Origin of the sequence: Aeromonas sp. INTO2, assembly GCF_049860605.1 — a bacterium.
Lineage (GTDB): Bacteria > Pseudomonadota > Gammaproteobacteria > Enterobacterales > Aeromonadaceae > Aeromonas > Aeromonas caviae.
This window is the reverse complement of sequence record NZ_CP187588.1, coordinates 155001-270343: the sequence shown is the minus strand read 5'-3', so window position 1 is coordinate 270343 and position 115343 is coordinate 155001. Positions and strand designations below refer to the sequence as shown.

93 protein-coding genes, 15 tRNA genes, 2 rRNA genes, 3 pseudogenes and 1 riboswitch (2 of these 114 cut by a window edge) are annotated in these 115343 nt (G+C 62.8%); of the genes and pseudogenes, 33 read left to right on the top strand and 80 right to left on the bottom strand.

Annotated elements, in window-relative coordinates:
* A protein-coding gene (gene viaA / locus ACPW74_RS01410) for an ATPase RavA stimulator ViaA (protein WP_223954851.1) crosses the window boundary here: on the bottom strand, positions 1–1218 show its 5' portion. Its footprint begins 237 nt before the window's first position; the window shows 1218 of its 1455 coding nt (coding positions 1–1218); it begins with the start codon at positions 1216–1218; the stop codon falls past the left edge of the window.
* Positions 1219–1313: 95 nt separating this feature from the next.
* Positions 1314–2927 (bottom strand): ATPase RavA domain-containing protein, encoded by a 1614-nt coding sequence (locus ACPW74_RS01405; protein WP_223954850.1) that lies wholly within the window; start codon positions 2925–2927, stop codon positions 1314–1316.
* 215 nt (positions 2928–3142) lie between these two features.
* On the opposite strand from ACPW74_RS01405, the gene ACPW74_RS01400 reads away from it, so the two are divergent.
* Positions 3143–3580, top strand: coding sequence for a DNA polymerase III subunit psi (locus ACPW74_RS01400; RefSeq protein WP_049635924.1), 438 nt, complete (start codon positions 3143–3145; stop codon positions 3578–3580).
* A gap of 74 nt (positions 3581–3654) precedes the next feature.
* Entirely contained in the window at positions 3655–4104 is a 450-nt protein-coding gene (gene rimI / locus ACPW74_RS01395) for a ribosomal protein S18-alanine N-acetyltransferase (RefSeq protein ID WP_113978432.1), read from the top strand.
* Positions 4105–4206: 102 nt separating this feature from the next.
* Here the strand turns inward: rimI and ACPW74_RS01390 are convergent, their stop codons facing one another.
* The gene (locus tag ACPW74_RS01390) at positions 4207–4749 is read right to left on the bottom strand and encodes a hypothetical protein (RefSeq protein ID WP_180911356.1); all 543 of its coding nucleotides are present in this window, start codon (positions 4747–4749) and stop codon (positions 4207–4209) included.
* Positions 4750–4930: 181 nt separating this feature from the next.
* Between ACPW74_RS01390 and ACPW74_RS01385 the strand changes: the two genes are divergently transcribed.
* Entirely contained in the window at positions 4931–6721 is a 1791-nt protein-coding gene (locus ACPW74_RS01385; protein WP_180911355.1) for an AMP-dependent synthetase/ligase, read from the top strand.
* A gap of 60 nt (positions 6722–6781) precedes the next feature.
* Here the strand turns inward: ACPW74_RS01385 and ACPW74_RS01380 are convergent, their stop codons facing one another.
* The 4 genes and pseudogenes from ACPW74_RS01380 to ACPW74_RS01365 form a co-directional block, all read right to left on the bottom strand.
* Complete coding sequence (locus tag ACPW74_RS01380) at positions 6782–7996, bottom strand: aldose 1-epimerase family protein (protein WP_010672908.1); 1215 nt, start codon at positions 7994–7996, stop codon at positions 6782–6784.
* 219 nt (positions 7997–8215) lie between these two features.
* Positions 8216–8908, bottom strand: a complete 693-nt coding sequence (locus ACPW74_RS01375; protein WP_103260802.1) for an aspartate/glutamate racemase family protein — start codon at positions 8906–8908, stop codon at positions 8216–8218.
* A gap of 135 nt (positions 8909–9043) precedes the next feature.
* Positions 9044–9633 (bottom strand): annotated as a pseudogene (locus ACPW74_RS01370) (LysE family translocator).
* A 102-nt stretch (positions 9634–9735) separates the two neighbouring features.
* A complete protein-coding gene (locus ACPW74_RS01365) occupies positions 9736–10332 on the bottom strand; it encodes a LysE family translocator (RefSeq protein WP_039039402.1) in 597 nt (198 codons plus the stop codon).
* Between the two features lie 116 nt (positions 10333–10448).
* On the opposite strand from ACPW74_RS01365, the gene ACPW74_RS01360 reads away from it, so the two are divergent.
* From ACPW74_RS01360 to ACPW74_RS01350, 3 genes are all read left to right on the top strand, one after another.
* Complete coding sequence (locus tag ACPW74_RS01360) at positions 10449–11822, top strand: PLP-dependent aminotransferase family protein (protein WP_223954847.1); 1374 nt, start codon at positions 10449–10451, stop codon at positions 11820–11822.
* Positions 11823–11851: 29 nt separating this feature from the next.
* A complete protein-coding gene (locus ACPW74_RS01355; protein WP_201934631.1) occupies positions 11852–12316 on the top strand; it encodes a hypothetical protein in 465 nt (154 codons plus the stop codon).
* Between the two features lie 142 nt (positions 12317–12458).
* Positions 12459–14096: a hypothetical protein gene (locus tag ACPW74_RS01350; RefSeq protein ID WP_223916050.1), complete on the top strand. Its 1638-nt coding sequence runs from the start codon at positions 12459–12461 to the stop codon at positions 14094–14096.
* Positions 14097–14132: 36 nt separating this feature from the next.
* Here the strand turns inward: ACPW74_RS01350 and ACPW74_RS01345 are convergent, their stop codons facing one another.
* The 3 genes from ACPW74_RS01345 to ACPW74_RS01335 form a co-directional block, all read right to left on the bottom strand.
* Positions 14133–15446 (bottom strand): sodium-dependent transporter, encoded by a 1314-nt coding sequence (locus ACPW74_RS01345; RefSeq protein ID WP_201970093.1) that lies wholly within the window; start codon positions 15444–15446, stop codon positions 14133–14135.
* A 412-nt stretch (positions 15447–15858) separates the two neighbouring features.
* Positions 15859–17172, bottom strand: a complete 1314-nt coding sequence (locus ACPW74_RS01340) for a sodium-dependent transporter (protein ID WP_042015790.1) — start codon at positions 17170–17172, stop codon at positions 15859–15861.
* Positions 17173–17381: 209 nt separating this feature from the next.
* Positions 17382–18221: an isopenicillin N synthase family dioxygenase gene (locus ACPW74_RS01335; RefSeq protein ID WP_010672899.1), complete on the bottom strand. Its 840-nt coding sequence runs from the start codon at positions 18219–18221 to the stop codon at positions 17382–17384.
* Between the two features lie 200 nt (positions 18222–18421).
* On the opposite strand from ACPW74_RS01335, the gene ACPW74_RS01330 reads away from it, so the two are divergent.
* The gene (locus tag ACPW74_RS01330; RefSeq protein ID WP_010672898.1) at positions 18422–18985 is read left to right on the top strand and encodes a DUF2799 domain-containing protein; all 564 of its coding nucleotides are present in this window, start codon (positions 18422–18424) and stop codon (positions 18983–18985) included.
* Positions 18986–19039: 54 nt separating this feature from the next.
* Here the strand turns inward: ACPW74_RS01330 and ACPW74_RS01325 are convergent, their stop codons facing one another.
* Together ACPW74_RS01325 and ACPW74_RS01320 are read right to left on the bottom strand one after the other, a co-directional pair.
* Positions 19040–19861, bottom strand: a complete 822-nt coding sequence (locus ACPW74_RS01325; RefSeq protein ID WP_104451834.1) for a Cof-type HAD-IIB family hydrolase — start codon at positions 19859–19861, stop codon at positions 19040–19042.
* 235 nt (positions 19862–20096) lie between these two features.
* Positions 20097–21335 (bottom strand): MFS transporter, encoded by a 1239-nt coding sequence (locus ACPW74_RS01320; RefSeq protein WP_425858523.1) that lies wholly within the window; start codon positions 21333–21335, stop codon positions 20097–20099.
* Positions 21336–21483: 148 nt separating this feature from the next.
* Between ACPW74_RS01320 and ACPW74_RS01315 the strand changes: the two genes are divergently transcribed.
* Both ACPW74_RS01315 and ACPW74_RS01310 read left to right on the top strand, forming a co-directional pair.
* Entirely contained in the window at positions 21484–22107 is a 624-nt protein-coding gene (locus ACPW74_RS01315; protein WP_041214535.1) for a helix-turn-helix transcriptional regulator, read from the top strand.
* Between the two features lie 309 nt (positions 22108–22416).
* Positions 22417–22893 (top strand): Lrp/AsnC family transcriptional regulator, encoded by a 477-nt coding sequence (locus ACPW74_RS01310; RefSeq protein WP_010672894.1) that lies wholly within the window; start codon positions 22417–22419, stop codon positions 22891–22893.
* A 135-nt stretch (positions 22894–23028) separates the two neighbouring features.
* Here the strand turns inward: ACPW74_RS01310 and ACPW74_RS01305 are convergent, their stop codons facing one another.
* The 3 genes from ACPW74_RS01305 to ACPW74_RS01295 all read right to left on the bottom strand — a co-directional run bounded on the left by ACPW74_RS01305 (position 23029) and on the right by ACPW74_RS01295 (position 24180).
* On the bottom strand, positions 23029–23340 hold the full coding sequence (locus tag ACPW74_RS01305) for a hypothetical protein (protein ID WP_279981159.1): 312 nt from the start codon (positions 23338–23340) through the stop codon (positions 23029–23031).
* Positions 23341–23488: 148 nt separating this feature from the next.
* The gene (locus ACPW74_RS01300) at positions 23489–23719 is read right to left on the bottom strand and encodes a hypothetical protein (RefSeq protein ID WP_029313696.1); all 231 of its coding nucleotides are present in this window, start codon (positions 23717–23719) and stop codon (positions 23489–23491) included.
* A gap of 35 nt (positions 23720–23754) precedes the next feature.
* Positions 23755–24180 (bottom strand): MarR family winged helix-turn-helix transcriptional regulator, encoded by a 426-nt coding sequence (locus ACPW74_RS01295; protein ID WP_029313694.1) that lies wholly within the window; start codon positions 24178–24180, stop codon positions 23755–23757.
* Positions 24181–24356: 176 nt separating this feature from the next.
* Between ACPW74_RS01295 and ACPW74_RS01290 the strand changes: the two genes are divergently transcribed.
* From ACPW74_RS01290 to ACPW74_RS01265, 6 genes are all read left to right on the top strand, one after another.
* Positions 24357–25361 carry an NADP-dependent oxidoreductase gene (locus ACPW74_RS01290; protein ID WP_425858522.1) on the top strand — a complete coding sequence of 335 codons (1005 nt, stop codon included), beginning with the start codon at positions 24357–24359 and terminating at the stop codon, positions 25359–25361.
* A 213-nt stretch (positions 25362–25574) separates the two neighbouring features.
* Positions 25575–26912 carry an IS4-like element ISAeme15 family transposase gene (locus ACPW74_RS01285; protein ID WP_425858397.1) on the top strand — a complete coding sequence of 446 codons (1338 nt, stop codon included), beginning with the start codon at positions 25575–25577 and terminating at the stop codon, positions 26910–26912.
* 68 nt (positions 26913–26980) lie between these two features.
* On the top strand, positions 26981–27370 hold the full coding sequence (locus tag ACPW74_RS01280) for a nucleotide triphosphate diphosphatase NUDT15 (protein ID WP_425858521.1): 390 nt from the start codon (positions 26981–26983) through the stop codon (positions 27368–27370).
* Between the two features lie 75 nt (positions 27371–27445).
* A protein-coding gene (locus tag ACPW74_RS01275; RefSeq protein ID WP_117027705.1) for an IS3 family transposase occupies positions 27446–28650 on the top strand; the annotation gives its coding sequence in 2 pieces (ribosomal slippage) (positions 27446–27764 and positions 27764–28650; 1206 coding nt in all).
* A gap of 282 nt (positions 28651–28932) precedes the next feature.
* Positions 28933–30075 (top strand): chromate efflux transporter, encoded by a 1143-nt coding sequence (gene chrA, locus ACPW74_RS01270; RefSeq protein ID WP_425858520.1) that lies wholly within the window; start codon positions 28933–28935, stop codon positions 30073–30075.
* 137 nt (positions 30076–30212) lie between these two features.
* The gene (locus ACPW74_RS01265) at positions 30213–31082 is read left to right on the top strand and encodes an AraC family transcriptional regulator (protein ID WP_223954845.1); all 870 of its coding nucleotides are present in this window, start codon (positions 30213–30215) and stop codon (positions 31080–31082) included.
* A 70-nt stretch (positions 31083–31152) separates the two neighbouring features.
* On the opposite strand, the gene msrB is transcribed toward ACPW74_RS01265, so the two are convergent.
* From msrB to malQ, 4 genes are all read right to left on the bottom strand, one after another.
* Complete coding sequence (msrB, locus tag ACPW74_RS01260; RefSeq protein ID WP_010672886.1) at positions 31153–31539, bottom strand: peptide-methionine (R)-S-oxide reductase MsrB; 387 nt, start codon at positions 31537–31539, stop codon at positions 31153–31155.
* A 56-nt stretch (positions 31540–31595) separates the two neighbouring features.
* Entirely contained in the window at positions 31596–33734 is a 2139-nt protein-coding gene (gene glgX, locus ACPW74_RS01255; RefSeq protein ID WP_200164812.1) for a glycogen debranching protein GlgX, read from the bottom strand.
* On the bottom strand, positions 33734–35911 hold the full coding sequence (gene glgB, locus ACPW74_RS01250) for a 1,4-alpha-glucan branching protein GlgB (RefSeq protein WP_049635938.1): 2178 nt from the start codon (positions 35909–35911) through the stop codon (positions 33734–33736). The genes glgX and glgB overlap by 1 nt, the downstream gene beginning before the upstream one ends.
* Before the next feature lie 82 nt (positions 35912–35993).
* Positions 35994–38183: a 4-alpha-glucanotransferase gene (malQ, locus tag ACPW74_RS01245; protein WP_042883055.1), complete on the bottom strand. Its 2190-nt coding sequence runs from the start codon at positions 38181–38183 to the stop codon at positions 35994–35996.
* Positions 38184–38529: 346 nt separating this feature from the next.
* On the opposite strand from malQ, the gene gap reads away from it, so the two are divergent.
* Positions 38530–39525, top strand: coding sequence for a type I glyceraldehyde-3-phosphate dehydrogenase (gene gap, locus ACPW74_RS01240; RefSeq protein ID WP_010672882.1), 996 nt, complete (start codon positions 38530–38532; stop codon positions 39523–39525).
* Between the two features lie 105 nt (positions 39526–39630).
* Positions 39631–40491 (top strand): D-hexose-6-phosphate mutarotase, encoded by an 861-nt coding sequence (locus ACPW74_RS01235; RefSeq protein ID WP_042864408.1) that lies wholly within the window; start codon positions 39631–39633, stop codon positions 40489–40491.
* 70 nt (positions 40492–40561) lie between these two features.
* Here ACPW74_RS01235 and nadA read toward each other — a convergent pair whose 3' ends face one another.
* Positions 40562–41635, bottom strand: coding sequence for a quinolinate synthase NadA (gene nadA, locus ACPW74_RS01230; RefSeq protein ID WP_052816503.1), 1074 nt, complete (start codon positions 41633–41635; stop codon positions 40562–40564).
* Positions 41636–41777: 142 nt separating this feature from the next.
* Between nadA and ACPW74_RS01225 the strand changes: the two genes are divergently transcribed.
* Positions 41778–43883 (top strand): methyl-accepting chemotaxis protein, encoded by a 2106-nt coding sequence (locus tag ACPW74_RS01225; RefSeq protein ID WP_223954842.1) that lies wholly within the window; start codon positions 41778–41780, stop codon positions 43881–43883.
* A gap of 47 nt (positions 43884–43930) precedes the next feature.
* Here the strand turns inward: ACPW74_RS01225 and ACPW74_RS01220 are convergent.
* The 21 genes from ACPW74_RS01220 to ybgC all read right to left on the bottom strand — a co-directional run bounded on the left by ACPW74_RS01220 (position 43931) and on the right by ybgC (position 51076).
* Positions 43931–44006: transfer RNA gene (locus ACPW74_RS01220), tRNA-Val, on the bottom strand.
* Positions 44007–44025: 19 nt separating this feature from the next.
* Positions 44026–44101, bottom strand: a tRNA-Lys gene (locus tag ACPW74_RS01215).
* 21 nt (positions 44102–44122) lie between these two features.
* Positions 44123–44198, bottom strand: a tRNA-Val gene (locus ACPW74_RS01210).
* A 19-nt stretch (positions 44199–44217) separates the two neighbouring features.
* A tRNA-Lys gene (locus tag ACPW74_RS01205) sits at positions 44218–44293 on the bottom strand.
* A 21-nt stretch (positions 44294–44314) separates the two neighbouring features.
* A tRNA-Val gene (locus ACPW74_RS01200) sits at positions 44315–44390 on the bottom strand.
* A gap of 19 nt (positions 44391–44409) precedes the next feature.
* A tRNA-Lys gene (locus tag ACPW74_RS01195) sits at positions 44410–44485 on the bottom strand.
* Positions 44486–44506: 21 nt separating this feature from the next.
* Positions 44507–44582, bottom strand: a tRNA-Val gene (locus ACPW74_RS01190).
* Between the two features lie 19 nt (positions 44583–44601).
* A tRNA-Lys gene (locus tag ACPW74_RS01185) sits at positions 44602–44677 on the bottom strand.
* A 21-nt stretch (positions 44678–44698) separates the two neighbouring features.
* Positions 44699–44774: transfer RNA gene (locus ACPW74_RS01180), tRNA-Val, on the bottom strand.
* 19 nt (positions 44775–44793) lie between these two features.
* Positions 44794–44869 (bottom strand) — tRNA-Lys (locus ACPW74_RS01175).
* Positions 44870–44890: 21 nt separating this feature from the next.
* Positions 44891–44966, bottom strand: a tRNA-Val gene (locus ACPW74_RS01170).
* A 19-nt stretch (positions 44967–44985) separates the two neighbouring features.
* A tRNA-Lys gene (locus ACPW74_RS01165) sits at positions 44986–45061 on the bottom strand.
* A 48-nt stretch (positions 45062–45109) separates the two neighbouring features.
* Positions 45110–45185 (bottom strand) — tRNA-Val (locus ACPW74_RS01160).
* Between the two features lie 32 nt (positions 45186–45217).
* A tRNA-Lys gene (locus ACPW74_RS01155) sits at positions 45218–45293 on the bottom strand.
* A 174-nt stretch (positions 45294–45467) separates the two neighbouring features.
* Complete coding sequence (ybgF, locus tag ACPW74_RS01150; RefSeq protein WP_041211017.1) at positions 45468–46277, bottom strand: tol-pal system protein YbgF; 810 nt, start codon at positions 46275–46277, stop codon at positions 45468–45470.
* A 157-nt stretch (positions 46278–46434) separates the two neighbouring features.
* Positions 46435–46959 carry a peptidoglycan-associated lipoprotein Pal gene (gene pal, locus ACPW74_RS01145; protein ID WP_010672877.1) on the bottom strand — a complete coding sequence of 175 codons (525 nt, stop codon included), beginning with the start codon at positions 46957–46959 and terminating at the stop codon, positions 46435–46437.
* Between the two features lie 48 nt (positions 46960–47007).
* Entirely contained in the window at positions 47008–48333 is a 1326-nt protein-coding gene (tolB, locus tag ACPW74_RS01140; protein ID WP_010672876.1) for a Tol-Pal system beta propeller repeat protein TolB, read from the bottom strand.
* 77 nt (positions 48334–48410) lie between these two features.
* Positions 48411–49541, bottom strand: coding sequence for a cell envelope integrity protein TolA (gene tolA / locus ACPW74_RS01135; RefSeq protein WP_010672875.1), 1131 nt, complete (start codon positions 49539–49541; stop codon positions 48411–48413).
* A 5-nt stretch (positions 49542–49546) separates the two neighbouring features.
* Entirely contained in the window at positions 49547–49993 is a 447-nt protein-coding gene (tolR, locus tag ACPW74_RS01130; protein ID WP_010672874.1) for a protein TolR, read from the bottom strand.
* On the bottom strand, positions 49993–50679 hold the full coding sequence (gene tolQ, locus ACPW74_RS01125) for a protein TolQ (protein WP_010672873.1): 687 nt from the start codon (positions 50677–50679) through the stop codon (positions 49993–49995). Before tolQ ends, tolR begins: the two co-directional genes overlap by 1 nt.
* Positions 50669–51076, bottom strand: coding sequence for a tol-pal system-associated acyl-CoA thioesterase (gene ybgC, locus ACPW74_RS01120; RefSeq protein WP_010672872.1), 408 nt, complete (start codon positions 51074–51076; stop codon positions 50669–50671). Before ybgC ends, tolQ begins: the two co-directional genes overlap by 11 nt.
* 206 nt (positions 51077–51282) lie before the next feature.
* Here ybgC and ACPW74_RS01115 point away from each other — a divergent pair, with 206 nt between their 5' ends.
* Positions 51283–52485 carry an ISL3-like element ISAeme19 family transposase gene (locus tag ACPW74_RS01115; protein ID WP_084865641.1) on the top strand — a complete coding sequence of 401 codons (1203 nt, stop codon included), beginning with the start codon at positions 51283–51285 and terminating at the stop codon, positions 52483–52485.
* A 189-nt stretch (positions 52486–52674) separates the two neighbouring features.
* On the opposite strand, the gene ACPW74_RS01110 is transcribed toward ACPW74_RS01115, so the two are convergent.
* The 7 genes from ACPW74_RS01110 to ruvA all read right to left on the bottom strand — a co-directional run bounded on the left by ACPW74_RS01110 (position 52675) and on the right by ruvA (position 58382).
* Positions 52675–52986, bottom strand: coding sequence for a cyd operon YbgE family protein (locus tag ACPW74_RS01110; protein WP_039039483.1), 312 nt, complete (start codon positions 52984–52986; stop codon positions 52675–52677).
* Complete coding sequence (gene cydX / locus ACPW74_RS01105) at positions 52973–53089, bottom strand: cytochrome bd-I oxidase subunit CydX (protein WP_005331536.1); 117 nt, start codon at positions 53087–53089, stop codon at positions 52973–52975. Before cydX ends, ACPW74_RS01110 begins: the two co-directional genes overlap by 14 nt.
* Before the next feature lie 14 nt (positions 53090–53103).
* Positions 53104–54240, bottom strand: coding sequence for a cytochrome d ubiquinol oxidase subunit II (gene cydB / locus ACPW74_RS01100; RefSeq protein ID WP_010672870.1), 1137 nt, complete (start codon positions 54238–54240; stop codon positions 53104–53106).
* A 12-nt stretch (positions 54241–54252) separates the two neighbouring features.
* A complete protein-coding gene (locus tag ACPW74_RS01095) occupies positions 54253–55809 on the bottom strand; it encodes a cytochrome ubiquinol oxidase subunit I (RefSeq protein WP_010672869.1) in 1557 nt (518 codons plus the stop codon).
* Between the two features lie 686 nt (positions 55810–56495).
* Positions 56496–56738 carry a hypothetical protein gene (locus ACPW74_RS01090; RefSeq protein WP_029313687.1) on the bottom strand — a complete coding sequence of 81 codons (243 nt, stop codon included), beginning with the start codon at positions 56736–56738 and terminating at the stop codon, positions 56496–56498.
* Between the two features lie 10 nt (positions 56739–56748).
* The gene (ruvB, locus tag ACPW74_RS01085; protein ID WP_257707236.1) at positions 56749–57759 is read right to left on the bottom strand and encodes a Holliday junction branch migration DNA helicase RuvB; all 1011 of its coding nucleotides are present in this window, start codon (positions 57757–57759) and stop codon (positions 56749–56751) included.
* An 8-nt stretch (positions 57760–57767) separates the two neighbouring features.
* The gene (ruvA, locus tag ACPW74_RS01080) at positions 57768–58382 is read right to left on the bottom strand and encodes a Holliday junction branch migration protein RuvA (RefSeq protein ID WP_010672867.1); all 615 of its coding nucleotides are present in this window, start codon (positions 58380–58382) and stop codon (positions 57768–57770) included.
* Positions 58383–58614: 232 nt separating this feature from the next.
* On the opposite strand from ruvA, the pseudogene ACPW74_RS01075 reads away from it, so the two are divergent.
* The 3 genes and pseudogenes from ACPW74_RS01075 to ACPW74_RS01065 all read left to right on the top strand — a co-directional run bounded on the left by ACPW74_RS01075 (position 58615) and on the right by ACPW74_RS01065 (position 63304).
* Positions 58615–60617 (top strand): annotated as a pseudogene (locus ACPW74_RS01075) (methyl-accepting chemotaxis protein).
* 137 nt (positions 60618–60754) lie between these two features.
* Entirely contained in the window at positions 60755–62479 is a 1725-nt protein-coding gene (locus tag ACPW74_RS01070; RefSeq protein ID WP_052814434.1) for a proline--tRNA ligase, read from the top strand.
* 195 nt (positions 62480–62674) lie between these two features.
* Entirely contained in the window at positions 62675–63304 is a 630-nt protein-coding gene (locus ACPW74_RS01065; RefSeq protein ID WP_039039479.1) for a 3'-5' exonuclease, read from the top strand.
* A 195-nt stretch (positions 63305–63499) separates the two neighbouring features.
* On the opposite strand, the gene ACPW74_RS01060 is transcribed toward ACPW74_RS01065, so the two are convergent.
* From ACPW74_RS01060 to ACPW74_RS01050, 3 genes are all read right to left on the bottom strand, one after another.
* Entirely contained in the window at positions 63500–64180 is a 681-nt protein-coding gene (locus ACPW74_RS01060; protein WP_041214522.1) for an SDR family oxidoreductase, read from the bottom strand.
* A gap of 18 nt (positions 64181–64198) precedes the next feature.
* Positions 64199–64828, bottom strand: a complete 630-nt coding sequence (locus tag ACPW74_RS01055) for a TIGR04219 family outer membrane beta-barrel protein (protein WP_043155850.1) — start codon at positions 64826–64828, stop codon at positions 64199–64201.
* A gap of 92 nt (positions 64829–64920) precedes the next feature.
* Positions 64921–65361 carry a copper chaperone PCu(A)C gene (locus ACPW74_RS01050; RefSeq protein ID WP_052814961.1) on the bottom strand — a complete coding sequence of 147 codons (441 nt, stop codon included), beginning with the start codon at positions 65359–65361 and terminating at the stop codon, positions 64921–64923.
* Positions 65362–65450: 89 nt separating this feature from the next.
* On the opposite strand from ACPW74_RS01050, the gene ACPW74_RS01045 reads away from it, so the two are divergent.
* Positions 65451–66200, top strand: coding sequence for an enoyl-CoA hydratase-related protein (locus ACPW74_RS01045; RefSeq protein WP_180344762.1), 750 nt, complete (start codon positions 65451–65453; stop codon positions 66198–66200).
* 2 nt (positions 66201–66202) lie between these two features.
* On the opposite strand, the gene ACPW74_RS01040 is transcribed toward ACPW74_RS01045, so the two are convergent.
* Together ACPW74_RS01040 and ACPW74_RS01035 are read right to left on the bottom strand one after the other, a co-directional pair.
* Positions 66203–66631 carry a DUF2753 family protein gene (locus ACPW74_RS01040; protein WP_010672859.1) on the bottom strand — a complete coding sequence of 143 codons (429 nt, stop codon included), beginning with the start codon at positions 66629–66631 and terminating at the stop codon, positions 66203–66205.
* Between the two features lie 85 nt (positions 66632–66716).
* The gene (locus ACPW74_RS01035) at positions 66717–67424 is read right to left on the bottom strand and encodes a ParB-like protein (protein WP_223954841.1); all 708 of its coding nucleotides are present in this window, start codon (positions 67422–67424) and stop codon (positions 66717–66719) included.
* 174 nt (positions 67425–67598) lie between these two features.
* On the opposite strand from ACPW74_RS01035, the gene ACPW74_RS01030 reads away from it, so the two are divergent.
* From ACPW74_RS01030 to ACPW74_RS01020, 3 genes are all read left to right on the top strand, one after another.
* Complete coding sequence (locus ACPW74_RS01030; protein ID WP_045523355.1) at positions 67599–69203, top strand: peptide ABC transporter substrate-binding protein; 1605 nt, start codon at positions 67599–67601, stop codon at positions 69201–69203.
* Positions 69204–69313: 110 nt separating this feature from the next.
* Positions 69314–69613 carry a hypothetical protein gene (locus tag ACPW74_RS01025; protein WP_010672856.1) on the top strand — a complete coding sequence of 100 codons (300 nt, stop codon included), beginning with the start codon at positions 69314–69316 and terminating at the stop codon, positions 69611–69613.
* 152 nt (positions 69614–69765) lie between these two features.
* Positions 69766–71325, top strand: a complete 1560-nt coding sequence (locus tag ACPW74_RS01020) for a methyl-accepting chemotaxis protein (protein WP_210600064.1) — start codon at positions 69766–69768, stop codon at positions 71323–71325.
* Positions 71326–71421: 96 nt separating this feature from the next.
* On the opposite strand, the gene ACPW74_RS01015 is transcribed toward ACPW74_RS01020, so the two are convergent.
* Complete coding sequence (locus ACPW74_RS01015) at positions 71422–72642, bottom strand: DEAD/DEAH box helicase (protein WP_279981154.1); 1221 nt, start codon at positions 72640–72642, stop codon at positions 71422–71424.
* 146 nt (positions 72643–72788) lie between these two features.
* Positions 72789–73289 carry a thiol peroxidase gene (gene tpx / locus ACPW74_RS01010; protein WP_010672853.1) on the bottom strand — a complete coding sequence of 167 codons (501 nt, stop codon included), beginning with the start codon at positions 73287–73289 and terminating at the stop codon, positions 72789–72791.
* Positions 73290–73543: 254 nt separating this feature from the next.
* Between tpx and ACPW74_RS01005 the strand changes: the two genes are divergently transcribed.
* Complete coding sequence (locus tag ACPW74_RS01005) at positions 73544–75967, top strand: zinc/cadmium/mercury/lead-transporting ATPase (RefSeq protein WP_279981153.1); 2424 nt, start codon at positions 73544–73546, stop codon at positions 75965–75967.
* A 194-nt stretch (positions 75968–76161) separates the two neighbouring features.
* Here ACPW74_RS01005 and pulA read toward each other — a convergent pair whose 3' ends face one another.
* Complete coding sequence (gene pulA, locus ACPW74_RS01000; protein WP_039039471.1) at positions 76162–80214, bottom strand: pullulanase-type alpha-1,6-glucosidase; 4053 nt, start codon at positions 80212–80214, stop codon at positions 76162–76164.
* 261 nt (positions 80215–80475) lie between these two features.
* Here pulA and ACPW74_RS00995 point away from each other — a divergent pair, with 261 nt between their 5' ends.
* On the top strand, positions 80476–80877 hold the full coding sequence (locus ACPW74_RS00995) for a hypothetical protein (protein ID WP_041211001.1): 402 nt from the start codon (positions 80476–80478) through the stop codon (positions 80875–80877).
* A 15-nt stretch (positions 80878–80892) separates the two neighbouring features.
* Here the strand turns inward: ACPW74_RS00995 and dmeF are convergent, their stop codons facing one another.
* Positions 80893–81834, bottom strand: coding sequence for a CDF family Co(II)/Ni(II) efflux transporter DmeF (dmeF, locus tag ACPW74_RS00990; protein ID WP_119196990.1), 942 nt, complete (start codon positions 81832–81834; stop codon positions 80893–80895).
* A gap of 71 nt (positions 81835–81905) precedes the next feature.
* On the opposite strand from dmeF, the gene ACPW74_RS00985 reads away from it, so the two are divergent.
* Positions 81906–82181 carry a metal/formaldehyde-sensitive transcriptional repressor gene (locus tag ACPW74_RS00985; protein ID WP_052814969.1) on the top strand — a complete coding sequence of 92 codons (276 nt, stop codon included), beginning with the start codon at positions 81906–81908 and terminating at the stop codon, positions 82179–82181.
* A 28-nt stretch (positions 82182–82209) separates the two neighbouring features.
* Here ACPW74_RS00985 and bcsC read toward each other — a convergent pair whose 3' ends face one another.
* From bcsC to bcsG, 7 genes and pseudogenes are all read right to left on the bottom strand, one after another.
* Positions 82210–85650, bottom strand: coding sequence for a cellulose synthase complex outer membrane protein BcsC (gene bcsC, locus ACPW74_RS00980; RefSeq protein ID WP_425858519.1), 3441 nt, complete (start codon positions 85648–85650; stop codon positions 82210–82212).
* Positions 85635–86744: a cellulose synthase complex periplasmic endoglucanase BcsZ gene (gene bcsZ / locus ACPW74_RS00975; RefSeq protein ID WP_279981149.1), complete on the bottom strand. Its 1110-nt coding sequence runs from the start codon at positions 86742–86744 to the stop codon at positions 85635–85637. Before bcsZ ends, bcsC begins: the two co-directional genes overlap by 16 nt.
* A gap of 3 nt (positions 86745–86747) precedes the next feature.
* Positions 86748–88970 (bottom strand): cellulose biosynthesis cyclic di-GMP-binding regulatory protein BcsB, encoded by a 2223-nt coding sequence (gene bcsB, locus ACPW74_RS00970; protein WP_425858518.1) that lies wholly within the window; start codon positions 88968–88970, stop codon positions 86748–86750.
* Positions 88970–91537 carry a UDP-forming cellulose synthase catalytic subunit gene (bcsA, locus tag ACPW74_RS00965; RefSeq protein WP_279981147.1) on the bottom strand — a complete coding sequence of 856 codons (2568 nt, stop codon included), beginning with the start codon at positions 91535–91537 and terminating at the stop codon, positions 88970–88972. Before bcsA ends, bcsB begins: the two co-directional genes overlap by 1 nt.
* Positions 91534–92196, bottom strand: a complete 663-nt coding sequence (bcsQ, locus tag ACPW74_RS00960) for a cellulose biosynthesis protein BcsQ (protein WP_010672843.1) — start codon at positions 92194–92196, stop codon at positions 91534–91536. The genes bcsA and bcsQ overlap by 4 nt, the downstream gene beginning before the upstream one ends.
* Positions 92193–92417 carry a cellulose biosynthesis protein BcsR gene (gene bcsR, locus ACPW74_RS00955; RefSeq protein ID WP_244053664.1) on the bottom strand — a complete coding sequence of 75 codons (225 nt, stop codon included), beginning with the start codon at positions 92415–92417 and terminating at the stop codon, positions 92193–92195. The genes bcsQ and bcsR overlap by 4 nt, the downstream gene beginning before the upstream one ends.
* Before the next feature lie 14 nt (positions 92418–92431).
* Positions 92432–93837, bottom strand: a pseudogene (bcsG, locus tag ACPW74_RS00950) (cellulose biosynthesis protein BcsG).
* Positions 93838–94319: 482 nt separating this feature from the next.
* Here bcsG and ACPW74_RS00945 point away from each other — a divergent pair.
* Complete coding sequence (locus ACPW74_RS00945; RefSeq protein WP_102949194.1) at positions 94320–95516, top strand: aromatic amino acid transaminase; 1197 nt, start codon at positions 94320–94322, stop codon at positions 95514–95516.
* Positions 95517–95574: 58 nt separating this feature from the next.
* On the top strand, positions 95575–96504 hold the full coding sequence (locus ACPW74_RS00940) for a LysR family transcriptional regulator (protein WP_279981146.1): 930 nt from the start codon (positions 95575–95577) through the stop codon (positions 96502–96504).
* 19 nt (positions 96505–96523) lie between these two features.
* Here the strand turns inward: ACPW74_RS00940 and ACPW74_RS00935 are convergent, their stop codons facing one another.
* The 7 genes from ACPW74_RS00935 to ACPW74_RS00905 form a co-directional block, all read right to left on the bottom strand.
* On the bottom strand, positions 96524–96847 hold the full coding sequence (locus tag ACPW74_RS00935; protein WP_010672837.1) for a DUF1820 family protein: 324 nt from the start codon (positions 96845–96847) through the stop codon (positions 96524–96526).
* A 117-nt stretch (positions 96848–96964) separates the two neighbouring features.
* Entirely contained in the window at positions 96965–97846 is an 882-nt protein-coding gene (locus ACPW74_RS00930) for a YjjW family glycine radical enzyme activase (RefSeq protein WP_425858517.1), read from the bottom strand.
* 10 nt (positions 97847–97856) lie between these two features.
* The gene (locus ACPW74_RS00925) at positions 97857–99383 is read right to left on the bottom strand and encodes a YjjI family glycine radical enzyme (protein ID WP_425858516.1); all 1527 of its coding nucleotides are present in this window, start codon (positions 99381–99383) and stop codon (positions 97857–97859) included.
* Between the two features lie 122 nt (positions 99384–99505).
* Positions 99506–99841 carry an AzlD domain-containing protein gene (locus ACPW74_RS00920; RefSeq protein ID WP_049635961.1) on the bottom strand — a complete coding sequence of 112 codons (336 nt, stop codon included), beginning with the start codon at positions 99839–99841 and terminating at the stop codon, positions 99506–99508.
* Between the two features lie 2 nt (positions 99842–99843).
* Positions 99844–100557 carry an AzlC family ABC transporter permease gene (locus ACPW74_RS00915; RefSeq protein ID WP_039039458.1) on the bottom strand — a complete coding sequence of 238 codons (714 nt, stop codon included), beginning with the start codon at positions 100555–100557 and terminating at the stop codon, positions 99844–99846.
* Between the two features lie 121 nt (positions 100558–100678).
* Positions 100679–101155: a L,D-transpeptidase family protein gene (locus ACPW74_RS00910; RefSeq protein ID WP_029313677.1), complete on the bottom strand. Its 477-nt coding sequence runs from the start codon at positions 101153–101155 to the stop codon at positions 100679–100681.
* Positions 101156–101557: 402 nt separating this feature from the next.
* Entirely contained in the window at positions 101558–103408 is a 1851-nt protein-coding gene (locus ACPW74_RS00905; RefSeq protein WP_279981143.1) for a M3 family metallopeptidase, read from the bottom strand.
* 295 nt (positions 103409–103703) lie between these two features.
* Between ACPW74_RS00905 and ACPW74_RS00900 the strand changes: the two genes are divergently transcribed.
* Both ACPW74_RS00900 and gbpA read left to right on the top strand, forming a co-directional pair.
* Entirely contained in the window at positions 103704–105383 is a 1680-nt protein-coding gene (locus tag ACPW74_RS00900; protein WP_279981142.1) for a methyl-accepting chemotaxis protein, read from the top strand.
* Positions 105384–105612: 229 nt separating this feature from the next.
* A riboswitch (cyclic di-GMP riboswitch) is annotated at positions 105613–105698 on the top strand.
* Positions 105699–105758: 60 nt separating this feature from the next.
* Positions 105759–107180 carry an N-acetylglucosamine-binding protein GbpA gene (gene gbpA, locus ACPW74_RS00895; protein ID WP_128273634.1) on the top strand — a complete coding sequence of 474 codons (1422 nt, stop codon included), beginning with the start codon at positions 105759–105761 and terminating at the stop codon, positions 107178–107180.
* A 111-nt stretch (positions 107181–107291) separates the two neighbouring features.
* On the opposite strand, the gene cbl is transcribed toward gbpA, so the two are convergent.
* The 9 genes from cbl to ACPW74_RS00850 form a co-directional block, all read right to left on the bottom strand.
* On the bottom strand, positions 107292–108239 hold the full coding sequence (gene cbl, locus ACPW74_RS00890; protein ID WP_279981141.1) for an HTH-type transcriptional regulator Cbl: 948 nt from the start codon (positions 108237–108239) through the stop codon (positions 107292–107294).
* 116 nt (positions 108240–108355) lie between these two features.
* On the bottom strand, positions 108356–109423 hold the full coding sequence (locus ACPW74_RS00885) for a sulfate/molybdate ABC transporter ATP-binding protein (protein WP_010672827.1): 1068 nt from the start codon (positions 109421–109423) through the stop codon (positions 108356–108358).
* 31 nt (positions 109424–109454) lie between these two features.
* A complete protein-coding gene (cysW, locus tag ACPW74_RS00880; protein WP_279981140.1) occupies positions 109455–110348 on the bottom strand; it encodes a sulfate ABC transporter permease subunit CysW in 894 nt (297 codons plus the stop codon).
* A complete protein-coding gene (gene cysT / locus ACPW74_RS00875) occupies positions 110345–111184 on the bottom strand; it encodes a sulfate ABC transporter permease subunit CysT (protein WP_042864430.1) in 840 nt (279 codons plus the stop codon). Before cysT ends, cysW begins: the two co-directional genes overlap by 4 nt.
* 269 nt (positions 111185–111453) lie before the next feature.
* On the bottom strand, positions 111454–112029 hold the full coding sequence (locus ACPW74_RS00870; RefSeq protein ID WP_039039453.1) for an RBBP9/YdeN family alpha/beta hydrolase: 576 nt from the start codon (positions 112027–112029) through the stop codon (positions 111454–111456).
* 39 nt (positions 112030–112068) lie between these two features.
* Positions 112069–113070 (bottom strand): sulfate ABC transporter substrate-binding protein, encoded by a 1002-nt coding sequence (locus ACPW74_RS00865; protein WP_041210984.1) that lies wholly within the window; start codon positions 113068–113070, stop codon positions 112069–112071.
* 405 nt (positions 113071–113475) lie between these two features.
* Positions 113476–113552 (bottom strand) — tRNA-Asp (locus ACPW74_RS00860).
* Between the two features lie 98 nt (positions 113553–113650).
* A 5S ribosomal RNA gene (gene rrf / locus ACPW74_RS00855) occupies positions 113651–113765 on the bottom strand.
* A gap of 84 nt (positions 113766–113849) precedes the next feature.
* A 23S ribosomal RNA gene (locus ACPW74_RS00850) occupies positions 113850–115343 on the bottom strand (it continues 1395 nt past the right edge of the window).

Below are 115343 nucleotides of genomic sequence, written 5' to 3'. Positions count from 1 at the left end.
CTGGGTCAGGGCCTGCTCCAGGCAGGGCACCAGATCGGTCCCTCCGTGAAAACTCATGGAGAGAAAGCGCTCCGCCTTCTCAAGCCCGGTGTCGGCGGTGATCTCCAGGGTCGCCACCTCGGTGGAGAAGAGCATCAGATAGCAGCCCCGCTTCTCCTCCATCGCCCCCTTGAGCAGGGCGAGAAACAGCGCCTTGGCACACTCCTCCGGATAGCCCCCCATGGAACCTGACGTATCGACGCAGACGATGAAGGGGCCACGCGGCTGCACCTCCTGCCCTCCCTGCTCGGGGGAGCGCAGCATCAGACGCTGGCGCGGCAGGGTGCCCCGCGACTGGTAGCTCAGCAGGCGCCGCTCCAGATAACGGCGATAGAACTCCAGTTCCAGCTCCGGCAGCGCCAGCATCACCGCCTCGCTCGGCAGGAGGCGCATCAGATCGCTGGCCGGGTGCACCCCCACCAGATCGTCGGGCACATCGTCACTTTGCACCTCCTCCAGCTCGTGCACAGGCACCGGCGGCAGCGTCCTGTCCTCGCTGCGCCGCTCCCGCTCGCTGCGCCCAAGCAGGGCGGCGATCTCCGCGAGCAGAGGCTCCTGCTGCAACATGCGGGCGTACTGCTTCACCAGCGCCAGGCTGCGCTTGTGCCAGCTCCCCTGGGCCAGATCCCAGAGCCCCCCGGCGGAGATCTGGTGCGGATCCAGGGCATCGGCCAGGGTCCGGTTGGCCAGCAGTTGATCCTCTATCTCCTGGCGCTGCTTCTCCCGCTCCGCCTCCGCTATCTGCTGCTGCAACTGCAACAGGCTGCCCACCAGGCTGGCGCGCCATTTCTCGATGAAGAGCTGGCGCAGCCCCTCGGTGGGCTGGGCCACTATCTGGCGCACCAGGCTGCGGGCATCCCCCGCGAAGGGGCTGTGCTGCTCAAGGGCTTCCAGCAGGGCGGGCAGTCGCCCCACCAGCTCCGGCAGGGGCAGTTGCCGGTGGGCCTGATAGAGCAGGTATTCCCGCTCGAGAGCCACCGGCACCGGCTTGTGACGCATCTCCTCCCCAAGCTGTTCGCTCCAGGTCTGGATGCGCTTTCTGAGCAGCTTCCCCTGCAGGGGCGAGCGCTTGAGGAACTCGGAGATCTTCGGGGTGGAGGCCAGCAGCAGCGCCATCTCCCCCGCCAGCTCCCCCTCGCCGATGAGGAGCCCCAGATCCATCATGCCGATCTCTAGCATGGGCCACCCCGGGCGTTGAGATGTGATGGAATATCATGCTGACTAAACATGTTTTTCATCCTGTTTATTTCACCAGCCCCACGTCAGACGCGACGTCACCCCTGTGCATCGAGAAGAGGCAGACGATCCCGCCACTGCTGCAGCTCAGCCCCCAGCCGCTCCAGATCCCGGTTCAGCACGAAGAAGCTGTCCTCCACCTGGCGCAGCCAGTGGTCCCCCACGAACAGATGGGGCTGGTGGCGATCGAACAGGCTGCGCTGCCCCTTGAGGCTCTGCTGCACCCGGACCACCTGGCTCGCCAGCTCCTCCAGCTCCGCCAGCCAAGGGCTCATCACCACCTCGGGGATGGGGGTCCGCTCCACCAGCACCAGGGGCACGGGCTGGCGCTGGATATCCAGCACGTGCAGCCGCAGCTGCTCGTCCAGCACCAGCTCGTAGTGCCCCTCCTTGGGATTGCCGAGCTGCCAGCCCACCAGGGCCTCCCCGGTGGGGTGCCAGTGGGAGAGCAGGGTGCGATCGAAGGTGAGGGTCTCGGTCAGGCGGTCGGGATCGCCGCCGTCCAGGGGCGCCGGGGTGAGCAGGTGGAAGTGCACCTGCTTGCCGAACGCCCTGGCGTTGGCGAGCGGCAGCTCGGTGCCGCGGGCGCGGCGACCGAACCACTGCTTGCGCTTGACCGCCTTGCTGCCGATGCGCTGGGCGACGGCCCCCTTCAACTGCTTGAACCGCTCGCGCAGGGTCAGCAGTTGCCGGGTCAGCGCCAGCTGCTGGTAGCCGTAGAGGCGGGAAAACTCGCCGATCATCTCCAGCAGCGCGGTGCGGGAGGCCTCGTCGTGCCAGAGGCAATCCTTGAACAGCAGCAGATCCAGGGGAGCCACCTCGTCGCGGCCATTGAAGAAGGCGCTCGCCTTGATGAGCCGCACCGCCTTCTTCCAGCGCCGATCCGAGACATAGCAGCCGTGCCCGAGCTGACTGTCGAGCTGCTGGCGCAGCTGGTAGATGAGTTCGAAACAGGCGTCCGGCAGGCGCACCTGCTCGATGGCATCCTGCCAGGCGTCGTACTCTTCCCCCCGAATCTGCACCGAGGGGGTCAGGTTCTGATGGGACTGGCCATCGCTCGCCAGCATGGCCTGGAAGTTGGATTTCTCCTGCACCCTGTCCATCCAGACCCGCACCAGCATGCGGTCGTAGAGCGCCTCCAGCCCGCTGTCCGGGGCCGGCAGCTCGTTCGAGGCGGTGACCAGCAGCCGCATGGGAATGGGGTGCTGGCTGTCGCCGTTGCGAAACTGCCGCTCGTTGATGGCGGTGAGCAGGGTGTTGAGGATGGCGGGGCCCGCCTTCCAGATCTCGTCGAGGAAGACCACCTCGGCCTCCGGCAGGTAGCCGCTGGTCAACCGCAGGTACTTGCCATCCTCCTTGAGCGCCTGGATGGAGAGGGGGCCGAACACCTCCTCCGGCGTACTGAAACGGGTCATCAGGTATTCGAAATGGCGGGCATCCTGAAACGCCAGCTTGAGGCGCCGCGCGATCAGGCTCTTGGCGATGCCCGGGGGGCCCAGCAGAAAGACGCTCTCGCCACTCAGGGCCGCCAGCAGGCCGAGCCGCAGGGCATCCTGGCGCTCATACAGTCCCTCACCAAGGGCGGAAAGGAGCCGTGGCAGGCGCTCATGAATGGGGGTGGCACGAACAGTATTCTGGGCTAAAGGCGGCATAGGCACAGTTCCGAAGCTGATAGGTCATCCGTGGTGTCGGGGTCCGGCCTCTGGCCCCGCCCCACTCTCATTGTCTGTCATCTCTGCCCCCGGGGGGCGCTCGTTTGCCATCGCCACAGGGCGAAAAGCGCACGTCCGGGGTGCAGCAAATCCCGCGAGAGTGTACTCTGCGCATCATTATTTACCCCAACGCAGATCAAGAGTGAGCCTTCGCCATGCAAGATCCCCTGCTGGACCCGCTGCGCCAGCGCATTCTGGCCCGCATGGGCATCCCCCTCTGGCAACAAAGAGGCCGACTCCTGGCGGGAGGCACCAGCCCCGACGGCGCCGCACAGCCGGCAAACACGCCCGCCGACGAGGTGCTGGCCCCGCAGGAGACTGCCCCTCTGCCGACCGGCAAGCTCTGGCTGCTGGCAGAGACGCTGCCCGCGCCCTCCCTGCTCGGGGACATCTGCCGCTGGCTCGGCCTTGGCACGGACGAGGTCTCCCTGTTGTCCGAGATGCCTTCCCTACCCGCGGGGGCCACTTCGCCCCTGCTCTGGCTGACGGCGCCGGACCCTCGCTGGCCCGATGCCCTGGTCTGCCCGCTCAAGCCCGATGGGGCACACAAGCGCGCCCTCTGGCAGCAGTGCCGGCAGCGCCACACCCCTTGATGCTCACGACCATGGCACGGCCATGGTGTCCATCGCAAGCCTGAATCCCGTCCGGAGTGACCATGTCTGACCTCTTGCCCCACTTTCGCCCCCTGCTCGAATCCGACTTCGAAGCCATCTACCCCATCGAGCAGGCCGCCCACCAGGAGCCCTGGAGCCAGGCCAACCTGCTCTCCTGCTTCGGGCCGCGCTATCTCAACGGCCTGATGCTGGTGGACGGACGACCGGCCGGTTTCTACATCTCGGATCTGGTGGCGGGAGACAGCTCCCTGATGAATCTCTGCGTGCATCCCGATTTTCAGGGCAAGGGGCTGGGGCGGGCGCTGCTCAGGGAGTACCTGGTCCGCAGCAAGGCCGGCAAGGCCGAGGCCTGGTTCCTGGAGGTCAGGGCCGGCAACCGCACCGCCATCAACCTCTACGAGAGCGAGGGGTTTGCCGAATATTGCCGCCGCGCCGACTACTATGGCACCGGGCAGGAGAGGGAAGACGCCGTGCTGATGTCCCGCCTGTTCGACTTCGGCTGATCCCGTAGCCGCCCGACTTGGGCCGGGAGGCCATCCACAACGGACAAGGGGGCATGCAGCCCCCTTGTCGTTTCTACCCTCATCCCACTCCCCAGTCGCCCCTCAGGGCAGGGGCGCGTTGTCGATGGCGGGATCCTCCAGGCTGAGGGTGACCCTCAGCACCGCCTCGAAGGCCGCCCCCGAGAGCGGCATGAAGAAGCCGCGGCCGTAGGTGACGCCGGGCATCCAGATCTGTTCGATATCCACCGCGATCTTGATGGGGCGAAGCGGCTCACCCGGTCGCTGGACATAGATGCCAGGGGCCGTCACAACCTGGGGGAAGCGGCGCAGAATGTGCTCGCTGCCATCCCCCGCATCCGGGTTGAGTCGCACCTTCACCAGCCCCGCCAGGGCGGATTGCATCTCGGGGGCACGCCACAGCCTGGTATTCAGCGCCTTGCAGCGTCGGCACTTGGCGCGCTCGATCACGTAGAGCAAGGGGTATCCTTCCCTCAGCGCCAGCCGCTGCGCCTGCTCATAGCCCTCGGCGCCGCTCAGCCAGGGATTATCCTGCTCCCCCGCGCCCCCCAGCAGATACCAGAGGGCGCCTGCCCCCGCCAACAGCAGCAACACGCCGGTGAACAGGCTCTTGATCCCGATATTCATGGTGCAACTCCCTGAATGAATCCGATCCCTGCCCCCTATCATGCCTCACTCTCATCTGGTTGACGACTTTGTGATCCAGGACAAATGGCGCACACTTGTAAGCTGTAATGTTAGAGTTTAAACTCCAGCCCCGATTTTGGTGCCCCTGCGGGCGCACAACTGTTACTTGAGGATGCGTGAGATGTCGCAGTTTCATCTGGTTAGAGTGATGCGTGAGCGTATTGCCCGCCTTGGCAACAAGGCCGCCCTGCGCGTCCAGCAGGATGGCCAGTGGCGCGCCATCAGCTGGCGAACCCTGGGTCAGGCCATGGATTATTGCGCCCAGGGACTGATCCGGGCGGGCCACCAGTCCGGCGAGATGGTCGGCATCTATGCCCGCAACATGCCCGAGTGGACCCAGGCCGACCTCGGCATCCTGGCCGCCCGTGGCGTCAGCGTGCCCATCTACCCCACCAGCACCCTCGATCAGCTGCGCTACATCGTCAAGGATGCCGACATCAGGATGCTGTTCGTGGGGGAGCAGCCCCAGTTCGATCAGGCGCTGCACCTCATCGACAGCGGCGAGATAAGCCACATCGTCGCCCTGGACGGCACCGTCGATCTGCGCGGCTGCGCCTCGGCCAGCCACTTCCAGGCCTTCCTCGTCTCCGGCAACCACCAACCCAGCGAGCAGGTGCTGCGCGAGCGCGAGCGCCACTACCGCATGGACGACCTGCTGACCCTCATCTACACCTCGGGCACCACGGGCGAACCCAAGGGGGTCATGCTCGATTTCGCCAACATGGCCGCCTGCTTCGAGATGCATGACGCTCGCCTCGACCTCAGCGAGCAGGATGTCTCCCTCTGCATGCTGCCGCTGAGCCATGTGTTCGAGCGTGCCTGGAGCTACTACGTGCTCTATTGCGGCGCCGAGAACGTCTACATTCGCGACCCGCAGAAGGTGATGGATGTCATCGGCGAGGTGAAGCCCACCGTGATGTGCGCCGTGCCCCGCCTCTACGAGAAGGCCTACGCCATGATCCAGGCCAAGGTCGCCCAGGCTCCGCGCCTGCGCCGCGCCCTGTTCGGCTGGGCCACCCGGGTGGGCAAACAGATGGTCGCCACCCGTCAGGCGGGCAAGTCCGCCTCTCCCCTGCTCTATGGCCAGCTCTGGCTTGCCGAGCGCCTGGTGTTTCGCAAACTGCGCGCCCGTTTCGGCGGTCGCACCCGCTTCCTGCCGGTGGCGGGCGCCCGTCTCGCGGACGAGGTGAATCTCTTCTTCCAGGCCATGGGGCTCAACCTCAAGTACGGCTACGGCATGACCGAGACCACCGCCACCGTCTGCTGCTATGAAGACACCCAGTTCAGGCTGGGCTCCATCGGCACGGCGCTAAACGGCATCGAGGTGAAACTCGGCGAGAACAACGAACTGCTGGTGCGCGCCCCCACCGTGATGCGTGGCTACTACAACAAGCCGCAAGCCACCGCCGAGGTGATGACCGAGGATGGCTTCCTGCGCACCGGCGATGCAGGCGAGCTGGATGACGAGGGCAACATCTACTTCACCGAGCGCTTGAAGGAGCTGATGAAGACCTCCAACGGCAAGTACGTGGCGCCGCAACTGGTCGAGGGGACCCTCGGCAAGGATCGCTTCATCGAGCAGATTGCCATCGTCGCCGATGCCCGCCACTTCGTGTCGGCGCTCATCGTGCCCTGCTTCGAGTCCCTGGAGGAGTATGCCCGCTCCATCAACCTGCAGTACCAGTGCAAGACCGAGCTGCTCCGCCACTCCCGGGTGATGGAGTTCTTCGAGGCCCGCATTCAGGATCTGCAAAAGGAGCTGGCCAAGTTCGAGCAGGTGAAGAAGTTCACCCTGCTGCCGAGCGCCTTCTCCATGGAGCTCGGGGAGATCACCCCCACCATGAAGCTGCGCCGCAAGATCATCGAGGCCAAGTACCAGCGCGAGATAGAAGCCATGTACAGCCACGTCTGATCGACGGGCCTGATATGAAAAAGCCGCTCATGGAGCGGCTTTTTGCTGGGCGTCTCTCCCTTATGGCAGCTTGACCAGGGGTTGCTCGCGCAGCTCGGTGGCCCGACCGCCCTGGATCTTCTCCACCTGGGCCAGGGCCTGCTTCACTTCGTCGGCATTTTGCAGCAGGCGATAGGTCAGATCGAAGGTCTTGGTCTCCCCCGGCTGGATCTTGGGGACCAGCCCGAGCGGGCGCTGGTACTTGGTGCTGTAGGCATAGCTGGTACCGGGTTCGATGCCGGTCACATAGCCCTGGGCCCGGGTGTCGGTGTTCTTCCACAGGGTCAGCACCGGCAGCTGTCTGGTGTTGTAGCCCACCGCCACTCCGGCGTTGCCGGCCCGGTTGTTCAGCACTGCCAGGGTATTGCCGTCGGCGTCGCTGTAGGGCACCAGGTTGAACACCATCTCGTCGAAGCCCTTGGTGGGCCCCAGATAGGTTTGCCAGCCCTTGAGTCCGGCCTTGGCGTAGTCATTGAACGGGGAGATCTGCTTCACCGGCGTGCTCACCCTGGCCCCCTCCTCCAGAATGGGGGCCCCGAAGTTGCCGTGATAGATGATCTGGTACTCGTTCTCGTAGTCAGCGTGGTTGGTCAGCTTGTCCTGCAGGGCAAACTCCGCCTGACCGGGCACCACGCTCAGCTGGGTCCAGGTGACCAGTTCGCTCATCTTGAAGGTGCGCTCGTCCACCCGGCCCAGCACGTGGATGGCATAGGGCGGCTCGTCGTCCACGGTCACGCTGACCACGGAGGCGGGAATGTTCTGCACCCGGCCATGGAGGCTCTTGAGGCGGCCGTCGTCATCCACTCCGGGATGACCCGTCCACTCGTAGCCGCAGCGCACCAGCATCTCGTTGAAGCCGTCGAGCCAGCCGAGGCCGCCACGGCTCTCGAGATCGATGAAGGCGGGATTGACCACCTCCTTGACCGGTGAATCCCAGCCGAGGCGCAGATCCGCCGCCTTGACCTCCTTGATCCCCATGCCGCGGGTCGGCACCAGGGTGATCTTCATGACGCCGTTGTCGACGATGAGCAGATCCACCCCTTCCTGGCGGCCGCCGTGCAGGCGTTTCTTCTCGATGGTGAAGGGAACCGGGCTCTTGATGCCGAGCTTCTCGCTGGTGATCTTCCAGTCCCCCACATCCAGCCCTTGCTGGGAGTCGGTCAGCAGAAATTCGGCGGCGTGACCCGCGGTGGCGCCCAGGGCGAGCAGCACGGCAATGGAGAGTTTCTTCAACATGGATTTATCCTCGTGTCTCTTGTTTTTGTGAAAGCTGAATCGTTTCAGTGATCGAAAACTAGGCGTCTGACGCCCCGGACTCAAGAGACAAACGGAGGAAATGTGAGCCGATTGACAATAAAAACGGCTTCAGCCCTGCTGAAATGAAGGCTGACTCACAGTTATGAAAGGAGGAAAAAACAGGCGGGGCGCCGAGAGGGTCACCCCGCCCGCACCACATCAGGCAAGGGCCAGTGCCACCGCGGCTTCGGCGTGGATGGCGGTGGTGTCATAGAGGGGCACGGCGGCCTGGCACGCCCCCACCAACAGGGCGATCTCGGTGCAACCCAGGATCACCGCCTGGGCACCGGCCTGTGCCAGATCGGCGATGATGGCCAGATACTCGGCCTGAGACGACTCGCGAATGTCGCCGAGGCAGAGTTCGTCATAGATGATGCGGTGCACCCGCTCCCGTGCAGCGTCATCAGGCACCAGCACCTCCAGCCCGAAGCGCTCCTGGAGCCGCCCCTTGTAGAAATCCTGCTCCATGGTGAAGCGGGTGCCGAGCAAACCCACCCGGGTCACCCCGTCGGCCTGGAGGCGATGGGCCGTGGCATCGGCGATGTGGAGCAGGGGAATGTCGATGGCGGCCTCGATCTCCGGCGCCACCTTGTGCATGGTGTTGGTCCCGATCAGCAGGAAATCGGCGCCACCGGCCTGAATGGCCCTGGCCTCGGCCGCCAGCAGACGGGCGGTGGCGGGCCAGTCACCGGCGTGCTGCAACCGCTCTATCCCGGCAAAATCCACGCTGCTCAGCAGCACCCGCGCCGAGTGCAGACCGCCGAGCCGCTCGCGTACTCCCCGGTTGAGGGCCTGGTAATAGCTGACGGTGGACTCCCAGCTCATGCCACCCAGCAGACCGATACATTTCATGGGATCTCCTTATGTCACCCGATGGTGCAAACCAATGCTGCAATCCCTCAGGGGGCGCGTTTGATCGCACCGCCCCAGCAATAAAAAAGGCCCCGAAGGGCCAACAAGACAGCCGGTAAAGGCTCAGGCCGAGGCCTAAACCCAGATCATCAGCACGCAGGCCGCCGTGGCGAGCCCCATGCCCAGATTGAAACGACGCCAGCCGGTGGCGGTGCGGATGAGGCGGCGCACCTGGGCACCGAACAGCACCCAGAAGGCACCGGTATAGAGGCCGGTCACGAAGAAAATGCCGAGCACCCAGCCCGCGGACGGCCAGTAAGCCTCCCCCGCCAGGGTGAAGCCGCTGATGGCGGAGAGCGCCATCATCCAGGCTTTGGGATTGAGCAGTTGTAGCATGGCCCCCTGATGGGCCGGGATGAGCGGCCGGTTCCCCTCCGCCGGGCCACTGGCGTTGGCCACCTTCCAGGCCAGCCAGAGCAGGTAGGCCGACCCCACCAGCTTGAGGCCGTCGTGCAGCAGGGGCAGACGCTCGAACACCACCCCAAGCCCCAGGGCCGTGGCCAGGATCATCAGGTTGATGCCCCCACCACCCCCACCAGCAGAGGCACGGAGCGGCGAAACCCCTGGGCGGCCCCGGCACTGGTGAGCAGCATGTTGTTGGGGCCCGGCGTGCCACAGGTGATAAGGGCAAAGCCCGCCAGGGGGAGCAACCAGTTCAGATCCATCTCAACCTCGTTCAGATACGGCAAGCCTCCTAATATGCAGAGCCGACGCCCTGACGACAAGGTCAGCAATGCATTTTCTTTGCATGAATAATCAAGACGCTGTTAATACCAGAGCATCACCACGCACAGGGCGGTCAAGGCACCCAGGCTGCCGTTGAGACGACGCCACCCCTTGTCCGAGTTGATCCAGCGGCTGAGCTGATGGCCAAACATCACCCAGGCGAAGCAGACCGGGAACCCCGCCATGGGGAAGACACTCATGATGCCCCACATGCTCGGCCAGTAGTCGCTCCCCGGCAGGCTGAACAGACTGATGGCCGAGATCCCCATCATCCACGCCTTGGGATTGAGGAACTGGAAGCCCAGCCCTTCAAGCAGGGTCAAGGGGCGGGCACGGCTGGCGGGATCTCCGGGGGCGCCTGCCACCGCGATGCGCCACGCCAGCCACAGCAGGTAAAGGCTGCCCAGCACCTGCAGGCTCAGCTTGAGCAAGGGCCAGCGCTCGAACAGCGGATAGAAGCCGAGCGCCAGCACCAGTTGCAGCACAGGCTGGCCCACCGCCACCCCGATGAGATGGGGCAGGGTGCGACGCACGCCGAAGTTGGCACCGGACGCCGTCAACATCAGGTTATTCGGCCCGGGCGTGCCGCAGGTGAGCAGGGCGAAGCCAAACAGGGTGGCATACCATTCGATGGTCATGGGGAGACTCCTTTCTCGCCACATTGTACCGATACAATGTGTGCTTGTTGGTTGTGTACAGGCTGATAATCACGCTATATTGCGGACAATCTTGGATCAATGGATTTATTGTCACCATGACAATCTGGACGCCCGACCTCACCCCTTTCGAGGGGCCCCTCTACCTCAAACTGGTCAAGGCCATCGAGCAGGCCATCGCCACCGGTATCCTCTCACCCGAGACCCGGCTGCCGACCCACAGGGCCCTGGCAGACAAGCTGGGGGTCACCGTGGGCACCGTCACCCGCGCCTACACCGAGGCGGAGCGACGGGGCCTGCTGGCGGCCCGGGTCGGGCACGGCACCTGGGTCAGGGGAGCGGCGGATCCCGCCAACGAATGGGTGATCCGCAATGAAGACAGCCAGCGCATCGAGCTGTGGCAGAACCTCCCGGTCCAGCTGGACAGGGGCGCCATCATCAGGCCCCTGCTCACCGAGCTGGCGCAGGGGGATCTCAACGGCCTGCTCGGTTATGACAAGGAGGCGGGACGCCCCGCACAACGCCAGCTGTTCGTCGACTGGCTCGCCGAGCAGGGCATCACGGCGAGCGAAGATCGCCTGCTGTTCAGCCATGGGGCCCAGCACGGCATCATGCTGGCCCTGCTTGCCACCGGCTGCGTGGGAGAGACCCTGTTTTGCGAGGGACTGAGCTACCCCGGCATGCTGGGCAATGCACGCCAGCTCAAGAATCAGGTGGTGGGACTGGCGATGGATGAGGAGGGACTGCTGCCAGAGGCGCTGGATGCCGCGTGCCGTACCCGCCGGGCCAAGCTGCTCTACCTCACCCCCACCCTGCAAAACCCCACCACGGCCACCATGAGCCTGGCGCGACGCGACGCCATCGTCGCCATCGCCCGTCGCCACGATCTGCTGATCGTCGAGGATGACGTCAACGGCCTGCTGCCCGAAAGTGCGCTCCCTCCCCTGGTCAACCTGGCACCGGAGCGGGTCATCTACCTCGGCAGTCTCGCCAAGATCGCCTGCGGCGGCCTGCGGGTCGGCTTCGTGTTGTCCCCTCCCGCCCTTCGCAACGGCTTCGCCCAGGCGATGCGGCTGTCGAGCTGGATGGTGAGTCCGCTGCTCATCGAGCTGGCCTGCAAGCTGGTGAGCCAGCGCCAGATCATGCCGCTCATCGAACACCAGCGAAAAATCCTGGCGCGCCGGGGTGAGCTCCTGCGCCACCTGTTGCCGGGAGCGCGCTGGCAGGCGGGGTCCATGCACGCCTGGCTGCCGCTGCCCGAGCCCTGGCGCAGCCAGGAGTTTGCGGAGGCCGCCAACGCCCTTGACGTGGGGGTCGCCAGCGGAGAACACTTCGCCGCCGGCCAGTTTGCCGCCCCGCAGGGAGTACGCCTCAGCCTGAGCCAGCCCGCCACCGACGCCCTCGTCGCCGAAGGGCTGGAGCGCCTCGCCGGGCTGCTGAGGGGCACGCCGCCCACCAATCCCCTGCTATAGTCATTGACCCTGGCACCCGAGGAGCCTTCATGTCTGCCGTCCGTCCCGCCCTGCTGATCGCGACCCTGCTGCTGGGAGGCTGCGCCTCCCCGGCCCATCAACAGCTTGGCGCCGCCCTGAGCGGACTGGAGGGGGAGCTGACGCGGCTGGAGGAGGAGTTGGCAGCCATGAACGGCCTTCACTATCAAAAAGCCATCGACGCCCCGGTGGCGCTGCGCCGCTATCTCAAGGCCCCCGCACCGACGGCAGAGGGGCTGGTGCCCGTGCAGAGCCGACTGCAAGATGGCCCTCTGCTGCGCTACGACTACCGGCTGCCCGCCGGAATGACGCAGCTGCCCACCGACAACCCCTGCCTGCGCTACGAGTTCGAGCTGCGCCGCCTCGGGCGCCTGGGCCAGCTCGAGCTCGCCTGGCAGGGAAAGGCGGGAGCCGGGGAGCTGCGTGTCCCCCAGCGGGACTGCCCCTTCTCGGCCAGGGGGCACGGCCTTCAGTGATGCTATCTTTGCCCCGCCCAAGGCCGGCACTGAGCCATCCCTGACCCAGGTGGGGTATTGACCCCCTCTGGCTCTCGCGGGAGAGTGGAGGCTAACTTTGAATCCAACCTCGCCACCCCCGACCGGCGAAGGAGCGTCAAAGATGCAGATCCTCCTCATCGAAGACGATGCCATGATGGGCTCGACCCTCACCCAGGGACTGAGTGATCTGGGGCTGCCCCCCACCGAGCTGTTCCACTGCAAAGAGATTGCAAGCCTGCCCGCCCTGCTGCGCCAGCACGCCTTCGATGCCATTCTTTGCCGCCAGTATCACCACCAGGCCCACGAGGGAGTCAGGCTGCTGCATGAAGCACACCACCTGGGCCTGCTCGCGCCCGGCTGCGTGCTCCTGCTGCTGGAGCAGGACGAGGACACCGGCCAGTTCCCCCCCTCCGACCTCTATTTCGCCCTGCGTCTGGCCGTGCCCTTCACCACGGAGCAGCTGGCGCACAGCCTGCAAGCGCTGCTGGCACTGACCACGGTGACCCGCCCCCTGGCCACCCCCATGGCGCTCAGGGAGTGGCGCAGCGCCTGCGCCCAGTGCGAGGATCTGCTTTACCGGCACGCCAGTCACAAGGGGCTGGAAGCACAGATGGACAGGGTAAAGGGCTACATGCTGCTGCAAGCCGGGGAACGGGTGCAGGCCGCCCAGCACTACGCCATCTGCACTACGGAGTACGATGCCTGGTGGCCACGCCAGGGGCTGAACCAGGCCCTGCTCGGGCTGAACCGGGTGGAGAGTGCCCACAAGGATCTGGCCCGCAACCGGGAGCGACTGCCCCCCGTCATCCATCAGGCGCTGGTTCTCGCCTGCCAACTGCACGAGGCGCAGTGGGATCCTGCCTGGGAAACCTTGTCAGGCTTGCTGCAACGCTGCCCCTGGCAGCCGCAGTGGCGCCAGGTGGCCATTTTGCTGGCCTTGCTGCGAAGGGATGAAGGTCAGGTGCTGGCGCAGGCCAGCGATTTCATCCTGCGCTACTTCCCCAAACAGACGTTTCGCCACTCCGTCGAACGCTGCCTGCTGGATGCGACCCTGGCGGTGCTCTGGCATCCACCGGGAGAGGCCAGAGTTCATGAGCTGCAGCAGGCCCTGGAGGAGCTCGGCCAGCAGGCCGTGACCCTGCGGGCCCACGAGGAGGGGCTGCTGCGCGCCCTGATGCTGGGTCTGGATTATCGATTCGATGACGCCTTGATGCTGCTGGCCAAGCACCCGCCGGAGGCAGCGCGGGACAATCACCTCAACCAGTTGCTCGGAGTGGCCGTCAGCCAGTTCTGCGGGCTTCCCCACCATGCCCAGCGTTATCTGGCCCAGCTCGGCCAGTATCAGGGACCGGTGGCACAGACCCCGCTGCTGCAGGGGCTCATTTTGCAGGTGGTCGACGATCTGGCGCGGCAACTGGCGCAGCGGGAGCAGCAGCTGACCCAGCTGCGCGAGGAGCGGCAACGGGCCATGACCACGGGTCAGCTCCAGCTCGCCGTGCAGAGCGCACTGACCCTGCAGGAGCGATTCCCGGCCCAGGCGGGGGATGCCTGGCAACTGCTGGTATTGCTGACCCAGTGCTGGCCCGCAGGCATGGCGGCCCCGGCGGTGGCCCGCCTGGTGGACAGGCTGGAGCAGCGTCTCAACCACAGTGCCGCCTTCCTGGAACACCATGGGAACGCCTATCGGGAGACCCTGCAACAGGTGAGATCCCACCTGGCCCCCAAACTGCCGCCCCTCGGTCCCCATCAGGGCCTATAGCCATCCAGGGCGGTGCATGCCGCCCTGGCAGGTGTGTTACAACAAGCCCCGCACCAGGATCCCCGCGATCAGCAGGGGGGCGACCAGCCGCCAGCACCAGAGCAGCGCACCACGCATCAGCGGCGAGAGATCCGCAGGCACAATACTGTCCCCCAGCTTCCAGCCAAGCAGCAGGGTCAGCACCAGACCGAACAGGGGCATCATCAGGTTGGAGGTGAGGTAATCCAGCAGATCGAACAGGGTCTTGCCAAACAGGGTGTACTCCGCCCAGGGCCCGAACGACAGACTGACCGGAATGCCGCAGGCCATGATGAGCAGGGTCAGCACCCGGCAGGCATTGCGGCGCGACCAGCCCCACTCCTCGGTGGTGAAGCGCACCAGGTGCTCCAGCATGGAGATGGAGGAGGAGAGCGCCGCCACCAGCAGCAGCAGGAAGAAGATCACCGCCAGCCCCTGACCGAACGGCAGGTGGTTGAACACCGCCGGCATGGTCATGAAGGTGAGGCCGGGGCCGGCGGCAGGATCGATGCCGGTGGAGGCCAGCACCGGGAAGATCATCAGCCCCGCCAGCACCGAGATGCAGCTCGCCAGGGTGACTACCCAGACCCCGGAGCGCAGCGCTCCGTCACTGCTCGGCAGGTAGGCGCCATAGGTGGTGTGTACCCCGAGGCCAATGGAGAGGGAGAAGAACGCCAGCCCCAGGGCGTCGAGCACCCCCTGCCCCGTCAGGTGGGAGAAGTCGGGCATCAGGAACTGGCGTACCCCGGCCATGGCCCCCGGCATGGAGAGCCCGGTCACCACCAGGAGCAGCATCATCACGAACAGGGCCGGCATCATCCAGCGCAGCGCCCGCTCCACCCCCTGTTGCAGCCCTCCCTGCACGAACCACCAGGTGAGCCCGGCGAAGACGAGATGGGTGAGGGCCGGCCAGAGGGGATCGCTCACATAACCGGTAAAGAGTGCGGTGAGGGTGCTCGCCTCACTCAGGTTGAGCTCGCCGCCCACGGCCAGGGCCGCATAGCCGACGGTCCAGCCCCCCACCACGCTGTAGAAGCTGTAGATGAAGAAGCCACACAGGATCCCCATGTAACCCATCCAGCGCCAGTTCGGCCCCACCAGCTTGTGGAAGGCGCCGAGCACGCCGCGCTGGCTGCGGCTGCCGAGCAGGGTCTCCCCCACCAGCACCGCGACCCCCAGGGTGAAGCTGAAGAGCAGGAACACCAGTAGGAAGGCACCGCCCCCGTTGGTGGCTGTCACATAGGGAAACTTCCAGATGGCGCCAAGGCCGATCGCCGAGCCGGCGGCCGCCAGCACATGACCAATACGGGAAGACCACTGAACCTGGCTCATACAACCTCCGGGCAAGACAACATCAGTTCGATACTCCATGGCTAGACGCGGTGTGCGCCGCAACAAAAAAGGCCGCCTGAGGGCGACCTTTGCAATGAACAGTCAGACAAACGACACCTGCAAGGTCACCTCTCCAGGAAGGGGCTAAATCGGCCACAGAGAGCGATAAGGGGTGACATGGGAGGGCGACGCCTGCACGGTAAAAAGGAGCCACAGCCTAAACCATGGCAAGAGAAGTTGACAGGAAATAGTCTAAAACAGAACCAAAAACAGATTTAACCAAAATAAAATATCGAAATTTCAGATCATTACTCTGTTTATTTTTAATTAAAAGAATTTTATAAAGAGTCAATCCTGCCACCCCACTCCCCGGCCAGCCCGGCCGGGGAGTGGCAGAGATGACCACCCCTCCCTACACCAGGCCGCGCACCAGAATGCCGCCAATGAGCAGGGGAGCCAGCCAGCGCCAGCAGCCCATCAGCAGGGCTCGCCAGTGGGGAGCCAGCCCTTCGGGCAGCGCCTGGCGACCGAGCCGCCAGCCCAGCAGCAGCGTCAGGGCCAGCCCGAACAGGGGCATCATCAGGTTGGAGGTGATGAAGTCCAGCAACTCGAAGATGTTCTTGCCAAACAGGGTCAGGGTGGCCCATGGACCGAACGACAGGCTCACCGGGATGCCACCCGCCATCACCAGGGCAATGACCAGGTTGCACGCCGCGCGGCGGGACCAGCCCAGGCTCTCGCACAGGAAGCACTGCAAGTGCTCCAGCAGGGAGATGGAGGAGGAGAGCGCCGCCACCACCAGCAGGGAGAAGAACACCACCGCCAGCCCCTGGCCGAAGGGCAGTTGCTGGAACACCGCCGGCATGGTCATGAAGGTGAGGCCCGGGCCCGAGGCCGGATCAATGCCGGTCGCCGCCAGTACCGGGAAGATCATCAGGCCCGCCAGCACGGCGATGACGCTCGCCAGCAGCACCACCCAGAGGCTGGAGCGACCGACCCCTTCACTGGAAGGCAGGTAGGCGCCATAGGTGGTGTGGATGCCAAGGCCGATGGAGAGGGAGAAAAAGGCCAGCCCCATGGCGTCCAGCACACCCGACATGCCGAGCTTGCTGAAATCGGGCATCAGGAAGTGGCGCACCCCGGCCATAGCGCCCGGCAGGGTGAGGCCGAAGGCCACCAGCAGCAGGATCATGATGAAGAGGGCCGGCATCATCCAGCGCAGGGTGCGCTCCACCCCTTGTTGCACGCCGCCCCGCACGAACCACCAGGTCAAGCCGGCAAACAGCAGGTGGGTCAGCACCGGCCAGAGCGGATCACCGACGTAGTCGTTGAAACGGGCGGTCAGTGCCGCGCCGTCCCCCTGTTGCAGCTCCCCCGCCAGGGCCATGCCCGTGTACCCCAGGGTCCAGCCGCCCACCACGCTGTAGAAACAGAAGATGAGCAGGCTACACAGCAAGCCCATGGCACCGACCCAGCGCCAGCGCCTGCCCATCAGTTCACCAAAGGCGCCCACCACCCCGCGCCGGGTCAGGCTGCCGATCAGGGTCTCCCCCATCAGCACCGCCACCCCCAGGGTGAAGCTGAACAGCAGAAAGACCAGCAGGAAGGCGCCGCCACCGTTGGCGGCGGTGACATAGGGGAACTTCCAGATGGCGCCGAGACCGACCGCGGAACCTGCGGCGGCCAGGATGTAACCGAGCCGGGATGACCATTGGGACTGCTTCATAAGAACTCCACGCGAAAGGCCTGCCAGCGAGGCCCGAAATGGCGCTCAGAGTACGCCCGCGGGCGCGCAATCACTCGGCGTATATCCGATATAAAACTCAGTTTTTAGCATCATTAACCAATAAAATTCGGATAACCAACCAATCGTGCCACAAAATAAAAACCGGAGCGGGTATGCTCCGGTTTGTTGTCTGCTCGGGTCTGGCGGGATTAGATCACCCCCAGCTCCCGCAACCGCTCCATCAGATAGCTGTGGGCGGTGTGACGCTCCGAGAGCACCACGTCCGGACGGGGGTGCAGGAAGAGCGGCAAGGAGATGCGGGACTTGGCGGCACTGCCCCCGGTCGGGTTGATGACCCTGTGGGTGGTGGAGGGGTAGTAGCCGCGGGAGGCCTCCTGCAGCATGTCACCGATGTTGATGATGAGGGTGCCGAAATCGCAGGGCACATCCATCCACTCCCCGTCTGAACCTTTCACCTGCAGGCCCGGCTCGTTGGAAGCGGGCAGAATGGTCAGCAGGTTGATGTCTTCATGGGCGGCGGCGCGGATGGCACCCGGCTCCTCGGTGCCGTCGAAGGGCGGGTAGTGCAGCACCCGCAGCAGGGTCTTGTGGCTCTCTTCGATCATGGAGGAGAGCGGGCAGCTGTAGTGGGCGGCGATGTCGCCCGGGGTGTGCTGCTCCACCCAGCCCAGCAGCTCGGCGGCCAGATCGTTGGCGAGGCGGTAGTACTCCATCGCCTGCTCTTTCAGCTCTGCCGGCATCTGGCCCCAGGGATAGATGTGGAAGTACTCCTTGATGTCCTTCTGGCTGTGACCCTTGGCCACCTCGGACACCGAGGGCGGGAAGTAGCCGTCCTGGGTCTCGCGATTGAACAGGAAATCCTGCTTCTGTTCGCTCATGAAGAAGCGATACCAGTTGTCATAGATGGACTGCACCAGCTCCTTCGGGATGGGGTGGTGAGTCAGCACTCCGAAGCCGGTGGTGCGCAGGGATTCGGTGAAGCGCTCGGCCGCATCGGGGGAGCGATAATCGACGGTCAGGACTTTCATTGTTTTTATGTTACATGCCAGTTAAAAGTAGGCGCAGTTTACCCTGCCTCCCCCGGCAAGAAAAGGCTGCCAGAAGCCCGTCTACAACGGCTTGAAAATACTGATAAAAACATCATGATACGGCCCCCTCGCCCGGAGCTTGTCCCGGACGGGCCTCCTCTTCTAGAATGCCCCACCCCCTTTGCTGTCGGAGCCCCCTCATGTCCCCCAAGATCCTGTTGTTGACCCTTCCCTTCCTGCTCGCCGGGTGCAGTTCCCTCTCGGAGGAGGAGTGCCGTGCCATGAGCTGGTACAACCAGGGCTATCAGGACGGGGAGCAGGGCAAGACCCGGAGCGCCACCCGCGACTATCAGAAGACCTGCGGGGAGTACGGCCTCAAAGTGGATGAGGCGGAGTGGCAGCGCGGCTACGCCAAGGGGCTGGAGCTCTATTGCATCCCCGAGCTTGCCTACAGCAAGGGACGGGAGGGGAGCGAATACCTGGGGGTCTGCCCCAACGACACCAGCTTCCTCACCCAGTTCGAGCGCGGCCGCAAGGAGTACCTGCTGGAGCAGCGCCTCGGCGAATTGCAGCAGGAGCTGGAGCGCACCGAGCGGAGCATCCACCAGCTGGATCAGCAGATCCGGGGCGAGAGCGACAGCCGCCAGCGCGACTACTATCGTGCCCAGCGCGAGCGCGCCATCCGTCACTACGAAGGGGTATACCGGGACTACAACCGGCTGCGCTTCCCGGATCGGGTGATCCAGTTCTCCTTCGGGAGCTGACAAAAAGGGGCCGACATGGCCCCTTTCTGTTTATGCCGCAGACTGTTTTTCCCCTCAGGCGGGCAGGACCCAGCGCTGCAACGCCAGGGCGATGCCATCCTCGTTGTGATCCGCGGTGACCCGATCTGCATGGGCCTGGATCTGGGGCGCCGCATTGCCCATGGCCACCGCCAGCCCCACCTGCTCGAACATGCTGATGTCGTTGTTGTTGTCGCCAAAGGCCACCAGGTTCTCCATGGCGATCCCCTCGCTCGCCGCCCATTGGGCCAGCCGGTTGCCCTTGCTGCAACCTGGCTGCACCAGCTCCACCGCATAGGGGGCCGCCCAGTCACGGGTGAAGGGCAGTCTCTCCACCACCTCCCCGACGAAACGGTGCAACCGGCCGGGGTCCTGGTTGAACAACTCCAGCTTCCAGATGGGGGACTGCAACCAGAGCTCGATATCCTCGGCGGGCAGCAGGGAAACCTTGAGGTGATCCGGCTGGGTTGCCGACCAGCGCCGCATCCGGCCCACGTGCTCCTCGCAGCCCAGGTAGCCGATGCCGTCCCCCAGGTGGAACAGCGCCCCCATCTGCTGGGCTTGCACCTCCTCCAGCAGGGCGGTGAGGGGCGCCACGGCCAGGGGATCCCCGGCGAGGATCCTCTCCTGTACCGGATCATAGAGGTAGGCACCGTTGCTGCAGATGATGGGGGTGTCGAGGGCCAGCTCGTGGTGGAAGGGACGGGCCGTCATGAAGTGGCGACCCGTCACCAGCAGCACCTTGATGCCGTGGGCCCGGGCCTGGGCAAGGGCCGCCCGGGTAGCGGACGAGATCTTGTGATCCCGGTTCAGCAGGGTACCGTCCATGTCCAATGCAATGGCCTGATAACGACTCATATCACCTCCAGGAATGTCGAGACGGGTGCGGCGCCATCCCCCCCGTTTCCAGTGCCATGACGACACATCTCACCGCCGGGAATGCGGACTGGGCATCGCAAGGCCCATGATGGGAGACGCGCTCGCCGGGGGGTCGGGAAAAGCGGAGCAAAGAGCCATACCGTCCCAGACTCGGCGCCGCGATGCAAGTCCGGCCCGTCATCCCGTCGCCGAACTGTGATCCCCGCGCCCTTCGTCAGCCCGCCTCGGCGCACCCGGCCACGGCGTTTCGCCTGTCCGCCCGTCTGCGCAATCCGTAGAAACCGAAGGCACAGATCACGCCGCAGAGGCCGGCCAGGTAGAAGGGCCACTCGGTCCCCGCCAGCAGCACCAGGCTGCCCAGCACCACCGCCAGGATCTCGCTGCCCACCGCCAGACCGCGGTAGAGCCCCATCGCCTGCCCCTGCTGGCTGGCATGGCTGCGGTTGGAGACCGCCACCGAGGTGGCCAGCTCCCCCAGACTCATGCCGATGCCGGCCGGGATGAAGGTGAGCGCGAGCCCCCACCAATGGGTCGGCAGGATGAACATCAGCATGCCCGCCGCCATCACCAGGTGGCCGACGATGCCAAGGGAGCTGCCGCGCCAGTGCCGTGCCAGCTGCTCACCGATCCAGGAGCCCAGCATCATGGGCACGCTCACCAGCACGGCGGCTTGGGCCAGTTGCACCGGATCCCATGCCAGCCGCTCCACCAGCCAGACATTGAAGTAGGTGAAGTAGAGCTGCACCGCCCCGTAGCTTGCCAGGGTCAGGACAAAGTAGGGCAGGAGACGAGGTTGCAACAGCAATTGGCGGGTCGAGAGAGGGGCCTCATCCCGGGTCGCCGGCACCGGGGGACGATTGGGCAGCAGCCAGAGCACCAGCAGCAGGTTGATCACCGTCATCCCCACCGCCAGCCAGGCCGCCAGGCTGTAATCTCCCGAGACCACGGCCGCATAGCCTCCGATCATGGGACCCACCACCCAGCCCAGGTTCATGCCGATGTTGATGCGGGCGAAGTTGCGGGCCTTGGTCCTGGCCGTGCTCATGTCCGCCGCCATCGCCTGCACGATGGCGATGTCTCCGTTGAAGAAGCCCTCCACCACCCGGCTCAGCAGCAAGAGCGGCAGGGAACGCCAGGTGATGCCGAGAGCCATCAGCACATACCCCGCCAGCACCCCCACCAGACAGAGGGTCAGCACCGGCTTGCGCCCATGGCGATCGGAGAGACGGCCAAGCAAGGGGGCCCCCAGCAGTTGAAACAACGGATAGAGCCCCATGATGACGCCAAGCCACACCTTGCGGCTCCAGTCCGACGCCTGTGGCGTCAACATGCCCTGGGCCGGATCCAGCAGCAGCGGCGCCAGGACGGGGGAAGGCAGGCTGAACCCCGCCACCGCCAGCGTCACCGTCATCACCAATACCCAGAGGGTCGCCTGTCCCTTGATCCCTTCCATCTTCGCCTCATTAAATAAAGTTATCGGTTTATTTATATTGTGAGGGGTCGTCCATTAAGTAAAGCAGATTGTTGATTTAAATATCCCTGCTAACCATAATGACCTCATCCAGGCGGTCACCGCACCGATACCCACCACCGGAGCCCCCATGAACGCCAGTACCGACAAGATCCTCTATCTGCTGAAAACCCGCGGCCCCCAGAGCGCCGCCGAACTCGGCGACCAGTTGCAGATGACGTCCATGGGCGCGCGCCAGCACCTGATGGCCCTGGAGTCCGAGGGCTGGGTAGGGTTTAGCGACGAGGCCCGCGGCCGCGGTCGCCCGGTGCGTCTGTGGCACCTCACCGACCAGGCCTGGCAACGCTTCCCCGACACCCATGGCGATCTGACCCTGCAGCTGATCGACGATATCCGGCAGGTGTTTGGCGACGCGGGCATGGAGCAGCTCATCACGCGGCGGGAGCAGCAGATGCAGGCACGCTATGAATCCAGGCTGACCCAGCCGGCGCTGGCAGACAGGCTGATGACGCTCAAGGCGCTGCGCACCCAGGAGGGGTATATGGCGGACATGTCGCAGGAGGAGGACGGCAGCTGGCTGTGGTGGGAGAGTCACTGCCCCATCTGCAGTGCGGCCAGAGCCTGTCGGGGCTTTTGCCGCAGCGAGCTGGCGCTGTTTCGCCGGTTGCTGGCGCCGGCCGAGGTGGAGCGGGAGCAGTATCTGCTGGAGGGGGACAGCCGCTGTCTCTATCGCATCCGGCCGCCCCGCCCCTGAGCGGGCGGAACGCAAAAACAACAAAGCAGGCGCCGGGATGCCTGCTTTGTTGCCTTCGGGGAGGGGGTGCTCTCGTTCCAGCCCGTTGTTTCCCGATAAGGTCGAACGGCTGATGGGGCTCTTGACCCGGTAAGGTCCTTCACCACAGGTGCCTGGTCGGGCGCCTGTCTTGCCACCGGAAGATGTAACCATGGTACTCCCCGCGGTGCGGTGAGTGGTTGTGAAGTAGCAGGTATTTTCAGTTGTTTTTGCAATAGTTCACCCTTAATCTAGGAAAAGTGGATTAGTAATTGCGAAGAGGTACGGAGAATGCTGAAACTTGATCGTATAGACAGGCATATTCTGGAGCTGATGCAGGAAAATGGCCGCATCAGCAACCTGGAGCTGGCCGAGCTGGTCGGGCTCTCTCCCTCCCCCTGCTCGCGCCGGGTCAAGGCGCTGGAGGATGCCGGTCTCATCGATACCCATGTCACCCTGCTCAATGCCCGCCAGCTGGGGCTGACCCTCACCGCCTACATTCACATTTCCATGGACAGGCACACTCCGGAGCGGTTCGAGAACTTCGATCGCGCCGTCAAGGATCTGCCCGAAGTGCTGGAGTGCGACCTCATCACCGGCAACGATGCGGATTACCAGCTCAAGGTGGTGGTGCGGGACATGGAGCACTACCAGCACTTCCTGCTGGACAAGCTGACCCACATCTCCGGCGTGACCGGGGTGCGTTCAAGCTTCGTGCTGCGCCGCATCAAACACAAGACCGCCCTGCCCCTCAACCACCTGGGCTGACAACCCACCCCGCATCCGAGGAGCACCAAAAGCAAGAGGAGGCCCGGGCCTCCTCTTCTTGTCTCTGCTATCAAGGGCATTCGCGGTCAACACAGCCCGCGGGCGCCATCGCGCCGCCAGGTGGTGGACGCCTCGTCATGCCTCGACCTGGCTGACGTCCTGCACCTGCAGCAACCAGCCGCTCTGCTCCTGCAGGGGTTCGCCGCGCAGCCGCTCACCGGTCGACACCCACTGCCCTTTGGGCAGAGAGATTTCCAGGCTCTCGCTGCCGTTGTCGAACACCCAGCGATCGGCGCCCAACGACTCCATCAAGTACCCTTCCATCTCCACTCTGGACTCGGCCTGCCAGGAGGGGGAGGCGGTATCACGGCTCTCGATGAAATCCCCCTGAACACCAAAGCTGGCCAGCCCCCACAGAATGGAGAGCCCGACGATGGATGATTGCATCTCTCTCTCCTGTTGGTTTGCTACCTTGAGGGCCAGTATGGGAAGAGAAAAATGAGTGCACCATGAACAAGGTGCCAAAGTGCTGGCAAGATCGCGAAAAAAACCGGCCCCATGGCCGGTCATGTCATTTTATGTCGTACAGGTCACACTACTTGGCCGCTTCTTCTGCCATCCGTGCAGCCCTTGGTTTATTTGTCCACATGGCCACCCCGCGGTGATCCGCACAGATCCCCTCGTCGGTGACCGCCCTCACCCGGACCCCGTCCTTGCAGATGGCCTGCCAGGCATCGGCATCGTCGATCTGCAGCTCGGAACGGGGATAGGAGGTATCGGCGCAGGCGCACAGCAGGATGGCAAACAGAGGCAGCAGGGATTGCATGGGTTTCATCGGGTCACTCCTGACGGGAAAAGGGATCAGCGCCCCAGCTGCGCCGCCACGCGATCGCAAAGCTGCTTGAGCTGGGCCAACTCAGCATCGGCCAGATCCACCTGGTTGCGCAAGCTGTCCGCCAGACAGCACTCCCTGACCTCCTGCTGCAACTGGCGTCCCGCCTCGGTCAGACTGATGCACTTTTGCCGCTCATCCTCGTGGGAGACGGTGCGGGTCAGCCACCCCTTGCTCTCCAGCCGCTTGACGATGGGGGTCAGGGTGCCCGCATCCAGTCCGGTCTCCTGCCCTATCTCCTTGAGGCTGACCTCGTCCCGGGCCCAGAGCGAGAGCATCACCAGGTACTGGGTATAGGTGAGATCCAGCTTGTCCAGCAGCGGCCGATAGGCACGCATCACCGCATTGGAGGCGCTGTAGAGGGCAAAACAGACCTGCTTTTTCAATTCGCTCATGGAGGACCTCGCTGACGACAAGGGGGGCAGTATACCCCATCAACTTCGGGGCTGAATAGTTTGCACACAAAACAGTTGCCAGCCCCCGCGTTCAGGACTACCCTGATTTTAGTTTGCACACAAACAAAAATACCAGGCCGCCGCCCGACGCGCGGCCCCACTGCCGGAGAATGCCCATGAATGCCATCAGCCATCAAATCCAACTGCTGCGTCGCCCCACCGGTCTCCCCACCCTGGAGGACTTCGCCCTCCGGGACGTGCCCCTGCCCGCCCTGCAGGAGGGAGAGGTGCAGGTCGCCAACCAGTGGCTGTCGGTGGACCCCTACATGCGCGGCCGCATGAGCGAGGCAAAAAGCTACGTTCCCCCCTTCCCCCTCAACGGTCCCCTCGACGGCGGAGCCATCGGCACGGTACAGGCATCGCGCCATCCCGATTTCAAGGTGGGGGACAAGGTGAGCAGCATGCTGGGCTGGCGGGATGCCTTCGTGGCAAACGCCGCCCAGCTCACCCGCCTGCCCGACACCACCCTGCCGCCCCAGCGCTTCCTCGGCGCCCTCGGCATGCCGGGCATGACCGCCTGGGCGGGCCTGCACAAGGTGGCGCACCTGAAGGCCGGTGAAACCCTGCTGGTCTCGGCAGCCTCCGGGGCGGTCGGCACCATGGTGGTCCAGCTCGCCAAGCAGGCGGGAGCCAGGGTCATCAGCTCCACCGGCTCGGCCGACAAGGTCGCCTATCTCAAGACCCTGGGGGCCGATGCGGTGATCAACTACCGGGAGACCCCTGATCTCGACGCCGAGCTGGCCCGCCTCGCCCCCGAGGGCATCCACGTCTACTTCGAGAACGTGGGGGGCACCATGCTGGATGCCGCCCTCAACCACCTGGTGGTGCACGGGCGCATCGTGCTGTGCGGCCTCATCGAGCAGTACAACAGCAACGGCCAGGCCAGCGGCCCGCGCAACCTCTCCCAGATGATCCGCAAGCGCATCCTCATGCAGGGGCTGCTGGTCTCCGATCACTGGCAGCACTACGGGGCGTTCCTGGCAGAGGCCATGCCGGCCTTCGAGGCGGGCACCCTCCAGGCCGAGGAGACCGTCAGCGAGGGGCTGGCCAGCATGCCGCAAGCCTTTATCGGACTGTTCCAGGGCCGCAATACCGGCAAGATGCTGGTCAAACTGCCCTGATCCGGGGGCATTCCCCATCTATTTAACAGATAGAATGTCGCCAGAACCATCCGTTTAAGCGATGGAAAATAGGCATCCGATCGCCCTTGAACAGGCGTCTTGCGCAACGGGCCCATCCCCCCTAAGGTGGCAATGCTGATCAGTTAAGGATCCATTGACCGATCCTTCTGCTGTAGGACAATCCGGAACCAATCACTGGTTCCGGATTTTTTTATGTCTATTGCAAACGATCTGAACGATGTTGTTGAGGCATCTGGCGACATGCTGGCTCGGCTGGCCATTTTTGCCGACCATATTCCCGACGAATGGATTACTGCCGCTGCCACCTTGTCTGAAAAGGCCACTATCCGCCGACGCCGCTTACCTTCTGATATGGTCTTGTGGCTCGTCGTGGGGATGGCCTTTTTCCGCAATGAGCCCATCTCCGAGGTCGCTCGGCGCCTCAACATCTGTGCAGAAGGGTTGGCCAATGATGCCTTGCTCGCGGACAGTGCCCTGTCTCAGGCCCGTCAGCGACTCGGCAAACAGCCGCTCGAGTGGCTGTTCAAACAGTGCGCCGATGTGTGGGGGCGGGAACGTTATCCTGAAGACCATTGGCACGGTTTACAGGTCTTTGCCATCGATGGGGCCCTGTTCCGAACCCAGGATATGCCTGAACTCAGAGCACATTTCGGCTCGGGTAACACCTCAACCAACCGGCAGACACCCTACCCGATGCTGCGGTTGGTCACGCTCATGAATGTCCGCTCGCATGTCATTGCCAACGCGGCCATCAGCCCGTACCGCAAAGGGGAAATCCCCCTGGCCAGCGAGTTCATTCACTCATTGCCGGACAAGTCAGTGACCCTGCTGGATAAAGGCTTCTTCGGTGCCGACCTGTTGCTGCGTATTCAGGCCGAAGACACCGACCGTCACTGGCTCATCCCGGAACGCAAGGGGCTGGTATACACGGAACTTGAGCGCTATGGCGACGGTGACCGTCTGTTGCAAATGACGGTCTCGCCTCAGGCTCGCAAGAAAAACCCGGCGTTGCCGACACACTGGCAAGTTCGCGCAGTGACCTATGAGGTGGCAGGCAAGGAGAAAACGGTCTTTACCTCCCTGCCCGTGGCGCGATTCAGTGCAGCTCAGGTGGCGACCCTGTACCACGAGCGCTGGGAAATCGAGCTGGGATACCGGGATATCAAAAGCGCGATGCAGCACAACGCCATCACGCTGAGAAGCAAGAAAGTGGACTTGGTCTATCAGGAGCTGTGGGGATTGCTGCTTGGATACAATCTGGTCAGGCGGGAGGCCAGCCAGGCCGCCGTAGCCCATCAGCGAGCGCCCAATGAGGTGAGCTTTAAGTTTGCCTGTCAGTTCATCGCGAACCAGATGGCAGTGATGGCGGGCGCGTTATCGCCAGCCCATACGCCACGGAGGTTGGCGGAGTTGCGGGGCTGCATAGGCGTCATGTTCATAGAAAAACGCCCCAGGCCATCGAGACCCAGGGCGGTGAAGATATCAAAGACCCGTTTTCCGGTAAATCGCAATGCGGCTCCGCTTAAGTGAACAGCATTGCCCTAAGGTGGGCCCGTTTTCCCTGGCGCACCCCGCCGTCTCAGCAAGGAGCCTCCCCTATGTCTACCCCCTATCCCCGCGTCGGTGTCGGCGTCATTCTCACCAATGGCCAGGGCCAGGTACTGCTTGGCAAGCGCAAGGGCAGCCATGCCCCTTACTGGTCCATCGCAGGCGGTCATCTGGAATTGGGGGAGACCTTCGAGTCGGCAGCCATCCGGGAGGTGGCGGAGGAGACCGGCTTCGTCATCCGCCAGCCTCGCGTCATCGCCGTCACCAACAACCTAGAGACCTGGCGCGAGAGCGGCCTGCACTACATCTCGGTCACCCTGCTGGCAGAGGTGGACGGGGAGCCGCAACTGCTGGAGCCGGAAAAATGCGAGGGCTGGATCTGGTGCGACCCGCACAATCTGCCCGAGCCTCACTTCGATGCCAGTAGATTGGCCCCTTGAAGATCCAGACACTTCGCCCCTCTTAATTTAAGAGGTAGTCTTGGAACTATGTTCAGTACTAGTCGCAACGAGAAAATGGTCGAAGTGTTAACAGGGGCTGAGCGCCGTCGACGCCGGACTCCGCAGGAAAAGATCTCCATCGTGCAGCAGACCTTTGAGCCCGGAATGACCGTATCTCATGTCGCTCGCTTGCACGACGTCAACGCCAACCAGCTTTTCAAATGGCGTAAACAATTCCAGGAAGGCTCTCTCACGGCGATCACCGCCGGTGAGGATGTTGTTCCAGCCTCCGAGTTGGCTGCTGCCATCAAGCAGATCCGAGAGCTCCAGCGTCTGCTCGGGAAGAAGACCATGGAGAACGAGATCCTCAAAGAAGCCGTGGAGTATGGTCGAGCAAAAAAATGGATTGCGCATGCGCCCTTGTTGCCGGGGGACGACGATTAAGTGCTGTGAGCCAGGCCCTTAATGTATCGCGTGCGCAGCTATCCGTTCGTGTTCATCGCAAACCAGGTTGGCAAGATGGTCGTCATCATCGCCAGCGTGATGATGCAGCCTTACTTGGCCGTATCATGGAGGCGATGGCAGAACTTCCCTCCTATGGCTATCGCCGGGTCTGGGCGCTGTTACGGCGTCAGTCAGAGGCAACAAGACAGCCTGTAGTAAACGCCAAACGGGTATATCGCGTCATGAGAGAGCATGGCCTGCTGCTGGAAAGAAAACCGGCTGCACCATTGGCCCAGCAGGCACATAAGGGGCGTGTTGCCGTCAAAGAGAGCAATCGACGTTGGTGCTCGGATGGCTTCGAGTTTCGCTGCGATAACGGTGAAAAACTACGAGTCACGTTCGCCATGGACTGCTGCGATAGGGAGGCGTTGGACTGGGCTGCCAGCACCGGGGGTTACGACAGTGACACGGTGCAAGATGTCATGCTGAGATCTGTCGAACGACGCTTCGGGGATGCGTTGCCGGCATCACCGGTGGAGTGGCTGACTGATAATGGCTCGGCGTATCGAGCCCATGAGACCCGCGCGTTTGCACGAGAAATCGGGTTGGAGCCCAGAACGACGGCGGTGAGAAGCCCACAGAGCAACGGTATAGCGGAGAGCTTCGTGAAGACGATGAAGCGAGACTATATCGAGATGATGCCGAAACCAGATAGCCGAACAGCGGTAGGCAATTTGGCCATCGCGTTTGAGCATTATAACGAACACCACCCGCACAGCGCCTTGGGATACCGTTCACCTCGGGAATTTCTGCGCAGTCGGGTATCACAACCCTAAGCGGGAAAAAGTGTCTGGATCTATGGGGTCAAATCCAGCCAGTCGCCAGTCCATCGCCTGCTGGCTGGCGGGACAATGCTACCTGCCCCAGGCACAACCTGCCCCCTGACCCTCACCGGCAGGCTGCCGCGCGTCACCCCGGTACCTCTCGTCAGCTGGCGGAGGCGACCAGCCACCCCGCCAGCCCCTGTTGATGGCAGGCTGCGCGGGAGGGCGTACCGTCACCAAACTGTCACTTTTTTGTCATATTATCCGGGCCAGGATGATGACGAGGAGGGGAAGATGGGACAGGTATTCATGCAGTTCTTGTGGCTGGGATGCATCAGTGTTGGCGGGCCGGCCGCCCATATCGGCTATTTTCAGCGCACCTTTGTCCAGCGGCTGGGCTGGCTGAACCAGGCGGAGTTCGCCCAGTTGCTGGCCCTGTGCCAACTGCTGCCGGGTCCGGCCTCCAGCCAGCTCGGCTTTGCCATCGGCCGCCACCGCGCCGGCATCGGCGGCGCCCTGGCTGCCTTCGTCGGCTTTACCCTCCCCTCCTTCCTGCTGTTGCTGGCGGCCGCCGTCGGTCTGGGTCAGCTTGCGGGCAACCTCTGGCTGGACGCCGCCCTGCACGGCCTCAAGCTGCTGGCGCTCGTCGTGGTGGCGGATGCCGTGCTCACCATGAGCCGCCAGTTCTGCAAGACGGCGCTGCAACAGGGGGTCATGGTGGCCACCGCTGCCGCCCTCTGGTGCGCCCCCGGTCTTCTGACCCAGGTCGCCATGCTGCTCGGCGCGGCCCTGCTCTGTGCCTTGCGCGAGCCGCACCCGGGGAGTCAGGGCCTCGCATCCACTCCTGCTCGCCAGCCTCACTGGCCGACCCTGCTGCTGTTCGCCCTGCTGTTCGTCGGCCTGCCCCTGGTGGCGAGCGGCCCCGTCAGCCAGTTGCTGGCCGACTTTTACCGGGCAGGCAGCCTGGTGTTTGGCGGTGGTCACGTGGTGCTGCCCCTGTTGCAGGAGAGCCTGGGTCACCACCTGAGCGAGCAGCAGTTCCTGACCGGCTACGGCCTGGCCCAGCTGGTACCCGGCCCCATGTTCACCCTGGCCACCTACCTGGGCGCCGTGCTGCTGCCCGCCACTCCCCTCATCGGGGCGCTGCTGGCGACCCTGGCGCTCTTCCTGCCGGGTTTCTTGCTGCTCTGGGCGCTGGGCCCCTGCTGGCAGCACTGGCTGGTCCGCCCCCGTCTGGCGGGGGCCGTGGCCGGCATCAACGCCGCCGTGGTGGGGCTGCTGCTGGCGGCCCTTTATCAGCCGGTGTGGCAGAGCGCCGTGCTCTCCCCCACCGATCTGGCGCTGGCCGCCGTCGGCTTCTACCTGCTGCGGGTGCCACGGCTCCCCGTGCTGCCCCTCGCCGCCCTGCTGACGGGGGCAGCCCTGCTGCTGGCCTGACGAACCCGCGACAAGTCAGGCAACGCCCGCCGGGCTGGCGGTCATGGCTCTTATCCCCGAGGGGAGGCAAAGAGAGCAAGATACGTCAGGACAGCTCGGGCCCGTTGGCCGATAGTGGGCAGCACAGAGGAGAGACCATGGATCACAACCAGACAGAGTCCTACCGCCGACGCTTTCAAACGGTGACAGAGCACATCGAGCGCCATCTCGACGACGACCTGTCGCTGGAGCGGCTCAGCGCCGTGGCGCACTTTTCGCCCTTTCACTTTCATCGGCAATTTGCCGCTTACTGCGGCGTGCCGCTGGGGCGTTACATCCAGCTGCTGCGGCTGAAGCGGGCCTCTTACCGGTTGGCATTCGCTCCTCTGGACAAGGTGACTGATATCACCCTCGATGCCGGCTTCCAGCATGGCGAATCTTTCAGTCGCGCCTTCAAGCAGACGTTCGGCCTGACGCCCAGCCAGTTCAGACAGCACCCGGACTGGGCCAGCTGGCATCGCTGCCTGCCACGGCCCCCCACAAAGAGGATTGACCCCATGCGAGTCGACATCATCCAGTTCCCGCAGGCCGCCGTCGCCGCCCTGACCCATCAGGGCCTGCCCGAGCGCATCAACGACACCGCGGCGCGCTTCATCCAGTGGCTCAAGGCCACGGGCGGCTCCCCGGTCGCCACCAGCCGGACCTATGGCCTGGCGCCGGACGACCCCGCCACGACGGAGGGTGCGGCGTTTCGCTTTACCCTCTGTGGCAGCGTCGAGGCCCCCGTCGCCGAGGACAATGAGTGGGGCGTGAAGAATGCCCTCATCCCGGCCGGGCGCTGCGCCGTGGTACGCCACCACGGCTCCCACGACCTCCTGGCCGACTGCGCCCGGGCGCTCTACCGCGACTGGCTGCCCGCCAGCGGCGAAGAGCTGCGGGATTTTCCGCTCTTCTTCCACTACCACAACTTTGTACACGAGGTGCCCACCCATGAGTTGGTCACCGACATCTACCTGCCGCTGGCATAGCCCGGCACCTGACAGGGGGAGATAAAAAAGCGGCGCTTCCGAAGGGAGGCGCCGCTGGTCGTGTCGGGGATCAGGCGTCGGGCTCGAAATCCAGGCTCAGGCTGTTGACGCAGTAGCGCTGGCCTGTCTCGGTCGGCCCGTCGGGGAAGACGTGGCCGAGGTGGGAGCCGCACTGGCTGCAGGTGATCTCCACCCGCTTCATGCCGTGGCTGTTGTCCTCGGTGTAGGTCACCGTCCCCTCGATGGCCCGGTCGAACGAGGGCCAGCCGCAGCCCGCGTCGAACTTGGCTCCTGAGTGGAACAGCACCTGCTTGCAGCAGACGCAGTGGTAATCGCCGCTCTTGCGGTTGTGCAGCAGGGCACCGCTGTAGGGACGCTCGGTCCCTTTCTCCCAGCAGACGTGGAACTGCTCTGCACTCAGCTTGTCGCGCCACTGTTCAGGGTTGTTACTGCTCATTCCGGCTCCTCACCACTGATAACGGTGCCCAGCATACCCAGTCAGGGCGCCTGGCTCTACCCCGCCAGCGGGAACTGTGATCCCGTTGGCAACACGGCGACAACATCCGCTGCCACCACCCCTTCACTCGCCAGCACCGCCGCCGGCAGGGCGACCCGCTCCAGCAGCTTGAGGGAGTGGGCACGCCCCACCGCCACCTGCCGCTTGATGTCGTCCGGCAGGAAGGGCAGGCCGTCGTTGGTGGCGGTGTCGATGGTCTGGATCCACTCCATGCCCTCCCCCGGCGGCGGCAGGCGGAACTGGATGTCATAGTCGCTGGCGTTGAACAGCACGTACCAGCGCTCCCCGGTGCAGCCGATCATGCCGATGTCCATGGCAAACGCCTGCCCCATGGGGGCGTGCCAGTCCTGATCGGTGAGCTGATGGCCGTCCGGGTGATACCAGTTCACCTGGTGGCAGCTGGTCGCCTTGCCGTTCCAGCCGTCGTCGCTCAGTTGCAGGTTGGAGAAGACCCCGGACTCCGCCCGCAGCGCCATCATCTGGCGGGTGAAGGCGAGCAGCCGCTCGTCCTCCGGGCGCAGTTGCCAGTTCACCCAGCTTATCTGGTTGTCCTGACAGTAGGCGTTGTTGTTGCCGAGCTGGCTGCGGCCCATCTCGTCCCCGGCCAGGAAGTGGGGCGTCCCCTGTGACAGCAGCAGGGTGGCGATGAGGTTGCGCTTCTGCTGCTGGCGCAGGTTGTTGATGCGCGGGTCCAGGGTCGGCCCCTCCACCCCGTGGTTGCTGGAGAGGTTGTTGCCGTGACCGTCCCGGTTGTCCTCGCCGTTGGCCTGGTTGTGGCGCTGGTTGTAGGAGACCAGATCCTCGAGGGTGAAGCCGTCGTGATAGCAGAGGTAGTTGACGCTGGTGTGGGGGGAGCGCCAGTTCTTCGGGAAGAGATCCCGCGAGCCCACCAGACGGGTGGCAAAATCCCCCATCTTGCCCGCATCCCCGCGCCAGAAGGCGCGCACCGTGTCGCGGTAACGATCGTTGATCTCCAGCCATTGGCTCGGAAACTGGCCGAGACGATAGCCGAAGGGGCCGATGTCCCAGGGTTCGGCGATGAGCCTGACCCGCGCCAGCACGGGATCCGCCATCATGGCCTTGAAGAAGGCGCTCATGGGATCGAACTCCCCCGCTTCCCGCGCCAGGGTGACCGCCAGATCGAAGCGGAAACCGTCCACCTGCATCTCGGTGACCCAGTAGCGCAGGGCATCGAGCACCAGTCGCAGGGTATTGGGGTGATCCAGATTGACGCTGTTGCCGCAGCCGGTGACGTTGGCGTGGCGATGGTAATCCGGACCGTGGGCCCCCGACTCGAAGGCGTAGTAACCCGCGTTGTCAAACCCCTTGAGGGAGAGCATGGGGCCGTCGAAGCCCGACTCCGCGGTGTGGTTGTAGACCACATCCAGGATCACCTCGAGCCCCGCCCGGTGCAGCTCGCGCACCATGGTCTTGAACTCGGTCACCGCATCCTGCGCCCCGTAGCGCGGTTCGGGCGCGAAGAAGGCGATGGGGTTGTAGCCCCAGTAGTTGGTCAGCCCCAGCTGCTCGAGCCTGGGCTCGGACATGAAGGCCGCCACCGGCATCAGCTGGACCGAGGTCACCCCCAGCCCCTGCAGATGCTCGATCATCAGCGGGTGGCTGATGCCCAGATAGGTGCCCTGCAGCGCCTTGGGGATGCCAGGGTGCTGGCGGGTGAACCCCTTGACGTGGGTCTCGTAGAGCACGACCCGCTCCGGCGGAATGCCGGGCTTGCCGACCCCCTGCCAGTCGAAGGCATCGTCCACCACCACCGACTTGCCCACCATGGCCGCGCTGTCCCCCTCGTAGAGGGCGTCGTCCCAGTGGGTGGCACGGCTGAGCGCCCTGGCATAGGGGTCTATCAGCAGCTTGTCCGGGTCGAACAGCAACCCATCCTGGGGAGAGCCATGCACCCGGTAGCCATAGCGCTGACCGGCCTTGACGCCGCGCACGTGGCCGAACCAGTACTGGCCGCGCCGACCGGGCAAGGGGAGACGCGCCAGCTCCTGCTCCTCTTCGTCGAACAGGCAGAGCTCCACCTTGTCCGATTGGGGAGCCCAGACACAGAAGTGGCAGCCCGTCTCGTCCAGACGGGCGCCAAGCGGGTGATCTACCCCGTTTTCCATTTCAAACATCAGGACTCCTGTTTGATGAACAAGGTCGCGAGCGGCGGCAAGTCCAGCACCAGGCTGTGTGCCATCCCCTGCCAGGGGGTCGCCTCGGCGACGAAGACCAGACCCACATCATAGTTGCTGCCCCAGTAATGCTCGCTGTCGGTGTTGAGCACCACCCGATAGCGACCGGCAGCCGGCACCCCGAGACGGTAACCGATGCGCGGCACCGGGGTGAAGTTGCAGGCCACCACCAGCGGATGGGCCCCCAGCTTGTCGGCCCGCAGCCAGGCGAAGATGCTGTTGTCCGCGTCCTGGTGATCCAGCCAGCGGAAACCGGCCTGTTCATAATCCGCCTGATACAAGGCAGGTTCATGACGATAGAGGTGATTGAGATCCCGGATCAGCCGCTGCTGGCCGCCGTGCCTGGGGTACTGCAACAGGTGCCAGGGCAGCTGGGCATCATGATTCCACTCGTTGCTCTGGGCGATCTCGGTGCCCATGAAGTTGAGCTTCTTGCCGGGGTGGGCATACATGAAGCCCATGTAGGCGCGCAGGTTGGCGGCCTGCTGCCATTCGTCCCCCGGCATCTTGTAGAGCAGGGAGTGCTTGCCGTGGACCACCTCGTCGTGGGAGAGGGACAGAATGAAGTTCTCGTCATAGTGGTACACCATGGAGAAGGTCATGTCGTTGTGGTGGTAGCGACGGTGAATGGGCTCTTTTTGCATGTAGCTGAGGGTGTCGTGCATCCAGCCCATATTCCACTTGAAGCCAAACCCCAGGCCACCGAGGAAGGTGGGACGGGAGACCCCGGCAAAGGCGGTGGACTCCTCGGCGATGGTCATGGCGTGGGGGTACTTGCCGTACACCTCCTCGTTGGTCCACTTCAAGAGGCTGATCGCCTCGTAGTTGTGGTTGCCGCCATCGACGTTGGGCACCCACTCACCGGCGTTGCGGGAGTAATCCAGATAGAGCATGGAGGCGACCGCATCTACCCGCAGGCCGTCGATGTGGAACTTGTCGAGCCAGAACAGGGCGCTGGCCACCAGGAACTGGCGCACGGTGTCGCGACCGAAGTCATAGATGTAGGAGTTCCAGTCCGGGTGCCAGCCACGGCGCGGATCCTCGTACTCGTAGAGCGGCGTGCCGTCGAAGCGGGCCAGGCCGTGGGCATCGGACGGGAAGTGGGCGGGCACCCAATCCAGAATCACGCCGATCCCCGCCTGGTGGCACTGATCCACGAAGTATTTGAAATCGTCGGCCGTGCCGTAGCGACTGGTGGGGGAGAACATGCCCACCGGCTGGTAGCCCCAGGAGCCGCTGAAGGGGTGCTCGGAGACCGGCAGCAGCTCGATGTGGGTGTACTCCATCTCCTTGATGTAATCCACCAGTTCCACCGCCAGCTCGCGCCAGCTCAGGCTGTCGCCGTTGGAGTGACGCTTCCAGGAACCCACGTGCAGCTCGTAGATGGAAAGGGGCTGCTCGCGCTTGTCATTGAGCTGACTCTCGCGCCAGGCGGCGTCCTGCCACTGGTACTGGCCATGGTCATAGACCACGGAGGCGAACGAGGGGTACTGCTCGCTGTAGAAGCCCACCGGGTCGCTCTTGTGGGGCAGGCGATTGCCCGCCGGGTCCTTCAGTTCGAACTTGTAGCGATCCCCGGCCTTGAGCCCCGGCACGAACAGCACCCAGTGGCCGCACTGGCTGCGCTGCATGGGGTGACGGCGGCCATCCCAGAAGTTGAAATCGCCGATGAGGCTCACCGCCGTGGCGCTCGGCGCATAGACCGCAAAACGGACCCCTTCCACCTGCTGGCCGAGGTGCGTCACGGTGCGCAACTGGGCGCCGAGGGTGTGGTAGAGGTTTTCCGGTTGCCAGGTGAGTTCCGCCAACCCTTCCCAGGCGGCAGCCTGGAACTGATAGGGGTCGATGATGTCGGCACTGGCGTCGGCGTAGGTCGCGATGAGCTGGTAGGGGAAGGGATTCTTGCGGCGGGTGAAAACAGTTTCAAAGAGGCCCGCTTCGTCAGCGGCGGTCAGGGTGGCAACTATCTTGCCTGACTTGAGATCCCTGACCCGGACCTCGAGTGCATCGGGCAACCAGGCGGTGAGTTTCAGGCCTGGCCCATCCGGATTGGCCAGCAGGCCTAGATGGGAGAAGGGATCGGCACAGCGGGCGGCAACCAAACGTTCAACGGGCATCGACATTTCCTTTGATGGCTGAACATCCGCTTCGGCCGAAGCCGAAGCGGATGAAAGTGAGTCACATGTTGGCGTTCAAGGCTCAACGGCTGGCCTCGTCACGGGCCCGGCTCATCTTGCCCGCCAGATTCTTGAGCGCCTCGTCGGCGAAGATATCCTCCAGATCCCGGGAGAGCTTGCGACGCCAGTTGGGGTACTCGTAGCTGGTACCCGGCACGTTGACCGGCTTGTCCATCTCCAGCCAGTCTTCGAGCTGGGTGCTGAACAGGGCACAGCTGCCGCGGGACATGTGCAGTTGCAGACCGTGGTTGAGCTCGGTATTCATGCCGACCCAGTTCACGTCTTGACTGATATTGCCAGAGATGACCCCATGAGCATGCAGGCTGTCAAGGATCCGCTGCTTGGCCTGGTGGCGATCAGCATACAGGGTCTTGAGTACGTCTTCATCCGGGTACAGGCCCAGTTCGCGTCCCAGCGCCAGATCGTCGCAGTGCCAGAAGCCTTTGAGGGTCGGCATGTCGTGGGTGGTCAGGGCGGACATCGCCTGCTCGGCGTAGTGCGCCGGGGAGATGAAGCCACCATCGTCCTTGGAGCGCTCGAAGAAGAACACCTTGTAGGAGTGGACGCCGTTCTCTTTCAGGGTCACGTCGATCCCCTCCGGCACGGTCCCCAGATCCTCGCCGATCAGCAAGCACTGGTTGCGATGAGACTCAAGGGCCAGGATCCCCAGCAGATCGTTCACCGGATAATAGATGTAGGCCCCCTTGGCGGCGGACTCTCCGGGCGGCACCCACCACAGGCGCAGCAAGGCCATCACGTGGTCGATGCGCAGGGCGCCGCAGGAGCGCATGTTGGCACGGAACAGATCCACCATGGGCTGGTAGGCGGCCTCGAACAGCTGGTTCGGGTTCATGGGGGGCAGGCCCCAGTTCTGGCCGAGGGGGCCGAGAATGTCGGGCGGTGCACCGACCGAGGCTTTCGGGCAGTAGAGGTCCCGGTTTGCCCAGATCTCGGTGGAGCCTTCGGAGACGCCGACCGCCAGATCCCGGTAGATCCCCATCACCATGCCGGCGGCCTTGGCGCGGGCATCGGCCCGGGCCAGCTGCTCGTCAGCCAGGAACTGCAGATAGAGATAGAAGGCCACATCCTGCTGGTGCTCGGCCATCCAGGCCGCCACTTCGGGGTTGTGGTAATCGCGCAGCGCCTCGGGCCAGACCGGCCAGCCCCAGGCATTCTCGCCTTTGGCATAGAAGTGGGCCTGCAGGGCGTCAAACGCTGCCTGCTGTTGCAGGCTGTCACCGCCTGCAGCCACAAAGGCATCGAACGCAGCCTGACGCTCGGCGCTGAAGCTGGCCTGGTCGAACACCTGGCGCAGCATCCCGATCTTGGTCTGGATGACGCCGGTGTAATCCACATTGTCCTTGACCCGCAGGGAGGTGAGGTGCTGCTGGAAGGCCGGGCTCGCCACTTCCGCTTTCAGGCGATCGTTGCCCAGGAATTCGGGCACCGCTTCCACATCGATATAGGCGACGTTGAGCCAGCGACGGGAAGAGGGGCTGTAGGGGCTGGCACTCTCCGGGTTCGCCGGATAGAGGGCATGAATGGGGTTGAGACCGACGAAGTGGGCTCCCCAGGCGGCGGCATTCTCAACCAGCTGGCCGAGATCGCTGAAATCGCCGATGCCCCAGTTGTGGCGGCTGCGCAGGCAGTAGAGCTGGACGCTCGGGCCCCACACCTTGCGACCATTGGCGATGGGTGCCTGCTTGTAGCAGGACTTGGGGGCGACGATGAGACGCATGGTGGCCAGCGGCTCGTCATTGCCCTCTTCCAGCAGGATGAGCTGGTGATAACCCAGCGCAGGCTGCACATCCAGGGTGACGCGATAGGCCTGACACTCCATCTCCTCGAACTCGGCCACCCCGACCAGCTCACCCTCGATGGGGGTGAGTTGACCGGACAGCACTGCACCCTGCTCCTGCTGGAGCTGCCAGGTGAGGGCATCGTTGACAAATTCGATGGGGAGGCGAACCTCAAGAGTAACGGCGTCGCCGCTGCGTACCACCATCACGGGATCCAGCGCGCGCAGCCAATGCTGGCGGTGCTCCTGCTCAAGCTGTTCGGACAGGGCGGCCTCGTCATCGACGCGGTAGCCCATGGCGCCCAGCATGGCGGCCTTGCTCTCTTCCGATACCAGGGCCGGCTGGCCCCAGGCATCAACATACTCACTGGCAATGCCTTTGGCGGCAGCCAGCTGTTCAATCAGGGTGGTCATAGTTTGAGAATTCCCGCTGTGGATTCTGTCTACGCTATTTTGTGATTAATTTTTATGGTTGGTACTTGAACAGTGGCTCTTTGGCCATGCTAAACCGCGCACATTTTTACATATCTCCCCGGCTGGATGTGTGACCGGGCAGGCACTATTGTTGTTCTCTGCCACCGACTTTGCTGATGATGCATTCAACAAAAGTTGGTAGCCAGTTACATAAACCGAAAATAAATTTCACAGTTTTTCATGATATAGCGCAATTTCGCGCAGATTGTTGGTTGACTCGCGAGGGAGTTCTAGTAAATTTACAAACGGAATTTTCTTTGACTACTGAACAGTTAGGTAACCAATTATGACTATCAAAGTAGGTATTAACGGTTTTGGCCGTATCGGTCGTTTCGTTTTCCGTCTGGCCGCTGAGCGTGCTGACATCGAAGTGGTTGGTATCAACGACCTGATCGACGTTGACTACATGGCTTACATGCTGAAGTACGACTCCACTCACGGTCGCTTCAAGGGCACTGTTGAAGTCAAAGACGGCAACCTGATCGTCAACGGCAAAACCGTACGTGTTACCGCTGAACGTGACCCGGCCAACCTGAAATGGGGCGAAATCGGTGTTGACGTTGTTGCCGAAGCAACCGGTCTGTTCCTGACCGACGAAACCGCTCGCAAGCACATCGCTGCCGGTGCCAAGAAAGTCGTACTGACCGGTCCGTCCAAAGACGCTACCCCGATGTTCGTCATGGGCGTCAACCAGGATTCCTACGCTGGCCAGGACATCGTTTCCAACGCTTCCTGCACCACCAACTGCCTGGCCCCCATCGCCAAGGTTCTGAACGATACCTTCGGTATCGAATCCGGCCTGATGACCACCGTTCACGCTACCACTGCTACCCAGAAGACCGTTGATGGTCCGTCTGCCAAAGACTGGCGCGGTGGCCGCGGTGCGGCTCAGAACATCATCCCGTCCTCTACCGGTGCTGCCAAGGCTGTTGGCGTGGTCATCCCGGAACTGAACGGCAAGCTGACCGGCATGGCCTTCCGCGTTCCGACTCCGGACGTGTCCGTTGTTGACCTGACCGTCAACCTGAAGAAAGAAGCGTCCTACGCTGAAATCTGCCAGGCCATGAAGGCTGCCTCCGAAGGCGCCATGAAGGGCGTGCTGGGCTACACCGAAGACGAAGTGGTTTCCACCGACTTCCTGGGTGAGCGTCAGACTTCCGTGTTCGATGCCAAGGCTGGTATCCAGCTGAACAAGACCTTCGTGAAAGTCGTCTCCTGGTACGACAACGAAATGGGCTACTCCAGCAAGGTTCTGGACCTGATCGCTCACATCTCCAAGTAATTTGGGATGCGCAATCGCGTAGCTTGAAAAAAGGCGGCCAATGGCCGCCTTTTTGTATTCTGAATCACGGACCCTTTCTGAATGTCCCCGAGCACTGGAGCCTTTATGACACCGACACGTACGCTGACTGCCCACTGCACCCTGAGCCAGGATGGCCTGCCCCTGCTGACCATAGACAATGAGCACGCCAGGGCCGAGATAAGCCTGTTTGGCGCCCATGTGCTGCGTTACCAACGCCATGGTGAACCGGCCTCTCTCTGGCTCAGCGACAAGGCGATACTGGATGGCAGCAAGCCCATTCGCGGCGGCATTCCCCTCTGCTGGCCCTGGTTCGGCCCCTCCCCCGCTCGCGTTGGCAGCGGCAAGCCGGCTCATGGCTTCGCACGCAACTGCCTGTGGACGCTGGATGGGGTCTCCGATCACGGGGATGGCACACTCGTCCACCTCTCCCTGCGTGACAACGATGCCAGCAGGACGCTCTGGCCCCATGCCTTCGAGCTGGAGCTGGACGTACTGGTCGGCAAGGAGCTTTCCCTGGTGCTGACCACCCGCAACACCGGCAAGTCAGCGCTCACCTACAATGCCGCCCTGCACACCTACCTGCAGATCAGTGCGCCGGAAGCGGTAACCGTGACCGGCCTCGGCGAACCCTATCTGGACAAGCTGACCGGCCGCAACGAACTGCAACAGGGAGCGCTGACCGTCACCGCAGCCATGGATCGCATCTACCGCCAGCCCGATGCCATGGTCAGCGTGCAGGATGGTGAGCGCACCACCCGGGTGGTCAGCGGCAACCACGACAGCGTGGTGGTCTGGACCCCCTGGCAGGAAGGGGCCAGCGCCATGGCCGATATGAGTGACGACGGTTATCGCACCATGCTCTGTGTCGAGGCGGCCATCACCGCCGAGGACGGGATCACCGTCCCGCCCGACGAGGAGCACAGCTTCTCCACCGTCATCATCTGACGATACAGATGACGGATAAATAAAGAGGGCTCCCGCGGGAGCCCTCTTTGCATCTTGCCATCAGCGTCAGTCAGGCGTTGCCCTGGGTCTTGAGCTTGAGCTCGGCGGCGAAATCCAGCATGCGGTCGAGCGGGACAAGCGCTTTGAGACGCAGTGCCTCATCCACATGGATCTCGTGACGCTCGGCGCCGTCGGTCAGGGCCTCCTTGATGGCCACCAGGCCGTTCATCGCCATCCAGGGGCAGTGGGCGCAGCTGCGGCAGGTGGCACCATCGCCGCCGGTGGGCGCCTCCACCATCTCTTTCTCCGGGCAGGCCTGCTGCATCTTGTAGAAGATGCCGCGATCGGTCGCCACGATCAGTTTCTGCTGGGGCAGCTCTTTGGCGGCCTTGATGAGCTGGCTGGTAGAACCCACCGCATCCGCCAGTTCGATGACGGAGGCCGGGGACTCCGGGTGCACCAGCACGGCGGCATCCGGGTTCTGGGCCTTGAGCTCGCGCAGCGCCTTGGCCTTGAACTCGTCGTGCACGATGCAGTGACCCTGCCAGCGCAGCATCTCGGCCCCTGTCTTCTTCTCGATGTAGGCGCCGAGGTGTCTGTCCGGGCCCCAGATGATCTTGTGACCCTGACTGTCCAGATGTTCGACGATCTCCAGCGCAATGCTGGAGGTGACCACCCAGTCGGCCCGCGCTTTCACCGCTGCCGAGGTATTGGCATAGACCACCACGATGTGATCGGGGTGGGCATCGCAGAAGGCGGAGAACTGGTCGATGGGACAACCCAGATCGAGGGAGCACTCGGCCTCCAGCGTCGGCATCAGCACCCGCTTGTGGGGGCTCAGGATCTTGGAGGTCTCTCCCATAAAGCGCACACCGGCCACGATCAGGGTCTGGGCCGCATGGTCGCGACCGAAGCGGGCCATCTCCAGGGAGTCACCCACGAAGCCACCGGTGGCTTCTGCCAGGGCCTGGATCTCGGGATCCGTGTAGTAATGGGCAACCAGCACGGCCTGGCGCGCCTCGAGCAGCACCTTGATCTCGGCGATCAGGGTCGCCTTCTGCTCGGGAGTCAGGGGCTGTGGTTTGGCCGGGAAGGGGTAGTCCATCTCGACTACCGGCGGAATACTGCTCAGTGCATTGCTCATTGCGACTGTTCCATCAACGCTCGGGAAGGCCAAAATTATAACCAGAAGCCGTGCACAAACCCATCAACAAATCCAGTACAGTACAACTGTCAGGACCCGCTCCGACCATATCGTTGTCATTCTTGCCAAAAGGAGTTGTCGAATGAAACAACGTTCGCTCAAGACCAAGTTGTTGTTGCTCACGCTGGGACTTTTTCTCGCCAGTGGCGTCGCCATGACATGGATACAGTCCTCCTCGCTGAACGGCCTGCGCGATGACATCATGGCGCAGACCCGTGGCGCCCTGGAGCAGGAGGTTTCCCGTTCCCTGCAATTCCAGGCAGAGCGGTATGCCGTGCAGATCGAAGACCAGTTGCAGCAGGCCTATCAGATACCGCTCGGCATGGCGGCGCAGCTTGAAGGAAGCATGGCCCAGCCGGACCAGCGGCTGAGTCGCCCGCAAGTGGAGCTCCTACTTGGCAGCCGCCTGCACCAGGCAAACGGGATCAGCTCCATCTACGCCCAGTTCGAACCCAACGGTTACGACGAACAGGACGCCGACTGGCAGACGGGCGCCAGCCATTCGGTTGCCGGCAAGGGCAGTCTCGAGGTCTACTTCACCCGGGAACAGAACGGAAACATCGCGCAGCAGACCATAGATGCCGCCACCAGTGACGCCAAGTTCGACACCTCGCGCAATGAATTCGACATTCGCAACAGCGAGTGGTATCTCTGCGGTCGCGAGACACGTCGCCCCTGCCTGATGGAACCCTACCTCTACGAGATAAGCCCTGGTCAGAAGATGCTGATGACCAGCCTGACGGTGCCCGTCCTCAAGGATGGCAAGTTTGCCGGGATCACCGGGGTCGACATGAACCTGCCCATCTTCCAGCAACTGGCCGAGCACCTTGGCAAGAGCCTCTATGACAACCAGGCCGAGGTCACCCTGGTCAGCAAGACGGGCTTCATCGTCGGCAGCAACCGCCATTCGGACAAACTGGGGCGCCCCCTGACAGAGGCCGGACTGGTTGCCCCGAATGGACACCCCGCCGATACCGACAGTGATTTCATCCTGCAGCAGCCCATACGGATCGAGGCTGCCGACAACCAGTGGTGGCTGATGATCAAGGTGCCCAAGGCCCTCGCCCTCAGCCAGGCCAACACCATCAGCCAGCAGCTCGGCAGCCTGTTGCAGGCGACCCAGCAGCAGCAGCTGATCGCCATCGTTGTCATCACCCTGGTGGCCCTGGGGCTGCTTGTCTGGTTCATCCAGACCATCACGGCGCCCCTCTCCCTCATCAGCCGCCACGTCTCCCACCTCGCCAGCAATGAGGGCGACCTGACCCAGCAGATGCGCATCGACACCCACCAGGAGCTCATCGAGCTTGGCAGGCATCTCAATGCCTTCCTCGGCAAGCTGAGGGCCATGGTGCAGGGCAGCAAGCAGATTGGGCAACAGGTGCATCAGCAGGCCAGGGGCATGAAACAGACGGCCGATGCCATGCGCAGCAGCCTGGATGATCAGAGCCTGGAGCTGGAGAGCGTGGTCAGCGCCATGCACGAGATGAGCACCACGGCAGTCAGCGTGGCGGGCTATGCGGAACAGGCGGCGCAGGAGTCGGAAGCGGCGACCCACCATGTCAGCACGGCCCAGCAGACATTGAGCAGGGCCCGCAACGAGATCCATACCCTGGTTGAGGACATGCATCAGGCCGACAAGGCAGTCGCCCAGGTCGCCCAGCGCAGCACCAATATCAGCCACATCCTCGATGTGATCCGGGCCATTGCCGAACAGACCAACCTGCTGGCCCTCAACGCAGCCATCGAGGCGGCGCGGGCCGGCGACATGGGCAGGGGGTTTGCCGTCGTGGCGGACGAGGTGAGGGCGCTGGCCAACAAGACCCGTTCATCCACCGACGAGATAGGGCAGCTCATCGGCAGCCTGCAAACCGAGGTCACCAGTAGCCAGCAGTTGATGAGCACGGGGATCGCCCGCTCGGTGAGCACGGTTGAAGGCACGGAGCAGGCCTTCGAGGCACTCAATCAGGTGGTCACCCAGATCCAGCAGATCCATGATCACATCAGCCAGGTGGCGACCGCCGCCGAGCAGCAGAGTGCCGTGAGCGACACCATCAACCAGAACCTGATGCGCATCGGCGACGCCGCCACCACCCTGGGACAAGAGGCCAATGCCAGCCAGCGCCTGAGCGAGGCACTGGAACAGGCGGCCACCACCCTGGCAAGCGAGCTGGATCGACTGCGAACCTGATGGGAGACGGAAACGAAAAAGCCCGCATCGCTGCGGGCTTTTCTATATGGTGGTCGTTACTGGGCTCGAACCAGTGACCCCCTCCTTGTAAGGGAGGTGCTCTCCCAGCTGAGCTAAACGACCTGGGACAAGACTGAAATGATGGTGGGTCGTGCTGGATTCGAACCAGCGACCAATTGATTAAAAGTCAACTGCTCTACCGACTGAGCTAACGACCCATCTAAATCATTTTTAAAGCATGGTGGTCGTTACTGGGCTCGAACCAGTGACCCCCTCCTTGTAAGGGAGGTGCTCTCCCAGCTGAGCTAAACGACCTGGGATAAGACTGAAATGATGGTGGGTCGTGCTGGATTCGAACCAGCGACCAATTGATTAAAAGTCAACTGCTCTACCGACTGAGCTAACGACCCATCTAAATCATTTTTAAAGCATGGTGGTCGTTACTGGGCTCGAACCAGTGACCCCCTCCTTGTAAGGGAGGTGCTCTCCCAGCTGAGCTAAACGACCTGGGATAAGACTGAAATGATGGTGGGTCGTGCTGGATTCGAACCAGCGACCAATTGATTAAAAGTCAACTGCTCTACCGACTGAGCTAACGACCCATCTAAATCATTTTTAAAGCATGGTGGTCGTTACTGGGCTCGAACCAGTGACCCCCTCCTTGTAAGGGAGGTGCTCTCCCAGCTGAGCTAAACGACCTGGGATAAGACTGAAATGATGGTGGGTCGTGCTGGATTCGAACCAGCGACCAATTGATTAAAAGTCAACTGCTCTACCGACTGAGCTAACGACCCATCTAAATCATTTTTAAAGCATGGTGGTCGTTACTGGGCTCGAACCAGTGACCCCCTCCTTGTAAGGGAGGTGCTCTCCCAGCTGAGCTAAACGACCTGGGATAAGACTGAAATGATGGTGGGTCGTGCTGGATTCGAACCAGCGACCAATTGATTAAAAGTCAACTGCTCTACCGACTGAGCTAACGACCCATCTAAATCATTTTTAAAGCATGGTGGTCGTTACTGGGCTCGAACCAGTGACCCCCTCCTTGTAAGGGAGGTGCTCTCCCAGCTGAGCTAAACGACCTGGGATTCAATGTTCAGAGTGGTGGGTCGTGTAGGGTTCGAACCTACGACCAATTGATTAAGAGTCAACTGCTCTACCGACTGAGCTAACGACCCACATCCTGAACCTTTCACGAACCGCATGTGGCGGCCAGTGTTACAACATGGTGGTCGTTACTGGGCTCGAACCAGTGACCCCCTCCTTGTAAGGGAGGTGCTCTCCCAGCTGAGCTAAACGACCTGGGAATATTGTCTTCACCTGCTGTGAAGAAATGGTGGGTCGTGCTGGATTCGAACCAGCGACCAATTGATTAAAAGTCAACTGCTCTACCGACTGAGCTAACGACCCTCACCACGACCAGTGCCGACTGCATTACTGCTCCGGCTCTGACGGCGGCCTATATTACGGATTTATCATCCTGGCGCAATAGAAAAATCTTAAATTAAATCTGATTGTTCACTGCGCATACAAAGCACGGCGGTATTTACAAGAGTGTTACGAAAACAGTGACATGCAGCAATGTCACAGCTTGGCCAGACTCTGTTTGGCCAGCTGGGCCGGCGAGGTGTTGGGGTAACCCTTGATCACCTGCTCATAGAAGGCCTTGGCCTCTGCTTTCTTGCCGTCAAGCTGGGCGAGCATGCCGAGTTTCAGCAGGGCATCGGCCCGCTTGGGTGACTTGCTGTATTTGTTCGCCACCGTGGAAAACTGGCTCGCGGCCCCCGCCCTGTCGCCCTTGTTGAACATCAGCTGGCCGAGCCAGTAGTGGGCATTGGGAACATAGCTGGAGTTCGGGAACTGCTTGATGAATCCTTCGAAGGCAGGAATGGCCTTGTCGTAGTTCTTCTCCTTGAGCACCATGTTCACGGCTGCGTCGTAGGCCTGGTTCTCATCCTGGTTGGTGGAGTAGTTGGCAGCCGCGGCAGGAGGCGTTGCAGCACCTGCAGCAGGTGTTGCGGGCGCGGCGGCAGGCTGGCTGTTGGCCACCTTGTCGAGCTCTTGGTAGAGTTGGCGCTGGCGCTCCTGGGACTGCTCCATCTGGTAGGTCTGCTGTTCCAGCTGACCACGCAGCTCGGAGACCTCCCCTTGCAGGGAGTCGACCTGTTGCTGCAGTTCGGCCTGCAGACGCAGACGGGCATTGAGGGTACGCTCCAGCAGAGCAACCCGGTCTTCTAGGCTGCCGGTCGGTACGATGGCACCATTGTTGCCGCTCAGCACCACGCCGCTGCTGCCAGAATCCCCACTCAGATCGCTCACCGGTGCCGCCGCTTGCGCATTCAAAGCAACCAACACGGCCAGCGCAACACCAGCTTGCTTGTACACAGATTTCATTCGGATCAAACCTTAGCGTTTAGTGCAAATAAAACGGCCAGCGCATAGTCGCTCGCTGATACAGATTTCATTCGGATCAAACCTTGACGTTTAGTGCAAATAAAACGGCCATCGAAATGGCCGCTTGCATATAAACGAACTTCGTTCGACTCAAACCTTAGTAAACCAGGACCGCACGGCGGTTCTTGGCAAAGGCTTCCTCGGTGTGGGACAGATCCAGCGGCTTCTCTTCGCCATAGCTGACGATGGAGAGCTGCTCGGCCTGCACACCCAGGGTTTGCAGATACTTGGCAACAGCCTTGGCACGACGCTCACCCAGCGCGATGTTGTATTCCGGCGTACCGCGCTCGTCGGCGTGGCCTTCGATCAGTACCTTGACGCTCGGACGTTCACGCAGGTAGCTGGCGTGGGCATCCAGCAGGTCGGCGTACTGACCCTGGATGTCGTAACCATCGTACGGGAAGTAGATCACGTTGTCGCGTTGCAGCGCTTCGAACTTCTGACGCATCTGCTCTTCCGGGGACAACATGCCATTGGCGCCGCCGGTTTGTACACCGCCCATGCCGTCGGTCATGCCGGACTCGGCGCCAGCGGCGTCGGAGTCAGAAGAGGAGCTACAGGCAGCCAGGGTGAACAGTGGCAGTGCGATGGCCAGACCCTTGAGCAGTTTATTGAGTTGCATGCTATTTCCTTAAACCTTTATAACAAAACAAAAAACAATCGATTTTTATCAATTCAAGAAGGGCGACCAAGCTGGTGCACGAATTTCACCGCTACTGGTCGGAAGCACTGCCTTGAAGCGACCGTCGGTCGACACCAATGCAAGACTCTTACGACCCTGATAGATGGTGGCATAAATGATCATGCTGCCATTGGGAGCCACACTTGGCGATTCATCCAGAGCACTCTGGGTCAGTACCAGCATGGCTCCATTTTCCATATCCTGGCGAGCGATGCGATATTGTCCCTGAACCCGGGTCACCATCACCATGGACTTGCCGTCCGGTGTGATGGATGCCCCCTGGTTGGAATCCCCTTCCCAGGTCATCCGGCGAGTCATGCCAGTCGCCAAATTTACGCTATAAATCTGGGGTTTGCCACCACGTTCAGAGGTGAACAGCAAAGTTTGACCGTCCGGCATCCAGGAGGGTTCGGTGTCGATGGTGCGGTTATTTGTGACTCGAGTGAGTTGCTTGCTAGCAACATCAACGACATAGATGTCAGGCTGTCCATCTTTGGACAGAACAATAGCCAAACGACGACCATCTGGAGACCACTCCGGCGCACCGTTGATGCCACGGAAGCTGGTGATCAGACTGCGCTGCTGGGTGTAGATGTCCTGCACATAGATCTCGGACTTCTGGTTCTCGAAGCTCACGTAAGCCAGCTTGCTGCCATCCGGCGACCAGGCCGGGGACATCAGGGGTTCACGGGAGCGCAGCAGAGTCTTCTCGTTGTAGCCGTCGTAGTCGGAGATCCGCAGCTGATACGGGAACTGGGTGCCCTGCTGCACGGAGACATAGGCCAGACGAGTCAGGAAGGCACCACGCTCACCGGTCAGACGCTCGTAGACGATGTCGGAGATGCGGTGGGCAAACTGGCGCATCTGGGCACCCGGGATGGTCGCCATGCGGCTGTCCAGGATGTAACCGTTCGCTTCACCGCCCTGGGTCTTGGCCAGCTGGCCTTTCAGGACGTCGACCAGCTCGAAGTTGATCTTGTAGGTGCCATCACCCACGGCGGCGATGGAGCCGACCACCACGGCTTCGACCCCCTGGGAAGCCCAGGGTGCGAAGTTGATCTCGCCGCTGGTGCTCGGCGTCTGCGGCATCTGGCCACGGGCCAGCGGCTTGAACTTGCCGCTGCGCATCAGGTCGTTGGAGACCACTTCCGCGATATCTTGCGGCAACTGGCCATTGCCCTCCCACTTGAAGGGGGCGATGGCGATGGGACGTGCACTGTCGATACCGCCGGTGATGACGATATCCAAGGCCGCCTGAGCACTCTGGCCCAGCAACAAACAGCCAACCAAAGCAAAAAACACTTTTCTTATCATGGCTTAAACTCTCAGTTCCAATTTGAGACTCAGTTCTCTGATCAACAACCCTTGCCAATCAAAGCAGAAACACTCTCTTAAATCGTTGGCGCTAGCTGAAGGCGTAGATCCTTCATCAATTCGAATGCCGCCGGATCCTTCGGCACCGGCAACTGGTTGGCCTTCAGCACCGCCGCCTTGCCGGAGCGGCAGACCGCAGGATCACCCTGACCGTTGTCCACCGAGATGACGAAGCCGCTACTGGCCAACTTGACACCGATAGTACATGTTTTGCCCCGCATGGTGGGATCCAAAATCATGTAGCGCTCGACCGTGGCCTTGATGAGGGCGGCATACTTGTCGACCTCGCCCTTGGCGGCTGCCGATGCTGCCTGACTGCGCGCATTGGCCTCGGCGGCCAGCTGCTGCTCCATCATGGCTTCCATCTCTTTTTGCAACTTGGCCTCTTCGGCCGCCTTGCGCTTGCGCTCCGCCTCAATCTTGGCCTTTCTGTCAGCCTCGGCCTTCGCCTTCTTCTCTGCGTCAGCTTTTGCCTTCTTGTCAGCCTCTTCCTTCGCCTTCTTCTCGGCCTCGGCCTTGGCTTTCTTCTCGGCTTCCGCCTTCGCCTTTTTCTCGGCTTCGGCCTTGGCCTTCTTCTCGGCTTCCGCTTTCTTGGCTTTGGCCTCTTCCGCCTTGGCCTTCTCTTCAGCCTGCTTCTTCTCCAGCTCTTCTTTTTTCTTCTTGAGCGCCAGCGCCTTGGCCTCTTCCGCCGCCTTGCGTTCGGCTTCGGCCTTCTTGGTCTTCTGCTCTTCCAGCTTGCGGGCTTCCTCGGCTTTCTGGGCCTTCTCTTCCGCCTGCTTCTGTTCAGCCTCTTTCTTCTGCTTGTCGGCTTCGGCCTTGCGGGTCGCCTCTTCGGCCTGCTTGCGCTTGGTCTCGGCGATACGCAGACGCTCCTGCTCCTGTGCCAGCTCGCGTTTGACGCGCTCAGCGTCTTCCTTGTCCTTCTGCTGCTGTGCAGCCTTGGGCTGGGCCTGCTTCTGCTGCTGGACCTGCTGCATCTGCTGCTCCAGCATTTCGCTGTCCATCATGACCGCATTGACGATCTGTCCCTTGGACTCGGGGCGCTTGGGTTTGCTGAAGTCGACACCGACCAGCAGGATGATGCCGATGATCAGATGCAGCAGCAGCGACGCGACGAGATAACCGGAAATACCACGCTTCACATCCATCTCCGTCAGTTCACCGGATCCGTCATCAGACCAACCTGAGGCACACCGGCTTTCTTGAGGGCCACCATCAGCAGGATCACCTCCTCGTAGCGCACGGACTTGTCACCGGCGACCACCACGGGCGCGTTCTGGTTGATGGCCAGATAGCCCATGGCCTTCTCGGTGATGTACTGCTGCATCGCCTCTGGGGTGCCGCTCGGTACGGGTTCGTCATCCGCCTCGCCGGCCTTGATGACGTACTCACCCTCGGTATTGACGCTGACGATGAAAGGCGGCTTGGAGTCTTCCGGCAACTGCTCGGACTCCGCCTGGGGCAGGTCGACCTTGACCCCCTGCGTGATCACGGGCGTGACCGCCATGAAGATGATGAGCAGCACCAGCATGACGTCGATATAGGGCACCACGTTGATCTCGGCGACCTTCTTGCGTTTGAGCCGCTGATAGGTTTGCATTACTTCTCACCCTGCTGTGCGATTTGGCGGTTCAGAATGGTGGTGAACTCGTCCATGAAGTTGGCGTAGGCGTTTTCCAGCCGTTCGACCTTGTTGGTGAAGCGGTTGTAGAAGATAACGGCCGGGATGGCGGCAAACAGACCCATGGCGGTGGCGATCAGAGCCTCCGCGATACCCGGTGCCACCATCTGCAGGGTCGCCTGCTGAACCTGACCCAGAGCGATAAAGGCGTTCATGATCCCCCAGACGGTACCGAACAGACCGATATAGGGGCTGATGGAACCGATGGTCGCCAAGACCGGCAGGTTGGACTCGAGATCGTCCACTGCACGGGACAGGGAGACGCGCATGGCACGATAGGTACCGTCCATCACCGCATCCTGACCGCGGGCACCGGCCTTGAGCAGGCGGGCATACTCCTTGAAGCCGGAGTAGAAGATGTCTTCCATGCCTTCGATGTCGTCACGACGGGAGGAGGACTCCTGGTAGAGACGATTGAGGTCGACCCCGGACCAGAATCTGTCTTCAAACTGCTCCGAGGCGAGGTTGGCCGCCTTGATGGCCTTGGAGCGCTGGATGATCAGCGCCCAGGAGACGACCGACATGCCCATCAGGGTCATCATGACCAGTTTCACCAACAGACTGGCTTGCCAGAACAGGCCAATAAACGAAATTTCAGCGTGCACTTAACAGCACTCCCTTGATTTTTTCAGGTATTGCAACAGGTTTCATTTGCGGATGACTGACACAGGCGATCTGTACCATGGCCTGAGTGATCAGCCGTCCATCAGCCGCCAGGATCTGCTGTGAAAAACGCATGGAAGCGCGTTTCACTTCAGTTACTTGCGTCATTACGGTCAGCAGTTCATTGAAGCGGGCCGCCGCGCGGAAGTCGATTTCGGTGCGACTCACCACAAACGCGATCCCTGCCTGCAGCAGGACATCCTGTTCGATGCCGCCTGCGCGCAGGAATTCGGTGCGGGCCCGTTCCATAAACTTGAGATAATTGGCGTTGTAGACGATGCCTCCGGCATCCGTGTCTTCGTAGTAGACACGCACCGGAAACTCAGAGACTTCCCCCATAAAAATCTGTGATCCATTCGACAGTCAGATGGGGGGCTATCATAGCGCAGGGCTGAATAGGAAAGAAGCAGGGGGAGACAGGGAAATCCCGTCTCTTCCTGTTTTTTAGGTTCTTCGCGGGATCTTGGGGAAGTGGAAGTTGACAGACAGGGTGCTGGTAAACTGGCTGTCTCCAAACACACCACCACCATCACCCTGCTGTCGCCGTGCATCATATTGATATTGCCTCCTTCTGGCCAGGTTATACCGTCATCGCCCAAGCGCTTTCTGCCAACCATCACACCCTGTTTACCCTTGAGCCTCGCGCCGACCTGTTGCCCCGTTGTCGCCGATGCCTGCAACCCACGCCATTGATCCACGACCAACGTATCCGCCGGGTGCGTGAGCGAGACCTATTTGACCGACAAGTCTGGTTACAACTGCCTGTTCGCCGCGTCGACTGTCTGCGCTGTGGTCGCGTCAGTGAACATATCGACTGGCTCCCCTCTGGCTCCCGCCTCACCCGGCGCATGCAGTGCTGGATTGAAGCGCTCGTTCAGTACCTCCCCATCCGCCATGTCAGCCAGCTCACCGGGGTCGGTTGGCACACCATCAAGGAGATCGACAAGCGCCGTTTGCAGACCAGTGTGGGCACCATCGAACTTGGGGAGGTGCGGCGGCTGGTGATGGATGAGTTTGCCCTGCACAAGGGACACCGCTATGCCACCGTGATCATGGATGCCGAGCGAACCCGCGTCCTGTGGGTGGGGCACGGCAACAGCCGGGCCGCTATCCGTCCCTTCTTCGAGCAGCTCGGCGAGCGATGCCAGCAGATTGAGGCGGTGGCGATGGACATGAACACGGCGTTCGACCTGGAGGTGAAGCAACACTGCCCGCAGGCGGAGGTGGTCTACGACCTGTTCCACGTGGTGGCTCGCTATGGCCGAGAGGTGGTGGACCGGGTGCGAGTGGAGCAGGCGAATGCACTGAAAAGCGATAAACCGGCGCGAAAAGTGGTCAAAAGTGCGCGTTGGTTGCTGCTACGTAATCGGGCGAAGCTGAGTGAAAAACAGGATGTGAAGTTGCAGGAGCTGTTGGCGGCGAATCAACCGCTGGCGATGGTGTACGTGCTGAAAGAGGCGTTGAAGGGCATCTGGTATGCGCCGAGCGTGTGGGAAGGATGGCGACGATGGCGGAGCTGGATGCGGCAGGTGAAGGAAAGCGGGCTAGCGCCGCTGCAACGATTTGGTCGAAATTTATCGAAATATATGCGGGGGATCCTGGCGAGTGCAAACTACCCGATGCACACGAGTGTGCTGGAAGGGGTGAACAACAAGATCAAAGTGATAAAGCGTATGGCATATGGATTTAGGGACTCAGAATACTTTTTTCTGAAAATCAAGGCGGCCTTCCCCGGAAAGCCGCGATGAACCGTTTTTTATGGCGTGCTGCGGCGCCGACAGGCCGAAGACCACAGGGCTGTCAGCATCGCAAGAAAAGCGGAAAAGAGAAGTGGCTGCGAGCGGCGTGACGAGCGAGGTTCGGTTGCTCTGACCGGGCGACGACACGCCCGTCAAAAAAGAAGAAGGAGGTGGGCTGATGCCGACCTCCTTCATCATTTATGGCAGGTAGTAGCTGCTGGTCAGCCAGAGCCCGCAGAGCAGGCTGGGCAGGGCGAGCCAGGGGAAGAACAGCACGCGACCCACCAGGCTGCGCGGGTGAAACCCCAGTCCATGCATGACACCGCAACAGACCGCCCACATCAGCCAGGGCGCAAGCCAGAGGCCGTGCTCACTGGTGTTGGCCGCGACCAGGTTGGGCGCCTGCAAGATGGCGACAGCCAGCAGGGCCGCCGCCAGCAGCATCAGACCTTGCCATGGCTGGCGCTCCAGAGGAGCGGCCAGCCGGGCGAGCCTGTCACTTGTCTTCATCAATCTGACGATCCAGGTTCTCGGTGTGCTCCAGCCAGAGCGCATTGATAATCCCAAACGCACAGGCCAGCAGCAGCCCCAGGATCCAGGTGAAATACCACATATCAGGGCACCTTCTTAGTAGAGCGATTGTTGGTTGTCTTCGATGTGCTTGTTACTCACCCGGCCGAACATCTTGATGTAGGTCCAGATGGTGTAAGCCAGCACGGTCGGCACGAAGACGACTGCGACTACCGTCATCACCTTGAGGGTGTTGAAGGAGGCGGTGGAATCCCACATGGTCAGGCTCTGGGACGGCTCGAGGCTCGAGGGCATCACGAACGGGAACATGGAGAAGCCCGCGGTCAGGATGATGCCGGCGATGGCCAGGGAGGAGAACAGGAACGCCACCCACCCCTTGTCCAGCTTGGCCGCCACGGCGGTCAGCAGACACATCACCAGACCCAGCACGGGTGCGGCAATCATCCAGGGATAGAGGTTGTAGTTCTGCATCCAGGCACCGGCCTGCACCACCACTTCCTTGTGAAGGGGGTTGGTGACGGCGTCGGTGGCGACGGAACCCACAATCACATAACCATCCATGCCGCTCACCCAGACACCGGCCAGGGCGAACAGCACCAGGGTCAGCAGGGAGAAGATCATGGCGGCGGTGCGAGAGCGCGCCAGCACTTCACCTTCGGTCTTCATCATCAGCCAGGTTGCACCCTGGGTGATAATCATGAAGAGGCTCACCAGACCGGCCAGCAGACCGAACGGATTGAGCAGACCGAAGAAGTTGCCGTGATAGGTCATCATCAAGAACTGGTTGAAGCTGAACGGTACACCCTGCAGCAGGTTGCCGAACGCCACCCCGAAGATAACAGGGGGAATGGCGCTACCGGCAAACAGAGCCCAGTCCCAGTTGGAGCGCCACTTGGCATCTTCCTGCAGGGAGCGGTACTTGAAGCCGACCGGACGGAAGAACAGCGCCATCAGGGTCAGGATCATGGCGATGTAGAAGCCGGAGAAGGCCGCCGCATAGACCATGGGCCAGGCAGCGAACAGGGCACCACCGGCGGTCACCAGCCAGACCTGGTTGCCTTCCCAGTGCGGCCCCATGGTGTTGAGCATCACGCGACGCTCCACATCCTTCTTGCCGACGAAGGGGAGCAGGGCGCCCACCCCCATATCGAAACCGTCGGTGATGGCAAACCCGATCAGCAGCACGCCGACCAGCACCCACCAGACCAGACGCAACAGTTCGTAATCAAACATGGGTCACTCTCCTTATGCCTTGCTCTGTTCGAAGTGGTACTTGCCCGTCTTCAGGCTGCTTGGGCCCAGGCGCGCATACTTGAACATCAGGTACATCTCGATGATCAGCAGTACGGTGTAGAACAGGAAGATCCCGATCAGAGAGAACCAGATCTCGGACGCAGGAATGTTGGATGCAGAGACATAAGTCGGCAGCATCTCGGCGATGGTCCAGGGTTGACGACCGTATTCAGCGACAAACCAGCCCGCCTCGATGGCGATCCAGGGCAGCGGGATGCCGTACAGCAGCGCCTTGAGCAGCCACTTGCGCTCGCCGATCTTGTGGCGGGTGCTGTCATAGAAGGCCAGACCGATCAGCACCAGCATCAGGATGCCGCAGGCGACCATGATGCGGAAGGCGAAGAACAGCGGCAGTACCTGCGGGATGGAGTCATCCACGGCGGCCTTGATCTGCTCGTCGGTGGCGTCGGTCACGTTGGGGGTGTAACGCTTGAGCAGCAGACCGTAGCCCAGATCCTGCTTCACTTCGTCGAAGCGGGCGCGGGTATCGTCGGACTTGTCACCGGATTGCAGCTTGGTCAGCAGGTCGTAGGCGGTCATGCCGTTGCGCACGCGCAGCTCATGCTCGCTCTTGAGATCCTTGAGACCAGTCACCTGACCGTCCAGGGAACGGGTGGCGATGATGCCGAGGGCATAGGGGATCTTGATGGCGTAGTCGGTGCGCATCTCCTCCTGGTTCGGGATCCCGAACAGGGTGAAGGATGCCGGAGCCGGCTCCGTGTTCCACTCGGCCTCGATGGCCGCCAGTTTCACCTTCTGCACTTCCCCGGTCTCGTAGCCGGACTCGTCACCCAGCACCAGCACGGAGAGGATGGAGGCCATGCCGAACGCGGCCGCGATGGCGAAGGAGCGACGAGCGAATGCCACATCACGATTCTTCAGCAGGTAATAGGAGGAGATCCCGAGCACGAACATGGCGCCCGTGGTATAGCCTGCCGCCACGGTGTGGACGAACTTGACCTGGGCAACCGGGTTGAACACCAGGTCGGCGAAGCTCACCATCTCCATGCGCATGGATTCGAAGTTGAACTCGGCACCCACCGGGTTCTGCATCCAGCCGTTGGCGACCAGGATCCACAGTGCGGAGAGGTTGGTCCCGAGCGCCATCAGCCAGGTAGCCGCCAGGTGCTGACGCTTGCTGAGACGATCCCAACCGAAGAAGAACATACCGACGAAGGTGGACTCCAGGAAGAAGGCCATCAAGCCTTCGATGGCCAGCGGGGCCCCGAAGATGTCGCCGACATAGTGGGAGTAGTAAGCCCAGTTGGTACCGAACTGAAACTCCATGGTGAGCCCGGTGGTAACCCCGAGGGCAAAGTTGATACCGAACAACTTGCCCCAGAACTTGGTCATGTCCCGGTACACTGTGTTGTTGGTCATCACATAGACAGACTCCATGATCGCCAGGATGAAGGCCATCCCCAGCGTCAAGGGTACAAACAGGAAGTGATAAAGGGCCGTCGCAGCAAATTGGAACCGCGATAGGTCTACCACATGCTCAGCAATCATGATGTTTCCTCACCGATTATTGGCACGGCTATTTTAAGTTTTAAGGACAAAGCTTCCATTGGAAGTCCCCGAACGGTCGGTCACCCCTCGCGGACTGACCGGATTCGACTGCCACCACATTAACAACAAGGCAATATACAGGAACAAAAAAAGCTAATGTTTAACATCTAATAAACAATAACCAGGGTTCTATTCCCGCCTATAATGATCGCTGTTTTATATCACCTTTATTTGATTGAAATCAATGTAAAACCACCCTCAATACATGTTTTTTCAAGGTAACTTATAGGGCTTTTCCCATTAATTATGGGAGCTTCATCACAAAAAACGACAAGTCGTAAATAATTGATTTAAATCAATTTTATGACATACCGAAATAGTTTCAATTCTGTTAAACAAATACGCAACCCCGGAAATAAAGCCCTCGCATCTCGATTATTTCAATAAATGGCCAGGCTCATCCAAAAATCAATTTAAACCCAGTAAAAACACATGTTTATGCGGATTGACACCCCCACCAAAATCATTAGTTTATCTAATCAAAAGCCCATAGATTTTCTTGTTTGTCCCACCCGGAAAGAGCTCCTACAATGCGCCTCGCAGTGAGGGCATACCTCTGAATACAGGCCGGTCATTCCGGGTTCCCGGTACGTATTCGATGAACATTTCGAACCTGTTTGTTGGGATTAATGATGAAAAAGTTTGTTGCCAAGACCATCCGTTACTACAAGCTTTCTTTCGTTCAACTCTATCAAATGAACCGACTCTGAAGCCTCGCGACGGCTCCTCTGTTTTTTCCCGACCGGTCTGCAGACGCGCTCACTGTCTGTGAACATCCATCCTGAATTGTCTTTGCCCACCGCCTGTGCCGTGGGCTTTTTTTTGCCCGCAAAACAAAAAGCCGCCTCAAGGGCGGCTTTTTGGTTCATATCGCAACGTCTACTGATCTGCCGGTCGTTCCAGGCCAAAGTGTGCGTAGGCTCTCTGAGTTGCGATCCGCCCTCTGGGTGTACGTTGCAGATAGCCTTGCTGGATCAGATAAGGTTCCAGCACGTCTTCTATGGTGTCCTTCTCCTCACCGATGGCGGCGGCCAGGTTGTCGAGCCCGACTGGCCCCCCCATAAACTTGTCGATGACGGCCAACAATAGCTTGCGATCCATGAAGTCGAAACCTTCGTTGTCCACGTCCAGCATGTCCATGGCACGGGCCGCAATGGGTCCGTCAATTCGCCCGTCAGACTTCACCTGGGCAAAATCCCGTACCCGCCTTAACAAACGGTTAGCAATCCGCGGTGTCCCCCGGGAGCGACGGGCTACCTCGAGAGCGCCGTCTTCCGTCATGTCGAGCCCGAGGCAGCGGGCGCTGCGAGAGACGATGTCGGTCAGGTCCTTGACGTTGTAAAACTCGAGGCGCTGCACGATGCCAAACCGGTCACGCAGGGGGCTGGTGAGGGAGCCGGCCCGGGTGGTGGCACCGATCAGGGTGAAGGGAGGGAGATCGAGCTTGATGGAGCGGGCCGCCGGCCCCTCCCCTATCATGATGTCGAGCTGGTAGTCCTCCATGGCCGGATAGAGCACCTCCTCCACCACCGGGCTGAGACGGTGGATCTCGTCGATGAAGATCACATCGTTCGGTTCCAGGTTGGTGAGGAGCGCCGCCAGATCGCCGGCCTTCTCCAGCACGGGGCCCGAGGTGGTCTTGATGTTGACCCCCATCTCGTTGGCGACGATGTTGGCCAGCGTGGTCTTGCCAAGGCCGGGAGGCCCGAAGATCAGCAGATGATCGAGGGCCTCCCCGCGCTGGCGGGCGGCCTCGATGAAGATCTCCATCTGATCGCAGACGTGATCCTGTCCGGTGTAATCGGCCAGCTTTCTGGGCCGGATGGCCCGATCGATGATCTCGTCCTCACGGGCGGCACCGGCCGAGATGAGGCGATCCGCTTCAATCATTGTCTACCTCACACCAGGCTGCGCAGGGATTCACGAATGATCTCCTCTACCGACATGCCGTCGGCAGCCACCTTGCTGACGATCTGGCTGGCCTGCTGCGGCTTGTAGCCGAGGGCCACCAGTGCACTGGCCGCCTCCTCGCTCGCATCTGGGGCACGCAGCGGGCTCTCTTTCGCGGGCAGGGTGATTTCGGCCGGGGAGAAGAGATCGTGGCTGACCCAGCCCTTGAGGCGGTCTTTCATCTCCACCACCAGGCGCTCGGCGGTCTTCTTGCCCACGCCGGGCAACTTGACCAGGGAGCTTATCTCCTCGCGCTCGACGCTCATCACAAACTGGGTGGCCGTCATGCCGGAGAGAATGGCCAGGGCAAGCTTGGGGCCGACCCCGTTGGTCTTGATCAGCTCGCGAAACAGCGCCCGCTCCTGCTTGTGGTTGAAGCCGTAGAGCAGCTGGGCATCTTCACGCACCACGAAGTGGGTGTGAATGACGGCCTCCTTCCCGAGTTCGGGCAGATCATAGAAGCAGCTCATGGGCATATGAACCTCATATCCCACCCCTCCGACTTCCAGCAACACCTCGGGGGGTTGCTTCTCGATGATGACGCCTCTCAAGCGACCGATCATGTTCTTTTCCTCGCCACGCAGACTCTCGCAAATTGGGTCATAGCATAAAGAATAACTGGATAAGTATCCAGCATAGGTCCATGCAGATCATGGGATGACCCGCTCTTCATACCCGGCCATTTCCCTCGTTCAGAACACTGTCTGTCACTTTATTTTCCATCGGGGATGGCACATCTTCGTCATTGATTGAACACTGAAATGGTCTTGTTCGGCACTAGGGAAGGCTTGAATCATGAAAATCGTCACCACATCCAACCTCGGACTCACCATTCTGCTCGGCTGCACCCTGGGCATGGGGGCGATCGGCTGGTATGGCAGCCAGCGGCTGGCTGATCTGCTCTCCTACGTCCTGGGTGCCGCCTGGCAGACGGTGCCATGGAAGGCTCCATCGAACTCGGCAACCAGTCGCTCTATATCCAGAAAATGCTCTCGGGGATCCCCCTCGACGCACCGGAGCTGCAACGGGCAAAAGAGGCGGCCAGCGACGCTTTGCGCCGGGTGGAGCAAGGCGGGCTCATCGATGCGGCGGCCATCACCACGCTGAAGCAGCATGAGCAGACCTATCAGCAAGAGCAGGCACAGCTGCTGACCCTCTATCGCACCTTCACGAGCGCCGATGAGGCGCTGCGCGCCAGTTCTGAACGCATGTCACGCCTCTCGACCAGGCTGGAGGTGATCGGTGACGAGGCCGTCGAGAGCCTCACCCGCTCACCGGATCAGGCCATCAGCTGGAACGGCGGCCTCGCGACCCGCTGGCAGGCGGCCGATGGCGGCATGGAGGCCAACATCGGATTCCTGCGCCAGCTCTATGCGCTGGAGAAGATGCAGAGCGAAGGCCTCACTCCTGCCATCCAGGCCGAGCTGGCACAAGCCACCCGCTTCTATCAGGACGCGGTTGACGGCATGCTGGCAACCGGCCAGTTCGATGTGCCCGGTGACGGGGAGTTTGCAGGCCAAATGCTCTCCACCCAGTATCGTGCCCTGCAAGCCGACAATGCCCGCCAGATCCGTGAATGGACCACAGCCCTGAGCGCTTATCAGAACCAGCTGACCCGTTACGAACACAGTGCCGACCAGCTCAGGCTGGCGCTGGTCGAGGTCGAAGCCCAGGGGGACGCCACCGTCGAGGATCAGGTTCACCTGCTCAACGCCATCATCGACTACACCAGGGGACTCATCCTGGGGGGCTTGCTGCTCAGCCTGCTGATCGTCACCTGCTGCGGCTTCTGGCTGGTACGCACCATTGTTCGCCCGCTACTCCAGGTCGACAAGCGCATGCAGGACATCGCCGCCGGGGAAGGAGATCTCAATGCCCGCATCAACCTCTCACGCGACGACGAGATTGGCTCCCTGGCCGGCAGCGTGGATCGCTTCATCGAGAAGCTGCAGAAGATGATCAGCGCCACCATGGACAACAACCAGCACATCAACCAGCACGTGCACACCTCGGTCAACCGGGTCCAGGCCATCAGCCAGAGCAGCCGCCAGACCGCAGCGCATGCCCAGGCGCTGCACCACGACAGCGAGCAGATGGTGCAGGTGGCCACCACCATCTCGGGCAACTGCAACCTGGCGGCACACAACGCCAACGAGGTGCGCCAGCTCACCACGCAAAGCAGCCAGTATGTCTCCTCCGCCACCGCCGGCATGCAGCGGGTGGTCATGGAGGTGGGTGAATGTGCCGCCGCCATCAACGCCCTCAAGGAGCAGGCAGGGCAGATTGGCCTGATCATCTCCACCATCAGCAATATCTCGGAGCAGACCAACCTGCTGGCACTCAATGCCGCCATCGAAGCCGCCCGGGCGGGCGAGATGGGGCGCGGTTTTGCCGTGGTGGCCGACGAGGTGCGCACCCTGGCCAATCGCACCGCCACCTCCAGCGCCGAGATAACGGACGTGATCAACAGCATCCAGCAGCAGACAGAGCAGGCCTATCTGATGATGCAACGCAACCTGAAAACCGTGGAATCGGGTATGGCGGACTCCGATAACACCAAACAGATCCTGTTCAAGGTAGAAGAGGCCATCGATCAGCTCGCCGACATGGTGCAACAGGTGGCAGAGGCGACCAGCCAGCTCTCCCACACCCTGGGGCACACCACGGGCAAGGTTTCGGATATCAGCCTGCAAGCCCAGACGGGCGAACAGGAAGCCCAGGAGTGCCTGCAACTGGCCTCCTCCCTCCATCAGGCCAGCCAGCAGCAACAGCAGTTGCTGTCGCAATTTCGGGTCTAGTGCGGGCGGGGCAAGGCCCCCGCCCTCCCCCCAGCGCCGCTGAATTTAGCCCTTGGGCCGGGGGACTTCGCCTGTTAAAATTCCGCACTTGAAATTTTCCAGGGCCAAGCCGCCCGAACTAGCGAAGGTCTACCGCGATGCGTACCAGCCAATATCTGCTTTCCACTCTCAAGGAAACCCCCTCCGACGCTGAAGTTGTCAGCCACCAGCTGATGCTGCGCGCCGGGATGATCCGCAAACTCGCTTCCGGCATGTACGCCTGGCTGCCGACCGGCCTGCGGGTCCTGAAGAAGATTGAAAACATCGTCCGCGAAGAGATGAACAATGCGGGTGCCGTCGAAGTATCCATGCCGGTGGTACAGCCCGCCGAGCTGTGGCAGGAGTCCGGCCGCTGGGATGACTACGGCCCCGAGCTGTGCCGCCTGACCGACCGTCACAACCGCCCCTTCGTGCTGGGTCCGACCCACGAAGAGGTGATCACCGCGCTGGTCCGTTACGAAGTGAACAGCTACAAGCAACTGCCGCTGAATCTGTACCAAATCCAGACCAAGTTCCGCGATGAAGTGCGCCCCCGTTTCGGCGTGATGCGTGGCCGCGAATTCCTGATGAAGGATGCCTACTCTTTCCACATCGACAAGGCCTCCCTGGTCGATACCTATGAGAAGATGCACGCGGCCTACTGCACCGCCTTCACTCGTATGGGCCTGAACTTCCGCCCGGTGCAGGCCGATACCGGCTCCATCGGGGGCACCGGCTCCCACGAATTCCAGGTGCTGGCTGAGAGCGGTGAAGACTTGATCGCCTTCTCCGATACATCCGATTACGCCGCCAACATCGAGATGGCCGAAGCCCTGGCACCGGCTGGCGAGCGCGCTGCCGCAACCAAAGCCCTGACCAAGGTGGCCACCCCGGCTGTCCACACCATCGATGAAGTGGCCGCTTTCCTGAACGTGGCGCCGACCGCCATCGCCAAGACCCTGCTGGTACTGGCCGAGGAAGATGAGCACGGCAAACAGGCCGTCATCGCCCTGGTACTGCGTGGTGACCACGAGCTGAACGAAATCAAGGCCGAGAAGCTTTCTGGCGTGGCTAACCCGCTGACCTTCGCCAATGACGAGCAGATCAAGGCTGCCGCCGGTTGCGACGCAGGCTCCATCGGCCCGGTCGGCTTTGCCGGTCGCATCATCGTCGATCGCAGCGCCGCCCATCTGAGCGATTTTGTTTGCGGCGCCAACGAGACCGGTTTCCACCTGACCGGTGCCAACTGGGATCGCGACATCACCTCTTTTGAGGTTGCCGACCTGCGCAACGTGGTAGAAGGCGACCCCAGCCCGTGCGGCCAGGGCAAGCTGCTGCTCAAGCGCGGTATCGAAGTGGGCCACATCTTCCAGTTGGGCACCAAGTACTCCGAAGCGATGAAGGCGAGCGTGCTGAACGAAGGCGGCAAGTCCGTCACCATGGAAATGGGTTGCTACGGTATCGGGGTTTCCCGTCTGGTGGCGGCCGCCATCGAGCAGAACAACGACCAGTACGGCATCATCTGGCCGGATGCCATCGCCCCGTTCGAAGTGGCCATCGTGCCGATGAACATGCACAAGTCCGAGCGCGTGGCCGAGCAGGCGCAGCAGTTCTACGCCGAGCTCAAAGCCGCCGGTGTGGACGTGCTGTTTGACGACCGCAAGGAGCGCCCGGGTGTGATGTTCGCCGACATGGAGCTGATCGGTGTGCCCCACGCCATCGTCATCGGTGACCGTGGTCTCGACAACGGCGTGGTGGAGTACAAGTGCCGCCGCTCCGGCGAGAAGCAGGAAGTGGCGATCAAAGAGATCGTTGCCATGCTCAAGGCCAAGCTGGGTCGCTGATAACGCCGACACCGCCTTTCGCTTTTCATAGGAAAGCCCCGAGTGCCACGGCACTCGGGGCTTTTTATATGGCTCTCAGCCATGATGCACAAAAATGCGTCTCCAGCGTGAACCAATGAGATAACTGCATTGCCCTGTACACGGCACGGCTGATTTCCTAGACTGGCGCTCTTTACCCAGCTTGCCCGAGAAGTTATGTCCATCGCCTCAGCCAATACCGTTGTCGTGCTCGACTTCGAGACCACAGGGCTTTCACCCGGACAAGGGGATAGAGCCATCGAGATCGGTGCCGTCAGAATCAAGGATGGCCATATCAGTGAGCGTTTCTCGGCATTGATGAATCCGGGCTTCAACGTGAGCAGCTTCATCGAGCAATATACCGGGATCAGCAATGCCATGCTGAAACAGGCTCCCCCCTGTAACGAGGTGATGGCGGATTTCGTCGACTTTATCGGTGATGACAATCTGGTCGCCCACAACGCCTCCTTCGACAAGCGCTTTCTGGATGCGGAAATAGAGCGATTGCCGGCGCAATACCGCGGCCAGTTCGCCTGTTCCCTGCTGCTATCGAGGCGCCTGTTTCCCGATGCCCCGGATCACAAGCTGGGTACCCTGGTGCAATACCGGAGCCTGCCCAATGACGGGGTATTTCACCGTGCCCTGGCGGATGCCGAGGTGACGGCCCACCTCTGGCTTGCCTTGTTGGAAGAGCTGGCGTGTCGACATGGCATTATCGACCCGGACTTTGAATTGCTGCTGACCCTTGGCAAGAAGCCAAAACAGGTGATTCCATCCTTCCTGCGGGAATATGCGACTCGGAAATAATATGTGCCGACATGCATCATCAATCATCCATGCCATGTCGGCACTGAATTTACCCGCCTTCACATCCATGATGGCCCGGCGTAAAGAGAGGCAGGCAAGCAGATAATTTAGCACTGCACATCAATGAAAAAGCGCGCCAAGTGGCGCGCCTTTTGTTTCTGCTCTTCTGGGCGGCAAGAGCCGGAGCCCACTATCTCAACTATTGCGACCGATAAAGAGATCGGTCACATGGCAGCTGCTTCTCGCGGCCAGCGCATCCAGCATGTAGGCTGCAGCGTCTTCCGGCGTCATGAAGCCACTCGAATCCACGTGATCCGAATTCTCCCAGAACTCGCTGCGGATCCCGCTCGGATAGAGGTTCACCAGTCGCAGGGGAGCACTCTTCAGCTCGGCCCGCAAGGATTCGAGAAAGCCGCGCATGCCCCATTTGGAGGCGCAATAGAGGCTCTCGTTGGCCTTGCCGGTCTGGGCGGCGGAGGAGAGCACATTCGCCAGCACGCCGCCCTTGTCACCGATGAGGCGCACCGTCTGCTGGGCCACCAGTATGGTGGAGATGAGATTGCTCTCCACCACCCGGCGGATCTGCTCGGCGGTGTAGACACCCACCGGGCCGAACTCGCCGACACCGGCACAGTGGATCACCATGTCGGGCAGGCCGCCCCACTCCACCGCAGCGGCAAAGGCGACATCCACCTCTTCGTGGTGCGCCAGATCGGCGGCAATGCCGATCACCGCCTTGCCGAGCAGCTCTTCCTGCTCCTGCAGTTTCTGGTAACGGCGACCCATCATGGAAACCTGATGGCCGCGTTCAACCAGCCCTATGGTCAGGGCGCGGCCCAGTCCGGACCCCGCGCCAGTCACTATGATGTGGCCCATGTGTGCTCCTCAGGGAGATCAGAAGGTGAATTCACCACCGATGAACCAGCCGTCGATGGTCTGATCGACGCGATCGAAGTCCATCTCGGCCTCACGCCAGCCGGCGCGGATCTTGAGCGGCACGGAAGAGAACTTGTAGGAGCCGCCCAGACGGTAGTCGTAGTTGTCGGCATCCTGCACGCGGGCATCGCCGAAGGCGGCAAAGCCGGTCCCCGGGATGCGCACTTCGGCGCCGGTATAGGCCATCAGCACATCCTTGTCATAGGAGTAGTGCTGGGTGTTGAAATCACCGTCGTAGCGACGACCGGTCAGACCCAGATCGATCTGGAACAGGTCGTTGTTGAACAGGCGATAGTAGAGGCTCAGGTCGTAAGCCAGCAGATCGTTGTTGAAGCTGCCGCCGCTGCTGCTGAAGTCGGACATTTCGAACTTGGCGTTGGGCAGCAGCAGGATGCCGTGCTCCAGTTGCAGGTAGCCGCTCCAGTTGTAGTTCTCGTCGTAGCTGCCATCGGCACCCACGCTGCTGACCTGGCCACTTCCCTGGGCATTCCACAGATCGGCACCCGCCGCAAAACGCCAGTCATTGGCGGCCATGGCCCCATGGCTGAGCAGAGCCATCACAGTGCCGGCAATCAGGGTCTTCTTCATCACTTCGCTCCATTTTGGACTGGAAAGGCCATCATTTTACCCGCTGGGCAAGGAATACCTAGAGTAAAAAGCTGAACAAGCGTCCATAAATGTCAGTGCTTCATCCCTTTCATGGGTTCGACCGGCTTCACGGGCAGGCTCAGTGACAGCGTCTGCCCATCGTCCAGGGTCAGGGTCAGCGGGAAGGGCGTGCCCTGGGCCAAGGTATGGATGTCGAACAACATGATGTGCAGGCTGCCAGGCTTGAGCACGGCCTCCCCCTTGGCCGGGATCTCGATGCTCTCCACCTGGCGCATCTTCATGACGCCGTTCTCGTGCAAATGGGTGTGCAGCTCGACACGGCCCGCCTCAGGGGACGCTCCCGCCACCAGTTTCACCGGTTTGTCCCCATCGTTCCTGAGCACCATGAACGCCGCCGTGTTCGGCGAGCCAGGGGGCAGCAGGCGCACATAACCATCGACTGCGTCGACCTTGGCCAGGGCCGGGGTGGCCAGAAGCAGTGCCATGGTGGAATAAAACGCACGTTTAAACATGGTTGAAATCCTTTTATGATGTTGTTAAACGAGACAAAGCTTACCCCTGTGGCAAGCTTTTGACAGCCCCCGACAACAAGGATTCAGACATGGCCCTCACAATTCTGGCCGAACAGCAGGACGGCTTGCTCACCCTGACCTTCAATCGCCCGGAAAAGCGCAATGCCCTCAACACGGAGACGTATCTGGCGCTGACCGACGCACTGCGCCAGGCCGCCCGGGACGAAGAGGTCCATGTGCTGCTGTTGCAGGGCCAGGCGGAGTGCTTCACCGCCGGCAACGATCTGGCCGACTTTGTTGGCAAGCACGCCCTTGAGCCGGACGACCCCATCCTGCAATTTCTGCACACCCTGGCCGACTTTCCCAAACCGGTGATCGCCGCCGTGGGCGGCCCGGCAGTCGGCATCGGCACTACCCTGCTGCTGCACTGCGACCTGGTCTATCTGGGTGACAACGCCCGGCTGCAACTGCCTTTCGTCGAGCTGGGACTAGTGCCGGAGTTTGCCGCCAGCCTGCTGCTGCCACGCGCCGTCGGTCACCTCAAGGCGGCGGAGCTGTTGCTGCTGGCAGAGGCCATCGATGGGGAAGAGGCGCTGCGTCTCGGGCTCGCCAACCAGGTGCTGGCCCCGGCGGACCTGCTCCCCTTCGCTCGGGAGCAGGGACTGAAACTAGCGGCCAAGCCGCCGATGGCGCTCCAGAAGAGCAAGGCGCTGCTCAAGCAGGAGCTCAAACAGGCAGTGCATTTCGTCATCGACTTGGAAGCGCGCGCCTTCGCCCAGGCCCTGCAAGGGGAAGAGGCGCAAAGCCGCATCGCCAGCAAGCTGCAAAAACGGCGCTGAACTCAGTTGAGACGGAACCGGCCTATCAACTCGCAGCCCTGCACCCTGTCCTGCACCTGGATAAGCCGGGCGATCTCCGGATTGGGGTGGCGCTTCAAGAAGGAGAGCAGGGCGGCGCGGCAGCAGCCCAGCTCGCTGATGAGGGATTCGCACTCCCGGTTGGGGCACTGGGGCACCAGGGCGGTGACCAGCTCGGAGGCGAGCTTGAGGTAGCGCAGTTCATAGGCGGGCTCTTCCATGGCACGCCAGAAGTCAGCCATGCGGTGACAGGTGGCGACCCGCATGCTGGCCAGTTCGTCCAGATCCCCGGAGGCCAGCTCATAGACTTCCCCCAGGGCCTGCTGATAGAGGCAGATCGCCGTGCCCAGAGCCCCCATGCCAAGGGCATTCTCCGCCTCCAGCATGTAACGTTGCCAGTTCTGATGTTCCATGTTCCTCTCCTTTGCCGACACGAGTGGAGTCTGTATCATGGCCAATCGAGAACAAATATCAACCAGACCCTTTGTGCAGGATCCCTTAACCCGCCGTTCTGGGCTGATTGACGCGACACTGCTTGCCGGGGTAACCAGGCAGATCCGCCGCCTTGCTGCTGCACGCCAGCCGTTTGGCTTCGGCGAGGCGATCCGCGAGGTTGACCTCATCGATCGGCTGCCAGGCCATCTGCTGGCCGAGCCAGCTGGCCCAGGCAAACTCGACGAAGTAGACCTGACCCTTCTTGCTGAAGTAGCCCGCATCCTGCAACAGCCCCGCCAGGGTGCGGTAGGGATAATCCGGCAATTCACCGATATGACCAGGCAACTGCTCGGGAGTCAGGGGTTGACCCCGTTCATCCTTGAGCCAGGCCCAGTGGTTGTTCTGCATCTGGCTCCAGAAATTGGCCCTGTCCTGCAACCGTGCAATCACCTTGACCCTGACCTGCTTCACCCCCTGCTGCCACAGCGCCTTGGTCAGGTGGTGCCTGTCCACCAGCCAGTAACCCCCATCCGGCGCGATGACGATAGGGATCTCTTTCTTTTTCATCAGCTTGTCGAGCTGCTTCTCGCTCTTGTCCGCCAGCTCCCGGGCAGTGGTATCCACCTGCAACTGCCCCACGCCGCCCTGGGTGGGGTGCAGCGCCTCTATGTTCACCTCGCACCAGCTTCCCACCGGGCTGCTCTTCTCGCACGGGGCCAACGCCCAAGCGCCCTGGCTCAGCACGCAGACCAACAAGATCCATGCTCTCATCATTCTCTCCTTTTCCTGGCGCTCACGGCGCCCCTTCGTTGACAGCCGCATCGGATATCAATGGGACTCATGCTGGCGGTCTGACCAGCAAAGGGGATATCATGATTTCCCATCTGCCGGCGATGCATTCTCGCCGAGTTTTCTCCCCGCTTCACACATTTTGAAGGATTCACCATGAAAGGATGGAGCCCCCTGTTGGCCCTGCTGGGCTGTGCCTGCGTCCAGGCCGCCGATGTGCCGCCCGGCACCCCACTCGCCGCCGAACAGGCCGTCGTCCGTCATCTCAAGGATGAACCGGCGAGCCTGAGCCCTCTCAAGCTAGTGGGACTGCCGGAGCTGCAGGTCCTCAGAGACCTTTACGAGGGGCTGCTGACCCAGGGGCCGGACGGCAAGGTGCTGCCCGGGGTGGCATCCCGCTGGGACAACGAGGGGAACCAGACATTCACCTTCCACCTGAGGCCGGATGCCCGCTGGTCCAACGGCGACCCCGTGCGCGCCGCCGACTTCGTCTATGGCTGGCGCAAGCTGGTTGACCCCAGGGAAGCCGCCACTTTCGCCTGGTTTGCCCAGCTTGCCCGCTTCGACAAGGTGGACGACATAGTGGCAGGCAAGCTGGCCCCCGATGCGCTCGGGGTGGAGGCCGTCGATGACCATACCCTGAAGGTGACCCTCTCCCAGCCGGTGCCCTATTTCCTGAGCCTGCTGACCCATCCCAGCCTGTCGCCCCTGCACCAGGCCAGCATGGAACAATATGGCAACCAGTGGACCCAGCCCGGCAAGCTGGTGGGCAACGGCGCCTTCGTGCTGAGTCACCGGGTGGTGAACGAGAAACTGGAGCTGACGCCCAATCCCTACTACTGGGATCGCGCCCACACGGTGCTGACCCGCGTCACCTTCGTGCCCATCAACCAGGAGAGCGCAGCCACCCACCGCTATCTGGCCGGGGATCTGCACATCACCGAATCCTTCCCCAAGGAGCAGTACCAGAGCCTGATGGCCCAGATCCCGGGGGAAGTCTATACCCCGGAACAGCTTGGCACCTACTACTACGCCTTCAACACCCAGCGCCCGCCCCTCAATGATGTGCGGGTGCGCCAGGCGCTCTCCTACACCATCGACAGGGGCCTGATTGCCGACAAGGTGCTGGGCACCGGGGAGAAACCGGCCTACCACTTCACCCCGGACGTGACCGCCGACTTCGACCCCAAGCCCAATCTGCTCTCCACCAGCAGTCAGCAGGCGCTGGACGAGCGTGCCAGAGCCCTGCTGAAAGAAGCGGGCTACGGCCCAAGCAATCCCCTCAAGCTGACCCTGCTCTACAACACGGCGGAAATTCACAAGAAGATGGCGCTGGCCATCGCCAACCTGTGGAAACAGAAGCTAGGGGCCCGGGTCGAGCTCACCAACCAGGAGTGGAAAACCTATCTCGACAGCCGTCAAAGCGGCCAGTTCGAGGTGATCCGCTCCTCCTGGGTCGCCGATTACAACGACCCCTCCGCCTTCCTCGGGCTCTGGGGATCGGGCCACAGCGGCAACATGGCCCGGTTCGCCAACCCGGCTTACGACAAGCTGCTGGCGCAGGCGGCCAACAGTCAGGATCCCGCAGAACGGGCCCGCCTGTTCGATGAGGCCGAGGCCATCTTGCAGAAGGAGGCCCCCATCGCCCCCATCTACCAGTACACCAATGCCCGGCTCATCAAGCCCTGGCTCAAGGGGTATCCCATCAACAACCCGGAAGACGTGGCCTACAGCCGTCAGCTCTACCTCGTCAAACACTGAGTCCGGGGAGGGGTCGGGGCATCTGACCCCTCCTGGCACTGTTCCTGTTCAAGTTCCCGGCATAAAATGCCGCCTCTTTTCATTCATCAACCCCGTGATCCGATCCTGCCATGCGTGCTCTGCTCCTGATTGCCCTGTTTGTTGCCCTTCCCGCCAAGGCCGCCGATGAAACCGAATGCCGCCAGGCCTTCCTCGAATGGATGTTGAGCCAGCAGAAGCAGTTCAGCGACCGCAAGGCCAGCAAGATGGAGCGGCGCAATGCCGAGCGAGCCATCGATCAGGCCCGGGATGCCTTCGCCAAGCAGGAGAGTTTCTGCCAGGCCATGGCCTGGGTCGCCAGCGCAGAAGACAATGACCCCCGCTTCAAACCGAGGACGGGGGAGATCCACGACTTCACTCCCCGCGGCTGAACCCGCCATCTACGACTTTTTTCAGCCTTTCCCGTGTTGATTTATTGACCCAAGCCAAGGTGGTGTAACAGTCCGCATCTACAATGACGCCGTAACAATCACAAAAATAAAAAATAAATTTATCAGTTACTTGGCTCATTCAGGATGCGCACATGACCACAACCCGGCACGAAGGGGAGATCCGTTTCCCCGATCACATATCACTGATCTCGACCACGGATCCCGCCAGTCACATCACTTATGCCAACCAGCACTTTTGCGATGTGGCGGGCTACAGCGCGACCGAAATGGAAGGGGAGCCCCACAATCTGGTCCGCCACCCCGACATGCCCAAGGCCGCGTTCGCCGACATGTGGCGCCGCCTGCAACAAGGCAAGAGCTGGATGGGGCTGGTAAAGAACCGCGCCAAGAGTGGTCAGTTCTACTGGGTCAACGCCTACGTCACGCCGATTCTCAACGATCAGCAGCAGATCATCGAATACCAGTCTGTCCGCACCCGTCCCCAGGATCACGACATCGCCTGGGCAGAGCAGCTCTATGCCCGGATCCGTGACGGCAAGGCACTGCCCTGGCTGACCCGGCTGACCCTGGAGCCGGGGCAGCTGTGTCTGCTGCTCTCTGGCACCGCCCTGCTCGGCATGGGGGCCAGTCTGGTCACCGGCCAGCCGGGGTGGGGCGTCATCACCCTGCTCTGCTTGCTGGCCCAGATGGGACATGGCTGGCATCTGCAACGGCGGCTGGCCAGACTGCTGGCCACGGCGGGCGAGGAGCAGGGCAGCGCCCTTTGCCAGGTACTCTATGCCAGGCGTCAGGACAGCCTGGCCGCCCTTGAACTGCTGCTGCGCATGAAGAAGGCGGAGCTGCGCGCCGTGGTGGGTCGCAGCGCGGACACCAACCAGCAGATCCTGCAGGCGGCGGAGGATGACAGGGGGCATATCCAGACCATAGACACTCACCTGCAACAGCAGCGGGCCCAGAGCGAGCAACTGGCGGCGGCCATCACCCAGATGAGTCAGTCCATCCGCGATGTGGCTGACAATGCCCACCAGGCCAATGCGCTGGTGGGCGAGGTCCAGCAGGTGTCCGCCAGTGGCCAGCAGGCGCTGGCCACCACCCGGGATTCGGTCGACAGGCTTCATCAGGAGCTGGACGCCAGCCAGGGCGTGCTGGCGCGCCTGACCCAGGACAGCCAGAAGATCAACGGCATTCTGGAGGTGATCGGGCAGATTGCGGATCAGACCAACCTGCTCTCCCTCAATGCGGCCATCGAGGCGGCACGGGCCGGTGAACAGGGGCGCGGCTTTGCGGTGGTGGCCGACGAGATACGGGCCCTGGCCCAGAAGACCCGCAGCTCCACCGGCGAGATAAGCGACATGATAGGGGCGCTGCAACAGAGCACCCGGCAACTGTCCGATGGCATGGAGCAGGGGGCCCAGACATCAGTGCTCTGTCAGCAGCACATGGGGGCCACCGCCGAGGTGCTCGACCAGATCAACCGGATGCTGGCCCGGGTGACCCACACCAGCGACGAGATAGCCCAGGCGGTGAGCCAGCAGGCGGATGTCACCAGCACCCTGGATCAGGGGATCCACCAGATCCACCAACTGGCGAGCCACACCGCGGACAACAGCCGTCAAGCCCTCGATGGCATCACCCTGCTGGTGGAGCGGCTGCAAAACCTCTCCCGCCTGATCAACCAGTTCCACGACTGACCCCCTTGCCGTGTAGTTTGGCGCGCCCCCAGGCGCGCTGCCGATCTCTCCTCTCCTTCACGACGACAGGCTCCCGCCGGGGGCAGGAAGTCCGTCTCAGGATTTGCCCTTGAACTGCTTGATGCTGCGCTTGCCCTGGGTGCGACGGTTCGCCTGCTTGTCTCTTGGCGCCCGTTTGCTCTCCCCGCTGGCGGGTTTGTCGGTCACCGGGAAACCTGCCAGCGCCGCCAGGGGCAGGGGGCGACCGGTCAGGGCCCGGATCCCCTCGAGCGCCTCCCCATCCCCGTGACAGGTAAGGGAGATGGCCAGACCGCTCTGTCCGGCACGGGCGGTACGACCGATACGATGCACGTAGACGGGCGCATGCTCCGGCAGATCCAGATTGATCACCACGGGCAATGCCTCCACGTGGATGCCGCGCGCCATCAGGTCCGTGGCCACCAGCACCCGCACCCTGCCCTCCTTGAAATCCGCCAGCGCCTGCTCCCGCGTGGCCTGATCCTTGTTTCCGTGCAGGGCCGCCACCGTCATGCCAGCCCTGGCGAGTTTCTTGGCCACCCCGTCCGCGTCGTCCCTGGCACTGATGAAGACCAGCACCTGGGGCCACTCTCCGGCCTCCAGCAGGGCGATCAGCGCAGGCACCTTGCTGCTCCTGTTGACCAGATAGAGCCGCTCCTCGATGTCGTTCACCAGGCTGTTGAGCGGCTCGGCCTCGATGCGCACCGGATCCTGCAGCAGGCCCGAGGCCAGGCTCTCCAGCTCGACCGGCAAGGTGGCGGAGAAGAGCAACTGCTGCCGCGCCTCCGGCATTGCCTTCATCAGCCACTGGATATCGGGCCAGAACCCCATCTCCAGCAGGCGATCCGCCTCATCCAGCACCAGCATGCGCAGGGCACCCAGTCCCAGCGTCTGCTGGGCCAGCAAGTCCCGCAACCGTCCGGGTGTCGCCACCAGCAGTTGGGGGCCGAGAGCCAGTTCCCGCTCCTGCCACTCCTGGGCCACCCCGCCACACAGGGTCAGAAGGCGCACCCCCAACCCGTCGGCAATCTCCTGCAGGGCGGCGCTCACCTGGCTTGCCAGCTCCCGGGTGGGGACCAGTACCAATCCCTGTACCCGGTCGCTGGCTGCGTCCAGCCTCTGCAGCAGCGGCAGGCCGAATGCCAGGGTCTTGCCACTGCCGGTCCTGGCCAGGGCAAGCAGATCCCGTCCTGACAAGGCAGCAGGAATGGCTAGCTGCTGAATGGGGGTCGGTTTTTCCAGCGCGGCGGGCAGCAGGGGCAACAGGGCGGGGGCAAGGGCGAGTTCGTCAAACGTCATGGGGATCGCAGATACAGGCTGAACGAGGATGTGGAGGCGAAGTCTAGCCAGACCCACCCCATAAGTAAAAGGTTCGGGAGCGCAATAAAAACGGCCTGCCCCGTGTGAACGGGGCAGGCCGTCAGGCAATCAGCCTGTGGCGCGACTTACAGAACGGCCAGGGCGGCGGCGTAGTTCGGCTCGTCGGCGACTTCGGCCACCAGCTCGCTGTGCAACACCTTGTCGTGCTCATCCAGTACCACGATGGCACGGGCAGCCAGACCCACCAGCGGGCCGGAGGAGAAGGCCACGCCGTAGTCCTGCAGGAAGGAGACGCCACGCAGGGTGGAGAGGTTCACCACCTTGTCCAGACCCTCGGCGCCGCAGAAACGGGCCTGGGCGAACGGCAGGTCGGCAGAGATGCACAGCACGACGGTGTTGTTCAGGGCGCTTGCCTGCTCGTTGAACTTGCGCACGGAAGTGGCGCAGGTCGGGGTGTCGACGCTCGGGAAGATGTTCAGGATCTTGCGCTTGCCGGCGAAGGTCGCCAGAGTCGCATCGGACAGATCGCCAGCAACCAGGGAGAAGGGCTTGGCCTGCTCACCGGCAACGGGGAAGTGGCCGGAGACGGAGACGGGGTTGCCTTGCAGGGTGACGGTATTGCTCATGTTAGGTCCTTGATGATTGATGTGGGATCCAGGGTCCCCAGTATAGGCCCGCCACGGGATGACAAACACCCGCTAATGAAAGGGATTTGGCATCCCTTAGCGTCCCCCCTGCTCCAGGGGCAGATCAGCGGCCACTGACATGGACCCGGACAAAGAGGAGAAGAGGGCTTGACCTTGGACTTTACACCAAGGTTTACACTCGGCTCAGTCATCCAGGATCCCGCAGGGGCGGGATCCCTCAAGAGGAACGCATCATGAGCAAATCCTGCTGCAGCCATCAACACGCCGCCGCCCCCATCAAGGCCGTCAGCAAGGCCGCCACCCCAGAGGCCGGGCACAGCCACACCAGCCACTGCTGCGACAACGCGACACAGGCCAGTGGCGTCGCCAACCCGACCCGCCACGATCATCAGGGGCAAAGTGGCGCAGACGGCCCGGGGGATGAAGAGCCCCCCAGAGGCGCTTGCGCCACCGACACAGCCCACGACCACGATCATCATGAGCAGGGGCACGAGCACGCCCACACGGCCGCCGCGACCGAGCCGCCGCTGACGACCCCCGAGCAAAACAGCCGCCGCCACAGCTGGCAGGTGCTGGGCATGGATTGTCCCAGCTGTGCCCGCAAGATAGAGACCGCCGTCAGCCGGGTGGAGGGCGTACAACAGGCTCGGGTGCTGTTTGCCACCGAGAAGCTGGTGGTGGATCTGGCCCCCGGCCTCTCCCCCGACCCCGTCACCGCCGCCGTGCTGGCCGCCGGCTTCCAGCTCAAAGGAGGCGCTCAGAACACGGCTCGCAGCGAACCGGGCCGCAGCCCGCAGATGCAGAGGGTCAGCAACCTGCTCGGCAAATACTGGCAGCCCCTGTCGCTCGCCGGCTTGATGGGGGTGGCGGCCCTGCTGCCGAGCCAGATCGGTCAGCCGCTCTTTACCCTGGCCACCCTCTGGGGGCTGTGGCCCGTCGCCCGCAAGGCGTGGGCACTGACCAGAAGCGGCTCCCCCTTCGCCATCGAGACCCTGATGACGGTCGCCGCCATCGGCGCCCTCTTCCTCGGCGAAACCGCCGAAGCGGCCATGGTGCTGCTGCTGTTCATGCTGGGGGAACATCTGGAAGCCTACGCCGCCGGCCGTGCCCGCGCCGGGGTCACCGCCCTGATGGCGCTGGTGCCCGACAAGGCGCTGCGCATCCGCACCACTGCCGATGGCGAAGTGCGGGAAGAGGTCGCTGCCGACCAGCTGCGCCCCGGTGACATCATCGAAATCGCCCCGGGTGCCCGCCTGGCCGCCGATGCCCGCCTGCTCGACCCCCTCGGCGCCTTTGACGAGAGCGCCCTGACCGGCGAATCCATCCCGGTGGAGCGCCGCCGGGGTGACAAGGTCCCCGCCGGCAGTCTGGCGGCGGATCGGGTGCTGCGCCTCGAGGTGGTGTCCGAACCCGGCAACAACGCCATCGACCGCATCCTGCACCTCATCGAGGAGGCCGAGACCCAGCGCGCTCCCATCGAGCGCTTCATCGACCGCTTCAGTCGCTGGTATACCCCGGCCATGATGCTGGTCGCCCTGCTGGTGGTGCTGGTACCGCCGCTCGCCTTCGGCCAGAGCTGGGACGAGTGGGTCTATCGCGGGCTGGCGCTGCTGCTCATCGGTTGCCCCTGCGCCCTGGTCATCTCCACCCCGGCGGCGGTCACCTCGGCGCTGGCGGCAGCCACCCGGCAGGGGGCCCTCATCAAGGGGGGCGCCGCGCTGGAGCGCCTCGCCCACATCGATACCCTGGCCTTCGACAAGACCGGCACCCTGACCCTGGGCAAGCCGCAGCTGACCGAACTGGTGAGCCTCAATGGCCAGCCTGAGGCCGACCTGCTGGCACTGGCGGCCGCCATCGAACAGGGCTCCCACCACCCGCTGGCCCGCGCCGTGGTGACGGCGGCCAGTGAACGGGGCCTCAACCTCGCCGCCGCCCAGGATCTGCGCGCCCTGCCCGGCATGGGGGTAGAGGGTCGCATCGACGGTACCCTCTGGCAGTTGCTGGCACCGAGCCGGGTCGCCACCCTGGATGCGGCGATGCAGGCCCGGGTCGCCACCCTGGAGCAGCAAGGCAAGACAGTGGTGGTGCTCGGTCAGCCTGACGTCGCCCCGGCCGCCCTGCTGGCCCTGCGCGACCAGATCCGGCCGGAGGCGGCTGCGGCGCTGCAAGAGCTGAGCGAGCTTGGTCTCAAGAGCATCATGCTGACCGGTGACAACCCCCGCGCCGCCGAGGCCATCGCCGGCGAGCTCGGCATGGGCTGGCGCGCCGGCCTGCTGCCGGAGGGCAAGGTCGATGAGATCGCCAAGCTCGGCCTCAGCCAGAAAGTCGCGATGATCGGCGACGGCATCAACGACGCCCCGGCCATGAAGCGGGCCAACATCGGCATCGCCATGGGAGGCGGCACCGACGTGGCGCTGGAAACCGCCGATGCGGCGCTGACCCACAACCAGCTCGGCGGGGTCGCCGCCATGATCCGGCTCTCCCGCGCGGCACTGGCCAACATCCACCAGAACATCGCGCTGGCGCTGGGGCTCAAGGCCATCTTCCTGGTCACCAGCCTGCTCGGCATCACCGGCCTGTGGATTGCGGTGCTGGCCGACACCGGCGCCACCGCCCTGGTCACCGCCAACGCCCTGCGCCTGCTGCGAAAACGCTAGGCCGGCCGTTAACGGTACAACCAACAGCCGCTCCAACGGGGCGGCTTTTTTATTGCCTCGCCCACGAGCAAAGAAAAAGCGCGGCTGCCGGTCGGCAGTCGCGCTTTGCTTACTCTCTCGGTGTTATCCCGCCCTTGGCGAGGCGGAATTCAACCCGGGGCTGCCGAGCCAGCCCCGGGCTCGATGGGAAAGACTTACTTGGCGCTGCACTCCTGGATGATGACGCTGCCCACCTCGCCGGAAGTCTGGGTCGGGTCAACCTTCACCAGGAAGCTCCACAGACCCTGTTCCAGCGTGATGCTGTTGTTGCCCATGCCACCGTCGCCGTGCTGGAGCGGGTAAACCTGCTCGGGCTCCAGTGCGATCAGGGTGCCACCGGCATCCTTCACGAAGAACTGCTTGCTCCAGTTGCCATCGTCGTTGGCAAACTTGAAGTCAAAGCTGCCCGCGTAGTTGAAGGCGGCCTGATAGATGGCGAGGTTGCCTTCCATCCCCTTGTAGCTCAGCTGGTAGGCCGGCTGGGCGTTCCAGTCGCTCAGACTGCCGCGCACATAGAGCGGGAAGCCGAGCGGATTGCCCGCGACGGTATCCAGCACCTTGCAGCTCTGCGCCGGTTCGGTGTAGCTGACGCTCAGGGTGGGCTTGTCCTTGTTCATGGCGGTGAAGACAAACTTGTAGGTGCCAGCCTTCTCCACGTTGAACGGCAGATCCCCGCCATTGGCACAGAGTGTATTGACCTGGCCGGTCGCAAGCTGGTCAGTATCGCTGCACTTGCCGTAATTGACGGGGCCACTCCACTCGTTGCCAGCGATCTTCACCTGGGTCGACCCCAGCTGATCCGCCGTCACCTCGGTGGTGAACTCATAGGTGAAGTTGCCACTGAAGTTCATCTTGTTGACCGGATCCCACTGATTCAGGAAACCGCGCACGAACACCTCGGTGTCACCAAAGGGAGGCAAGGTGCTCAGATCCGTCTTCTTGCTCACCGGCAGCCCCGCGCCCTGGGCACCGCTCTGCGGCTTGACGAACACCGCCGCCGACCAGGCGCCAAGGGTCAGCTGACCGCTGTCATTGGCCGCCCCGCTCGCGATGCTGTCGGAGTCACGGTGGGCACCGCTCAGGACCATGCCGGTCAGATCGATGGGCTGATCCTTGCCGTCACGGAAATCGCCGATGCTCTGGGGCTGATTGGTGGCGTTGATCATCACCACCAGGCCGTCGATGGCCGGATCCAGATCCGCACCGGCGCCCACCCCGTCATCCACACTCATCACGATGAGACCCGGGATCTGCTCAGGGCCGGTGTTGCGGAAGTCGACCCGCTTGATCACCTCGGCGCCGCTGCCAAGACGCAGCAGACGAGAGGATTGACGCAGTTCGGAGAGCTCCTGGTAGAAGTTCACCATCTGATGCATCTCGGCCGAACCCGGCTTGGCGTGCTGGCCAAGCACCTGCTCGATCAGCTCGTAGTTGGCCTCGTCCTTGTCCTTGCGCGGCAAGCCCTTGTCGAAGTTGTTGTCGCCAAGGGTGTAATCGACCCGGTTGTACCAGTCACCGGAGTCGTAGCTGTCCCGCTCCATGGACTTGGAGCGCAGCAGTTCGACACCCGCGTGGGTGAAGGGAATGCCCTGACCCAGCATGGCAGTCGCCAGAGAGACCCCCTGCATCCGCACCAGGTCGGCCCCGGCGGGTGCCTTGTACGCCAGGTTGTCGAACAGGGTCTGGTTGTCGTGCTTGTCGACATAGTTCTGGATTTCAGTCGGATCCTGGGCATAGCCCGCCGGTTGACCGTTGTAGTCGATGTCGGAGCCTTTCTTCGGAATGCCGTCCTTGTCGGTCAGCACGAACTCCTTGAGGTTGCCCGCCATGCCGAGGCGCACCAGATCGGACTGATGCAGGGCGGTGGCGAGATCGACGCCGTCCAGCTCGTTGGCATCCACCAGGGCGCCATTGCCAAAGCCCTGGGTCTTGCGAATTGCTTCGCCGCCGTCGAACGGGCTGCCGCCGCGCACCGCGTCACGCAGCCGGTCGGAGAAGGAGCCGATGCCGGTACCGGCCAGGTGCTTCTGGGTCGCCTGCACGAACCGCTTGTCATCCTGTACCTCGCCGAAGTTCCACCCCTCGCCGTAGAAGTACATGTCCGGATTGACCTTCTTCACCTCGGCCAGGGCCTGCACCATCTGATCTTTCGGGTGATGGCCCATGAGGTCGAAGCGGAAGGCATCGATCTTGTAGTCCCGTGCCCAGGTGACCAGGGAGTCATCCATCAGCTTGGCGAACATGGCGTGTTCCGGCGCCGTGTTGGAGCAGCAGGTGGAGTTTTCCACCGAACCGGTCTCCGGATTGAGGCGCTGGTAGTACCAGGGCACAATCTTGTCGAGCACGGATTTGGAACCGAGACCCGCTTCGTTGGTGTGGTTGTAGACCACGTCCATCACCACGTTCATGCCGATGTTCTGCTTGATGGCCTGCACCATCTCGCGGAACTCCTTGATCCGGGTCGTCCCCTCCGCATTGGTGGCGTAGGAGCCTTCCGGGGTGGTGTAGTGGTAGGGGTCATAGCCCCAGTTGAAGGAGTCCACCCCGCGCAGGTAGCCGTACAGCTCCTGCACCACGGGGTTCTCCTTGCTGTCGCTGGCTTGCAGATCACCGAGCACGGCTTCGATGGTCTCGCCGCCACCACAGTGGCTGGCAAACCTGGAGTTCTTGACCTCGGGATTGACCTCGCACAGCTTGCTGAAGTCATCACCGATGTTGGCCACCTTGGCCGGGTCCTCGTTGACGGTGGCGATGTCGAACACCGGCAGCAGGTGCAGGTGGCTGACGCCGCTCTTGGCCAGGGATTTCAGGTGTGTGACGGGCACGCTGTCGCTGTCGGTCAGCCCGAGGAACTTGCCGCGGTGCTCCACCGGCGTCGACTCGTCGTTGCCGGTCAGATCCCGGACGTGGGCCTCATAGATGGTGATGTCGGCGGGGTTCTTCTGGCTGTGGGGCGCCTTGAGGCTGTCCCAGCCTTCCGGCTTGAGGGCCGGATCGTCGAGATCCACCACCTGGCTGAACTCGGAGTTCATCGCCAGGCTCAAGGAGTAGGGGTCGGTCACCTGATAGGATTCCAGCTTGCGGCTGACCGGGTGATAGACCTGGATATCGTAGCGGTAGTATTTGCCGACAAGATCGCTGCCCCCCTGCACGCTCCAGCTGCCGCTGGCCTCGTCCAGAGTCATGGCGCGCTCGCCAAGCGACTTGTGCTGCTCGTCGAACAGCGCCAGCTTGACCGACTTGGCGGTCGGTGCCCAGAGCCGGAAGGTGACATTGCCCCCCTCCACCACGGCGCCGTAGGCCAGCTTGGTGGCCGCTTCGCTGTAAAGGGCATCGAGGGCACCGGCACTCTGCACCAGGGTCGCTCCCTGCAGGATGCCGTCCGCATCGGTCCCGATGGCGACCAGCTCACCCTTGAGCAGGGGCTTGAGATCTTTCCCCGCAGGCAGGGCGAAGGCGGCGGCATCCTTGAGGTGCGGGTATTTGGCCTGCTGCTCTTCGGTCAGGCTGGTCGGGGTCAGCTTGAGGTAGGGGAAATCGAATACACCCTCGCTGTTTGCGGTGATGGTGCCTGACTCTGTGTAGTAGAGGCGCACATAGGGCTTGTCCTTGCCCCCTTGCCAAATCAGGGTGTTGTCGTCGATGAGATGGGCACTGGCCCCCGCCACGCCGAAGGCGGCGGTGAAGGCTTCCGCCCGGCTGCCGAAGATCTCGTTCTTGCCGGCGACGATGGCCACGGTGCGATCCGGGTGATCACTGAAGACCACCTTCATGTCGCTGCCGGTCAGGTTCGCGAGATCGCCGTTGCGGGCGATGAAGTTGATGCAGCCTTCCATCTTGGAGAGCGGCACGACCCAGGCCGGACCAAAACTGTCCGCCGCGGACGGCGTCTTGCTCTTGTCATCCCAACCGGTGTTGAGGCCGCCCTCCGAGGTCGAGTTGCAGGCGTCGTTGTTCCACAGGTGCAGGCTGTGGCTGGCGAACGGGCCGGTGACACCGCGCGCCGCGCTGGTCTGGGTATCCACCAGGGCGATGACCGCTTCGTCGGGGCCGGCCGTCAGCAGTTCGGCCGGGGGCTGGACGTTGGGAAGACGAGCGACGGGCTCATCCTGAGGGGCAGGAGCAGAAGAACTGTTGTCGTTACAGCCTGACAAAAGCGCGAGCAGTGAGGCTGTTACCAGCGCCACTTTGGTCTTTTTCATATCCATTTTTTTATAATTCCCGCTGTAGTTAGTCTCGATATCCGAGTACCCGGTCATTGCCGAGCGGTGTCATATTAATCAGCGGGAATTGCCGTAAATGTGAGCGGATGGGCAAAAAAAACCAATCCGCATCAACAAGATAACGTTTTCATAACGAAAATTCGATCGCGCTCACAGACCTGGCACCGCTTTCGGCCCATACCAGCGGGAAGAGGGGAGCGAGTGACGAAATCAATGTCCAATCAAATGGATAGAGGGGGCTGGGTGATGAAACGGATTGAGGAGCAGGCCAGGCGGCTGGACCAGGAGTATCAGGGCATTGCCCAGTTGTTCGATCAGTTCTGCCAGCAGGCCGGCGTGCTCGCCGAACGCTATCACTTCTTCAACTGGCCGGATTATGAAGAGAGCCCGCCCCTCGCCCGCGCCTTCACCCTGCTGGGGGAACCACGGGAACTGCGGCTGCGCTGTCAACCCGGCGAGGGGGGTTCCCTGAACGGCCTCCTCCAGGTGTGTGGCGAGGAAGGCAAGGTTCACGCCAGCCTGGGCTTTCATGCCGACGGGCACCTGCTGCTGGAGCCGGGCCGCCTGCTCGACGACCCGCCGGGACTGCTGCTGAGGCTGATGCTGGGCTCCCTCTGGCAGGATCAGGGGAGCGAGCCTCCCCGCTGACGCCCGCCAGGGGTATCAGTCGGCAGACACTTCGATGGTCAGGTGCACCAGCTCCTCATGGATGGCGAGGCGCTCGCGGATCGCCTGTGCCGGGACCGGGGTCGCCATCTGCAACGACATCGCGGCGGCATACTGCGTCTGCCCCACCCGCCAGACGTGCAGATCGCGGATCTCGGCGCCAGGCAGCTCGGCGATCACCTCGCGGATCTCGTCCACCAGGGGCGCATCCATCTCCGCATCCAGCAAGACGCGCCCGGTATCACGCAGCAGCCCCCTGGCCCACACCGCCACCAGCACGGCCCCGGCGATGCCCATCAGGGGATCCAGCCAGTCCGCCCCCCACAACATGCCTCCCACCAGCGCCAGAATCGCCAGCACCGAGGTGGCCGCGTCCGCCAGCACGTGGAGGTAGGCGGCGCGCAGGTTGAGATCCTGATGGCCGTGGTGGTGATCGTGCGAGTGGTCGTGATGACCGTGATGGTGGTCGTGACCATGGTGATGGCCGTGATCGTCCCTGAGCAGCCAGGCACAGGCCAGATTCACCAGCAGGCCCAGCAGGGCAATGCCGATCGCCTGCTGATAATGGATGGGGCTGGGGTCCAGCAACCTGGCCACCGACTCGAACAGCATCAACCCCGCCACCCCCACCAGCAGCAGGGCGCTGCTGAAGCCCCCCAGCACCTCTATCTTCCAGGTACCGAAGCTGAACCTGTGATCCCGCGCAAAGTGGCGGGCAGCGCGATAGGCCAGCACCGAGAGGCCGAGGGCCAGGGCATGGGAGCTCATGTGCCAGCCGTCGGCCAGCAGCGCCATGGAGTTGTAGAACCAGCCGCCACCGATCTCCGCCACCATCATGACGATAGTGAGCAGCACGGCCCAGCGGGTCTTCTGTTCGGCCAGGGGATTCCCTTCGTGGACGACGGGGTGGTGGCAGTGGGATGAGGCGAGGGATGGCATGGATTTCTCCTGAAAACGAGGATGCTATATACTATACCCCAGTATAGTTTTATTGATCGAGAGGATCCTGGATGTCACACACGGTTCACGACAAGAAGAAGCTGCTGGCACGGGTCAGGCGCATCAAGGGGCAGACCGGCGCCCTGGAGAGCGCTCTGGAACAGGAAACAGACTGCGCCGCCATCCTGCAGCAGATTGCCGCCATCCGCGGCGCCGTCAACGGCCTGATGCTGGAGGTGCTGGAGGGACACATGCGCGAGCATCTTGGCGCCGAGGAGGCGACCCATGCCGAGCGGCTGGACGATCTGGATCAGGTGGTGAGGGTACTGCGTTCCTATCTGAAATAAGGGCGCCCGGTGATGACGGGCGCCTCTGTCAGTCGAAGTCCGCGTAGGGAGTGAGAGGCCTTGGCGGCATGTCGAGATCCCCTTGCCAGGGCTTGAAGGTGTAGCGCAGGAACAGGGTGACATGGCTGGGGGCATAGTCATCCGCCTGCTGGATGTCCACCCGGCCACCGATGCGCCAGTGTTCCGTCAGCCTGTGTTCCACCACGCCATTCAGGGTGTAGCCGAATCCACTGCTGCTGCTCCCTTTCACAGGCGCATTTCTGTCTGGCAAACCGCTTGGCAACAAGCCTTCCAGCGGGTAGCGGCGACTGTCGTCGGTACGGGCGTAGGACCAGGATCCCGATCCCCCCAGCTCCCACGACCAGTCCGGGGTACGCTGCCGGTAGCTGACCGGCACCGAGAGCGAGAAGTACCCTTGCGGGCTGTAATACCCCCCCTGCCCCAGGGTATAGCCCCCCAGATCCTGCTGGTAGTGCCACAGCATGGTGCTGAGCCCCACGCTGGCACGGCGATGGGTCTCGTTGACGAACTTGTAATAGCCCCCTCCCATGAGCCGGGTGCGCCAGTTGTCGGGCACGTTCTTGCCGGTCAGCAGGTGCTGCTGGGCGCTGCCCCAGAACCCGACGGCCCCTCCCAGATCCCGGCTGAGATCGAGGCGGATCCCGTTCGCCCGCACCCCGCCCCAGCTGATGCCCGTGCCCGGATCCACCGTTTCCCCATAGGAGAGCAGCGAGCTGCTGACGGGCCGACGCGAGAGGGTCATCCCCCACCCCAGCGTGTGCCAGTCACCGGTCAAGGTGGCGCCACCAACCCAGTCCACCACCTCGAAACCGAGGGGCGTGGTCCCCAGATCGAACGCCCAGGCCCCCCGCTGCCAGCCTGCCGCCAGGGTGGTCCCCCGGCTCTGCTGGTGCGCGTCCCCGCGGCAGTCCCTGGCCGCACAGGTACCGAACTGCGCCCGGTAAGGGGAGTCCGGCAGCTCTCCGGCATCCATGTCGACCAGTTCAAGGCGGCCGAAGGCGGTACCACCGGCCAGCGGCGTATCCAGTTGCGCCATCTGGGTCAGCGCCCGCAGATCCGAGTAGCCCCCGGTACCGCTGGAGCCCCAGTAATCGCTGTCGAGGGAGAAGGTGGTCTGGCTCTGCCGGTAATGCCTGTCGAGATCGCTGCGCAGGCCGGATGCCAGCCACCCCTCCCCATCCTGACTGCGTGCCAGCCGGGTCAGCTCGCCCCCCTCCAGATCCTCGCGGGGGGCCAGACCTGCGGCCACCAGCCCCTTGCGATCCCGCACCAGAGCCCCTTCCACATCATGCTCGGCAACGCGCTGACGGGCGGCATCGCGCCAGAACAGCGCCGTCTGCTGGGAGGCCGGTTGCATCGCCACCAGGGGTTCGTAGTCGGTGAAGATGGCGCGGGCTGTCTCGCCCTCTCCCAGCGCCTGATAGAGATTGGCTACCTGGCGGTAGTAGTTGGCCCCCTCCGGGGGCAGCGGGCTGACCGGCCAGGCGGGCAGCCAGTGACGGGCCTTTGCCAGATCGCCCCTGGCCTGGGCCAGTTCGGCCATGCCAAGCCTGGCCTCTGGCTGTTGCGGCGTGCGGGCAAGCACCTCCTGATAGCGCTGCTCCGCCAGTGCATAGGCCCCCCGATCCGTGGCCCACTCCGCCAGCATCAGGCTTACCTCTTCATCCGGCTGCAACGGCTGAAGCAGGCGTTCGGCCCCCTCATCATCCCCGGCCTCGTGACGCGCCCTCGCCCTGGCGAGCACCTCGTCACGGGCGAGGCGCTGATCCAGCGTATCCATGTCCTGTGTCCAGCCGGACCTAGGGATGGCGGCCAGCACCCCTCTCGCCTCCACCATCTTGTCCTGCCCCGAGAGATAGAGGGCGGTGGCGTAGCGCAGGGTGGCATCCTGCGGGTGCGCCGCCAGCCGTTCCCGCAAGAGCCGCTCCCCGCTACCGGCTTCCCCGAGGCGGGCCCGAGTATCGGCCACTCGATAGGCCAGCCATACCTCTTCCGGGGTCAGCGCGAGTGCCTGCTCGCGAAGGCGCAGCGCCGCCGCCACCTTGCCGGCCCGATCGAGCTGATCGGCCTCCTCCTGCAACAGCCCGGCCTTGAGCCGCCGCCCTTCGGCCTGCATCCCTGGGGTGCCCTGCTGCTCCAGCAGGGCCAGGGCACGTGCCGGATCCTGCTCCTTGTAGAGATCGAACAGGCGGGCCAGGGCCCGCTCCCGCGCGCTCCCCATGGCGAGCGCCTTGCGGTAGGCAGACTCCGCGTCGGCATCGCGATGGCGGCCACGCTCGCTGTCTCCAAGCCCCAGCCAGGCTTCGGGCTCACGCCCATCCTGGGCGATGGCACGGCGATACAGGGTCGCCGCCTCATCCCACTGCTCCCGTTCCAGGGCGCTGCGCCCCTGGCTCACCAGCAGCCAGTAGCGGTTGGTGGCCAGCAGGCTGCGCCATTTGTCCTTGTCGGTCACCTCGGGGTGTGCCAGCACCCGTTCAAACTGGGCGATGGCCAGCGCTCGCTGATCGTTGCGGGAGTAGGCCTGCCCGAGGGCGCCCATGAGTTCAGGATCCCCCGGGTTGGCAGCCAGGGCACGCTGCAAGCGGGAGATGGAGGCACCACCTCCCGCCGTGCTTGCGAGCGCCGACTGGCGTGCACGATAGGCAGGCGAGGCCCACTTCTCCTCCTGGGTAGCGAGCAGCTGTTCCGCCTTGGTGGTATCCCCTTCGCCAAAGAGCACCATGTACTCCTGCAAGGCAGCGATGCTCCCGGGACCGATGGGCAGGGATTCGATGTCCGCGAGCCAGATCTCGGCGGCCTCGTCCCGCTGATAGGGATCTCGCGCCATCTCGCGCAACAGGTTCTGCGCCCCCTGGCGCCGACCCTCCGCCAGATAGAGGCGAGCCAGCCCGCCCCGCACTCTGGGCTCACCCGGATATTGCCGGTTGAGTGCCTCCAGGGCCGCCAGCCCCTTTGCCTTCATGGCCGGGATCCGTGTCTGCAACAGGGCATAATCCACCGCCACGTCGAGATTGGGGGGCAAGTCACCGGAGAACAGGGAGCGATAGAGACGCTCGGCCTCCTCCAGCCTGCCGGCGCTGGTCAGCAGCCTGGCTTGTTGCAGTTGCTGGCGCCTGGCCGGTTCGTTCAGGGCCAGGTTGGCCATGCCCTGACGATAGAGCGCAGAGCCGGGGTCTTGCTTGCCAAGGCGGGCCAGCAGTGTCCCGGCCTCCTTGACCTTGCCCTGGCGCAGGGCCTGACGGGCCTGGGCTGCCAGCAGCTCCGGATGATCGGGCTCCACCAGAGAGAGAGAATAGAGGCTGTTGCTGACGAGATCTTCCCGCCCACGGGCCTCGCCAATCCTGACCTGCTCCAGCAGCCAGGCCACCGGCTGTACCGTCCCTTGCGCCAGGGCTCCGCTCATCAGGCAGGCGAGCAGGCACCCCAGGGTCACTCTGCCTGACATGACTCGCTCCAATCCGGCTGCAGGGTACCGTCGGCGGCAAAGCGATAACGCCCCTGATCCCAGCCTGCGCCGAACAGGGTCAGCACGCTGCCGTAGTAGGCATCCGCATCCAGCCCGTGATCGGAGACCTGCTTGCGCAAGGTGACCTGCACCGGCAAGCCCCGTGACAGGGGCAGGAGGGCGGCGGCAAAGCCGCTCGGCCCCTTGCCCTGAACCTGTCCACTTTGGCTGGAGACCCGCTCGGGCAGATGACCCGATTCGGTCAGCTGCGCCAGCATGGGGGCAAAGTGGGCCACCAGGGAAGCCCTGGCGGGATCCTCCTCGCTCAGCATGCCGAGCCAGAGATAGACGCGGATGGCGTCATAGCCACCGGTGTCGCCCTTGTCCGCCGTCACCTGCCATCCCTTGTCGGCCTGCCAGTCCACCCAGTCCGGGGCAAAGCCACGGGGCGCACTCTCCTGCAGCAGCTTGGGCAAGAGAGCCCGCATCTCGCCCCAGGGCCCCTTGAAGGAAGCGAATCTGGCCAGCAGTTGTGGGGGCAGATAACTGGGGTTGAGGGTCCAGCGTCCCTCCCCCTCATAGCCTTTCGCCCCGGGCAGCAACACGGGGCCGAGACCCGGCAGCGTGGCGACCTCCTCCCGGGCGATACGGCGCAGCAACAGGGTGCCGAGGGCCGAGTAGCTGTGGTTGTCCCACAGGCGACCCGCCTCCAGCAGGCTGTAGGCTATCCAGAGATCCGAATCGGACGCGCTGTTCGCGTCCAGCACGCCCCAACTGCCGTCCTGCTGCCTGCCCCAGAGCCAGGATGGCAGGAAGCCGGTCAGATCCCCGCGGGCGAGCTGCCGCTCCGTCCAGTCGAGCAGGCGGGCAAAGGTCTCCCTGTCATCGTTGACCAGGGCGAAGAAGAGGGCATAGCTCTGGCCTTCCGAGGTGGTGATGCGGCGCCCCTCGGCAGGGTCGATGACCCTGCCCTCTTCGCTGATGTAGTGCTGGCGAAAGTGATCCCACTCCGGCCAGTGGCAGACGGCCTGCGCCGGGAGGGAACAAAGGGCCCAGAGGAGCAGGGCACCACAGACATTTTTCATCTGAGTCATCTCTTAATCTTCCTTCAGACGGCGGCGACTGGCACTGGCAAGCAGCACCCGCAGGCCCCAGCCCAGTACCAGCATGCAGAGCAGGGTCAGCCCGGCAAGACGCACCGGATAACGGGCAAACAGTTGCCAGAGACGCTCCCACCACGGCAGGTAGCCCACCTCGTAGCGATCCCCCACCACCAGGCTCTTCACCCCGGATTCCCGGATGATGGCCACCGAGCCCGCCACCTGATCGCGCAGGGGCCGGGTCTGCAGGGCCTCATTGAGCAATGTGACCCCCGCCGGTCCATCCGCCAGCAGGGCCACCAGGCTGCGCTGATCATGGGTCGGCGATTGCAGCCCCAGGATGACGGCGATGGCCCGGTTGCCCGTCATGCCCACCCGGGCCTGGGGCTGGCGATCGGCCATGGTGTGCAGCAGATCCCCCTTGTGCTGGCGGGTTGGCTCGTTGACCCAGCTGCGCGTGGATTGCAGCAGGGCGTCGGGAGCCAGATCCCCTCGAAACTCCTCGGGCAGGGTGCCGATGAGCAGGGTATCCAGATCGGCGGTGCGGGCCTGCTCCCAGTCATCCAGGACTCGCAGGGAGAGGGCCGGATAACCGGTCTCGGCCCCGATGGCCCCCACCGCATCGAGCAAGGTAGTGATCTGCGCCGGGTGGGCCTTGGCGGGCATGACCACCTGGCTGTCGGCGAGATCCGCCATCCGGCTGAACGGGAAGCCGGCATAGGCGAACGCCTTGAGGTTCGGCATCTCGATGAAGTGGCGATAGCCGCTGAAGTCGATGGTGGAGCCATCGTCGATGCGCACCTGATGGGCTGGGGGCATCACCAGATCGCAGCGACCGTCCTCATTCCCCCCCATCGTCTCCCTGGCATATTCAAACGAGAAGCTCAGGCTGTTGGCCTGGGTGGTCTTGAGCCCGGGCATGCGCAGCGCAGTGGCGCCGTCATCGGCGGCGAACCAGAGCGGCAGGGTGAGCAACTGCTCACTCTTGGCCTCACCGGGTTCGAGCGGGAACGACTTCATGAACTGGCCGTTGACCGCCACATCCAGGCGGGAGCCATCCCGCCGGGTCGGTGCGCTGTGGTGGTACTTGAGATCCGTCTTGATGCCGTTGGCGCCCAGCAGATAGAGATCCGGCGGCAACCGCAGTGTCAGGCTCATGGGCCAGAGCCGGTTGCCCGTGGCCTGCAGCTGGCCCGGATAATCGGTCAGTTCGTCGAACCGCATCTTGCGATCGAGCCGCACCCAGTTGGGGGCGTCATAGGGCTGGCGCGGGGCCAGGGGTTTCACCTCGTCCACCAGCACGCTCTGGCCGCGCAGCAGCACCTCCCCCTGGGCCAGCCCCCTGGCCGCGGTCAGCAGATCCTGCTGATCCCGCCCCAGGATCAGCAGCAGCTTCACATAGGGGTTGTCGGGGGAGCTGATCATGTCGATGGTGGGCCCCTTCACCTCGGGGTAGTCGACCAGGAAATCGGGACGGGCGTCATTGGTGGCGAAGATCACGGCGTTGCGATCGGGCAACTGGTTGATGAGCACCGGGAAATGCTGGCCCCGCCACTGGGCCTTGGTGCCGAACCAGGAGGCCAGCCCCGCCGCCGCCTGTTGCTGCTCCGGGGGCACTGAGCCCGTGAACACCATGGGCAGAGTCAGCTTGCCATTGTCCCGCACGTCGAGGAACGGCATGGGGAAGAAGGAGAGCTCGTTGCGCACCGGCAGGGTCTGCAACTGCAGGGTCAGCTTGCTGTCCCGGTTGACGTTGAGCCAGAGGGTATCGCTCGCCGGGTTCTCGCACACTTTCCGATAGTGGCCGACGAAGCTCACCTTGAGGCGGTTGAAATCCTTGGCATAGCGGGGATCCAGCTCGATGCTGGCATGGGTCATCGTCCCCATCTGATCCTGGTTGAGGGCCGTCACCCCCATCAGCTCGTCATTGAGATAGACCTTGACCTGGGAGATGAGCGGCAGCAGGGAGGGCGATGGCGTGAAGTTCAGATCCAGGGTGGCCCGGGTCACCACCTCGTCCCGCCGCACGGTGAAGTCGGCCAGTCCGTCTGGCGCATTGCCGCGCAGGGACAGGGTGCCTGGCGATGATGCCATCTGTTCGAAGCTCATCCCCTGGGTGCGCACCGGAGCGGGAACGGGCGGCAGGGGGCCGACGACCTCGGCGGCGGTCGCACCCTGTGCCATCAGCAGGAGAGGAATAAGGTAGCGTTGTGGTTTCATCATCCTTTCACTGTCTGTGAGGTCGGAGTCCCGGCCCGGAAATCTGGGGAGACGCGACGGGGAACGAAGGAGAGGAGCCAGCGAGCCAGCTTCTCGAGGAGGATACAAACAAAGCCGATGGGTGAGGTACGGGCCAGACGCCAGTAAGCTCCCCAGCCGAGCAGGGTAATGTCGATCAGGCTGTGGAGGGGGCGATCCTTGCCCAGACGCTGCTGCCACAGGGACCAGGTATCGGCCCGGGCGAAGGTGCACTGGATGAACTCGACATGCTGTGCCTGCGCCATGGGTTCCAGCTCCAGTCCCAGCTTGCAGCCGAACACCCGCTGCACCTTGGCGGCGAACGCCTGCTCCCGTTGGTCATGGCGCAGCAGCAACCAGACCCTCTCCTTGTCGGCCAGGGGCAGGGGCGCCTCGAGCAGCACCCCGACCCCCCCGTTGGAGTAATCCCTGACAGTACAGGGGTAGAGGTGACCGTTCGCCAGCCTGATGGCCGCCGGCATCACCATCTCCACCCTGGGATTGGCACGGACCTGCCGCGACTCGAAGGCCACCGCCAGGGCGCCGCCCAGTATGGTCATGTTGTAGAGGGTCCAGATCATGCTGAGGATCAGGGTCGGCACCTCGTCGGCAGGGCCGGTGCCGATGCGCCAGAGGCCGAACCCCAGCCCGCACAGATTGAGCAGGATCAGCAGCAGATAGGGGCGGGAGACCGACAGATCGAGGAACACCTCCTCCGTCATACCCCCCTTGGCGGTCACGTTGAACGTCCCCTTGTGGGGTGCAAAGAGCGCCACCGTGGTCGGCCTGGCGATGTACCAGGCCAGCACCGTCTCATAGACCTCGCCCCAGAAGGAGTGGCGGACCTTGCCCTGCAACCGGGAGTTGGTCAGGGCGCTGTGGAAGATGTGCGGCAACATGTAGAGGGCGATGGCCGCCGCCGGGGCATAGATGATGTAGGCGTGCAGGATAAGGAAGGCGAGCGGCGCCGTCAGGAAGATGAGCCTCGGTATGCCCGAGAGGAAGTGCAGCATGGCATTGAAGTAGCAAAGCCGCTGCCCCAGCTTGAGCCCCTTGCCGAAGAGGGGGTTGTCCAGACGCAGGATCTGCACCATGCCGCGCGCCCACCGGATGCGCTGACCGATGTGGGCAGAGAGGCTTTCGGTGGCCAGCCCCGCCGCCAGCGGGATCCGGATATAGGCCGAGGTGTAGCCGAGGCGGTGCAGCCGCAGGGAGGTGTGGGCATCCTCGGTGACCGTCTCCACCGCGATGCCGCCGATCTCGTCAAGGGCGGTGCGCTTGATGACGGCGCAGGAACCGCAGAAGAAGCTGGCGTCCCACATATCGTTGCCATCCTGCACCAGGCCGTAGAAGAGGGCCCCCTCGTTCGGCATCTTGCGAAACCGTTGCAGGTTGTGTTCGAACGGATCGGCGGAGAAGAAGTGGTGGGGGGTCTGGACCACGCCCAGACGGGGATCCTGGTAGAACCAGCCCACCGTCATCTGCAGGAAGGAGCGGGTCGGCAGGTGGTCACAGTCGAAGATGGCGACCAGATCCCCGGTGGCCATCTTGAGGGCGTGATTGATGTTGCCCGCCTTGGCGTGCTCATGGGTCGACCGGGCCACATAGCGGATCCCGGCCTCCTCGGCGAAATCGCGAAACGCCGCCCGCCCCCCGTCGTCAAGCAGCCAGATGGTCAGCTTGTCGGCGGGCCAGTCGAGCCCCATGGCGGCGTAGACAGTCCCCTTCACGATGGCGAGATCCTCGTTGTAGGTGGGGATCATCAGATCCACGCTGGGCCACTGGGCCGGATCCGCCGGCAGTTGTGCCGGGGGGCGGTGCAGGGGCCATGCGGTCTGCCAGTAGCCGAGCAGCAGCACCAGCCAGGCATAGGTCTCGGCGGCCAGCAGCAGCAGGCCGCAGGCCAGGCTGACGGGGTCGAACCAGTCGAGGGTCGAGGTGTAGCGCCACCAGATGTAGCGGCAGGAGATGGTGAGGGAGAGCACCATCATCATCAGCATGGGATAACGGCCCGGCACAGCCCGCAGGATGAAGGCCATGGCCGCCAGCAGGAGGACGAACACCAGTTGCGCCTGCAGGGTGAACGGCAGGGTGACGCAGAGCAGGGAGAGGCTCCCGGCCACCACGCAGAGCAGCACGCTCTTCCAGCGCGCCTCGCGGGGCGTGGCCCTGGCGGCGGCCAGCCCTTTCTCCTCCTGGCGGGCCAGGAAGCCCCCGAGAGCCTGAGTGCCCCTATGCCAGATCCGCTGCCAGGAGGCAGGCCAGCGCAGAGGGATGGGCTGTGGGCGACGCACTATCATCCAGAGGCTCTGCAACAGAACGCGCAGGGGATCTCCCACCCGGGGGTGCGTCAGCTGGGGATAGAGCCCCCGGGCATGGCCCAGCACCCATTGCCAGCCATGACGCTCGAGGGGGAAGATAACCCAGGCCAGCAGCCAGCCCAGGGTCAATGCGGCCGCCCCCGGGCGGGAAGCCCCCCGCTCGCGCAGTGCGCGATAGCGCTGCGAGCACCAGAGGCCCGCAGCCGGCGTCAGCAGCCGCACTCTCATCGGGGCGCCTCCCCCTCTGCCAGACACCAGGTCGCCAAGGCGGCCAGCTCGTGGGCAACCAGACTGGTGGGGGCATAGCGGCCGACCGGCAGCTTGGCGGCCATGGCCTCCGCCATGGCTTCGTCCCTGTGCAGATGAAGATTGAGCAGAGGGAGCCCCCCTGCCAGCCAGAGATCCAGCAGCCCCTGCTGCAGGGCCCGCTGGCTGGAGAACTGGGTCACCAGCAGACGCTCATCGGCCGCCCAGGGGTGGCGGTGAAGCCGCACATGGCAGTTGGCATCCGCATTGACCACCAGCAAGCGCCTGCAGGGGATGACGGGGGCCATGCCCAGGGGCAGATCCAGCAGCACCAGATCATAGCCATCGATCCCCGCCAGCCACTCGGCCGACGCCCCCTCCCCCCCGCCATGGGAGAGCAGATCCAGTCCCTCCTCCCGGCGGTGAAGCGCACCTCGCCACTCCCGCGCCGGCTGGGTCAGCCGGCTCCAGCCTCCCGGATCGTCATGGGGCAGGCCAAGGTGGATGCCAAGCTGGTTGTCCGGGCAGAGATCCACCGCCAGCACCCTTGCCCCCTGCTCATGGGCAGCCTGGGCCAGTCCGGCCACGATGGCGGTGGTCCCCACACCTCCCCGGATCCCCTGCAGGGCGATCACCTTCATGCAGACCTCCCCTCGCCAGTCCCCTCGGGCCCTTTCACAGCCACCTCCGCCAGCAGGGGGAAGCGTGCGCACAAGGCGGCGAGCCGCTCCCTGGCGGCAATATCCTGATAGGAGACGCTGACACCAAAGGCCTGCTGGACCATGGCCACGTCATTGATCACCGTGCCCTCCACCGGGACGCCGAAGGGGGTCTGCATGTCTGATTGCCGTTCGCTGCGCATCGTCACTTCCGGTCTCATTGGGGATAGGGGACCCAGTCCCCCTGCCCCAGCTTGATGTGGTACTTGCCCTGATATTCGATCACCACCGAGCCCTGGTTCTCGGACACCGGCGGGGTCTGCGGCAGGTCGCCCAGCAGGGCATCCCAATCGATGGTCTCGCTCCCGAACACATCCTTCCCCACCAGCCTGGAGACCAGTTCTGATACCGCCAGGAAGCTGCTGGGGGTGTCCACGTTGCGGGTCGCTTCATGGGGCGCCTTGGTACCGAGCAGGGCAACCCCCACCGGCACCTGGGTGATGCTCGGGCTGGGAATGTCCCGCAGCCCGGCCATCTGCATCTTGTCGCCGGTGAGAGCGGCGCCGTGCTCAGGCACCATCACCACGGCCACCTTGCGGCCGGATTGCTCCAGCGTCGTCATGAAGTCGTCCAGCTGATCCAGCAGGGTCTTGAGCCTCGCCTTGTAGGGCGCTATCTGGCGGCTCGCCACATAGCGGTTGCCATCGTGCAGGGCGATGAGGTTGAAGAAGGTGACGTTGCGTGCCGCCTGACTCTGTGTCCGCTCGTTCAGCCAGCGGCCGAACAGGGCATCCCCGCGATAGATGGGCTCGCCATCGAAGGAGGCGAGATCATGGGCCAGTCCCTTCTTGTCCATGGGGGTCACATCCAGCCCGGCATACTGCTGCAGGCCGGTCAGGTAATTGCCAAAATCCCCCGAGTGATCCATGGCCACCTGTTTGGCAAAGCCGAGCTGGGCCAGGTTCTCGAACAGCAGACACTGCTTCGGCGCCGTCACATAGAGCCCCTGGTGGCTGGTCTGCCCGCAACTGGCCCGCAGCAGGCGAATGGAACTCGGGCCGCTGTAGGAGGTGGCGGAGTTGAAGCGGTTGAAGCGAATGTCGAAGTGGGACCAGACCGGATGCCCGGTCAGGCCGCTCGCCTCCACATCATGCCAGGCCAGGGAGCAGACATTGATGATGAGTACATCGAAGGGGGTCGCCTGGGCTGGCAGGCTCTCCGGGAAGTGCACCAGTCTCTCCTGCTCCTCCCGATAGAAGTCATCGAGATAGGCGTTGAGGTTCTCGTTGGTCGGCGGGGCACTCTGGTGAAGCGCAGCCACTGGGCGATGAACAGATAGAGTGTCAGCAGCACGAACCCCGCGCCGACCATCTCCCAATTGATGAAACGCCCGAGCAACTCCGCCCAGTAATCCAGGGTGAAGGAGAAGACCTGGCTGCCCTGGGCACGAATGCTCTCTATCCCCGGCAACCAGGTATCGTGATAGAAGATCCCCGCCCCCACCGGCAACGCCAGCCAGTGCCGCGCACGGCGCCACCCGGCCCTTTGCAGGGGAAAGATCAGGAGGGCGGCAAACACCAGGTTGATCAGGGGGTGGAAGTTGAGATATCCCCCCCAGAGCAGGGCGAACTTGGCAAGAAAATAGACATTCCAGCCACCCAGGCCATGCCAGTCCAGCCAGGGAGAATCGGCATCAGAAACGTGTCAGGTCATCCGCGATGAGTCACCTGTTATCGTGGGCCCCCCGAAGGGGCCGGGCACACTGCAATGGTTGTCAAAAGAATAGCCTGACTATTATGCAACTATTAATTTGTCTCAGGTGGCGCTGAACCTGACTCCCCCGGATGGGTGTAAGGGGAATGAGAGGGGCCGTATGTATCCATATATTATCCAAACGATCCCGATAAGGCAGCCTTCTCTGACAAAATGGGGGGAACGTGCAGACGGGATGCAGGATCCTGGCAAGGGCCCCGCGCTTACCACTGCGACAGACTTTGTCAGCCCTGTCGCCATCTCGAACAACTTGAGGCCACCTCTGGATTGCGCCATCATATCGGCCCGGCTGATGGCCGGCCGAATTGGACAGTCAACTTCAAGGACCCCCCATGTTTGAACACGTCGATGCCTATGCTGGCGACCCCATACTGACGCTAGTCGAGACCTTCCATAAAGATACCCGCGAGCAGAAGGTGAACCTGGGGATTGGCCTCTATTACGACGAGCAGGGCCGCATTCCGCTGCTGCCGTCGGTGCAGCAGGCCGAAGCGCAGCGCGCCGCCGCCCCGGCCCCGCGCCCCTACCAGCCGATGGAAGGCGCCGCCAACTACCGCACTGCGGTGCAGCACCTGCTGTTTGGCGCCGAGCACGAAGCGGTCAAGGCGGGTCGCATCGCCACCATCCAGACCATCGGCGGCTCCGGCGCGCTGAAGATCGGTGCCGATCTGCTCAAGCGCTACTTCCCGACCTCCGAGGTGTGGGTCAGCAATCCCACCTGGGACAACCACAAGGCGATGTTCGAGGGGGCCGGCATCAAGGTGCACGACTACCCCTATTACGATGCGGCCACCGGCGGCGTGCAGTTCGACGCCATGATCGACTGCCTGAGCAGCCTGCCTGCGAAAAGCATCGTGCTGCTGCACCCCTGCTGCCACAACCCGACCGGGGTGGATCTCTCCCGTGCCCAGTGGGACCAGGTGATCGCCCTGGTGGTCGAGAAGAACCTGATCCCCTTCATGGACATCGCCTATCAGGGCTTCGGTGACGGGCTGGAAGAGGATGCCTATGCCATCCGCGCCATGGTGGCCGCCGGTGTCAGCTTCTTCGTCAGCAACTCCTTCTCCAAGAACCTCTCCTTCTACGGCGAGCGCTGCGGCGGCCTGTCGGTCATCTGCCAGGATGCCGAAGAGGCGAGCCGGGTGCTGGGCCAGATGAAGGCCACCGTGCGCCGCAACTACTCCAGCCCCCCCACCCACGGCGGCCAGATCACCGCGGCGGTGATGAGCCAGCCCGAACTGCACGCCATGTGGGTCGGTGAGGTGACCGAGATGCGCACCCGCATCAAGGCCATGCGCCAGAAGCTGTTCGAGGTGCTGAGTGCCAAGGTGCCGGGCCGCGACTTCAGTTACTTCATCAACCAGCGCGGCATGTTCAGCTACACCGGCTTCACGCCGGAGCAGGTGGACCGCCTTCGGGAAGAGTTCGCCGTCTACCTGGTGCGCTCCGGTCGCATGTGCGTGGCGGGCCTCAACAGCCGCAACGTCGACTACGTGGCCGACGCCATGGCCGCCGTGCTCAAGGGCTAAGCCCGCAAGCCCCGCTCAGGCGGGGCTTTTCATTTGTCCCCTTGCCCGTGGAACCGTGATGGATCTCATTGCCCTCTCCCGCCTCGGCGGTCGCCACCTGGTGACCCTGCATCTGCTGCTCGACACCCGCAGTGTCACCCGCAGCGCCGAGCGCCTCTGCACCACCCCCTCCACTGTCAGCAAGACCCTCAACCAGTTGCGCGAACTGCTGGGGGATCAACTGCTCTACCGCCAGGGCAATCAGTTGCTGCTGACCCCGTTTGCCGAACGCCTCGGCCCGACTCTGCGCCGCCTGCTGGGGGAGCTCAACGGCCTCACCAGCCAGGAAGGATTTGCCCCTGCCAACTGGCAGGGGGAGCTGAACCTGGCGATGCGGGAGAGCAGCATGATCTGGCCCATGGGGGCCGTACTGGGTCAGTTGATGCAGGAGGTGCCGGGGCTGATGCCCGTCGTGCGTAACAAGGACGAGCAGGGACTGGCTGCTCTGGCGGCGGGCAAGCTCGACTTCGTGATCCTGCCCCACGATCAGAGCCAGCCCGGGGTCAATCAGCCCGGCCTCGTCTGGGAAACCTTGCGGGAGGACGAGCTGGTCTGCCTGATGCGCGCGGATCATCCGGCGTTGACGCGCCCCTGGGATCTCGATGCCTACCTGAGCTGGCGCCACATCGCCATTCGCGATCAGGAGCTGGCCGATCCCTTCTTCGAGCAGAGTCTGGCCCAGCGCCAGGTACGGCGCAGACTGGGGGCCACCCTGCCGGATTTTGGCAGCGCCGCCGCCCTGCTGCGCCAGAGCGATCTCATTCTCACGGCCGTGAAGGGCTGGGCTACCCGGGCTTGTACCCAGGGGCTGGTGAGCCGCCCCGTTCCCTTCGATTACGGCGCCGTGACCCACAGCCTGGTGTGGTATGGCCCCCTGGGGGAAGATCCCGCCCTGTGCTGGTTCCGTCAGCGCATCCTGCAACTGGCCCGGGAGCTGGGCGCCCCATAATGATGCCTGGCGGCAGGACTCAGGGCTTCTTGGTATAGATGGGGCCTGGGAAAGAGGTGACGTTGTTGCCCAGTTCGGTGATGCGGGCGGCCCCCTGCTTGCGCACCTGATCGACCCGCAGCACGTGGTGCATGGGAATAAGGGTGCGGGTGACGTCGGCAAATTCGCTCTTCAGCTTCTCGTGGCTGGGGTCGACGATGAGCGCCGTGTGGTTGTCCCACACGAAGTGGGCGATCTCGATGAACCCGAACAGCTGGCCCTGATTCACCTCTCTTACATAGACTTCGTAACGCTCGCTGTGACAAATGAACTGCACTCGATAAAGGGCGTTGGATTCACTCATGGGTATCTGTTGGTGATGGACGGTTTGCCCATTCTAGCCGTCCCCTCGGACAGCCCCTATAGACAGAGTTCACAGTTGCGTCATATCGGGTCTCAGCATCCCTACGTGCCGCAGAGCTCAGATCGCAGGCAGCATCACCGACCCAAACCCCTTGGCCTTCAATGCGTTGGCCAGCACTGTCAGATCAGCCGACCCGGCTTCTGGCCATGACAGCGCCTCTCCTCGCACCCCATGGTGGCGAAAACCGTTGAGGCGGATGGGCACGGGCCCCAGTGCCTGCAAGAAGGCGGCGAGCCCGCCATCCAGCGTGCCAGTGGCATCGAGATAATCGCTCTGCCCCGGCACCTGCAGCAGGCGCACCTCCGCCAGCTTGCCCGCCCGCGCCAGCAGTTGCAGCGACGCCAGCACCCGCTCGCGGCCCCGCCCGGTCAGGGCCAGATGCACAGACTCGCGCCACCCCTTGAGGTCTATCATGGCGCCGTCCAGTACCGGCAACAGCCGCTGCCAACCCGTTTCCCCCAGGGATCCGTTGCTGTCGAGCAGGCAGGTGAGACGGGCCAGATCCGGCGCAGCCTTGATGGCCGTGAACAGGGCGATCACGAAGGGCAACTGGGTGGTCGCCTCCCCGCCGGAGACGGTGACGCCGGTGAGCAGCGGGCCATAGCGGCGCAGCAGGGCCAGCACCTCGGCCACCGACATCTGGCGCGTCTTGGGGTTGGCACTGCGCGGGCAGGCCTCCAGACAGGCGTCGCAATCGGTGCAGAGCGCCTCCTGCCAATGAACCTTGCCCTCGCTCATGGCGAGGGCGCCACTCGGGCAGACCGCAAGGCAGTCGCCGCAATCGTCGCACAGCCTGATAGTGTGGGGATTGTGGCAGCCGGGGCAGCGGAAGTTGCAGCCCTGCAAAAACAGCACCAGCCGGTTGCCCGGCCCGCCTACGCAGGAGAAGGGCAGCACCCTGCTCACCAGGGCGCTGCGCGTCAGCAGAGCTTCATCCATCGGACCTGGCTCAGTACTGACTGATGGTCGACTCATTGGCGACCACTCGTGGCGTCCGCTGGCGGATCCCGGTCAGCTCGCTTGCCTCGGCGCCGAGGCAGGTGGTCTGCAGCCGCGAGCCTTCTGCCGCGAAGCAGGCCACATCGCGCTTGCGGATCATGTAGCCGGTCACCCGCACCAGATCGCTGTCGGCCACGTTGGCACTGAATTCGCGCATACCGAGGGCGAAGGCCTCCTTGCAGAGCTGCAGCAGTGCCTGCGGATTCTGGCGGATGGTGAGATCCAGGGTCAGGATCTCGCTGATCCCCGAGTGGTAGTAGCCGTGGTGCGGCGCCAGCGCCAGCACATGGCTGGCCGGATCCGGCTCCTGCCCGTAGGGAATCCGCACCCCCGGGGTCACCGCCACATCGATGCTGAGGCCGCCCTGTGAGTGCAGCAGAGCGTGCCCACCCCAGGCATGGGCCTGCGGCGTCGTAGTGACATATTCCGAAAGCTGGGCCGAGATGCGATAGCCAAGCTGATTTGCCTCTTCGTCGTGACCGTAGCGGCCCGGCAGATTCTCTTTATCCATCAAGATGTTGACCGCTTCCGCCATGCCGTAGATGCCGAACATGGGGACGAAGCGATCCTCATCCAGCAGCCCCTCCTTGACCAGGAAGCTGTCGAAGAAACCGGACTCCTCGTGCAGGAAGGCGGCGCGCACCGCGATCAGCTGGGATGTGAGACGGCAGTAGTGGGGCAGCAGACTGCCGAGGAAATCATCGATCCCCTGTGCCTGCTCGGCGACTCGCTTGAGGGAGATGCGCACCAGGGTGTTGGCGCCACCGGCCTGCGGCAGGGCGTTGTAGCAGCTGACGATGCCAAACCCACGCTGGTCGAAGGTATCGCGATGGATCGGGTAGTTGGCGATATGCGGCTTGCTGCACTCGGCGATATTCTTCACCGCCAGCAGCAGCAGATCGTCGGGAGTCTGCTCCGGATCGTGAAAGAAGGTGAGGTTGGGGGCCACCTGCTTGAGCTCGTTGTCGATGCGCAGGATCAGCCGGCAGATCCGGTTGTCTTCGGGGCCGATGTTGACGTGCATGAAGGCATCCGGCAGCACCCGGTCCAGATAGATCCAGAAGGCCTTCAGCTTGCGATGGAGCGTTTCATCATCCAGCTCACCGACGAAGGGCAGCAGCAGGTGATCGAGGCGCCCCAGCCAGACCGGCATGCCGGTGACGGAGGGCACGTGATGGTAGAGGATGCGCAGGGCATCGAGGGCCTCGTCGAAGTCCAGGGGTGGCGCCAGCTCCAGCCAGGCCGAGCCCTGGCGCAGAAACCGCTCGTAATCCGGCAGCACATAGCGCGGTTTGTGGGGAGCGTGTCCCTCGAACATGTCGCACAGCACCCCTTGTGCCATGGCATCCTGCACGGCGGCAGGCAACTCGGGGTAAGGCAACGCGTTTTCGGCGGCGAGCGCCAGGACGTGGCTCTTCTGGGCCGGTGACAGCAGGGGGTCGCGCACGATGCGCTGGCAGGTTTCGGTGAAGGACATGGTTCACTCCGTGGCGGGTGGAACCAAAATCCTCACACTTGAGAGGCCTTTTTTGAAGTGACATTCCCAACAGGGCGGATATCCCATCAAGACATCCGACATGCAGGATCACGGCACATCCTTCACCAGGGCCAGAACAGGGCCACGCCCCCCAGCCAGCGCAGCAGGAAGAAGCCCCCCATGCCGACGACCACCACCACCAGGGTAGGCAGGCGCAGCAGGGTCAACACCGTCACCAGCAGGGTGGCGGCCAGGTAGTCCGGATCCCAGTCCAGCCCGCGGCCGGGCTCATAGCTGAAGACGATGGGCAGCCAGATGGCGGTCAGCACCGACTGGGCCGAGAAGCTGAGGAAAGCCCCCATTTCGGCCCCCGGCTGATAGCGGGTCAACCGCGAGAAGAAGGCAAAACGGTTGAAGAAAGTGATCAGAGCCAGCAGCCCTATCATCAGCCAGCCCATGATCACCTCCTCATCCGGTGCAGCACATAGCCCACCACCATGCCGGCCAGGGCCGAGACGATGATATGGATCTCCGCCAGCAGCGGCTTGGTGACGAGCGCCGTCCCGCCGCTCACCAGGGTGGCCGCCACCATGGGCAGGTTCTTCATGGCGGGGAGCGTCATGGCGATAAAGGTGGCGGCGATGGCAAAATCCAGCCCCATCTTGTCCAGCCCGTCAATGTACTGGCCGGCGGCGATGCCGAGCAGGGTCGCCAGGTTCCAGAACAGATAGAAGACAAAGCCCGCGATGAGCGCATAGGCGGGATTGAAGGCGCCGCTGCGCTCCCTCTCTTTCAGCGCCACCGCAAACATCTCGTCGGTCAGGAAGAAGGCGAGACTGGCCCGCCAGCGCAGGGAGAGCGGCAGCACGTCTCGCCGGAAGGTGAAGCCATAGAGCAGATGCTGGGAGGTGATCACCATGGTGGAGCCCATGATGGGCAGCAGCGGCGTCCCCGCCCCGAACAAGGTGGTGGCCGAGAGCTGGGCCGCCCCCGCATAGACCAGCAGCGACATCAGCTGTGCCTGGAGCGGGCTCATACCCGCCTGAAGCGCCAGGGCGCCGCACAGTATCCCCCAGGGGATGACGGAAATGGAGAGCGGGAGCATATCCAGGGTGGCGCGCCACCAGAGTGCCCCCGTGCGCTCGGGCGCAGGGAGGCGGGTTTCCGACATCATGGGATCATCCTTGTCACAGCCAATGCGAACCGGGAAAACTAGCACGGCGCAGGAGACAGTGTCACGCCATGGTCTGCAACAAATGCAACGCCCGCATGAGAGCGGGCGTTGGCAGGCGGGATCAGGGCTCGATGATGATGGGAGTGCCTGGCTCGATGGCGTTCCAGATCTCGTCCATCTCGTGGTTCAGCACCGCGATGCAGCCATTGGTCCAGTTGGACGGCTGCACCCTGCGATCCCCCAGGCTGTTGCGCTGGCCGTGGATCATGATCATGCCGCCCGGGTTCACACCCAGCTCGTTGGCGCGCTTGATGTCATCCAGATTCGGGTAGTTGATGTGAATGGCCTTGTAGAAACCGGAGTTGCTCTTCTTGTAGTCCAGGGTATAGCGACCTTCCGGGGTACGCTGATCCCCCTCACGCTGCTTGTGTCCCTTGGGAGCCGGGCCCAGGGCAATCCAGTAGCGCTTCACTTCCTTGCCATCCTTCATCAGGGTCAGGCTGTAACTCGACTTCTTCACCACCACCATATCGGCGGACAGAGTGGCAAAACTCAACGCGGGCCACAGCCCCAGCAAACACAGCAATACGGCTCTCACTATCCATCCCTCTGCGAGCCTTCTGGGCTCTCTTGTTAGCAAATCATCTGAATGCCGCCACCCTCTGGTGGCGAGCGAGCGCCATGATATGGGATCGCCGTGAATACTCAATATATCGGGAGAAACATATCTGTGGCCAGCAGGGGGGAAATGGCCGTCAACCCGCCATGCAGACACCCTGCCAAGGGTAGGGCGTCGCCTATTGCCCGCAACCGGGCGCCTCAGCGCTGATCGTCAAGGCCTAGAAGATGGCGCAGGGAGAAAAACCAGCGGGCAGCGCCGCCGCCAGTGACACTTGAGCCTGTCCACCAGCCAATCCCCGGCTGGCACCATGGGATCAGGCCATCTCAACCCACAAAAAAGAGCCCCTGATGGGGCTCTTTTGACAGTGCGACACAGGGCTCAGGCCAGGGTCACTGGTTCGGCGGTCTCAAGGCGCCGGATCCAGGCCTCGAAGTCTGCCAGCATGCGCGCCTCGGACTCGCTGTTGTCGGCGATGAGCTCGGCCCCGTGTACCACCCGGATATGGGCGTCGAGGGGCGTTCCCTCCCCTGCCGGTGGGCGCTGCCGCGCGGCCGCCATGCATGCTTGCGCCTGTTGCCACGCCTCGGCGGCACTCCGGTTGCACGCCTCTGCCAGCGGCACCGCACTGAACCCCTCGCCGGTGAGGCTCTGCAGCGTCTCGTCATGGGTCATGCCGTTGCCCGGTCCCCAGTAGTGGGCGGCCAGATCCGGCCCGATCCGCGGGTTGTCGGTGAGGTAGCCGTCGCGTTTGAGGAAGTAGGCACGGGTCTGCTCCACCGCCATCAGCGCCAGCAGATAGCCGTGATAGGCGCAGGCCGACTCCTGGTTCAGAAGGTGTGGGATGGCCAGCAGAGGGCGCGGGCTCTCCACCCCCAGGATCTTGCGCTCCCACTTGCGGGCCAGGGCCAGCACGGCGGCCGGGGTGCGCTCGCTCTCTGCCATGGCGTAGAGATCCCGCTCGAAGTAGGCCACCAGCGCGATCTGGCGCTCGGTGAAGGCGCGAAATGGCTGGCGCGCTTCAATCATGTCCTGGATAAGCGCATCGGGGATCGCCTCCCCCGCGTCATTCCTGGCATAGCGCTTGAGCCAGTCCGCGTCGTCCAGCAGGCTGTCGCAGAACATGGACTGGGTCTCGGCATAGGCCATGGAGGTGGGCGGAAACTCCTGGGAGAAGCAGGGGGCGTTGCCGGTGACGTTGGCAAAGTGCGCCGCGTGGCCGCCCTCATGGAACAAGGTGTTGAGCCCGCTCCAGCCGCTGCCCACCTGGGCCGGATTGGCCAGGCTGGTGAAATTGACCACCGCAGGCACCCACTCCCCTTCCTGCCAGAAGCTCGGCACCGGGCCGTGACAGAAGCCGTTTTCGTATTTTCCCTCCCGGGTCAGCAGATCCAGGGTGAGGGTGGCACCGCGATACTGGATGCCGAGCCGGCGGAAGCTCTCGACCCAATCCTTCAGCGCCCGGGAGAAGGGCACGTAAGGGTCGAGCTGGCGGGTCACGTCGCCACTCACGCTGTAGCGCAGGTTGTGGGGCAGCAGGGCTGCTTCCCCCTTGGCCGCTTTCAGCTCCGCCAGACTCTGGTGCAAGCGGGCATCGGTACGGGCGATGAAGTCGTCGAGAATGGCAAACAGCTGCTCCGGGCTCATCTGCTCGTTCTTGTGCACCTTGTAATCGAAGTAGTCGCGATAGCCCATGGCACGGGCGAAGCGGTTGCGCAGCGCGACGATGGCCAGATAGCCGTTGTCGACCACCCACTGCTCCAGGGTGTGGAACATGGCGAGCGCGCTCTGGCGCACCGGCTCGTCGCGACTTGCGGCCAGCGCTGTGCTGGCGGCGGGCAGACTGCCGGGCACCTGGCGGCCCTGCTCGTCCAGCAAGGTCAGCTTCAACCCCTTGCGACGGGCGAAGAGATCCGCCTCGGCGGCCACCAGCTCGTCCATCAGGGCGGAGGCACCGGGATCTTCGATGACGTTGCACTCGAAGAAGGCGATCCAGCCCCCCAGGCCGCGCCTGAGATCCGCCTCTTCGGCCTGGGCATGCATCTCCCGCAGCACGGGCAGGCGGGCAGGATCGGCACAGAACGCCTTGTAGGCCTGTTCGGCCGCGGTGAAGCCTGCCTGATCGTCGCTGGTGCCCATGTAGGTGGACCAGAACAGGTCCTCCTTGCGTCTGTGCACCTGCAGGTAATCGGCATTGAGCTGGTTGAGATAATTCCTGGCAATGGAACTCATAACTTCCCTCTTGTTATGGGGCAACCACGGGGGCGCCCACTCCTTTTTGGTGAAATGCCAACCCATTCACACTTCTTGCAAATGGAGTAGACAAATTGTGCGCCGGGATGCGCGCCATCACGCTATCAAAAGCGAGGGTTTCTGTCTGCTGGCTATACTGGTTGTCAAACGGCTCAATTGGCAGTTTTTCATCGCAACCCATTGAAAGTTAATGACATGTTAAAAATAACAACAATCAGATCCGGCCGACAGTTCGGCCACAATCAGACCCGCATGGGAAAGTAAGGATAAGACTATGTTCAAGCTCGGTGATATTGCCGTGAGTCGCAAACTGATGCTGCTGCTCTCACTGGCCCTGGTCGGCTTCATCGCACTGCTGCTCATCTCGGCCAGTGCCCTGCACCGCAATCTGATGAGTGAACGGGAAGCCAGGCTGCAGGCGGTGCTGGATCTGGCCATGAGCCGGATCCAGGTCCTGGCCGCCACCCTCCCCCCGGAGCAGGCCAAGGCACAGGCCAAGGCCATGCTCGACAGCATGCGCTTTGACGGGGACAACTACCTGTTCGTGCTGGATGAAGATCGTCGGGTGGTGGTGCATCCTGCCAAACCCGAGCTGGTCGGCCAGCAGATGGGCAACAACCCTGCCGAGTCCCACTGGCAGCACATGGTGGATCTCGGCAAGGGCGGCCACCAGGGCAGGCTGGAGTATCAGTGGGTCTCCCCGTCCGGCGAGGCGGCCCAGAAGATGTCGCTGGTGACGGGCTACCAGCCCTGGGGCTGGATCCTGGGCTCCGGTGTGTTGTTGCAGGACATTGAGGCCACCATGTGGTCGCAATATGAGTGGATGGGTGGCGCCACCTTGCTGGTGATCCTGTTGATGGGGCTGCTGGGACTCGCCATCAGCCGCTCCATCGTCAATCCCCTGGCCGAGATCAACAAGGCCATGGCCCGGGTCGCGGCCGGCGATCTGGTGGTCAGCATCCCGGTGCTGGGCAGGGATGAGCTCGGCGCCGTCGCCAGCTCCACCAACCAGGGGCTGGATGCCATCCGCCGCGCCCTGCTGGAGGCGAGCCAGGGGGCCCGCAACGTGGCGGATGCCGCCCTGCGCATCGCCGCCTCCGCCGAACAGACCAACCAGGCGGTCAACAGTCAGCGGGATCAGCTCGCCCAGCTCGCCACCGCCATGAACGAGATGAGCGCCACCATCGCCGACGTGGCGGGTCACGCCGAGAATACGGCCCGCGACACCCAGGATGCCACCAGCGAGGCCGGGCTCGGCAACCAGGATGTCCATGCCAGCGTGCACGGCATCCAGGCGCTGGCCACCGAGGTGGATCAGGCCACCTCGCAGGTCAACCAGCTCAAGGAGGGAGTGATGCAGATAAGCGAGGTGACGGCGGTCATCAGCGCCATCTCGGAGCAGACCAACCTGCTGGCCCTCAACGCCGCCATCGAGGCGGCCCGGGCCGGCGAGCAGGGTCGTGGCTTCGCCGTGGTGGCCGACGAGGTGCGCCAGCTGGCCAGTCGCACCCGCCACTCCACCGAGGAGATCCAGGGTACCATCACCCAGTTGCAGCAACGGGCTGTCACCGCCGCCAACGCCATGGACGCCAGCCGCAAGCTGGCGGAGAGCAGCGTCAACCAGTCCGAGAAGGCGGGGCAGGATCTCTCCCTCATCGTCAATCACATCCAGCACGTGAGTGACATGGCGACCCAGATCGCCACGGCGGCGGAGCAGCAGAGCATGGTGGCGGAAGACATGAACCGCAACGTCAGCGGCATCAACGACTCGGCACTAGAGATGTCCCAGGCGGCCTCCCAGTTGGCCCAGGAGAGCGAACTGCTGGCCGGTCTCTCCCGAAGCCTCGACGAGCGACTGGCGGTGTTCAAGCTGGACAACGCCCAAGCCCAGGACAGGATGATGCGACCGACCCAGGCGTCCTCTTCCCGAGCAGGCATGCAACCCCGCCACTGAGTGGCCCCGTGAGCCCCTGCCAGGCTTGCAGGGGCTCCTTACCTGTCATGGCCACTGGAGCCTCTCCCGGGCCACCCTCTCGCACTGAACCAGCGCGCAGATCCCGATGGAGTGATCTGCCGCTGATGCGCTGCTCCGATGAGATGGCACTGTCAATTTTTACACTTAATTTTTTAACAAAATATAGTCATGATGAGTGGTCGCCACAGGCGGCACCATGATCCTTTCTGTAGTCATTTGGCAAACTGGTTGAAAGGCCAGGACGCAAAGCCTCCGGTCTAAAGACAAGCTGTCCAGGATAGCGGGGTTGCAGCACCGTGTTTCGGGGAACTCCCCTGCCAACGTGACTGCCCACATCACCGAACAGAGGAATGTATGGCAGCAAATATCCGACTCACCCATCTCGCGGCAGCGCTGGCGCTGCTGGCCAGTGGCGGCGTGCTCGCTCACGGCTACATCAGCCAGCCCGAAGGGCGCAACTACCTGTGCAAGACAGGGGGCAACAGCCAGTGTGGCGCCATCCAGTGGGAACCCCAGAGCCTGGAAGCCCCCTCCGGCTTCCCCGATGGCGGCCCCGCCGACGGCCAGATAGCCTCGGCCGGTCACCCCCAATTCGGCGAGCTCAACACCCAGACCCTCGATCGCTGGACCAAACGTGAGGTGCAGGCCGGTCCCTTCGCCATCAGCTGGACCTTCACTGCCAACCACGTGACCCGCAACTGGCGCTACTACCTCACCAAGCAGGACTGGAACCCGAACCAGCCCCTCACCCGGGATGCGTTCGATCTCAATCCCTTCTGCGTCATCGAGGGCAACATGGTGCAGCCCCCCAAACAGGTGACCCATCAGTGCACCCTGCCCGCACGTACCGGTTATCAGGTCATTCTCGGGGTGTGGGAGGTAGGGGATACCGCCAACAGCTTCTACAACCTGATCGACGCCCGGTTCAAGGATGGCACCCAGCCCCCGCTGACCTGGAGCCAGGGAGGGACCATCTATCCCTCCATCGACCTGGTGGCGGGTGACAAAGCCAGAACCCGGGTGTTCGATGCCAATGGCGAGCGCACCGATCTCCAGACCGAGCTGACCATCGCCAGCGCCGGGCAGGGCCAGAAGAACAACTGGGCCCACGCCCTGGCGAGCAAGATCAACGCCGAGCAGAGCCAGATCCGTGCGGGCCAGCAAGGCACGGACGGCCAGTTCAACCCCGTCTATGGCCAGAACCCGGTCTACCTCAAGGCTGGCAGCAACCTGCAACGGGTCGAGATCCAGCTTGAGCAACAGCAGCCCCCGGTGGAGAACGGGATCAGCGTGAGCGGTCTGGCGAGCGACTACACGCTCGACAACGGCAAGCTCACCCTGACTTTCACCGTCACGGCCCAGGGGGATCTCGCCATCACCAACACCCTCTATGACCACGGCGGTGTCGCCAGGGGACAGAGCAGTGCCGACATCAAGGACGGCAGCCAGAGTTTCTCCATGGCGCTGACCGGCTTGAGTGCAGGCCACCATCAGCTGGTGATCGAGGGCAAACCCAAGGCCGGTGGTGACGCGGTGCAGCAGACCCTGGACCTCATGTTCAAGGATCCGGCAAGCGGGGGCGATTACCAGTTCACCTTCCCGGACGGCCTCAAGTCCTACACCGCCGGAACCCGGGTGCTGCAGCCGAAGAACGGCAAGGTCTATCAGTGCAAACCCTTCCCCTACAGCGGCTGGTGCAGCCAGTGGGCGAGCACGGCCACCCAGTATGAACCGGGCGTAGGCTCCCACTGGCAGGAGGCCTGGACAGCGCAGTGATGGGACGTCTCCGACCTGGCGAGAACCCGCTCGGCGTTTCCCGTGCCAGATCAGGTCAACATCAAACAAACGGGGAGCCCATGGCTCCCCGTTTTTCATCCACCCCTCGGTTCAAATCTGGTAATCGAGCAGGGGCTCGTTGCTCATGGCACGGGCCTGGATCTCCGCCAGCGCCAGCTCGGGGTTGCAGAGCTGGATGAACTGCCAGGCAAAGTTGTGCTGGAACTGCCCCTGCTTGAGGCCGATCCAGGCGGTGTGCGGCGCAAACAACCGACTGCCGTCCAGTTGCACCAGTCCCTTGTCCCGCTGGGAATCGAACGCCATGTCCGCCAGTATGCCCACCCCCATCTCCAACTCGACATAGGTCTTGATGACGTCGGAGTCCTGGGCGGTCAGCAGGATCTGCGGCACTATGCCCGCCTCGGCAAAGGCATCATCCACCCGTGCCCGACCGGTGAGGCCGGCCTGATAGGTGACGATGGGCCAGTAGGCCAGAGCGGCCAGGGTCAGCTCCCGCTCGGCGGTGAGGGGGTGCTGCTCCGGCACGACGATATTGTGGTGCCAGCGGTAGTAGGGAAAGGCCACCACCCCTTCGCTCTTGTCGAGCTGCTCGCTGCTGATGCCGATGTCCACCTCACCGGTCTGCACCAGCCGCACTATCTCCTCCGGGCTCCCCTGACGCAGCTCCAGCTGTACCAGGGGAAATTGCTCCCGAAACGCCTTCACTACCCTCGGCAGGGCATAACGGGCCTGGGTATGAGTGGTCGCGATGAGCAGCCGGCCCGAGTCGCGATTGGCAAAGGTGCTCGCCAGTTTGCGGATGTTGTCGGCATCCCCCAGGATACGCTCGGCGATCACCAGCAACTCCTTGCCCGGCTCGGTCATGCCGAGCAGGCGCTTGCCATAGCGAATGAAGAGGGCGAGCCCCAGCTCCTCCTCCAACTCGCGAATGTGGCGGCTGACCCCGGACTGGGAAGTAAAGAGGGCATTGGCCACGTCGGTCAGGTTGTAATCCCGCCGTGCCGCCTCCCGAATGATTCGCAATTGCTGAAAGTTCACCTCATCGCCTCCTGCGCTGAGTGGCGGTGGCTCGTGCCACCGTCCTCTTGTTATGGATTGCCGGGATCATAGCCCGGCAGCAAGCCTGAAAGAGGGCCGCACCTCGCGGCTTGCCCTCAGATCTGGTAGTCGGGATAGAGCTGTGCCTGCCTGGCCACCAGACGCACCCCCTGGCCGGGGGCAAAGGCCCGGGCGGCCTCCTTGCTCAGTTCGGCCTCGTAGTGGGCGCCTCCCGTCTCCCCATCGCCACGCAGTTCCACCCGGATGCGCGGCCCCATGGGCAGCAGGCGGGTAATGGTGGCGCGAATGCCACCGGGGGCATCCGAGGGCAGGATCTCCAGCTCGTGGGGGCGCACATAGGCGATGGCCGCACTCCCTTCTGCCAGATGGGAGGGGATGGGGCCACCCAGTTGCTGTTCACCGATGCCGAGCCCCTGCCCGGCCACCCTGCCACGAAACAGGTTCACGCTGCCAAGGAAGCTGTGCACGAAGGCACTGGCGGGCTGATCATACACTTCGGCAGGGGTGCCAATCTGCTCTACCTTGCCGGCGTTCATCAGCACCACCCGATCCGCCACCTCCAGGGCCTCTTCCTGATCGTGGGTCACGAACAGACTGGTGACATGCAGCTCGTCGTGAAGCTCACGTAGCCAGCGGCGCAGCTCCTTGCGCACCTGGGCATCGAGGGCGCCGAAAGGCTCGTCCAGCAGCAGCACCTTGGGCTGCACCGCCAGGGCCCGGGCCAGGGCGACCCGCTGGCGCTGACCACCGGAGAGCTGGGTTGGGTAGCGTGCCGCGACGTGGCTGAGCTGCACCAGATCCAGCAGCTCCTTGACCCGGGTGCGGATGGCCGCCTCGTCCGGGCGTTCGCTGCGCGGCTTGACCCTCAGGCCAAAGGCCACGTTCTCGAATACCGTCATGTGGCGAAACAGGGCGTAGTGCTGGAACACGAAGCCAACGTTGCGCTCGCGCACATGGAGATCCGAGGCATCCTCGCCGCGGATGATGACGCTGCCACTGTCCGCCTGCTCCAGCCCGGCGATGATCCGCAGCAAGGTGGTCTTGCCGCAGCCGGAGGGGCCGAGCAGGGCGACCAGCTCACCGTCGTGAAAATCGAGGTTGATGTCGGCCAGCGCCGCGTACTGATTGAAATGCTTGTTGAGCCCTTGAACCTGAATGCTCATGAATGCCTCTCCTATAACCGTTAATTCGGGATCAATGGGACTGGGTCGGTTGGCCGCGCAGCCTGGCCAGCAGGGTCTCACCCAGCAGGGTGAAGATCCCGAACAGCGCCAGCAGGCTGGCCACCGCGAAGGCGGCACCGGTCTGGTACTCGTTGTAAAGGATCTCGATGTGCAGCGGCAGCGTGTTGGTCTGGCCGCGAATGTGGCCGGAAACCACGGAGACAGCGCCAAACTCCCCCACCGCCCGGGCGGTACAGAGCAGCAGGCCATACATCAGGCTCCAGCGGATGCCGGGCAGGGTCACCCGCCAGAACATCTGCAACCCGCTCGCCCCCAGCATGATGGCGGCCTCCTCTTCCTCCGGGCCCCGCGCCTCCATCTGGGGCAGCAGCTCGCGTACCACGAAGGGCACAGTGATGAAGGTGGTCGCCAGGATGATCCCCGGGGTAGCGAAAATGATCTTGATGTCGTGCTCGCTGAGCCACTCGCCGAACCAGCCGCGACTGCCGAACAGCAGCACGAACATCAAGCCCGCGATGACCGGCGAGACCGAGAACGGCAGATCGATGAGGGTGATAAGCAGTTGCCGGCCAGGGAAGCGGAACCGGGCGATGGCCCAGGCAGAGGCCAGCCCGAACAGCAAGTTCAGGGGCACCGAGCAGAGCGTCACCAGGGCGGTCAGCCCCAGGGCGCTCAGGGCATCCGGCTCGCTGATGGCGTGCCAGAAGAAGGCCAGACCCGGGCTCAGCGCCTGGATGAAGACGGTGGCCAGCGGCAACAGCAGCAAGGCGGCAAACCAGCCCAGACCGACGGTGACCAGCAGCCATTTGACCCAGACCGGTTCATGGGTCACCGGGGGATGACGCGCCGGGGTGGCCGGAGCGGACTCCTGGGCCTGATCGAGATGTGCAGTAGAGGCGTTCATATACGGCTTCCTCCGATGCGAGCCCAGCTCCAGGCTTGCAACTTGTTGATGAGCAACAGCAGCACAAAGGAAATGAGCAGCATGACGGACGCAATGGCCGATGCACCGGCGTAGTCATACTCCTCCAGGTGACTCATGATCATCAGGGGGGCAATCTCGGACACCATGGGGAGGTTGCCGGCAATGAAGATGACAGAGCCGTACTCCCCCACGCCGCGAGCAAACGCCAGGGCAAAACCGGTGAGCAGCGCAGGTACCAGGGTCGGCCACAGTACCCGGATGAAGGTCTGCCAGCGGTTGGCACCCAGGCTCGCGGCCGCCTCCTCTTGCTCGCTCTCCGCTTCCCGCAGCACCGGCTGCAGGGTACGCACCACAAAGGGCAGCCCGATAAAGGTCAGGGCAATGACCACCCCTATGGGGTTGTAGGCAAGCTCGATGCCCAGCGGAGCGACCCATTGGCCAATCCAGCCGTTGGGGGCAAAGATGGCGCACAGGGCGATGCCGGAGACGGCAGTCGGCATGGCAAAGGGCAGGTCGATCAGCGCATCCACCAGTCTGCGGCCGGGGAAGGTATAGCGCACCAGTACCCAGGCCAGTATCAGACCGAACAGACTGTTGAGCAGGGCGGCAATGAAGGCGGCGCCAAAGCTCAGGCGAAAGGAGGCTAGCACCCGGGGGGAGCCGATCACCTGCCAAAACTCGGCGGCACTCAGGTTGTTGACCGCAAACAGCACCAGTGCCGAGAGCGGCAGCAGCACCAGTATGCCCAGATAGAGCAGACTGAAGCCCAGCGTTGGCCCCAGGCCTGGCAGGACGGAATAAGAACTGAATCGCATAACACATCCGTTTGTTATAAATACTTTGGATGTGACGATTTTGCTCACGGCGGCCAGGGACAACAAACACCAATAATGCCTTTGCTAAGCACTTTTTTATCTAACAATGGTGGAACAAGGCTTTTAGAGCGATAAGCATAAAAAAAGGTCTTTTATATAAATAAAAGACCTAAAAGACGGAGCGGTAAAACCGGGAACATGCAAAGTCAGTCACGCTGGCCAAGTTGCCAGCCCGTCTGGAAATCGTGCCGAGACAATCCGAGGGTCCCTCATCTAAAACTGAGTGCGGCCTGCTTGCCCCACTCGGCAGGAGCAGGCTCCACCACCATTTCGGCACGGCGGTATAGGGTGCCGAGCAAAGCGAGCCCCTGGTGCCACTCCCCATGGCCGGACTGGGCATTGATATGGCCCACCTCCCCCGCATCGAACAAGGGCACCTGCCACTGCCGGCTCCAGAACTCTGCCCGCTCGAAACTCATCCAGGGGTCATTGCGGCTGGCGATCAACTGGGCAGAGACCTTGATGGACCCCGCCAACACCTCATCCGGGATACCGAAACGGGCAGGATCGGCAGGGGCAACGATGAAGATGGAAGAAACCTTGTCTGGTTGCAGTCTGGCGGCAGCGATGGCCGTCAGAGCGCCGAAGGAGTGGGCGACCAGGTGGACCCGGCTGCGCCGGCTCCTGAGCTTGCTCGCCAGCTTGGCGCTCCAGACCGTGAGATCCGGCTTGTCCCAGGGCAGACCCATCATTCTCTGCCACTGGGGAAATTGCTGGTGCCAGCGGCTCTGCCAGTGATCCGGCCCACTGTTGTGCAGACCGGGAACCAGAAGGATCTTGTTCATCGTGGTACTCCTATCTGTTGTCACAGGGGCCTGCGTCTCTTAGCGGCCCGGTTGGTAAATCTGGTCAAACGATCCGCCCTGGGCGAAGTGCTTCTTCTGTGCCTTTTCCCAATCTCCTTCCAGATCCTTGACAGTGAAGAGCGTCAGGTTGGGGAACTGGGCCGCTGTCTCCTTCAGGATCGCCGGATTGCTCGGACGATAGTGGTATTTGGCGATGATGCGCTGCCCTTCGTCAGAGTAGAGATACTCGAGGTAAGCCTTGGAGACGGCCTCGGTACCATGCTTCTTGGCTACCTTGTCCACCACGGCTACCGGCGGCTCGGCCAGGATGGAGACCGAGGGCACCACCAGTTCGAACTTGTCGCTGGTGCCCGGCTGATTGAGCACCAGCAACGCTTCATTTTCCCAGGCCAGCAACACATCCCCGAGCCCGCGTTCGATGAAGCTGGTGGTGGCGCCACGTGCCCCGGAGTCCAGCACCTTCACATTCTTGAACAGATCGCTGACAAACTGTTTGGCGCCCTCTTCAGTGCCGCTTTTCTTCAGGGCATAGCCCCAGGCAGCCAGATAATTCCAGCGCGCACCGCCGGAGGTCTTGGGGTTGGGGGTGATGATGGCGACATCCTTGCGCACCAGGTCGCCCCAATCCTTGATCTGCTTGGGATTCCCCTTGCGCACCAGGAAGACGATGGTGGAGGTATAGGGAGAGGCATTGTTGGCCAAACGCCCTTCCCAGTCGCTGGCGGTGAGACCTGCCTTGGCCACCGCATCCACGTCATAGGCCAGCGCCAGGGAGACCACATCAGCCTCCAGTCCGTCCACCACGGCACGAGCCTGTTTGCCTGAGCCACCGTGTGACTGGCTCACCACCACATCGTCGCCGGTTTTGGCCTTCCACTCCTTGGCAAAGGCACTGTTGTACTCCTGGAACAGCTCCCGCGTCGGGTCATAGGAGACATTCAGCAGGCGCACCTCGGCGGCCTGGACCTGACCGAGAGCCAGCAGGGAGAGAACGGTGAGAGCGGTCATTCGCAGTTTCATGGTGATACTCCATATCGTTGGGTTGAGTACAGCATGCCCGCTTATGCATATTCCATGAAGAAAGAAAAAGCGCTTTGCTTATCTCTTATCCGCATATGAGCTCCCGATGGTCCTCTGGCACTCTCGGCCAGAGCGTATTCGCGTGCTTGCGATGCTCATCTCCAGACACGACAAAGCCCGGTCGATTGGCCGGGTTGGGAAAAGATGGAGGAACAAAGGCAAACCAGAGCGAAGGGTAAGCCTTGGGTAAAGGGACAATGCCAGACACGCAATCACCACAGGGGGGAAGAGGCGGGTTGTCCGTGACAAGTGGCAGACCCGTCGGTTGCCTCTTGTTCCCTGAGCTCTTATCCAGACGCCAGAAAACAAAAAGGCCTTCCCGTCAGGGAAGGCCTTTCAATTTAGTGGCGGAGCGGACGGGACTCGAACCCGCGACCCCCGGCGTGACAGGCCGGTATTCTAACCGACTGAACTACCGCTCCGCATTCGGTTAGCTTTCGCTAAATCTTTTGCTGCTTGTTTGTGAGGTGTCATCCTCGCAGCCAGTCATGTGATTCTTCACATCACCGTTTAATTGGGTGCCTGGCAGTGTCCTACTCTCGCATGGCGAATGCCACACTACCATCGGCGCTACAGCGTTTCACTTCTGAGTTCGGCATGGGGTCAGGTGGTTCCACTGCGCTATTGCCGCCAGGCAAAAATCTTCAATCTGAAAAAGCTGATTTAGTTATTCGTTCTCGGTATCTGCTACAAGTCTCTGAACACTTCTTGGGTGTTGTATGGTTAAGCCTCACGGGTAATTAGTATGGGTTAGCTCAACGTATCGCTACGCTTACACACCCCACCTATCAACGTTGTGGTCTCCAACGGCCCTTTAGGACCCTCAAGGGGTCAGGGATGACTCATCTCAGGGCTCGCTTCCCGCTTAGATGCTTTCAGCGGTTATCGATTCCGAACTTAGCTACCGGGCAGTGCCACTGGCGTGACAACCCGAACACCAGAGGTTCGTTCACTCCGGTCCTCTCGTACTAGGAGCAACTCCCTTCAATCATCCAACGCCCACGGCAGATAGGGACCGAACTGTCTCACGACGTTCTGAACCCAGCTCGCGTACCACTTTAAATGGCGAACAGCCATACCCTTGGGACCGACTTCAGCCCCAGGATGTGATGAGCCGACATCGAGGTGCCAAACACCGCCGTCGATATGAACTCTTGGGCGGTATCAGCCTGTTATCCCCGGAGTACCTTTTATCCGTTGAGCGATGGCCCTTCCATTCAGAACCACCGGATCACTATGACCTACTTTCGTACCTGCTCGACCTGTCCGTCTCGCAGTTAAGCTGGCTTATGCCATTGCACTAACCTCCTGATGTCCGACCAGGATTAGCCAACCTTCGTGCTCCTCCGTTACTCTTTGGGAGGAGACCGCCCCAGTCAAACTACCCACCAGGCACTGTCCGCGGCCCAGATTCATGGGCCTGCGTTAGAACATCAAACATACAAGGGTGGTATTTCAAGGACGGCTCCAGCGCAACTGGCGTCACGCCTTCAAAGCCTCCCACCTATCCTACACATGTAGGTTCAATGTTCAGTGCCAAGCTGTAGTAAAGGTTCACGGGGTCTTTCCGTCTAGCCGCGGGTACACCGCATCTTCACGGCGAATTCGATTTCACTGAGTCTCGGGTGGAGACAGCATGGCCATGGTTACACCATTCGTGCAGGTCGGAACTTACCCGACAAGGAATTTCGCTACCTTAGGACCGTTATAGTTACGGCCGCCGTTTACCGGGGCTTCGATCAAGAGCTTCGCTTGCGCTAACCCCATCAATTAACCTTCCGGCACCGGGCAGGTGTCACACCCTATACGTCCACTTTCGTGTTTGCAGAGTGCTGTGTTTTTGATAAACAGTCCCAGCCATCTGGTCACTGCGACTCCCGACAGCTCCATCCGCAAGGGACTTCACCATCAAGAGCGAACCTTCTCCCGAAGTTACGGTTCTATTTTGCCTAGTTCCTTCACCCGAGTTCTCTCAAGCGCCTTGGTATTCTCTACCCGACCACCTGTGTCGGTTTGGGGTACGATGACTTGTAATCTGAAGCTTAGAGGCTTTTCCTGGAAGCAGGGCATCAATGGCTTCCGCACCGTGGTGCGTTCGTCTCGTGTCTCAGTGTTGTGTCTCCGGATTTGCCTAGAAACACCACCTACGCACTTTCACCAGGACAACCGTCGCCTGGCCCACCTAGCCTTCTCCGTCCCCCCATCGCAATTAC

Coding starts and splice junctions, on each gene's coding strand:
- ACPW74_RS00930 (WP_425858517.1), bottom strand. CDS start 97,846: ATGGATGAAGCTCTGCTGACGCGCAGCGCCCTGGTGAGCAGGGTGCTG.
- pal (WP_010672877.1), bottom strand. CDS start 46,959: ATGCAACTCAATAAACTGCTCAAGGGTCTGGCCATCGCACTGCCACTG.
- tolA (WP_010672875.1), bottom strand. CDS start 49,541: ATGGATGTGAAGCGTGGTATTTCCGGTTATCTCGTCGCGTCGCTGCTG.
- bcsA (WP_279981147.1), bottom strand. CDS start 91,537: ATGAGAGTGCGGCTGCTGACGCCGGCTGCGGGCCTCTGGTGCTCGCAG.
- ACPW74_RS01365 (WP_039039402.1), bottom strand. CDS start 10,332: ATGACCATCGAATGGTATGCCACCCTGTTTGGCTTCGCCCTGCTCACC.
- ACPW74_RS01110 (WP_039039483.1), bottom strand. CDS start 52,986: ATGAAGACAAGTGACAGGCTCGCCCGGCTGGCCGCTCCTCTGGAGCGC.
- ACPW74_RS01340 (WP_042015790.1), bottom strand. CDS start 17,172: ATGAAGCAGTCCCAATGGTCATCCCGGCTCGGTTACATCCTGGCCGCC.
- ACPW74_RS01095 (WP_010672869.1), bottom strand. CDS start 55,809: ATGATTGCTGAGCATGTGGTAGACCTATCGCGGTTCCAATTTGCTGCG.
- ACPW74_RS01310 (WP_010672894.1), top strand. CDS start 22,417: ATGCTGAAACTTGATCGTATAGACAGGCATATTCTGGAGCTGATGCAG.
- ACPW74_RS01235 (WP_042864408.1), top strand. CDS start 39,631: ATGACACCGACACGTACGCTGACTGCCCACTGCACCCTGAGCCAGGAT.
- dmeF (WP_119196990.1), bottom strand. CDS start 81,834: ATGCCATCCCTCGCCTCATCCCACTGCCACCACCCCGTCGTCCACGAA.
- ACPW74_RS01065 (WP_039039479.1), top strand. CDS start 62,675: ATGTCCATCGCCTCAGCCAATACCGTTGTCGTGCTCGACTTCGAGACC.
- ruvA (WP_010672867.1), bottom strand. CDS start 58,382: ATGATCGGTCGCTTGAGAGGCGTCATCATCGAGAAGCAACCCCCCGAG.
- ACPW74_RS01375 (WP_103260802.1), bottom strand. CDS start 8,908: ATGAAATGTATCGGTCTGCTGGGTGGCATGAGCTGGGAGTCCACCGTC.
- ACPW74_RS00870 (WP_039039453.1), bottom strand. CDS start 112,029: ATGAACAAGATCCTTCTGGTTCCCGGTCTGCACAACAGTGGGCCGGAT.
- tolR (WP_010672874.1), bottom strand. CDS start 49,993: ATGCAAACCTATCAGCGGCTCAAACGCAAGAAGGTCGCCGAGATCAAC.
- glgX (WP_200164812.1), bottom strand. CDS start 33,734: ATGTTTGAAATGGAAAACGGGGTAGATCACCCGCTTGGCGCCCGTCTG.
- gbpA (WP_128273634.1), top strand. CDS start 105,759: ATGGCAGCAAATATCCGACTCACCCATCTCGCGGCAGCGCTGGCGCTG.
- malQ (WP_042883055.1), bottom strand. CDS start 38,183: ATGACCACCCTGATTGAACAGCTGGCTGCCGCCAAAGGCATTGCCAGT.
- ACPW74_RS01005 (WP_279981153.1), top strand. CDS start 73,544: ATGAGCAAATCCTGCTGCAGCCATCAACACGCCGCCGCCCCCATCAAG.
- ACPW74_RS01385 (WP_180911355.1), top strand. CDS start 4,931: ATGTCGCAGTTTCATCTGGTTAGAGTGATGCGTGAGCGTATTGCCCGC.
- ACPW74_RS00940 (WP_279981146.1), top strand. CDS start 95,575: ATGGATCTCATTGCCCTCTCCCGCCTCGGCGGTCGCCACCTGGTGACC.
- ACPW74_RS01400 (WP_049635924.1), top strand. CDS start 3,143: ATGCAAGATCCCCTGCTGGACCCGCTGCGCCAGCGCATTCTGGCCCGC.
- nadA (WP_052816503.1), bottom strand. CDS start 41,635: ATGAGCAATGCACTGAGCAGTATTCCGCCGGTAGTCGAGATGGACTAC.
- ACPW74_RS00905 (WP_279981143.1), bottom strand. CDS start 103,408: ATGAGTTCCATTGCCAGGAATTATCTCAACCAGCTCAATGCCGATTAC.
- ybgC (WP_010672872.1), bottom strand. CDS start 51,076: ATGGGGGAAGTCTCTGAGTTTCCGGTGCGTGTCTACTACGAAGACACG.
- ruvB (WP_257707236.1), bottom strand. CDS start 57,759: ATGATTGAAGCGGATCGCCTCATCTCGGCCGGTGCCGCCCGTGAGGAC.
- ACPW74_RS00915 (WP_039039458.1), bottom strand. CDS start 100,557: ATGATGTCGGAAACCCGCCTCCCTGCGCCCGAGCGCACGGGGGCACTC.
- ACPW74_RS00945 (WP_102949194.1), top strand. CDS start 94,320: ATGTTTGAACACGTCGATGCCTATGCTGGCGACCCCATACTGACGCTA.
- ACPW74_RS00900 (WP_279981142.1), top strand. CDS start 103,704: ATGTTCAAGCTCGGTGATATTGCCGTGAGTCGCAAACTGATGCTGCTG.
- chrA (WP_425858520.1), top strand. CDS start 28,933: ATGGGACAGGTATTCATGCAGTTCTTGTGGCTGGGATGCATCAGTGTT.
- ACPW74_RS01360 (WP_223954847.1), top strand. CDS start 10,449: ATGACAATCTGGACGCCCGACCTCACCCCTTTCGAGGGGCCCCTCTAC.
- ACPW74_RS01290 (WP_425858522.1), top strand. CDS start 24,357: ATGAATGCCATCAGCCATCAAATCCAACTGCTGCGTCGCCCCACCGGT.
- ACPW74_RS00865 (WP_041210984.1), bottom strand. CDS start 113,070: ATGAAACTGCGAATGACCGCTCTCACCGTTCTCTCCCTGCTGGCTCTC.
- cydB (WP_010672870.1), bottom strand. CDS start 54,240: ATGTTTGATTACGAACTGTTGCGTCTGGTCTGGTGGGTGCTGGTCGGC.
- ACPW74_RS01050 (WP_052814961.1), bottom strand. CDS start 65,361: ATGTTTAAACGTGCGTTTTATTCCACCATGGCACTGCTTCTGGCCACC.
- bcsQ (WP_010672843.1), bottom strand. CDS start 92,196: ATGAAGGTGATCGCCCTGCAGGGGATCCGGGGAGGTGTGGGGACCACC.
- ACPW74_RS01020 (WP_210600064.1), top strand. CDS start 69,766: ATGACCACAACCCGGCACGAAGGGGAGATCCGTTTCCCCGATCACATA.
- ACPW74_RS01280 (WP_425858521.1), top strand. CDS start 26,981: ATGTCTACCCCCTATCCCCGCGTCGGTGTCGGCGTCATTCTCACCAAT.
- bcsR (WP_244053664.1), bottom strand. CDS start 92,417: ATGCGCAGCGAACGGCAATCAGACATGCAGACCCCCTTCGGCGTCCCG.
- msrB (WP_010672886.1), bottom strand. CDS start 31,539: ATGAGCAGTAACAACCCTGAACAGTGGCGCGACAAGCTGAGTGCAGAG.
- ACPW74_RS01300 (WP_029313696.1), bottom strand. CDS start 23,719: ATGCAATCCCTGCTGCCTCTGTTTGCCATCCTGCTGTGCGCCTGCGCC.
- ACPW74_RS00885 (WP_010672827.1), bottom strand. CDS start 109,423: ATGAGCATTCAGGTTCAAGGGCTCAACAAGCATTTCAATCAGTACGCG.
- ybgF (WP_041211017.1), bottom strand. CDS start 46,277: ATGAAATCTGTGTACAAGCAAGCTGGTGTTGCGCTGGCCGTGTTGGTT.
- ACPW74_RS01405 (WP_223954850.1), bottom strand. CDS start 2,927: ATGCCGCCTTTAGCCCAGAATACTGTTCGTGCCACCCCCATTCATGAG.
- ACPW74_RS00985 (WP_052814969.1), top strand. CDS start 81,906: ATGTCACACACGGTTCACGACAAGAAGAAGCTGCTGGCACGGGTCAGG.
- glgB (WP_049635938.1), bottom strand. CDS start 35,911: ATGCCCGTTGAACGTTTGGTTGCCGCCCGCTGTGCCGATCCCTTCTCC.
- ACPW74_RS01055 (WP_043155850.1), bottom strand. CDS start 64,828: ATGAAGAAGACCCTGATTGCCGGCACTGTGATGGCTCTGCTCAGCCAT.
- ACPW74_RS01330 (WP_010672898.1), top strand. CDS start 18,422: ATGTCCCCCAAGATCCTGTTGTTGACCCTTCCCTTCCTGCTCGCCGGG.
- ACPW74_RS01265 (WP_223954845.1), top strand. CDS start 30,213: ATGGATCACAACCAGACAGAGTCCTACCGCCGACGCTTTCAAACGGTG.
- bcsZ (WP_279981149.1), bottom strand. CDS start 86,744: ATGACTCAGATGAAAAATGTCTGTGGTGCCCTGCTCCTCTGGGCCCTT.
- bcsC (WP_425858519.1), bottom strand. CDS start 85,650: ATGTCAGGCAGAGTGACCCTGGGGTGCCTGCTCGCCTGCCTGATGAGC.
- cydX (WP_005331536.1), bottom strand. CDS start 53,089: ATGTGGTATTTCACCTGGATCCTGGGGCTGCTGCTGGCCTGTGCGTTT.
- gap (WP_010672882.1), top strand. CDS start 38,530: ATGACTATCAAAGTAGGTATTAACGGTTTTGGCCGTATCGGTCGTTTC.
- cysW (WP_279981140.1), bottom strand. CDS start 110,348: ATGAACGCCTCTACTGCACATCTCGATCAGGCCCAGGAGTCCGCTCCG.
- ACPW74_RS01070 (WP_052814434.1), top strand. CDS start 60,755: ATGCGTACCAGCCAATATCTGCTTTCCACTCTCAAGGAAACCCCCTCC.
- ACPW74_RS01350 (WP_223916050.1), top strand. CDS start 12,459: ATGCAGATCCTCCTCATCGAAGACGATGCCATGATGGGCTCGACCCTC.
- ACPW74_RS01045 (WP_180344762.1), top strand. CDS start 65,451: ATGGCCCTCACAATTCTGGCCGAACAGCAGGACGGCTTGCTCACCCTG.
- ACPW74_RS01090 (WP_029313687.1), bottom strand. CDS start 56,738: ATGAACCAAAAAGCCGCCCTTGAGGCGGCTTTTTGTTTTGCGGGCAAA.
- ACPW74_RS01060 (WP_041214522.1), bottom strand. CDS start 64,180: ATGGGCCACATCATAGTGACTGGCGCGGGGTCCGGACTGGGCCGCGCC.
- ACPW74_RS01035 (WP_223954841.1), bottom strand. CDS start 67,424: ATGAGAGCATGGATCTTGTTGGTCTGCGTGCTGAGCCAGGGCGCTTGG.
- cysT (WP_042864430.1), bottom strand. CDS start 111,184: ATGCGATTCAGTTCTTATTCCGTCCTGCCAGGCCTGGGGCCAACGCTG.
- ACPW74_RS01030 (WP_045523355.1), top strand. CDS start 67,599: ATGAAAGGATGGAGCCCCCTGTTGGCCCTGCTGGGCTGTGCCTGCGTC.
- pulA (WP_039039471.1), bottom strand. CDS start 80,214: ATGGATATGAAAAAGACCAAAGTGGCGCTGGTAACAGCCTCACTGCTC.
- ACPW74_RS01295 (WP_029313694.1), bottom strand. CDS start 24,180: ATGAGCGAATTGAAAAAGCAGGTCTGTTTTGCCCTCTACAGCGCCTCC.
- tolB (WP_010672876.1), bottom strand. CDS start 48,333: ATGATAAGAAAAGTGTTTTTTGCTTTGGTTGGCTGTTTGTTGCTGGGC.
- ACPW74_RS01015 (WP_279981154.1), bottom strand. CDS start 72,642: ATGACGTTTGACGAACTCGCCCTTGCCCCCGCCCTGTTGCCCCTGCTG.
- ACPW74_RS01325 (WP_104451834.1), bottom strand. CDS start 19,861: ATGAGTCGTTATCAGGCCATTGCATTGGACATGGACGGTACCCTGCTG.
- bcsB (WP_425858518.1), bottom strand. CDS start 88,970: ATGAAACCACAACGCTACCTTATTCCTCTCCTGCTGATGGCACAGGGT.
- ACPW74_RS00925 (WP_425858516.1), bottom strand. CDS start 99,383: ATGTCCTTCACCGAAACCTGCCAGCGCATCGTGCGCGACCCCCTGCTG.
- ACPW74_RS00920 (WP_049635961.1), bottom strand. CDS start 99,841: ATGGGCTGGCTGATGATAGGGCTGCTGGCTCTGATCACTTTCTTCAAC.
- ACPW74_RS01355 (WP_201934631.1), top strand. CDS start 11,852: ATGTCTGCCGTCCGTCCCGCCCTGCTGATCGCGACCCTGCTGCTGGGA.
- ACPW74_RS00995 (WP_041211001.1), top strand. CDS start 80,476: ATGAAACGGATTGAGGAGCAGGCCAGGCGGCTGGACCAGGAGTATCAG.
- ACPW74_RS01345 (WP_201970093.1), bottom strand. CDS start 15,446: ATGAGCCAGGTTCAGTGGTCTTCCCGTATTGGTCATGTGCTGGCGGCC.
- ACPW74_RS01390 (WP_180911356.1), bottom strand. CDS start 4,749: ATGAATATCGGGATCAAGAGCCTGTTCACCGGCGTGTTGCTGCTGTTG.
- ACPW74_RS01225 (WP_223954842.1), top strand. CDS start 41,778: ATGAAACAACGTTCGCTCAAGACCAAGTTGTTGTTGCTCACGCTGGGA.
- tpx (WP_010672853.1), bottom strand. CDS start 73,289: ATGAGCAATACCGTCACCCTGCAAGGCAACCCCGTCTCCGTCTCCGGC.
- ACPW74_RS01315 (WP_041214535.1), top strand. CDS start 21,484: ATGAACGCCAGTACCGACAAGATCCTCTATCTGCTGAAAACCCGCGGC.
- ACPW74_RS00935 (WP_010672837.1), bottom strand. CDS start 96,847: ATGAGTGAATCCAACGCCCTTTATCGAGTGCAGTTCATTTGTCACAGC.
- ACPW74_RS01335 (WP_010672899.1), bottom strand. CDS start 18,221: ATGAAAGTCCTGACCGTCGATTATCGCTCCCCCGATGCGGCCGAGCGC.
- ACPW74_RS01380 (WP_010672908.1), bottom strand. CDS start 7,996: ATGTTGAAGAAACTCTCCATTGCCGTGCTGCTCGCCCTGGGCGCCACC.
- ACPW74_RS01025 (WP_010672856.1), top strand. CDS start 69,314: ATGCGTGCTCTGCTCCTGATTGCCCTGTTTGTTGCCCTTCCCGCCAAG.
- ACPW74_RS01040 (WP_010672859.1), bottom strand. CDS start 66,631: ATGGAACATCAGAACTGGCAACGTTACATGCTGGAGGCGGAGAATGCC.
- ACPW74_RS01305 (WP_279981159.1), bottom strand. CDS start 23,340: ATGCAATCATCCATCGTCGGGCTCTCCATTCTGTGGGGGCTGGCCAGC.
- ACPW74_RS01320 (WP_425858523.1), bottom strand. CDS start 21,335: ATGGAAGGGATCAAGGGACAGGCGACCCTCTGGGTATTGGTGATGACG.
- ACPW74_RS01285 (WP_425858397.1), top strand. CDS start 25,575: ATGTCTATTGCAAACGATCTGAACGATGTTGTTGAGGCATCTGGCGAC.